General features: G+C 47.9%; 61 protein-coding genes. 25 read left to right on the plus strand and 36 right to left on the minus strand.

Annotated elements, in window-relative coordinates:
* Window positions 1-248: 248 nt before the first annotated feature.
* The 7 genes from DWY55_RS22540 (at window position 249) to DWY55_RS15805 (ending at window position 5,999) form a co-directional block, all read left to right on the plus strand.
* Window positions 249-383, plus strand: coding sequence for a hypothetical protein (locus tag DWY55_RS22540; RefSeq protein ID WP_279387221.1), 135 nt, complete (start codon window positions 249-251; stop codon window positions 381-383).
* An 82-nt stretch (window positions 384-465) separates the two neighbouring features.
* Window positions 466-2,838 (plus strand): hybrid sensor histidine kinase/response regulator, encoded by a 2,373-nt coding sequence (locus DWY55_RS15780; RefSeq protein WP_188521495.1) that lies wholly within the window; start codon window positions 466-468, stop codon window positions 2,836-2,838.
* Window positions 2,813-4,120: a sigma-54-dependent transcriptional regulator gene (locus DWY55_RS15785; RefSeq protein WP_120178147.1), complete on the plus strand. Its 1,308-nt coding sequence runs from the start codon at window positions 2,813-2,815 to the stop codon at window positions 4,118-4,120. Before DWY55_RS15780 ends, DWY55_RS15785 begins: the two co-directional genes overlap by 26 nt.
* Window positions 4,121-4,438: 318 nt before the next feature.
* The gene (locus tag DWY55_RS15790; protein ID WP_032949291.1) at window positions 4,439-4,855 is read left to right on the plus strand and encodes a hypothetical protein; all 417 of its coding nucleotides are present in this window, start codon (window positions 4,439-4,441) and stop codon (window positions 4,853-4,855) included.
* A gap of 206 nt (window positions 4,856-5,061) precedes the next feature.
* Window positions 5,062-5,385 (plus strand): helix-turn-helix domain-containing protein, encoded by a 324-nt coding sequence (locus DWY55_RS15795; RefSeq protein ID WP_022161965.1) that lies wholly within the window; start codon window positions 5,062-5,064, stop codon window positions 5,383-5,385.
* Between the two features lie 12 nt (window positions 5,386-5,397).
* The gene (locus DWY55_RS15800) at window positions 5,398-5,691 is read left to right on the plus strand and encodes a helix-turn-helix domain-containing protein (RefSeq protein ID WP_022161964.1); all 294 of its coding nucleotides are present in this window, start codon (window positions 5,398-5,400) and stop codon (window positions 5,689-5,691) included.
* Entirely contained in the window at window positions 5,688-5,999 is a 312-nt protein-coding gene (locus tag DWY55_RS15805) for a helix-turn-helix domain-containing protein (protein WP_022161963.1), read from the plus strand. The genes DWY55_RS15800 and DWY55_RS15805 overlap by 4 nt, the downstream gene beginning before the upstream one ends.
* Window positions 6,000-6,024: 25 nt before the next feature.
* Here DWY55_RS15805 and DWY55_RS15810 read toward each other — a convergent pair whose 3' ends face one another.
* Complete coding sequence (locus DWY55_RS15810) at window positions 6,025-7,350, minus strand: site-specific integrase (protein ID WP_120178152.1); 1,326 nt, start codon at window positions 7,348-7,350, stop codon at window positions 6,025-6,027.
* 20 nt (window positions 7,351-7,370) lie between these two features.
* Complete coding sequence (locus tag DWY55_RS15815) at window positions 7,371-8,594, minus strand: site-specific integrase (RefSeq protein WP_120178153.1); 1,224 nt, start codon at window positions 8,592-8,594, stop codon at window positions 7,371-7,373.
* A gap of 404 nt (window positions 8,595-8,998) precedes the next feature.
* On the opposite strand from DWY55_RS15815, the gene DWY55_RS15820 reads away from it, so the two are divergent.
* The 3 genes from DWY55_RS15820 (at window position 8,999) to DWY55_RS15830 (ending at window position 13,025) form a co-directional block, all read left to right on the plus strand.
* Complete coding sequence (locus DWY55_RS15820) at window positions 8,999-10,525, plus strand: MutS-related protein (protein ID WP_008662761.1); 1,527 nt, start codon at window positions 8,999-9,001, stop codon at window positions 10,523-10,525.
* Window positions 10,526-10,771: 246 nt separating this feature from the next.
* Complete coding sequence (locus DWY55_RS15825; protein ID WP_057253822.1) at window positions 10,772-12,313, plus strand: glycine--tRNA ligase; 1,542 nt, start codon at window positions 10,772-10,774, stop codon at window positions 12,311-12,313.
* 67 nt (window positions 12,314-12,380) lie between these two features.
* Window positions 12,381-13,025: an FKBP-type peptidyl-prolyl cis-trans isomerase gene (locus DWY55_RS15830; RefSeq protein WP_008662765.1), complete on the plus strand. Its 645-nt coding sequence runs from the start codon at window positions 12,381-12,383 to the stop codon at window positions 13,023-13,025.
* Window positions 13,026-13,178: 153 nt separating this feature from the next.
* On the opposite strand, the gene DWY55_RS15835 is transcribed toward DWY55_RS15830, so the two are convergent.
* The 15 genes from DWY55_RS15835 to DWY55_RS15910 form a co-directional block, all read right to left on the minus strand.
* Window positions 13,179-15,035 carry a serine hydrolase gene (locus DWY55_RS15835; RefSeq protein WP_120178148.1) on the minus strand — a complete coding sequence of 619 codons (1,857 nt, stop codon included), beginning with the start codon at window positions 15,033-15,035 and terminating at the stop codon, window positions 13,179-13,181.
* 28 nt (window positions 15,036-15,063) lie between these two features.
* A complete protein-coding gene (murQ, locus tag DWY55_RS15840) occupies window positions 15,064-15,873 on the minus strand; it encodes an N-acetylmuramic acid 6-phosphate etherase (protein WP_005824981.1) in 810 nt (269 codons plus the stop codon).
* 53 nt (window positions 15,874-15,926) lie between these two features.
* Complete coding sequence (locus DWY55_RS15845; RefSeq protein WP_005824980.1) at window positions 15,927-16,766, minus strand: BadF/BadG/BcrA/BcrD ATPase family protein; 840 nt, start codon at window positions 16,764-16,766, stop codon at window positions 15,927-15,929.
* A gap of 113 nt (window positions 16,767-16,879) precedes the next feature.
* Window positions 16,880-18,064, minus strand: coding sequence for an acyltransferase family protein (locus DWY55_RS15850; RefSeq protein ID WP_117749223.1), 1,185 nt, complete (start codon window positions 18,062-18,064; stop codon window positions 16,880-16,882).
* 33 nt (window positions 18,065-18,097) lie between these two features.
* The gene (locus DWY55_RS15855; RefSeq protein WP_117887566.1) at window positions 18,098-21,058 is read right to left on the minus strand and encodes an FAD-binding and (Fe-S)-binding domain-containing protein; all 2,961 of its coding nucleotides are present in this window, start codon (window positions 21,056-21,058) and stop codon (window positions 18,098-18,100) included.
* Window positions 21,059-21,234: 176 nt separating this feature from the next.
* On the minus strand, window positions 21,235-22,476 hold the full coding sequence (locus DWY55_RS15860; RefSeq protein ID WP_005834674.1) for an exo-beta-N-acetylmuramidase NamZ domain-containing protein: 1,242 nt from the start codon (window positions 22,474-22,476) through the stop codon (window positions 21,235-21,237).
* Between the two features lie 48 nt (window positions 22,477-22,524).
* Window positions 22,525-23,847 carry an MFS transporter gene (locus DWY55_RS15865; protein ID WP_005824972.1) on the minus strand — a complete coding sequence of 441 codons (1,323 nt, stop codon included), beginning with the start codon at window positions 23,845-23,847 and terminating at the stop codon, window positions 22,525-22,527.
* A 27-nt stretch (window positions 23,848-23,874) separates the two neighbouring features.
* Window positions 23,875-25,194, minus strand: coding sequence for a SpoIID/LytB domain-containing protein (locus DWY55_RS15870; protein ID WP_005834675.1), 1,320 nt, complete (start codon window positions 25,192-25,194; stop codon window positions 23,875-23,877).
* Window positions 25,195-25,235: 41 nt separating this feature from the next.
* Complete coding sequence (locus DWY55_RS15875; RefSeq protein ID WP_005824968.1) at window positions 25,236-26,168, minus strand: DUF4922 domain-containing protein; 933 nt, start codon at window positions 26,166-26,168, stop codon at window positions 25,236-25,238.
* A 1-nt stretch (window position 26,169) separates the two neighbouring features.
* Window positions 26,170-27,630, minus strand: a complete 1,461-nt coding sequence (locus DWY55_RS15880; RefSeq protein ID WP_008662785.1) for a glycosyltransferase family 2 protein — start codon at window positions 27,628-27,630, stop codon at window positions 26,170-26,172.
* Between the two features lie 24 nt (window positions 27,631-27,654).
* On the minus strand, window positions 27,655-29,514 hold the full coding sequence (locus DWY55_RS15885; RefSeq protein ID WP_008662787.1) for a PQQ-binding-like beta-propeller repeat protein: 1,860 nt from the start codon (window positions 29,512-29,514) through the stop codon (window positions 27,655-27,657).
* A 19-nt stretch (window positions 29,515-29,533) separates the two neighbouring features.
* Entirely contained in the window at window positions 29,534-32,656 is a 3,123-nt protein-coding gene (locus tag DWY55_RS15890) for a xanthan lyase (RefSeq protein WP_035446994.1), read from the minus strand.
* Between the two features lie 15 nt (window positions 32,657-32,671).
* Window positions 32,672-34,126: a sodium:solute symporter gene (locus tag DWY55_RS15895; RefSeq protein WP_008662791.1), complete on the minus strand. Its 1,455-nt coding sequence runs from the start codon at window positions 34,124-34,126 to the stop codon at window positions 32,672-32,674.
* A gap of 144 nt (window positions 34,127-34,270) precedes the next feature.
* The gene (locus DWY55_RS15900; RefSeq protein WP_117600247.1) at window positions 34,271-35,437 is read right to left on the minus strand and encodes an exo-beta-N-acetylmuramidase NamZ domain-containing protein; all 1,167 of its coding nucleotides are present in this window, start codon (window positions 35,435-35,437) and stop codon (window positions 34,271-34,273) included.
* Between the two features lie 229 nt (window positions 35,438-35,666).
* A complete protein-coding gene (locus DWY55_RS15910; RefSeq protein ID WP_117600248.1) occupies window positions 35,667-37,760 on the minus strand; it encodes a BT4734/BF3469 family protein in 2,094 nt (697 codons plus the stop codon).
* Window positions 37,761-38,131: 371 nt separating this feature from the next.
* Between DWY55_RS15910 and DWY55_RS15915 the strand changes: the two genes are divergently transcribed.
* Window positions 38,132-38,755: an HU family DNA-binding protein gene (locus DWY55_RS15915; protein WP_005824951.1), complete on the plus strand. Its 624-nt coding sequence runs from the start codon at window positions 38,132-38,134 to the stop codon at window positions 38,753-38,755.
* 148 nt (window positions 38,756-38,903) lie between these two features.
* Here the strand turns inward: DWY55_RS15915 and DWY55_RS15920 are convergent, their stop codons facing one another.
* The 6 genes from DWY55_RS15920 to DWY55_RS15945 all read right to left on the minus strand — a co-directional run bounded on the left by DWY55_RS15920 (window position 38,904) and on the right by DWY55_RS15945 (window position 47,705).
* Complete coding sequence (locus DWY55_RS15920) at window positions 38,904-39,212, minus strand: nucleotidyltransferase domain-containing protein (RefSeq protein WP_005824948.1); 309 nt, start codon at window positions 39,210-39,212, stop codon at window positions 38,904-38,906.
* Between the two features lie 3 nt (window positions 39,213-39,215).
* Window positions 39,216-39,488, minus strand: a complete 273-nt coding sequence (locus tag DWY55_RS15925; RefSeq protein WP_005824947.1) for an HI0074 family nucleotidyltransferase substrate-binding subunit — start codon at window positions 39,486-39,488, stop codon at window positions 39,216-39,218.
* Window positions 39,489-39,578: 90 nt separating this feature from the next.
* Window positions 39,579-41,132, minus strand: coding sequence for a hypothetical protein (locus DWY55_RS15930; RefSeq protein ID WP_022401087.1), 1,554 nt, complete (start codon window positions 41,130-41,132; stop codon window positions 39,579-39,581).
* 208 nt (window positions 41,133-41,340) lie between these two features.
* Window positions 41,341-43,026: a RagB/SusD family nutrient uptake outer membrane protein gene (locus DWY55_RS15935; protein WP_118274553.1), complete on the minus strand. Its 1,686-nt coding sequence runs from the start codon at window positions 43,024-43,026 to the stop codon at window positions 41,341-41,343.
* Between the two features lie 22 nt (window positions 43,027-43,048).
* Entirely contained in the window at window positions 43,049-46,444 is a 3,396-nt protein-coding gene (locus tag DWY55_RS15940) for a SusC/RagA family TonB-linked outer membrane protein (protein WP_120178149.1), read from the minus strand.
* A 412-nt stretch (window positions 46,445-46,856) separates the two neighbouring features.
* Window positions 46,857-47,705 carry a hypothetical protein gene (locus DWY55_RS15945; RefSeq protein ID WP_005824933.1) on the minus strand — a complete coding sequence of 283 codons (849 nt, stop codon included), beginning with the start codon at window positions 47,703-47,705 and terminating at the stop codon, window positions 46,857-46,859.
* Window positions 47,706-48,108: 403 nt separating this feature from the next.
* Between DWY55_RS15945 and DWY55_RS15950 the strand changes: the two genes are divergently transcribed.
* The 3 genes from DWY55_RS15950 (at window position 48,109) to DWY55_RS15960 (ending at window position 54,967) form a co-directional block, all read left to right on the plus strand.
* Window positions 48,109-51,450 carry a SusC/RagA family TonB-linked outer membrane protein gene (locus DWY55_RS15950; protein WP_008662812.1) on the plus strand — a complete coding sequence of 1,114 codons (3,342 nt, stop codon included), beginning with the start codon at window positions 48,109-48,111 and terminating at the stop codon, window positions 51,448-51,450.
* Window positions 51,451-51,469: 19 nt separating this feature from the next.
* Complete coding sequence (locus DWY55_RS15955) at window positions 51,470-53,368, plus strand: RagB/SusD family nutrient uptake outer membrane protein (RefSeq protein WP_005834695.1); 1,899 nt, start codon at window positions 51,470-51,472, stop codon at window positions 53,366-53,368.
* Window positions 53,369-53,455: 87 nt separating this feature from the next.
* A complete protein-coding gene (locus DWY55_RS15960; protein ID WP_057097740.1) occupies window positions 53,456-54,967 on the plus strand; it encodes a glycoside hydrolase family 10 protein in 1,512 nt (503 codons plus the stop codon).
* A 102-nt stretch (window positions 54,968-55,069) separates the two neighbouring features.
* Here DWY55_RS15960 and DWY55_RS15965 read toward each other — a convergent pair whose 3' ends face one another.
* Entirely contained in the window at window positions 55,070-56,077 is a 1,008-nt protein-coding gene (locus DWY55_RS15965; protein ID WP_117588722.1) for an aspartate-semialdehyde dehydrogenase, read from the minus strand.
* Between the two features lie 154 nt (window positions 56,078-56,231).
* Between DWY55_RS15965 and DWY55_RS15970 the strand changes: the two genes are divergently transcribed.
* The 3 genes from DWY55_RS15970 to DWY55_RS15980 all read left to right on the plus strand — a co-directional run bounded on the left by DWY55_RS15970 (window position 56,232) and on the right by DWY55_RS15980 (window position 59,854).
* Entirely contained in the window at window positions 56,232-58,361 is a 2,130-nt protein-coding gene (locus DWY55_RS15970) for a cation:proton antiporter (RefSeq protein ID WP_120178150.1), read from the plus strand.
* A gap of 58 nt (window positions 58,362-58,419) precedes the next feature.
* Window positions 58,420-59,130: a ThiF family adenylyltransferase gene (locus tag DWY55_RS15975; protein ID WP_005834703.1), complete on the plus strand. Its 711-nt coding sequence runs from the start codon at window positions 58,420-58,422 to the stop codon at window positions 59,128-59,130.
* A 64-nt stretch (window positions 59,131-59,194) separates the two neighbouring features.
* The gene (locus tag DWY55_RS15980; RefSeq protein WP_035449877.1) at window positions 59,195-59,854 is read left to right on the plus strand and encodes an ABC transporter ATP-binding protein; all 660 of its coding nucleotides are present in this window, start codon (window positions 59,195-59,197) and stop codon (window positions 59,852-59,854) included.
* A gap of 2 nt (window positions 59,855-59,856) precedes the next feature.
* Here the strand turns inward: DWY55_RS15980 and DWY55_RS15985 are convergent, their stop codons facing one another.
* From DWY55_RS15985 to DWY55_RS15995, 3 genes are all read right to left on the minus strand, one after another.
* Window positions 59,857-62,181, minus strand: a complete 2,325-nt coding sequence (locus DWY55_RS15985; RefSeq protein WP_009037765.1) for a TonB-dependent receptor — start codon at window positions 62,179-62,181, stop codon at window positions 59,857-59,859.
* Between the two features lie 124 nt (window positions 62,182-62,305).
* Window positions 62,306-63,256 (minus strand): helix-hairpin-helix domain-containing protein, encoded by a 951-nt coding sequence (locus DWY55_RS15990; RefSeq protein ID WP_120178151.1) that lies wholly within the window; start codon window positions 63,254-63,256, stop codon window positions 62,306-62,308.
* A 6-nt stretch (window positions 63,257-63,262) separates the two neighbouring features.
* Window positions 63,263-64,630, minus strand: coding sequence for a sodium-dependent transporter (locus DWY55_RS15995; protein ID WP_005834711.1), 1,368 nt, complete (start codon window positions 64,628-64,630; stop codon window positions 63,263-63,265).
* Window positions 64,631-64,733: 103 nt separating this feature from the next.
* On the opposite strand from DWY55_RS15995, the gene DWY55_RS16000 reads away from it, so the two are divergent.
* A complete protein-coding gene (locus DWY55_RS16000) occupies window positions 64,734-65,117 on the plus strand; it encodes a VanZ family protein (RefSeq protein ID WP_005824913.1) in 384 nt (127 codons plus the stop codon).
* 2 nt (window positions 65,118-65,119) lie between these two features.
* On the opposite strand, the gene DWY55_RS16005 is transcribed toward DWY55_RS16000, so the two are convergent.
* Window positions 65,120-66,418: a UDP-N-acetylmuramoyl-tripeptide--D-alanyl-D-alanine ligase gene (locus DWY55_RS16005; protein ID WP_005834715.1), complete on the minus strand. Its 1,299-nt coding sequence runs from the start codon at window positions 66,416-66,418 to the stop codon at window positions 65,120-65,122.
* 184 nt (window positions 66,419-66,602) lie between these two features.
* Here DWY55_RS16005 and folP point away from each other — a divergent pair, with 184 nt between their 5' ends.
* The 4 genes from folP to DWY55_RS16025 all read left to right on the plus strand — a co-directional run bounded on the left by folP (window position 66,603) and on the right by DWY55_RS16025 (window position 71,209).
* Entirely contained in the window at window positions 66,603-67,454 is an 852-nt protein-coding gene (folP, locus tag DWY55_RS16010) for a dihydropteroate synthase (protein WP_009037766.1), read from the plus strand.
* A gap of 26 nt (window positions 67,455-67,480) precedes the next feature.
* On the plus strand, window positions 67,481-68,245 hold the full coding sequence (gene cdaA / locus DWY55_RS16015; protein WP_005824908.1) for a diadenylate cyclase CdaA: 765 nt from the start codon (window positions 67,481-67,483) through the stop codon (window positions 68,243-68,245).
* Window positions 68,246-68,328: 83 nt separating this feature from the next.
* The gene (locus tag DWY55_RS16020) at window positions 68,329-69,867 is read left to right on the plus strand and encodes a TldD/PmbA family protein (protein ID WP_009037767.1); all 1,539 of its coding nucleotides are present in this window, start codon (window positions 68,329-68,331) and stop codon (window positions 69,865-69,867) included.
* 22 nt (window positions 69,868-69,889) lie between these two features.
* Window positions 69,890-71,209, plus strand: coding sequence for a TldD/PmbA family protein (locus DWY55_RS16025; protein ID WP_008662830.1), 1,320 nt, complete (start codon window positions 69,890-69,892; stop codon window positions 71,207-71,209).
* A 2-nt stretch (window positions 71,210-71,211) separates the two neighbouring features.
* On the opposite strand, the gene DWY55_RS16030 is transcribed toward DWY55_RS16025, so the two are convergent.
* Genes DWY55_RS16030 through DWY55_RS16045 form a run of 4 tightly spaced genes read right to left on the minus strand, consistent with a single transcriptional unit; the run spans window position 71,212 to window position 74,268 of the window.
* Window positions 71,212-72,228, minus strand: coding sequence for a GNAT family N-acetyltransferase (locus tag DWY55_RS16030; protein ID WP_005834723.1), 1,017 nt, complete (start codon window positions 72,226-72,228; stop codon window positions 71,212-71,214).
* A 42-nt stretch (window positions 72,229-72,270) separates the two neighbouring features.
* Window positions 72,271-73,185, minus strand: coding sequence for a DUF2156 domain-containing protein (locus tag DWY55_RS16035; RefSeq protein ID WP_005824900.1), 915 nt, complete (start codon window positions 73,183-73,185; stop codon window positions 72,271-72,273).
* A 52-nt stretch (window positions 73,186-73,237) separates the two neighbouring features.
* Window positions 73,238-73,933, minus strand: a complete 696-nt coding sequence (locus tag DWY55_RS16040; protein WP_005824898.1) for an LrgB family protein — start codon at window positions 73,931-73,933, stop codon at window positions 73,238-73,240.
* Window positions 73,930-74,268 (minus strand): CidA/LrgA family protein, encoded by a 339-nt coding sequence (locus DWY55_RS16045; protein ID WP_005824896.1) that lies wholly within the window; start codon window positions 74,266-74,268, stop codon window positions 73,930-73,932. The genes DWY55_RS16040 and DWY55_RS16045 overlap by 4 nt, the downstream gene beginning before the upstream one ends.
* 322 nt (window positions 74,269-74,590) lie before the next feature.
* On the opposite strand from DWY55_RS16045, the gene pta reads away from it, so the two are divergent.
* The 3 genes from pta to DWY55_RS16065 all read left to right on the plus strand — a co-directional run bounded on the left by pta (window position 74,591) and on the right by DWY55_RS16065 (window position 78,409).
* Window positions 74,591-75,610, plus strand: a complete 1,020-nt coding sequence (gene pta, locus DWY55_RS16055; RefSeq protein ID WP_005824889.1) for a phosphate acetyltransferase — start codon at window positions 74,591-74,593, stop codon at window positions 75,608-75,610.
* Between the two features lie 21 nt (window positions 75,611-75,631).
* A complete protein-coding gene (locus DWY55_RS16060) occupies window positions 75,632-76,828 on the plus strand; it encodes an acetate/propionate family kinase (RefSeq protein ID WP_005834728.1) in 1,197 nt (398 codons plus the stop codon).
* 180 nt (window positions 76,829-77,008) lie between these two features.
* Entirely contained in the window at window positions 77,009-78,409 is a 1,401-nt protein-coding gene (locus DWY55_RS16065; RefSeq protein WP_005824885.1) for an alkaline phosphatase, read from the plus strand.
* Between the two features lie 106 nt (window positions 78,410-78,515).
* On the opposite strand, the gene DWY55_RS16070 is transcribed toward DWY55_RS16065, so the two are convergent.
* The 4 genes from DWY55_RS16070 to DWY55_RS16085 form a co-directional block, all read right to left on the minus strand.
* Window positions 78,516-78,728, minus strand: a complete 213-nt coding sequence (locus tag DWY55_RS16070; protein WP_008662841.1) for a hypothetical protein — start codon at window positions 78,726-78,728, stop codon at window positions 78,516-78,518.
* Between the two features lie 99 nt (window positions 78,729-78,827).
* Window positions 78,828-80,684, minus strand: coding sequence for a serine hydrolase (locus DWY55_RS16075; RefSeq protein WP_035449873.1), 1,857 nt, complete (start codon window positions 80,682-80,684; stop codon window positions 78,828-78,830).
* Window positions 80,685-80,725: 41 nt separating this feature from the next.
* On the minus strand, window positions 80,726-81,490 hold the full coding sequence (locus DWY55_RS16080; RefSeq protein ID WP_005824878.1) for a UDP-2,3-diacylglucosamine diphosphatase: 765 nt from the start codon (window positions 81,488-81,490) through the stop codon (window positions 80,726-80,728).
* A gap of 39 nt (window positions 81,491-81,529) precedes the next feature.
* Window positions 81,530-81,841 carry a metal-sulfur cluster assembly factor gene (locus DWY55_RS16085; protein WP_005824875.1) on the minus strand — a complete coding sequence of 104 codons (312 nt, stop codon included), beginning with the start codon at window positions 81,839-81,841 and terminating at the stop codon, window positions 81,530-81,532.
* Window positions 81,842-81,997: the final 156 nt, after the last annotated feature.

Raw genomic sequence — 81,997 nt, forward strand, 5'->3', positions numbered from 1 at the left:
ATGGAGTGCACCTCAATAAAAAATCGAATACACAAGATGTAGTTGAGCAGTCGCTTACTGTATATATTTGTATTTTGGAATATTATACAATAGGACAGCGTATTGTCTTGCCGGAACTTCCATAATTCAGGCAAACGAAAACAGGGCCATCCACATTTCCACACGGGACTATAACAGGGGGCCTTATTTTTTCCTGCATCGGAAAATACGGAGAAACAGAAATATGGACTGACTGTAAAAAAAAGAATATGGACAAGATATTGGATACCCGAACCAGAGAATTTTCTGCCGACAGCTGCCGGCAGAAGGGAAAATCATGCGGGCAAACCGTCGCCCGCCAAGGTTATAAAAGGCCGGAGTGCATTCTGTGTACGACTGGATAGCGCATCGGGGTGACATCCAAATTACTCACGTCCCGGAAGACTGCGCCCCACAACCTTCCGGGATTTTTTTATCATAAGGCGTATGAGGAAGCTAAGTGGAATTTCATTGCAGACAAAAATCATAGCTGGTTATCTGATATTGCTGGCAGTCATCGGAAGCATGATTGCCATACTGCTTCATGAGCGCAAAAAAATGCATGACATAGCAAACGGAACCGCAGAAGTACGTGAGATCCGGAATGAAGTCAACGCCATACGCCGCCACATTGTCGGAATCGCATTGCTGGGGGAATCCGCCATCGGATGGGACAGCGAGGACTTCTCAGCATACCAGAACAGGCGCCTGCACATAGACAGCCTGCTGGAACGGATGAAAGACAACGGCCTGGATCTGGTAAGCCACGAACAGATAGACACATTGCGACGACTGTTGGAAGAGAAGGAAAGCCGCCTGTATCATCTTACAACGGTTTTTCAGGAGCAGAGGACATCAGACAGCCTGCTCTACAACCATCTCCCCGAGGTCATCGACAAGAGTACCCGTACACGCACGGTCACCCGCCGGAAAAACGGCATAGCAGGTTTCTTTGGCAAGAAGGAAACCGTACAGGTGCCGGCTTCCACGACAGAACTGCGGCAGCTCAACCGCCAGTTGATAACTATGCAGGAAGAGCATGACAGACATATCGGACTCTATATTGACAGCCTGCGTTTGCAAAACCTGAAACTGAACAAAAGACTGAACTCCTTCATCACCGCCCTTGACGAACAGGTTCAGGCCGCTTTCCAAAACCGGGAAACAAGGATTGCGGAGGCAAAGGCACTTTCATTCAAGCTGTTTGCGGCTACCATCATCGTTGCCATTGTCCTGCTGATCATATCCCATCTTGTCATACAGAGGGACATACGGCGCAAGGAACATGACCGCAGCAGACTGGTGGATACGCTCAAACAGAACCGGGAACTGTCCGAAATGAGAAAGCGTATCATCGTAACGCTTTCCCATGACATAAGGGGACCATTGAACGCCATCTGCGGCAGTGCGGAACTGGCCATTGACACCAGGGAAAGAAAACGCCGCAACACTTACCTTGACAACATCATCAAGTCCTCACGCCATATCACAAGGCTTGCCAACAGCCTGCTTGACCTCTCCAGACTGGACGAAGCGAAGGAATCACTGAACAGGATACCTTTCAACCTGAAAGCCTTCGTCGACGACATTAACGAGGAATACACCTGTGCGGCCAATGACAAGGGGCTGGTCTTCAAAACGGAAGCAGAAGGCACCGACATAGTGGTATACGGAGATGCGGACCGTATCCGTCAGGTGGCGGACAACCTGCTGACTAACGCTATCAAGTTCACCCGCAACGGAACAGTCTGTTTCCGGGTAAGCCACAAGGACGTGGTAATGACCATGGAGGTGGAGGACTCGGGCATCGGCATGGACAAGGAAACGATAGAACGCATATTCAGACCGTTTGAACGGGCGGCGCCAGACATTTCGCCGGAAGGCTTCGGGCTCGGCCTTCCGATAACCAAGGGACTTGTGAACCTGCTCGGCGGCAGTATTTCCGTATCGAGCCATGTCGGGGAAGGCAGTCTGTTCCACACGGAAATCCCCCTCACCATTTCCACTGAACCGGTAAAGAACCACGTCATGCCGACCGTGAAAAGGCTCAGCCTTCCAAAGCGTATCATCCTTGTGGACGACGATCCGATACAACTGCGCATCGTCATGGAGATGCTGGAGCGCAACGGTGTATCATGCCGTACCTGCATCGGGGCGAAGGACGTGGTGGGCGAACTGCGGAAAGAACCCTACGACTTACTGCTGACAGACATCCAGATGCACGGGACCAGCGGTTTTGACTTGCTATATCTCCTGCGTCATTCCAATATCGGAAATTCACGCACCATTCCGGTTGCCGCCATGACTGCCCGCAACGACGTGGACGAAAGCCGCTATACTGAAGCCGGCTTTTCCGGCTGCATACAGAAACCGTTCTCCATGAACGAGCTGCAGGCTTTCCTTTCCTCCATAATGGAAAGGTCGGGCCAGCGGCAGGAACAGAAGGCGGATTTCAATGCCTTAGCCGCAGAGACGGGGGATATGGAATGGATGCTCAATGCTTTCATTGAGGAATCGATCGACAACAGGACGGAACTGAAAAAAGCCCTTGAAAGCATGAAAACGGACACGGAGCGGATGAAAAACACCCTGCACCGCATGTATCCCACCTGGGAACAGCTGGGAGTGGCCTGTGAACTGGAAACATACAGCAGAATCCTACATGACGATACTTCCGATGATCTGACCATCAGTACATATACAGAGACGGTCATCGGAAGAATAGACCGGCTGGTAGGCGATGCGAAGAACCTGCTTTCGGAAATCAGAAAACTTGACTTAAAGAACTATACGGATGAAACACAGAATACTCATAGTTGAAGACAATATCCTGCTGGCCGGACAACAAAAGAAATGGTTTGAGAAATCCGGCTATGAAGCAGTGACGACGATAGACGAACCCGGTGCAAGGCGGCTTCTGAAAAAGGAGCCTTTCGATCTTGTCCTTTCCGATGTCCGTCTTCCGCAGGGGGACGGCATATCGCTGCTCGAATGGATGCAGAGAGAACGGATAGACGTTCCCTTCATCATCATGACCGGATATGCCTCCGTGTCGGATGCCGTCCGTGCCATCAAGATGGGGGCAAAAGACTATCTGGTCAAGCCTGTTCAGATGGATGAACTGCAAAGTCTGATAAAGAACATCCTGCATCCTCGCTCAGTCATATACGGAAAGGACAAGGGCATCCTTCCCAGGAACAGCCGACAGATGAAAGAAGTGGAAAATCTAGCTCGTACGGTCGCTCCATTTGACATTTCCGTACTGATTCTTGGTCCGAACGGTGCAGGCAAGGAATCCGTAGCGCAACGTATCCATTATTCCAGCGAGCGCAGGGAAAAGCCGTTCCTGGCAGTAAACTGCGGGGTCATTCCCAAAGAGCTTGCGCCCTCGCTCTTTTTCGGGCATGTGAAGGGGACGTTTACGGGGGCGGACACAAACCGTGAAGGCTTCTTTGAAACGGCCCGTGGCGGGACCCTGTTCCTTGACGAAGTAGGAACATTGTCCATGGAGGTACAAAGCATGCTCCTGCGTACCTTGCAGGAAGGCAGCTATATCCCTATAGGCAGCAACCGGGAGAAACACTCCGACGTAAGGATAGTGGCGGCAACCAACGAGGACCTTCAGCTGGCCATCAGGGAGAGACGCTTCCGGGAAGACCTCTACCACCGTCTGGGGGAATTTGAAATCGTCCTGCCGGCCCTGCATGAATGCCCGGAGGACATACTTCCGCTTGCCGAACATTTCAGGGAAAAGTTCTCCAGGGAACTCAAACGGCAGACCGACGGATTCAGCCGTGAGGCAGAGCAACAGCTGCTCTCATACGGCTGGCCGGGAAATGTACGGGAATTGCAGAACAAGATCAAACGAGCCGTCCTGCTGTCCAAACAGCCGATAATCGAAACGGTTTGTTTGAACATAAGAATCGAGGATGAGAAAGAGAAAATCTTCCTTTTTCCGGAAAATGAGACACAGGAAAAACAGTCCATCATCAGGGCCTTGAAAATATGCACGGGCAACCGGAAACGGACGGCGGAGATGCTGCACATTGATCCTTCTACGTTGTACAGAAAAATGAAGAAATACGGACTGAACGACAAATAAAGGCAATATAGACCGGAGATGTTTTCCAGTCTGGAATAAAATGCCTACATTTGCATAAGTCTGGCAAAATATGGAATACATACTGCCAGCAGGAACATAAGAAAATACCGACAGGGCTGACAGCCTCGCCGGATATTATACATAAGTCGCAAGACGTCTCGGATGGGAATCTGACAAATTCAAAAATACAGAGGCTTTTGCGTGCAGCTTATGCTATGCCTAATAGCGTGAGCTCATGCAAATTTCTGTATTGGGCTTTGTCAGAGCCTCCATCCGAAATAGCGTGAGCCTCACGCTTTTCATTTGGAGTATCAAGGTATGGCAAAGTTACAGGTTCTGATAGCAATGACATTGAACGGTTTCGTCCCCGCACGGAACGATTCCCTGCTGCAATGGATACAAAACAGCGATGACGGTTTCCCCTACTGGCGGGGCCGGTCCACCCGCATGTTGTATCCGGGCTATCCGCTAGTCGACCTCATCTGTGACAAGGAACAGTCTGCACCCTCTGACATATATCTGGCTGAAATCTATGACGACAGCGGCGCAGAACTGCTGCGGGGACTGTCCCTGTACCGCCTGATAGATGAGATGGTCATTTTTCTTCTTCCGGTAATCAGTTCCGAAACGGTTCCCGTATCAAAACATATCTCCACGGACAAATGGGAACTGGTCAGGACAAAAACATTCAGAAACGGGATCTGCCGCCTTACTTATCGCAAAACATTGCAATAAAAGATTGCACGCTCTTGCATTTGCAATACTTCCATCAGTCTCGTTTTTATGGGGCTGATTTTTTATTTCTCTATTATTCAGCGACTTGCCATAATTTTATGTGGCAATATGCTCCATTGGTCCATGTTTTGGCCTATATCATAATGAAACCTGTTGCGCAACACGGTGTAAAAAATGGAATTATTACACTAAAAACAGAATTCATTATGATACAGATAGACAGGGAGACATTCCAGATGATGCTCCACCAGATAATGGAACGGTTTGACAGGATAGATGACAGACTGAACCGTATGAACAGGCAGACGGCCGCCCTTGAAGGTGACAAGCTGCTTGACAACCAGGATATGTGCGAACTCCTTGGTGTTACCAAGCGTACCCTTGCACGCTACCGCCAGAAGAAGCTCGTCACATACTACATGATTGACGGACGTACCTATTACAAAGCTTCGGAAGTCCAGGACTTCCTGAACAAAAAGGGAAAGGTGCTGCCTGCGAAAATAAAAAAGGAACTCGGTCTTCAATCCTAATAAAATGACGGTATGGAAATTATATGTATGGAAAAACAGACCTTTGACGAATTGGTTGTCCGCCTCAGCCTGATTGAGAAAAAAGTCATCGGTCTATGTAGTCAGACCAAAGACGCGGGACTGAAAAAATGGATGGACAATCAGGAGGTATGCGGGGTTCTCCGAATATCCAAGAAAACACTTCAGGTATATCGCGAGAAAGGACTGTTGCCTTTCACCCGGATCAAGAACAAGTTCTTCTACAAACCGGAAGATGTACAAAGCCTGTTGGAATCAAGTTATCACCCACAAAAAAGAAAGCCATGAGTTACGATCTTATAAACAGAAAAGACCAGCGGATTGATACTATTTTCAAAGGGCTGGAAAACATGGAGCGCATGATAGACGCAATACGGACGGCTCCAAGGCCCGCATTTCACGGTGATTATTTCCTCACGGACGAGGAACTTTCAAAGCTGTTGAAAGTAAGCCGGCGTACATTGCAGGAATACCGGACCCTTGGTGTGATACCTTACTATCTTGTGCAGGGAAAAGCCCTTTACAAAGAGTCAGACATACAAAAAGTTCTTGATGACGCTTATAAAAGATGCAGGGAAGAACAGCGATGGGTATGAAGCAAAAGTAAAAGAAACGGCCTCTTTACAAGGTCGTTTCTTTGTTGTCGGACAATTGGTATCCGAATCTCCTTCTTCGTTTCTTGACAATAACATCTTCTTCATACAGACCAGGAATCCGATCCATTCCGGCTGCTTTCAGCCGTTTCATGTCCTCATCCACTTTCCTGTCAGTCACTTTGGCGTAAAGCTGCGTGGTCTCAATACGCATGTGCCCCATCATTTTGCCGACTGTCTCGATTGGAACACCTAATGAAAGGGTTATATGGGTTCCGAAATTGTGTCGTGCCTTATGAAATGTAAGTTCAAATCCATAAACTTCACCCAACTGGTGGGCGAGCATAATGAAATACGTACGACTATACAGATTGAAAACCTTGTCATCCTTTCTCTGTTCCCGATATTTCTCTATTATCTTCAAAGGAATATCCAGCAATCGGACAGAAGACAGTGTTCCTGTTTTCTGGCGGTGGATATGAATCCACCATGAACCGTCTTCAGATTGAGTAATATCATTTACCCTCAATTTTTTCAAATCCGTATAGGCAAGTCCGGTAAAAGTAGAGAAGATGAACATATCCCTTACAAACTGAAGCTGTGGCTTCTCGACAGGTGTTGTAAGCAGTGTCTTCAGGTCTTCCAGCTTCAGATGACGACTTTTCCGTTTGGGCAGTTCAGGATGAAGGCGACAATACGGATCACGGCGGATTGTTCCCTGGCTGACAGCCCGCATGGTCATCTTCTTCAGCCTGTAAAGATGTTCATGCACGCTCTTCGGGCTTAAATTCCTGTCCGTCCTGAGAAAAAGTTCAAAGTCATCGTAGAACACACGGTCAAGACTACGTAGCAGTACATCCTCTACGCCGCGTTTTTCCTGCACGAAAGCCGAAAGGTGCTTATATGAACGTAAGTAGGAATCATAACTCTCCTTTATACGATCCACACCGATACGCTTCTTAAACTCCTCGTTATGCTCTCTGAAAAGAGCCAGCAGAGTTAGCGGTTTCTGACCGACTCCCATCACGGCATTCTTTACCTGCTCTGCCGTAATAAATCCCAGACTGTTCTTAATCCGCCTGTAATGCTCCTTGATTTCTTTGGTCAGATCATCAATAGCCTGGTTGACGGTAATGGCATTCTCACTGCGGCCGTCAGCCCGTCCTTTTTCAGGATTCCAGATGGCCGGATTGACGGATACTTTCGTTCCTATCTGTTCCCATTTGGCATCTATGCTTATCTTGCACAGCAACTGGCACGTTCCATCCTTACGGACTTTGGTGCGGTTTATATAAAACAGTATCGCAAATGTACTGCGACGTTTGATTTCCATATTGTCAGTATTTCTTTTCATAATCCTATTTTTTGCCATTATCAAATAACTACAGAAAACCGCTCAACAATTATTTTATCCAATGCTTTCGTATCTGTATCTATCTTATTGTCTGTCACCTTTGCGTAATGCTGTGTGGTCTCAATACGACTGTGCCCCAACATCTTGCTGACCGTTTCAAGCGGTACGCCATGGGAAAGTGTAATTTCTGTCGCATAGGTATGACGGGCTGCATGGAAGACCAGCTTACGTCCTATACCGCAAATTTCGGCGATGCGTTTCAGATAACGATTCAATGAACTGTTGGAATACATGGGAAGAAGCTTTCCTTCAGGAGCCATATCGCGGTATTTTTCAATAATATGGAACGGCAGTTCCATAAGCGGTATTTCAAAATCTACACCGGTTTTCTTGCGAGAACTCCTGATCCACCAGGTACCATCTTCCGCGAGAGAAAGGTTTTCATTTGTCAGCAGACACATGTCGCTATAGGGAATACCCGTATAACAGGAAAACAGGAACATATCTCTCACATGATAAAGAATCTGATCATGGAGAGGTGTTGTCATAATCCTATTCAATTCTTCGGAGGTGAGATATTTCTGTTCCGGTTTCGGATGTACCGGTTCATATCCGACAAACGGGAATACTGTTATTATACCGTCAGCAATAGCTTCTCCGACAATTGTTTTCAGTTGGACGGTAAGATTGACTATTGTGCCTGAAGCCAGACAACATTCCGTACGTAGATACAAGTCATATTTTTCAATGAAGGAACGGTCCAATGCGGCAAAAGGGATATCTGACAGCTTATATTGCATCTGTAAAAAACGTACCAGATGATTGTAGGAATTGCGGTAAGCCCTCAATGTCTTTTCCGTACGATTGATCCCAACGCGTTTCTCGAAATTTCTAATGAAAAGTCTGAAATAGCTTAATAGGGTTTCCTGTTCCGAAGCCATACCCAAAAGTTGATGCTTTACATCCTCTGCTGTTACATCCTCACGGATTGCAGATTGTTCCGCATAGATGCCGAGCGCGGCAGCACGTATTTCATCCAGTCTGTTGTTTATGTCTCTTGCCGCAACACTTTTTCCACACGCCCGTCCGGATGACCACAATGACTGTGGCACACGAAACTTGACACTGAATGCTGTTTCAGAGTGCTTGCCGACAATAAGCCGTGCCATCACGGGACAGTTTCCCCTGGCATCCGCCTCGCTCTTTTTAAGGTAGAACGAAACCTTTACATCTGTCTGATTCATAATCTGTTCCATTGTTTGCAAAATTAACAGAGACAGAGTTAATCATCGGCATGTAAAATATCGTCAGACATCGACAAAGCTATCACCATTGACTTCCGGAACCTATATTTTTCATATCTCAAAAAAAATAAGTACCTTCGCTAAGCCAAAATGATGAAACTGCGTTCTTTACGGTCGGAGCAGAAAGGATTTTCAAACAACTCCATACAACTGGAATGGGCAACGGATAGGTAGCAATTTTTTCGCTTAACTATTCAAAAAACGGCTTCAAAGCACACATTTACAAATGCGGAATAATGCTGCGTATCTCCCTGAAAGCCCAATAGTTTACATTATTCTTCCTAAATCCATCCGAAATCGGGCGAGTTTCATTATTTTTGTGCATCATTCCAAATAATTCTTTGATGGAACAGTCATTTTCGGATATATCGCTATACCACGAGTACCGGTCGGCGAGGGAGACAGAACATTTGGTGTCGCAGAAAACCTGGGATGACCTCAATCTGGATGATTTTTTCGAATGGGCTGACCGTACCTCTTCTTGTGTGGGCCGACAGTACCTCTACGACGTGTTGCATTACAACCGTCTTTCGGAGATTTCGGAACAAGAGGAAGTGATTCGTAAGCTTTCTGCTGACAAGGAGTTGCGTGCAGAAATCCGGTCGGAGTTGCGGAAACTGGATACGCCGGATGCTTATACCATTGCATCGCTATTCTCCATTTCCCATCCCGTGTATTCCCGCCGCTTTTACCGTTTGCTGACTATCTTGCAATTCGCGCCTTTTGTTTTGTTGGGAATAGTTTACATTACGTCTTCGCTTTATGTTCTGGGGATTTTGTGCACATCGGTATTGGTGAACATGGTACTGCACTATCGCAGCAAGGCGCGGATTCAGGGCTATTTCTTTTCCATTCCTCAGTTATGGCAGTTGCTCAGGCAAGCGGAGAAGTTGGCACAGATTCCGTTGTGTGCATCCGTGCATCGGGATATCCAAAAGACTTTGCAGGCATTGCATCCGTTGCGAAAGAAACTTTCCACTTTCCGTTTCAGTATCAGACTGGAGAGCGACATCGCCATTTTCGCTTATTTCTTCACCGAGATAGTGAATGTGTTTTTTCTGCGGGAAGTTATTCCGGTTTCCAAGGCTTTCTTTCTATTGCGGGGTAGACAGGAACAGATTGAAGAGGTTTTCCGCTATTTCGGATTGGTGGATGTGCTTTGCTCTGTTTCCGAACTCCGGGATGGGCTGCCTTATTATGTTTTACCGGAAGCTTGCAGCGAGGGTGAAACGTTTCATGCAGAAGGGCTTTATCATCCGCTTATAGAACGTTGTATCCCTAATGACATTACACTCTGTGGCAAATCTGTCCTTGTTGCCGGCTCCAATATGTCCGGTAAGACAACTTTTATCCGTGCCATCGGACTTAACCTGCTTTCCGCACAAGTGCTCCATACTTGTTTTGCCCGCAGTTTCCGTTTTCCTATGGATACTGCATTATATTCTGCTATCCATCTGGAGGATAGTCTGATGGAAGGAAAAAGTTTCTTTCTGCAGGAGGTGCAAATTGTTCGAGAGATGCTGGAAGCCGGAAAGGAGTGTTGGCGGTTTTTCCTGCTGGACGAGTTGTTCAAGGGGACGAATACGGTGGAACGGATAGCTATAGCCAAAGCTGTGCTGTCTGCTTTGGCGCACAAGAACAGTATTGTGTTTGCTTCCACTCACGATGTCGAACTGGCTTCCTTACTTGAGGACGAATATGAATTGTTTCATTTTTGTGAGTGTGTTGCCGACAATACATTGTCTTTTGATTATAAGTTGAAGCCGGGACCGGTGACGGAACGTAATGCCATCCGGATTATCGAGATGTGCGGCTATCCGCAGGAAGTGGTCAGGGAAGCATATCGGCTGGTTGGAAAGGGTAAAATGTAATATTTAATGTCTTCTTGTAGGTGGAAGTAATGAGGGTAAGTATTTATGCTTGTATCTATTTTCAAGTGTAGAAACGTTCGTATCCTACCGATAGGGAATTGTAATTTTTATGCTTCGGTGCGTCCGTTCAAAAGGTGGAATAAGATAAATTAATACCCTCCGTGTCCTACTTACGATATAAATCCCTATCTTTGTGGCGCTTTTTAGCTGAAAATAAGATTCAAATTAATTTAGATACAACAGAAAATGGCACAAGAAGACGTTTTTAAGAAACTCGTATCACACTGTAAGGAATATGGTTTTGTGTTCCCTTCCAGCGAGATTTATGATGGACTGGGAGCTGTGTATGACTATGGTCAGATGGGTGTGGAACTGAAAAATAACATCAAGCAATACTGGTGGCAGAGTATGGTACTGCTGCACGAAAATATTGTCGGCATCGACTCGGCTATCTTTATGCACCCCACTATCTGGAAAGCCAGCGGACACGTGGACGCTTTCAATGACCCTTTGATTGACAACCGCGATTCCAAGAAACGTTATCGTGCCGATGTGTTGATAGAGGACCAGCTTGCCAAGTACGATGACAAGATAAACAAAGAAGTGGCCAAAGCTGCCAAGCGTTTTGGTGAGGCTTTCGATGAGGCTCAGTTCCGCAGTACCAACGGTCGTGTGCTGGAACACCAGGCCAAGCGTGATGCCCTGCATGAACGCTTTTCCAAGGCTTTGAACGATAATAATCTGGACGAACTCCGTCAGATTATCCTTGACGAAGAAATCGTTTGTCCTATCAGTGGTACAAAGAACTGGACAGAGGTGCGCCAGTTCAACCTGATGTTCTCAACAGAGATGGGTTCCACTGCCGATGGTGCCATGAAGATATACCTTCGCCCGGAAACGGCACAAGGTATCTTCGTAAATTACCTGAATGTACAGAAAACCGGTCGTATGAAGATTCCTTTCGGTATCGCCCAGATTGGTAAGGCTTTCCGTAACGAAATCGTAGCTCGTCAGTTCATCTTCCGTATGCGCGAGTTCGAGCAGATGGAAATGCAGTTCTTCGTGAAGCCGGGTACGGAACTCGACTGGTTCAAGACCTGGAAGGCTACCCGTCTGAAATGGCACAAGGCGCTGGGCTTCGGCGACGACCATTACCGCTACCACGACCACGACAAGCTGGCTCACTACGCCAATGCGGCTACGGACATCGAGTTCCTGATGCCCTTCGGCTTCAAGGAAGTGGAAGGCATCCACAGCCGTACGAATTTCGACTTGTCCCAACATGAGAAGTTCTCCGGCAAGAACATCAAGTATTTCGACCCTGAAACCAACGAAAGCTATACCCCGTACGTCATCGAGACCTCGATTGGTGTAGACCGCATGTTCCTCAGCATCATGTCTGCTTCCTATTGTGAAGAGAAGCTGGAGAATGGTGAAACGCGCGTAGTATTGAAACTTCCCGCTGCCCTGGCTCCGGTGAAGCTGGCTGTGATGCCGTTGGTAAAGAAAGACGGACTGCCCGAAAAGGCACGCGAAATCATCGACAACCTGAAGTTCCACTTCCATTGCCAGTACGACGAGAAAGACTCCATCGGCAAGCGTTACCGCCGTCAGGATGCCATTGGTACTCCGTACTGCGTAACTGTAGACCATCAGACTTTGGAAGACAACTGCGTGACTTTGCGTAACCGTGATACCATGCAGCAAGAACGCGTGGCTATCTCCGAACTGAACAATATCATTGCAGACCGCGTAAGCATCACATCGCTGCTGAAAACGTTGCAATAAATCGGTTATGGAATGGACTGGTGCGTGAACAAACTGAAATAGTAAATAGTAAATAATAAAATAGTAAATGAAAAAGTCCCTTTTGTTTTTGCCTTTCCTGCTGTTGCTGGTGGGTGCTTTTATCTCTTGTGAAGAAGTGGAAGAGGCTGGAAAGTATGATAACTGGAGAGAGCGCGGCGAGGCTTTTGTTGACTCGATAAGAAGGCTGACCGGCGATAACTATGTCGCCACAGCAGAGCAGGCCGATGCTATGGAACTCGGGAAACTGTATGCCATACAGACGACTGCAAGCACTTCTGAAGGCGCTCAGTATGTCTATTGCAAAAAGCTTGTGAAGAATGAGACGGGTGAACGTCCGTTGTATACGGGTTATCATTCAAAGGTGAATGCTTATTATTATGGGACTTATGTGAACGGCGAAGAATTCGACGGTTGCTTTGACGGTTATAGTGCTATTGACCGTGATATACCTATTCCTCCGGTAAAAGAACCTACGGCTTTTGATTCATTCGTGGATTTTGAAGTTTCGGGTGTCGTTGCCGGTTGGACAGCTGCTTTGCAGCTTATGCGGACGGGTGAGCGGTGGATGTTGTATATCCCTTATCAAAGCGGATATGGTATAAATGATTATACTGCTCCTTATTCTACAAATACAATCCCCGGAGGATCTCTGCTGACGTTTGACTTGCAACTGGTTAGCTTTGCCGAATGAAATAAAAGATAAAAGAGGGTGTGTGCCGAAACGCCCCATTAAGCAAATTCCCCCTGCCATAGACATCTATGGCAGGGGGAATTTGCTTAATGGGGGTTGGGTATGTCTTCTTCTGCCTGCTGGTGGTGGCAGACGCTCGGATGCCGGTTCGTTCTATATTTTCTTCTTGATGGCCTTTACCCAAATCCTGTATCCATCCTCGTTCAAATGTAGTCCGTCGCCGGTCAGTTCACTACGCAGTACATTCGTTCCCTTCTCTGTAAACAAGGGGAAGAGGTTGATATAGGCAATGTCTTTTTCTTTGGCAAGTGCTTCTAAGCGGGCATTGACTTCGGGCACCATATCGGTTTTTCCGGTCAGGCTTTTGTACCGGCCGAAACTTTCGTTGAAAGGAAGCAGGCTTTGTAGGTAGAGTTTCGTATCGGGAGATTCTTTCCGAATACGTTCTATTGTCATACGAATCATACTTACAATGCTATCCGACGTCAGATTGTGGGAAATGTCGTTGACTCCGATAAGCAGGAACAGCTTGGCGGGATGTCCGGGGAGTATCTGGTGCAGACGGTCATAGATACCCATCACTTCGTCACCGATAATGCCGCGGTTGCGTACGTTCTTCTTGCCGAGGCGTGCCGACCAGTCACCGCCGCCTTCAGTCAGGCTGTTGCCAAGCATGACGATGTCTTTGCTTGTAATGGCAGGCTCATCCATAAACTGTAGGAAGCGTTTGTAATAGTGGTCTGTATAGGCGTGTGGAACGGGACAGATAGAAGCGGCTACAGCGTTGGCAACCAATGAACGCAGACGAACCACGCTATGCCCGTCTTCCGGATGCACGGCATTGATAAGCAGTATGACGGAAGTGTCATTGTCCGGGTCGATAACGATGGAAGTACCCGTATATCCGGTATGGCTATAGGTGTTCGGGCCGAACAAGTCCCCGTTGTTGGAGGCATATGCTGTGAAGCAGTCCCAGCCGAGAGTGCGTCCCAGGCTGGCAGTGGCGCGTGGCACGGTACGCATGGCTTTTACGCCCAGCGGGCTCAGGATGCGGCGGCCGTTCCATTCGCCTCCGTTCTGCAGGGTTGCGCAGAGCACGGCAATATCTTCGGCACAGGAGAATACTCCGGCGTTGCCGCTGATGCCTCCGTTCATGATACGTGCCAGCGGGTCGTGTACTTGTCCGTAGAGGACTTGCCCGTCAGGTTGTTTTTCGGTTGGCGCGATGGCATTGTGCCAGTCTCCTTTGGTGATACCTGCCCAGTTTGCGTCCGCTGTATTTATCCATTTGCCATTCTTGTCACGTTGGCAGGGCAGATAGTCGGTATGCTCCATGCCGAGTACATCGAATATGTTTTCACGGGCAAAGTCACGCAGGCTCTGGCCGCTTATTGTCTCGATGATATGTTGCAGGGTGATGAAGTTGAGGCAACTGTATTGGAAATCTGTCTGTGGCTTGAAGTCGCGTTTACAAGTAGCAATATATTCCATAAGCCCATCAGGATTGGGAGAACCGTACTGCTTTTCTAGCTCGGCTACCGGTGCATAGGGAGGAAGACCGGAAGTGTGTGTCATCAAATCGGCAATGCGGATTACCTTTTTCTCTTTGCCGTCTTCGCTTTCCCAATTCTTGAAATGGGGTATGTAGAGGCTGACGGGGTCCAGCATACGGAGCTTGCCGCGTTCTGCCAGTATCATCGTACATACGGCGGTCGACATGGATTTGCTGCAAGATGCCATATCAAAGATAGTATTGGCAGTCATAGGCTCCACATTGGGATAAATACGCTTGTTGCCGTAAGCTTTCAGATAGGCCATCTTGCCGTTACGTACTACAGCAAGTACGGCACCGGGAATATCCTTGTTGGAGATGGCTGTTTCAATCGCTTCGTCAGCATACATCAACTTGCGTGAGTCCATTCCCACTTGTTCAGGGGCTACGCGTTGCAAGGGTTGCGCGGTGGCAGCTTGCAGACAAAGAGAAAAGAGAAAAAAATATATTGCTTTCATAATAAAGGAATTTAAGAGTGAGTAATAGCTAAATCCGGTACGCATCCACTGCCTTTTTCACCGAACCGTGCATCAACAGCAGCGCCTTGGCTTTGCCATAGTCCAGTCCGAGTTCCTCTACAATCATACGGGTACCACGGTCCACAAGCTTTTTGTTACTGAGTTGCATATTCACCATTTTGTTGCCTTTCACGCGTCCCAACTGTATCATGACGGAAGTGGTAATCATATTCAGTATCATTTTCTGTCCTGTTCCCGATTTCATGCGTGAGCTTCCCGTCACATATTCAGGCCCTACAATCATTTCGATGGCTACATCTGCCTCTGCTGCCATTGGAGAGTCCGGGTTGCTGGTGATACAGCCGGTCAGTATGCCGTGTTCGCGTGCCTCGTGCATGGCACCAATCACGTAGGGGGTGGTACCGGATGCAGCAATACCGATGACCGTATCCTTATCTGTAATATTGCGTTCCGTCAACTCTTCCCAACCGCGGTGAATGTCATCTTCGGCATTCTCTACCGGATTTCTCAATGCAGTGTCACCACCGGCAATCAAGCCGATAACCAGCGTGGGGGGCATACCGAAAGTCGGTGGAATTTCCGAAGCGTCGAGTACGCCCAGACGTCCACTGGTACCCGCACCCATGTAGAAGATGCGTCCGCCTTGTTTCATGCGGGGTACAATCTGGGTTACCAACTTTTCTATTTGAGGGATTGCCCTCTGTACGGCAAGCGCCACTTTCTGGTCTTCGGTATTGATGTCTTCCAGAATTTCACGGACTGATTTCTTTTCCAAGTCATTGTAGAGCGATGGTTGCTCTGAGATTTTTACGAACATAAGGCTATTTACTATTTGACGATTTACTATTTACTATTTACGATTTGTCACTTTCAGTTGTGATATTTGATGAGTCCTTCCATGGGGCTCTTGATGATTGCACCCAGTTGGATACCCATTTCTTTGGCAGCTTCTGCCAGAACTTCCTTGTAATAGAAGGCTACGGAACCGATGAAATGTACTTTTTGATGCTGATAGTCTTCATATTGCATGACATTGCGTTTAAGGAATGCCTTAAAGCTGTTCAGTACCAGAGCGCGTACACAAGGTTCACCCAGATTCTGTGCAAGAAATGGTGACAAGCTTGCCAGGAAACGGTTGGGGAAAGGTTTACGGTAGACACGGTCGATGATATCAGCAGGTGTCAGGTCGAACTGTTTGAGGAATTTCTCTTTCAGCTCGGGTGTCATCTGATTTTTCAAGATATCGCCTACCAACAGTTTGCCCAAGCAGGCTCCGCTGCCTTCGTCTCCCAAGATGAATCCCAGAGGAGATACATTGGTGACAATGCTTTTTCCGTCATAATAACATGAGTTGGAGCCGGTCCCCATGATGCAGGCAATGCCTGAGTCATGTCCGCAGAGGCCACGTGCGGCAGCCAGCATATCGGTATTGACTTCCACTTCATTTTTCACACTGAGGTGTTTGGTTATGGCACGGTGCACCATACTTATCTTGTCGGGAAATCCGCATCCTGCACCATAAAAGTATACGGCATCCAGTTCACTTGTTTTCAGCTGAGGTAATAGCGCTGTTGCTATTTCATTACTGATCTCCTCTTCCGACTGAAAGAAAGGGTTCGTACCTTTCGTGAATATCTGTTGGAGAAGTACTCCATTCTCTACAACACACCAATCGGTTTTTGTAGAGCCACTGTCTGCTATTAGAATCATATAAAATAGTTTTTAAGGATTAAGGATTAGGGATGATGGATTAAGGATTAGGGTGTTGCATATAATAAAGGTGGTATCATTAAACATTAATCCTTCATCCTTCATCCTTATTCTCATATCTTGATATATATTTTTCGTTTGTACAACTGGTAGCCGATACACCAGTTAATGGCGATAAACAGCAGGGCAAAGGCAAGGGAACCGGCGGTTTCACCGAAAACGGGCATGAGGACTATATTGTATAAGAATCCGTGTATGCTGATGCTGCCGTCTCCCCACGGGAAACTGATACTACCGAAAAGTATGCTAAGTACGCCGCCCAATACATACATGAACAGCGGATTCACACCGAATGCCTCGAAAAACATGCTCCACTTCTTATAGCCTTTCACATCAATAATCCAGATAAGCAATGCCAGAAAACTGGATGCCAGTCCGCAAGTGACGAGTACGTAGGTAGGAGACCATATTTTCTTGTTGATGGGGCAGCCGTAGCTTAGCAGGAAACCGGAGAAAGTAAGGATAACACCTACCAGAAACAGTGTGATAAGCTGCGAATTGAGAAATGAGGCACGGTCTTCCGACTTGTTGCCATCCAGCATCAGCCGCCCTACACAGAAGCCCAGCAACACATGTGCAATGGCAGGAATGGTGCTTAACAAACCTTCGGGATCTATGCCGTTATCCTTGTACATGTGTGCAGGGGTCAGGATGGCACGGTCTACCACGGAAAGAATGTTTGTTTCATTATAGGCGAAACCGTTGCCGCACATCAACAGTATGAAGTAGCCTGTCAATAGGCCGGCTATCAGATAAGGTATATGTTTATGCTTCATGGTTAGTGCAATGATGGAGGCTGCTCCGTAGCAAAGGGCCAGCCGTTGCATGACACCCAGAATACGGATACGGTCGAATGTCCAGACGGAAGCCCATAGCTTCTCTCCGAAACTGAGGTCGTCCGGAGCGGAGGCCCAGTAATAGCAGAAACGCGAGAACCAGCCGATAGCCATGCCTATAAGGAAAATGACGATGGTGCGTTTCAGTATCTTCATGCCGGCGGCGTGGCTGAACTCGAAGTTGTATTTCTTCAGGGAAATGTATGTGGAAATTCCCATGATAAACATGAAGAAGGGAAAGACGAGGTCGGTGGGGGTCAGACCGTTCCACTCTGCATGCCGCAAGGGGGCATAGATATGTCCCCACGAACCGGGGTTGTTTACCATAATCATACCTGCGATGGTGACACCACGGAGAATGTCGAGTGCAAGGATGCGTTTACTTACTTTTGTACTGTTCATTGTAATATTTGTGTGTTAAGTTAATTATCAATCCTAATTATCAGCTGCCTTTGTACATTCGTCTACCAGATAGGCAATGGATACATAGGGGATACCTGAGTTTGTTGTCAATCCGATTTCACAAGTACGGCTGTTAGAGTAGCCTATATTCACTCCGGACGCTTCTATTTGCGGGCGGAGTTTGCGTAGGGCGTACGAGTTCAGCTCAGGATAGGTGAATCCCCGGTCTCCGGCAAAACCGCAGCAACCTACTTCTTCCGGCACGATGACTTTACTGGAGCAAAGGCGTGCAAGGGCTATAATGGTATCTGCCAGTCCCATTTTCCGCATGGAGCAGGTGATGTGGATTGCTACGGGGCGGTTAATAGGTGTGAAAATCAGCTTCTCACGTAAGAATGTATAGATGAATTCTGCAGGTTCATACAGTTTCATCTTCTTGATACATTCGCGCATGCGGTGCAGACAAGGGCTTTGGTCACAGAGGACGGGGTATTTGCCTTGTTCGCTGGCTTCCCAAAGTGCGGCCTCCAGTTCGGCTGTCTTGCGATCGGCAATGTCCAGCATCCCTTTACTTTCCCAAATGGTGCCACAGCAAAGCTTGTCCATATCTTTCGGGAAGATGATTTCGTAACCGGCTTTTTGCAACAAGGACACCATTTTATTTACCAATGACTGCTCTACGGGAGACTTCTTTGCCAGACCCATAGTCTGGTTGATGCAGCTGGGGAAGTAGACGACTTTGTAGTTACGAGTTACAGAGCTACGAGCTACAAGTGCTGCGCTATTATGCTGCATAGTGCTTGTAGCTTGTAACTCCGTAGCTTGTAACTGATAACTTTTCGGCATAGCCGGCGTCCATAGAGGTATGCCTAATGCATTGTGCAGCCCCTTGGTAATGCCGCTCATCGCCTTTGTCCCTAATAGTGAATGTCCGAAGTTGGCTAAGGACAATACGGGACGCAGTGCACTCTTGACACCAGCGAAATGATTGGCGACAAAGTCTCCGGCTCTGTATCCCAGACTGCCTTTGGGTAATGCTTCCTGGCGGATTATATGGGTAAGGTCGCCCGTATTGATACCCATCGGGCACGACATGGAGCAGAGGCCGTCTCCGGCACAAGTCTGGTTGCCGGGATAGCGGTATTGTTTTTCGAGCAGTGCAAGGCGTGTCGGGTCCTCGCCGCTTTGTTTCAGCCGGGATATTTCGCGCTGCAACACGATACGCTGGCGCGAGGAAAGGGTAAAGCCGCAGGAGAGACAGTTGACTTCGCAGAAACCGCACTCGATGCATTTGTCAGCTACGAGTGACGTAGCTTGTCTCTTGTCACTCATCACTAATAAAGGCAGCGGCTTGAAGTTCTTGATATGGCATTGCGGGTCATCATTGAAAATGACACCGGGGTTTAGCAATCCTTGTGGGTCAAACAGCTCTTTGACGGCTTTCATGGCTTTGTAGGCGTCATCTCCCCATTCATGGCAGACAAAGGGAGCCATATTCCGGCCCGTGCCATGCTCGGCTTTTAGGGAACCGTCATATTTATCTACTACTAAGGTCTTGATGTCATTCATCAAGTCTTCGTAGCGTTTCACTTCCGCTTGGGTACTGAAGGACTGGTTGATGATGAAGTGGTAGTTGCCTTCGAGAGCATGGCCGTAGATGCAGGCGTCATTATATCCGTGGCGGGCTATGAGCTGTTGCAGTTCTGCCGTTGCCTCCGGAAGGTCTTCAATGTGGAAGGCGATGTCTTCGATGAGGCAAGTGGTTCCCGGCTGGCGCGTACCTCCCACAGAGGGGAAGATGCCGGAACGGATGGCCCAGTATTTGGAATATTCCTCCGGACGGTCGGTGAAGCGTACCGGAATATAGGTGGTGAAGGCTTGCAGGCAAGCTTCAATGGCAGATATGTTCTGTTGCAGTTCTTCCGGGGTACGGGCTTTGGTTTCGGTCAGCACTGCTGTCAACCCGGTTTCGTCGCCGGGCTCCACGCCGGGGAGGGCAGAGGAGGCAACTTCGCCTTTGTATTTTAGGAATACGGGGTCGTTGACGGAAGAAAGGCTCTTATAGTCTAGCATTTCAGCCCCTTTTACTGTCCATTCGCCGGTTTCGTCGACCAGCTTCTTCATGGCTACCACAGCGCGGCTCGCTTCTTTGATGGTCTTGAAGTAGAGCATAGCGCTGGCCTTGTAGGGATAATCATATTCAGTCTTCATCGTCACTTCCGAAAGGAACGCCAGTGTACCTTCGGAACCTACCATGAGGTGGGCAATGATTTCGAATGGGTCGTCGAAACGGACGAAGGGCAACAGATTGAGCCCGGTTACATTTTTGATGGAATATTTGTAACGGATGCGTTCGGCCAGTTTTTCGTTGGTACGTATTTCATCGCGCAGTTCGCAGATGCGGCGAATGAAGTCACGGTGACTCACTTCGAAGGAGGCGCGGCTGACGGGATTTCCGGTATCCAGCAGGGTACCGTCCATTAGGATGATACGGGCGGAAACAAGCACCTTGTCGCTATTGGCGTGCGTACCGCAGTTCATGCCGGAAGCATTGTTCATGACAATACCGCCTACCATGGCGCTTTTCACCGAGGCGGGGTCCGGTGCAAACTTACGGCCGTAGGGAGCCAACAGTTCGTTCACACGTTGTCCGATGATGCCCGGTTGGAGGGTTATCTGTTCGTAGTCGGCGGATATGCTGTATTTTTCCCAATTCTTACCGGCTACGATGAGGATGGAGTCACTAATGGCTTGGCCCGACAAACTGGTCCCTGCCGCTCGGAAGGTGACGGGCAGCCCGTGGCGGCTCGCCAGTTTCAACAGTTGTGAAACTTCATCTTCGTCTTTCGAACGGATTACAATCTGGGGAATCAGTCGGTAAAAACCGGCATCCGTACCCCAAGCCAGCCGGCGAAGTTCGTCGGTGTAAATCCTTTCCTGCGGAATGAATTGTTTTGCTTCCTGCAGGAAAGCCATGTAACTATGCTCTTTCATGTTCACTTTTTTTTATTGCATCACTTCGCTTCAAAGTGCTCTGTAAACGTGTCTTACGAGGGGGTACATTCAGTCGTATACTGAATATATTTAAGTATACGACTGAATGTGGTTCTGTATACGACTGAAATAGTCTCCGTATCAGGCTCTTTTCCCTTCCTTATTTATCTGTAAATTTATTTATATAAATAATACTTTTTCGACAACTTACGGAAGTCTTCGGCATCTTTATACCAGTAGTCGCGTATGTCCTCCCAACGGTTCCGTTTCGAGAAGCGCTCGCGTATCTGCCGCGAACCGCTTACTTTGTCGAACATGTTGAAACGTCCCTTGTCGGCATGGTCAAACACGGCACGGTCAGGATAGAGGGCGGCGACTTCCTGCATGACCAGGAATTGCAGGTCGCTCAACGGTGCTTTGCCGAAATCCATGATGTGCACTTGCACACCTTGCAGCAACTCGCCTTTGCCTACACTATAGAACGGCTTTAGGTACATCGGTCTGAAGATGACCCCCGGTACGTTCAGACGGTTCAGGTTTCCGGCCAGCTTTTCCGCTTCCATCCATGGTGCGGCAAACATCTGGAACGGAATGGTATACCCCACGCCGATAGACATATATCCTAGTTCACCCAGAATGCCGCTGACGGGGTAGAAGAATGCAGAATGAGGATGTGGAATGTGTGGAGAGGAGGGAACCCATTGCAGTCCGGTTTGGGTATAATCCATCTTGCGTTTCCAGCCTTTCATCTTCACTATGTGGAGATTACATTGTTCCCCATCCTTCAACATCTTCTCGCCATTGAGCATCAGTGCCAGCTCACCGCAAGTGAGGGCGTAAAGGTACGGAATTTTAAACTGGCTTACAAAAGAAATGCAATCATCTTCAACCAAGTTGCCTTCAATCTTCAATCCGCCTACGGGATTGGGCCGGTCCAGCACAATGAATTCCTTGCCGTTTTCGGCAGCGGCTTCCATGGCCAGTCCCATGGTGCTGATGTAGGTAAAGGAACGGCAACCGATGTCTTGGATATCATACACTAATACATCCACATCTTTCAGCATGTCCGGCGTGGCCTTGCGGGTCTTTCCGTAAAGCGAATAGACGGGCAGTCCGGTAGTCGCGTCTTTGATGTCCGTCACATGGTCGCCTGCGTGCACATCGCCGCGCACGCCGTGTTCGGGGCCGTAGAGTGCCACAAGGTTCACGTTGGGCGCCTCGTGCAGGATGTCAATGGTGGACCTCATCCGGTTGTCCACCCCCGTCGGGTTGGTAATCAATCCTACACGCTTACCTTCCAGGCATCGGAAATTCTGTTCTTTCAGTACCTCGATACCGGTCTTTATTCTGATCTTCTGTGCTTGCATCGCACCTCCGCAAAGGAGGCAGAGCAAGGATATAATAATAGTCCTCTTCATAACCAATCACTAAATATTACTCACAAAACATTAATCATTAACCATTAATCATTTTTTTCCATATTCCGGGTCTATCCTTCTGTCTGCAAAAATGGTGACAACAACCGTGGCGAAACAGCATATCATTACCAACCAGAAGAAGTCCGTATATCCGATAGCCTCCTGGATATATCCCGCAAACATACCTGGTATCATCATGCTTAGTGCCATGAATGCGGTACAGATGGCATAGTGGGATGTTTTGAATTCACCTTCGGAGAAGTACATCATGTAGAGCATGTAGGCCGTGAAACCGAAGCCGTAGCCAAATTGCTCGATGGCGATGGCGGTTGAGATAGCAAACAGATTGTCGGGCTGGGCAATGGCAAGATAGACAAACGTCAGGCATGGCAGAGTCATGCATCCTGCCATCCACCAGATGGATTTTTTCAAGCCAATGCGTGATGCGAACAATCCTCCGAGGATACCGCCCAGGGTGAGGAATATGACTCCGATGGTGCCGTATACGATACCTACTTCTGCTGTCGATAGTTCCAGACCTCCCGATTCTTTGGAGGCAACCAGGAAAGGCATACACATTTTGATGAGGAATGCTTCAGGCAGGCGGTACAGCAACATGAACACGATGGCCAGCAATGCGCCCGGTTTGGTAAAATAGGTGGCGAATGTTCGTCCGAATTCTCTGAATATAGCTCCTGCAGTGGCGGCATCGGCAGCCAGTGTTGACTTATCTGAGGTGGGTTTGGGGACTGCAAAGAGGTGATAGAACGTCACCAGGCTGAACAGAACGGCTGTAACCAGCATCGTGATGGTCCATGACAGCGGAATGTTTTCGGTTCTCAGTTCGATGGCGCCGGCAATGGCTACGAGCACGCCTTGTCCGAAGATAGAGGCGAGCCGGTAAAACGTGCTTCGGATGCCAACGAAGGCTGCCTGGTCACTCTGTTTCAGTGCCAGCATGTAGAAGCCGTCGGCGGCAATGTCGTGTGTGGCAGAGGCAAAAGCCGTGATGATGAACAGCATCAGCGTGATGCTGAACATGCTGATGGGGGTTGTTCCGGCCGCCATAGTCGCCTCGTCCGGCCGTGGAATGGACAGCGTCAGCAGGATGAATGCCACAGACATCAGAATCTGCATGGAAAGGGTCCACCATCTTTTGGTCTTGATGATGTCGACAAACGGGCTCCAGAAGGGTTTGATAGTCCATGGCAGATAGAGCAGGCTTGTGAACAAGGCCATTTCTCCGTTCGGTACGCCCATTTTGGTAAACATCATCACGGAGATGTTGTTTACGATAAAATATGGAATGCCTTGTGCAAAGTACAAGGTGGGTACCCATGCCCATGGCGATATGTTTTTTGTATGGTTCATGATATTGATTTATTGTGTTCTATTCGATTATTCATACAGCTTGTCAATGCTGGCACCTATATAGTAGTGCAACAGTATTGCATCATACTTATACCCTTGCTCGCCCATCACGGCTGCACCTATTTGGCAAAGTCCCACACCATGCCCCCAACCGGCACCGGTGAGGATGAAGCGTCCGGGAATGCCTTCGGCGGACAACTCCTCTTTGTCTACCACGAAGGCAGAGCTGTAGAGGTGTGAAGTGGAGAGCGTGCGGCGGATTTCCAGTTCCTTGCCGATGGTGAGTGTGCGTTTGGTTCCCACAATCTTCAGTTTCCAGAGGCGTCCGCTGGTTCCGCGGGCTATGGGGATAAGGTCGATGATTTGTCCGTAGTCAATGCCTGAACGTTTCAGAATGAGGGCTGAAAGCTCTTCCTGGGTATATTCCACTTTCCAGCGATAGAAGTCCGTAGTCTCCTGGTCATAGTTATTGAGTACCTGCGAGAGGATTTTCTTGTCGGTGGTGTTGCAGAATGCTTCGGGGGAGGTACGAATCCAGCGGTCCGCTTCGACTTCCTGCGTCAAATCGGGCAGTGTGGCGTGCGTTTTGCTGTCTCGTTGTTGGGCAAGATAGGGGTATTTGATGTCTTCCCAGCAGTATTGGAACTCCTCGAAAGCACCGCCGCAGCATTTGGAGAAACGGGCGTCGCAAATCTTACCATCAGATGTCAGTACCTGGCCGCGGGTAGCGGAGATGGCTTGTTTCACAATATCGGTAGAGGCACGTGTAATGCCCTGGTAGCGTTGACAATGGTCGTCGGCGCATACATCGAAACGTGTGTGGTCTTCTCGGTCGTACCAGCGAATCAGCTCTTCGTCGGTCTGCGTAAAGGCCGAGTAGTTAGCTTGGGCTTCGGTGATTTCCTTATTCTTTTGTATTTGTGCCAGTAGCCAGCTTCGGGAGATGACAGCGTGTGCCTTGAGCAGCTCCAGAGAAGCGGTGGCACTCATCTCGGAGGAGATGACGCTGGTCAGATAATCTTCTACATGGATGACGTTGATGCCGGTGAGCTTTCCATTCTCAACGATGATTTTGAGAGCACCCAGAAAACGCTGGTCTTCCTTGCGCTCCCAATGGAAATTGATGCCGATGGTAACGTCCAATAGTTCGAAGGCATCGGTCTGCTCGTGTTGCGGTTCAAACAGCAGTTCGTCATACCGGCGTCCATTCCAGAGAATCTTGCCTTCGTCGTAGGTCACTACCTGCTTGCCGCTGACTTCCGTTCCGTCCATGCGATACGGATTCAGCAAAACGAATTCTATCTGCGGTTCAAACAGAATGCCTACTTGTACTTTGGGCTCTTTCATAATGGTATTTCTTTAAAATTAGAGTTCTTGGATTTCAGAAGTCATATTTTTTCCCTGATACGCTGCCGTACCTTGTGGAAATCTGTGGCAGAGAGGCATACTTCACTTAATATCTGCGCCACGTCTTCCGCAGTGATTTTCAAGAAATCCTTTTCTACGGGGGTGATAAAGACACCTCCCAAGTCGACGGATGCCGGGCTGCTCAACAGATTGGCTTCTCCTTCGGCAGTATAGCAGGCGGGGCGGTGTTTCTCGCGCGGGAAGACAAAGACCACCCAACGGTCGGCCTCGTATAGGACCAGTACGTTCATCATCGGCTCGTCTTCTTCGGGTTTCACGTCCAGAGAACGGTAAATGATGTCGAACAAGTCTGCCGCGTCCTCTTTGGAGGTGGATTCAATCACAAGTGTGGCACGGGGAGCGTCGTCAAGATACCACAGTGCTGCTTTCCTATAATCGGCTATTTTCCCGGCAGTCTGTCCGCGCCAGTCCTTTTCAATAGGCATGAACCCTTTGTTTCCTGCCTGGAAATGAGCATGGTCGGGGGCGGAAGCACCACATTTGGGACCGTTGTAGAAGATGGTGTAATCCGTCAGCGCCTCGGCCAGCTCCAGCATGTCGGTGAAGCGGGTGGCTATGCGTTGAGGGGTATGTGCCAGTTCCGGTACTGTCAGGTGGCGGGGGAAGATGGGGAACGGATTCACCAGAATATTGTAGTGTCCTCCGAACGGGATACCTTTCTGTACCGGCGGCAAATTGGCCGGGCACAGAAAGCATTTCCGTTCCAGGATGGACTTGGCATCCACTTTGGCACCGGAGGAAACGATGCGTGCGGGGTTGAACTGTACCTTATAAAGTATCCCGTTTACATTCAGCTCTTTCACCCGCACACCGGAGAGGGCGGCATAGTTGTTGCGTGCCGTCTCCCAGGATGCCAATTGTCCAGTCAGAAGATGGTGTATCGTTTGATTCATATCACTTGTTTTTGTTCATCGCTATGCGTGCCTGAAGTTCCCAGGTACGGATGCGGTCTTTGTAGAGGTTGTGTCCGTTCATTTTCACGATGTCCAGTGAGGCATCGGAGTTGTCGTCCCAGCGGCGGCAGAGGTAGACCACGTCGTACACGCGTCCTATCTGGTACTGGCGGGAGAAGTTCAGTCCCAGTGCATAGTCTTCGCCATAGCTGGTATTGGGTACTTTCACTTCGCGCAGTACCGGGGTATAGAAGGCGCGCGGGGCACCCAGACCGTTGATGCGGAGGGCGTTGTTGCGTCCGTTTGCCGGAGTCCATTCCTTGTGGTCGATGATGCCCGGAGCAATCATGTTCATGTTGAAGTCCGTCATCATATAGGTGCCTACCACCATGGCGCAGTTCTGTTCGTAGAAGGCGCGTACCATGATGGCGAGTGTGTTTTCGTCTTTGTATACGTCGTCGCTGTCCAGCTGCACGGCAAACTTGCCACACTTGGGGTGGTGTACACCTACATTCCAGCAACCGCCGATACCGAGGTCGTTGCGTTCGGGGACGATATGGATGAGGCGTTCGTCGTCCTTGAATTCGTCGATGGCTTCCGTTGTGCCGTCTGTGGAGTGGTTGTCGATGATGATAAGATTATATTTGAAGTCTGTCTTCTGCATCAGTACCGACTTGATGGCATCGCGGATGGTACGGATACGGTTGCGCACCGGAATGATGACCGAAGCTTCATACTCAAAGTTACCGGCAGAGAACTCAATCTTCTTGAACTCCGGTGCCAGATATCCCCCGATTTCTTTCAGATGTTCGGTACATGCCTGCTCCATCTCAATCTGGCGGTCACGGTTTTTGGGGTCTACATAGTCGAAAATCTTTTCGCCGCTCTTGCGGGTATCGTTTTCCACCTCGCTGTATAAGTATTCGTTGATATGTACCAAGTTTGAATGTTGGCTCAATTTCAAGCGCAGGTCGTAAAGTCCGGCGAAGTTGTAGTCAGACTTCATGTGTCCGGCGGCTTCCTTTAGTTTTTCGGTGTTGAAAAGGAGCAGGGAGCCAAAGTTGAAGTCATCCCTCAAGGAACCGAATTGGTAGTCGATTACCGGAGCGTTGCTCTGCTTGCCGTCTGCTATTTGGTAGTGGTCGGCATATACCATACCGGCGCTTGAATCTTCAAGGATGTGTATCATACGTTCCAGTGCAAACATACCCATTTCGAGCGTAGTCTCTTTGGTATAAAGCAATGTGTATTCTCCCTTGGCTGCATTAGCAATAGCTTTGAGAGTTGCACTGCTGTAGGGCATGTCAACAAACAATATTTCGCAGTCCGGGAGCGATTCCAGAGTGGCATCGGTCGTGATTAACCGGATTTCTTCTATAAGTCCTGTCGCCTGTAGGCTATTCACTGTTTTTTCTACTTGTTCTTTTCCTGCGTAGGGAAGAAAGCAACTGATTTTATTCATGATATATCTTTTAATTTTTAATTCTCAATTTTTAATTCTCAGAAGTCCCACTTCCCCGCTGGTTGCCGTGAATAGAACTTCGTGGCCGTTCAACGGAACTACGGTACTGATGAGTGAATTTCCTATTTTATGTTTCCACAGTACTTTGCCTGTTTTTCCTTCCAGTGCGAAGATAAGTCCTTCTTTGGTACTGCCAAACATTACCCCCTCTTTTTCCACTTGCATGGAGGGGGCATGCTCATAACCGAAACCTACATTGGTTGCCCACAACTCCCGCGGAGTATCTCCTTGAGCTGCATAGCAAACAATGCTGTCGTTCATCGTTTTGCTATAGATACGTTCACCGTCTTCGGAAAGTCCGATGGTCTCGCGCACCATGGACTGGAAGGTGCGCCACACGGTATTGCCCGTATGGATGTCTATGGCGGTCATGGCGCGTTGCGGGTCGGTAATGAATACTTTGCCGTCGGCAGCTACCGGCCATACGGCGGCAGGAGAGAAGTGCATGCGGGTCAGTCCGCCCGTCCATTTCCACAACTCACGTCCGTCAGTCTTGTTCAAGGCATACAGTGTATTGTCCCATGCGCCGAAGATGACCTTGTCTTCCGTCACCAACGGCTTGGTTTCGATGTAGCCCTTCACGCCGGTGTAGGTCCAGATTACTTTTCCTGTATGGATGTCTGTGGCGCGGAAAGTGGCATCACTGGCACCGATGTAGGCGGTACCGTCTGCGATGGTCACGGCTCCGAGTACCGGTTCGGCAGCTCTTACCGTCCAGAGCAGGTTGCCGTCTTTGGCATTCAATCCGTAGATGTGGCGGTCGGCAGACCCGAATACAACGATACCTTCGCTTACGGCCGGAGTACCGACAATACGTTTGCCGGATTCAAAGCTCCATAGCTTTTTGCCGTTTTTCAGGGCGTAGGCTGTCAGCCGTCCCATATCGTCTCCTACGAACACTTTATCTTTTTCTACGGCGGGCGAGCAGTAAATGCCTGCACCCGTCTGTACCATCCATTGTTCCTTTACTTTCAGATATTCCTTGTTGACCGAGAAGTCGGGATATTTCTCCGCTTTTCCATTGCGGTCGTAATATTGCCCGGCCAGCGAGAAGGCAGCCCATTGCTTCTTAGGCTCGCCGATACGTTGCGTGTATACACGGATGGAGTCTTTGGTTACTTCGTAAATGCCATAACCCGGTTTTCCTTCTTTGTCGCGCAGGTTGCTGCGCATCAGTACGCCCGGAATGCCGTCATAACGTAAATCCCGGTTGCTGTGATAATGCCCGCCGATAAACAGGCGCACGTTGTAAGGGCGGACGGCATCCGTCACCTCATACCAGTTGTCCACATCCCCGTCCATTAGCGGGTAGTGGGTGACAAGTATCACCGGTTTGTCTTTGCCATTTTTCTCCATTTCCTCCGTCATCCAACGGATATCTTGCGGCACTACATGCCCGTAGGCCATACGCATCAGCGGACCGGAGTTGAAGCCGAGGAAAAGGAATCCCTTATGCTCGAACTCGAAGCGTTCGCCGCCAAAGATTTCTCCGAAAGCGGTGCAGCCGGAGTCGCTCCATTTCGTTTCATGGTTGCCAAGGGCTACGTGGTAGGGTACTTTCAGCAAGTCAAGGCACGATTTCACTTTTTCCATGGTGGCACGGTCGCCTTCTTCGGTCAGGTCGCCCGTCACCAGGACAAAGTCGATACTGTCGGTGGCATTAATCTGTGCTATGGAACGCAGCAAGTCCTCAGTGGGATTCGGATTGTTCGGGGTCAGATGAATGTCTGTCAGTTGGGCAAAACGGAATGTCCCTTGCTGTGCCTGCATCCCCAGGGGGAGCAGGCAAGCCATCAGGACAATTATTAACAGTCTTCTGTTCATAGATGATGATTGGTTGATATTATTTGTTGTCGTTGAAGAATGTCAGCACAGCATTCATGAGTGCCTCTCTTTCAGAATCAGTACGTATGGATTCAAAAGGGAATCCCAATACAAAAGTCTTGTAGTCGCCTTGGTAGGCCACACCGGCACTCAGGTTGTTTTCAGAATACCGCATCACGGTGTGTGCATCTTTGGTTGCCGGTTCAATGGCGTCCGGTGATTCCACCACATACGAATCGGCATTCAGCTCATTGTGATAGGTATAGTTTCCTGAAAGGGCGGGGAACGGAGAAGCTACGCTTTTCACCTTACCCATTGTAGCCGCTTGTCCCACACGCCACTTATATTTCAGTACTTCCATCGCAAATTTCTTGTCGGCTTCGTCGGCAGTTGCAAGGCGGTTGTCCCATAAATCCGTTCCTACAAAAGCGCCCGAAACAAAGATATTTCCACCTTGCTTACAATAAGCCACAATAGCCTCCTGCATCGGTTTGCTGAAAGTCTTGAACTCCAACGGTTTTACGCCTCCCCGTCCCATCTTGGTCTGGCACTGTTTCCCAAGTATCAAGTCCACATACCTATACTCTTTCATATCTACCGAAGTATTTTTATCTCCCCTTCCTACGGGGGAGGGGTTGGGGGAGAGGCTTTCGTTGCTACACGATACAAACGAATATCCCGCTTTCAGGATAGCGGCACCATGTATGGCAGGATAATCGAACGTATTTCCTGCGATGACTTGGGTCTCGTAATTTCCATAACTGTCGCCGAAACCGGAGGCGTCGTCGTCCATCCAGGGAATGGAACGGCGGTATTCCTTCATCTTGCCAATGTAGCTGATGTCCCGGATATAGGGGACCCCGTGGTCCTGCTCATCCAGAAATCCGGCAAGGAGGGTGTCGGCGGGGGTGGGTGCCGTAAAGTCGGCAGGGGCACTGATACGGTCGAATCCGTTTATCACCAATACGGTACCTTTGGAATTGAATGCTCGTCCGGCAGAAAGAATTTCGGAAGGGAAACTTTCACCGCCCTTGTTGACAGCGGTAACCTTGTAGCTGCATACCATGCCGGCGGGGAGCGTGGTTCGGTAACTGTTGCCGTCCACCAATACTCCGTTGTCGAAATCCCCGTCGCCGATACGGGTATAAACAATGTATTTCTCTGCTACGGCAGTCGGTTCCAACGCATCCGCTACGGGTTGCCAGGTCAGTTCCACTTCGTTCTCGCTGGTCATGCGCAAGGCCATGTGGTCTACCGGTAACGGTTGCACTACATAATCCATGTGGTATTGTGAGCAGAGGAACTGCAACATACCTTTATAGATGGCGCGGCTTACGGTGAAACGGAAACGTGGGTCCAGTCCGTAGCGCATGTCTGCAAAGTTTTGATGGGAAAGCAGTTCGAGCAGCATGGTAGGTACGCGGGGTACACGGGCCTCATAGTAAGATTGGTTCCATTTGCCACGGCGTGTCCATTGAGGTTCGTAGAGGGTACGCACGTCGCGCACGATGTTGGACTGAATCAAGTCTGTCAGGTCGTGGCTCAGATAGCGTGATGCTCCGTTGGCGAACTTCTCATTGTAGGCGTTGGTATGGTAGATGCCGAGTGTCCCGATGATGGAATCGTTCAGTGTAGTTCCTGCATCGGAGTGGAAGGCGAAGGCCATGTTGACGGGGATGTTCAGCCCTCTCTCCGTCGGATTCACGGCAGAGCCTCCGGAAAGGTAGTTCACCCAGATACCACGGCATTTATAGTCATCCGTATAGTCGTTCTTTCCGTTGCTTTCTGAATATACGCTGTCCGGTATGCCTGCCCATTGCAGCCAGTAGCGGGCGGCTTCGCAGAAACGGGGATAGTTAGATAGTTGATAATTGATAGTGGACAATGGAGAATAGGTTACACGGTCTTGGATGTTGCCTGTATGGGTGTTTTGCAGGTTGCGGGTGTCGGAGCTTTTCAGGTTTTCCGTAGCGCCCTCGTTGGAGATGCGGCGGGCGATGTTCCCCATACCGCCGCCAATCTTCACGGCGTCGGCGGTGATGATTCTTCCTACTTTGGAGGAAAGGTTGCTCAGAACGACTTTGCATTCATTGTTCCGACCGGCATTGAAGCCGAAGGTGCCGAGGTAAATCCAGGTGCCGCCTCCCATTTGCTGGTTTACCTTGAACTGCGTGGTGCCGCCTTTGTGATAGACGGTGTAAAGGGCATCGTCCGCGCTGTTTGGCAAGGTTTGGTAAGAGACGTATACGGCGTATTGTCCGGTCGAAGGGATTTCGGGAATCCATTCGGCGGTGCTTGCGTTTCCTTTCTTGATGGTTTCTATAGCGCGGTAAGTGCCTTCCTTGAAAGGATTCTCAAAGTCTATGTATTGGGGGCGCAGGTGGGCGAAGCCTTGTCCTGCTCCCTGGCTCCAGAGCTTGTCACCGGAATTTTCTGTATAGACGGAACGGCCGGTCAGGCAACCGTCATTGTCTACGATGACTTCTGCCGTCTGGCAATCGCGTTCGCGGGGAAGCAGCACGTTGGCACCGGCATTTTCCAGCATCGGCACGAGGAAAGGCAATACGTAGCTTTGGGTGTAGAGGTCTTCCACGGTCTGGAAGATACGTGCACGCTGCCATTCCCAACGGTCGAGTTTCGGCTCGTAGTACCAGCCGTGGCTTTGCCATAGGGCGATGTGCCGGTTCTGCAAGCCGTTGGTAGGGGTGTAGGGGGCGGAAATGTCGGTAACTAAAGGCTTGGAAGCGACGGGATTGAATGTCTTCGTCTTTTTGTCTTTTTTACTACGCAGGACTTGGGGAACCAGTTCTTCGATGCTGCGCTTGTTGGTACGGATTTGCAGCTTGTATTTGGTAAACTCCGCCGGTAGCAGGGCACTTACGCCCTGGTATATTTCGGCTACATTGTCCTCGCGGAAAGGAATATAGGCACAGTTCATGTTGGCAAACAGTTGCAGCGTATTTCCTTCCACGGCCACTGAGTCGATGCTGATACGTCCTACGGAAACTTCTTTCCGTGCGGTGGTATCCAGGAATTTCCCGATTTCCTGGCGGACATCCGTCGGAAGTTCTTGCGCACCTCCCCATTGGGGGAAGAGGGAGGCGGCAAGCAAACTTAGTAAAAACTGACGTCTTACGTTCATAGATGATGTATTAAGTTAATTGTTCTTTTTATCTTTCCTAATCAACAGACAGAGACCGATGAAAGTGAACAGTGCATTGAAAATCAGCAACTCGTAGCTGAATTGATAACCTCCGAACCAGGCTTCGGAATTTTTCTGCAGAATGAAGCAGAGAACCGGGGAGGCGATGGCAACCAGCGGGATGTACTTGTCACGCACTTGTTGTTTCATGAAGATGCCGAAAGCAAACAGACCCAAGATAGGACCGTAGGTATAGCTTGCCAGGATATATACAGCATCGATGACACTGGTGTTGTTCAGAAGATTGAATACGAAAATGGTGATTCCCATAACAACCGCCATGCCGATGTGCACTTTCTTGCGCATCTTCACAACCGTCTCTTCCGACTTGCCTTTCGTTCCCAGAATGTCTACGGTGAAGGAAGTGGTCAGCGCGGTGAGTGCCGAGCCTGCGGCTGAATAGGCAGAAGAAATCAGGCCGATGATGAACAGTATGCCCACAATGGCAGGGAAATAGTTGCCGGTGGCAATCAGCGGGAACAGTTCGTCACTCTTCTCCACCGCAATCTGCTGGTTGGCGGCAAAGATGTAGAGCAGCACGCCCAGCATCAGGAAAAGCAGGATGACGAAGAACTGCGAAATGACACTGGTAATCATGTTCTTCTGTGAGTCCTTGAAGTTCTTGCAGCTCAGGTTGCGCTGCATCATGTCTTGATCCAGCCCGGTCATGGCAATCATGGTGAAGGCACCGGCGAGGAACTGCTTGAAGAAGTACTGCTTGCTGTTCACATCGTCGAAGAAGAAGATGCGGGACATGTCACTGTCGGCAATGGTGCTTACCATACCGGTAAATGACAGATTGAGGTCGGAAGCGATATACCAGATGCAGAGTACGACCGACACCACCAAGCAGAATGTCTTCAGAGAGTCTGTCCAGATAAGAGACTTTACGCCACCCTGGAAAGTGTACAACCAGACCAGTGCCACCGTGATGGCCACGTTCAGCAGGAAAGGCAGTCCGAAAGGTTCGAATACCAGCAGTTGCAGCGTCAGGCATACGAGGAACAGACGGACAGCGGCACCGAGCATTTTGGAGATGAAGAAGAACCAGGCACCCGTGCGGTAGGAAGACATGCCGAAACGGTTCTCCAGATATTCGTAGATGGATACCAGGTTCATTTTGTAGAATAGCGGTACCAGCAGATAGGCTATGATGAGCTGTCCGGCAATGAAGCCCAACACCATTTGCAGATAGCCGAAGCTGCTGGCGGCAACCATGCCGGGTACAGATACATAGGTCACACCTGAAATGGCGGAACCGACCATGGCGAACGCCACGACATACCAGGATGACTTGCGGTTACCTACAAAGAAGCCGGCGTTGTCTGCCTTCCTTCCTGCAATATAGGATACCGTGAACAGTATCGCGAAGTAGGCGGCTATGGTGATGATTACGGATAGTGGAGTCATAATGTTTATTTACAATTTGTTCATTTACAATTTACAATTTGCCATGCGGCGTTTCTTTAGTATAAACTGTTGTACCTTCCCATTTACTTTTGAATTGTACCTTCTCTGAAATTGTACATTGTAAATAGTGAATTGTACATGTCTTTATTCTTCGTAGAGCAGATAGGGCTTGCGCTGTACCTTGAATTTCTCTACGTCGTCTTTCCATCTTGCCTTGATTTCTTCGGCGCTCTTCCCTTCCTTTATCATTTTGCGCACGTAGTCGGTGCCTATCAACAGTTCGAAGAAGGAACGGAAGAAGTGGTCGTCCATGTTCAGATTCCGGTAAGCGTCTATCACGTAACTCAAGTCAATACCGCGTTTCCAGATTTCCTCGTCGCTCATGTTGCTCAGGTTCACGCCGTGGCAAAGCTTGCCCAGCTGGGGCGGATTCTTGGCTCCGGGAACACTGCGCGGGGTGAAGCTGTAGCTGTAGCCCGTCATGTTGGGATGCCCGTAGACCTGGAAGGGGAGGTCGGTTCCTCTTCCCAGACTGACCGGAGTGGCCTCGAAATAGCAGGTCGAGGGGTACAGATAGATGGACTTCATGTTCGGCAGATTGGGGGACGGGGGAATCGGCAGCTTGTATAGTGTCTGGTGCGTATAGTTCTTGCAGGGAATGACGGTCAGGTCGCAAGTGCGTGACGCCGGCAACCAGCGTTCGCCGTTTACCATCAGGCCCAGTTCGCCCAGCGTCATGCCGTGCACCACGGGAATCGGCAGCCAACCTACACCGGATTTATATTTCATGTCCAGTATCGGGCCGTCCACGTAGTGTCCGTTCGGATTGGGGCGGTCCAGTATCAGCACCTTGCGGTTGTATTCTGCACAAGCGTCCATCAGCCGGCACATAGAGGCATAATAAGTATAGAATCTCAGGCCTACATCCTGGATGTCTACCACAAGGATATCGAACTTGCGCATGGATGCTTCGCTTGGTTTTCCGGATTTCCCGTCGTACAGCGAGAGGATAGGTACTCCGGTCTTCTTGTCTACCGAGCTGGACACGTGTTCGCCTGCGTCGGCATCTCCTCTGAAACCGTGTTCAGGGGAGAAAATGGCTACTACATTGAACTTGTTTTCCAGCAGAATATCCAACAGATGCTTGTCTCCTATCATTCCTGTATGATTGGAGAATATGGCAATTCGTTTATCTTTTAGGATTGGAAAATACTCGGAAGTCTGTTCATCACCTAAAATAATTCGTTCTTCTTGTGCCCGGCACAGTAAAGAACTACATAGCACAAAGGCTAAAAGCAGCAGTTTCTTCATAATAGTATTATTAAGGAGGACGTTGTTTGCAACAAAGATACGTTTTATTTTAATATCAAAAACACTTATTTGGGTATTTTTAGTATTATCAATCATAATTTGCAAATAGTCAACTGTTCACCTTATTAATAATGGTTGAACTGCATCAACTGCGTACGGAAATACTTTTTATAAAAAGAGTGAGGGCCAAGTTTGCCCTCACTTTGGTACAATCGGTGGGAGTGCCGGCTCATTCTTCTATTCTTACCAGATGATAAAGTGTTCCCCGGTTCGATTTCTTGTTGAGGATGTCCAGCTTGCGGAGCGTGCGCCCGAAAGCTGCTATCCGGTTGATGGCCAACTTATCCCTCGTTTTCTGTTGCAGGTCGTTGAAAATCTGCATGGCTGTGAGCCATTCGCCTTCTTCGCTCTCCTCCGCGCCACGGAAATGGCAAAGGAAAAGTTCTTCCAATGGGTCTACCCGCTCGAATTCCCGGTTGTACTCCTTTACGATTGCTTCGTCAGTGTCGTCCAGCCAGTAGCGTTCACCCTTCATGATGTCGTGCATGGCTTGGGCATAGAGCTGGCGATAATTGATAGTGACGTTTGTCTGGATAGGGCCGGTCACTTCGATGCAAATGAAACGGCGGCTTCCCGACGGGTCGGTCAGCAGGTCTTTCAGATTGCTGGTCCCGATGAAGGAGGCATAGCGGCGCATTTCCTGAATAGTGCTACCGTAGGGCTTTCGCAGGTTGGCAACCGGTTTTTGCAGGAGGTGCTTCAAGAAGCCTTGCTGATTGGCGTTTATCTGGTCGAATTCGTCGATGTTAATCAGAAAAAAGCGGCCAAGGCTGCGCTCCGCTTCCTGCTTGCTCTTGAAGTCGATACTGTCGGTGTAGCCGAAACGCAGCTCCGGTGGCAATAGGATGCGGCAGAAAGTACTTTTGCGGTAACCTTGCGGACCTACGAGCAGGGGCGAGGTGTTGTTGCCGTGCTGTTTGTCGATTCCCCGCCAATGTGCCACCATGCCAAGAAACCACCGGTAGAACAGTTCCCTCCAGTGGGGATTGTGGCAGGGCACGAGGTCGGCCAATGCGCGGATGCGGTCTTTGCCGTCCCAGCGTCCGGTGTTATAGAGATATTCTTCGATGGGGTTGTATAGCGGCACGTAGTCCGAAGACAGGAAGCGGGTGATGTCGCGGTCCCACACACGTACTCCCTCTTTCAGTACCTTCATGGCGATGCTGCTGCGTACGCGCTGGTCGGCAGGCTGGAAGTAGAAGTGGATGGAGTCGCGCTGCCGGTATTCCAAGTCGCCAAGCACGGTGTTGTAGCGGAATTCGTAGCGGCGTTTCATGAACTCCTCCAGCCGGAAAGCAGTTTCCTGGTCTTTGTTCAGGCTGCTGCGGGTGCCGAAGCCTTTCAATTCCCCGTAAAGGTTATGCAGCGTCAGGCGTACAAGGGGTTCGTCTGCCTCCCGGTAGTAGTGCATCAGTGTCTGGCGCACCGCTTCTTCTTCAGGAATGCCGGCTTTGAAGCAATGTTCGGCAAGGCGGGACAGCAGCGGGCGCAGGTCGTCGCCCCGTCGCCAGTTGTCCAAATCGCGGAAGGCGCGGTCGAGGGCGGCCTCGAAGAGCAGGTTGCATGTGTCCGCCACTTCGTAGCCGGGAGTCATTCTCAGCAACGGATTGCTTTCCTGCTGTTTCCGTTGGCGGTAGTTGTCTTCCGAGGGCAGGGCGCAGGGCTGTTCCAGGCAGAAGGCCACGGCAGTGGGGCTATAATAGGGCTGTTCGTCCACGGTCATCCGGCAGCTTTGTAGGAGTGAAGGAGCCCGGAGGGTGATGGGGAAAGGGAGAAGGGGTTGGTAGCACTTCACTGCCAGGCGGTAGGCGTGGGCGTGGAATAAGGCGATATCGTCTTCATTCTTTGGAAGCCCTCCGTCGGGCAGGGTGAAGCGTACCCATATTTTGGCGCTTCGTCCGCTGGAGCCACAGAAGGCGGCAAAGGTTTGCGGCAGCAGGGCGGCTTGTTGTTTCACCAGTTCGGCTTCGGCCACCCCGGCCAGGTTGTTTACTTCCAGTAGTACCAGCCCGTTGTAAGTCTTTATCCGGTGTTCTCCTGCTTTGGTGCGGGTCATTTCTACGGCGGGATAGAGACGCGGCAGTCTGTCGATATGCTCATATCGGGCGTTGGTCCCTTTCAAATGCGGGATGATGCTACGCAGCTCCGTAATGTATCCGGTCTTGTTCTCGGTTTTCAGCTTTTCCATCAACATGTCCGTTTCTTGTGTGCTGACGGCCTCTTTTCCGCTTTCGCGTTCCTCTCTGATCAGTGTGATTTTCATTCTTTATCGTGTATGTAATATTCTTGTAAAGATACGCCGGGAAAGGGGTGGATACAAGCTTTTCAAGGATTATTTTCCGATTGGCTTCTTTTTTGGGGTGGAATGTCTATATGTTTCTTTTATAAAAGGTGTTCGTTTCTTTGCTTATCCCCATAGTTTTGTCTACTTTTACACCAGAGTTTATGAACAGTCCACTAAAGTGGTCTTTCTTGTTCATATTAGTGAACGGAGCAGCTCACTACAGTGAACGGTTCTGCTCACGGGCTGGGCTGTGATATAACCTTGGTACTTCAACAGACTGCGTACGTACTTCGCACGTGTTCCGTGCAGTGCTTTATCGTATAATGTAACCCTTTAACGCAGTTTGAACTATGGCTATTTTGTTTGATTGGTACGAGAATCCGGACTCGTACGACAAATCTCCGGAAGATAAAATCCTTCATCCCCGTCTCCGCCTAAATGGGAGCAGGTCTACCGATGAATTGCGGCGGGACATCCAGGCACGTTGCTCATTGACAGAAACCGATGTGACGGCTGTGCTTGATGCTGTGTCGCACGTCATGGGCAGGGAACTTGCCGAAGGAAGGCAGGTGCATCTCGACGGCATCGGCTACTTTCGCGTGTCGCTCACCACGATCGAACCGGTAGTGGCTGCTACCAAGCGTAAGTTGACGAAGGTGAAGATGGCGGGTGTGAAATTTCGTGCCGACCAAAAACTGAAAAATGAAATTGGTACCATCAAGGCAAAGGCTTTGAAGGCAAACGAGCATTCGGCTAAACTGACGGATAAAGAGATAGACCGTCGGCTGACCAACTATTTCGCCACTCGCCCTTTTATGACACGGAATGACTTTCAAAGCGTTTGCGGCATGATGCGTACTACTGCCATGCGGCATATCCGTCGGCTGCGCACCGAAGGAAAGTTGAAGAATGAGGGAACAATGCTGCAACCGATTTATGTACCCGTTTCAGGATATTACGGTAAGAATGAGTGACTTATAACTTTGAACGAAGAAATCTTGTGGTGAGGGCAAATTTTGCCCTCACTTTTTAAATTTGCTCTCACCCACCTCTTGAATGCCGATGAATAGGGCGATGCGTGCGAAAGGTGAGGGTGGTGAGGGTGGATGTGTGAAATTTAGTTTAGTTTGATGGGCGGCTGAATATGGGTATTCCCATACGGTGTATATGTTCCAAAAGGTCGGCATTCTTTAATTTGCCATAGATGGAAAGGTCTACGCTGTAAGGCAAAAGCAGGTCGTCTATTTCATCGGAAAGGCTGCTTAAAGTATTATACGTAAGTCTGTCTCCCATCAGCGTGATGTCTATGTCGGAAAAAGGCTTGAAATTTCCTTTGGCTCGTGAGCCGTACAAAACAGCCTGCTCTATTTCTTCATGTTTCCGGAAGAGATTGCATAGCTTTTCCAGTTCATTGTCGGTCAATCCGTACATAGCTCAATCGAATAAGGATGGTGTATTCAAGGATTGCATTTTCTCTTCAGAGACTACATCGTTGTCATGATTGTGCGATGTCAGATTTCGGGCTTCTATAGTCTCCGTCCATTGCTTGTCATCAATTAATCCCATTTCAAGGGCTTTGCGTATGGCATCACGGGAGCTGCGGATGTCGGTATACCCCTGATATTCTGCATAGTCCTTCATCACTTTCCAGGCCAGTTCGTGGGTATATTCAAAACGCTGTATCCATCGTATGTCTTGCTGTACCATGATAGCTGTCTGTTTTTAAGTAAGCAAATATAAGCTTCTTTTGTGTAACGAGCAAATGGATGGGGGCTTTTTCGTGAAAGCTGTCTGGGGCTATTTTGGAGAAAGGCTGTTTTTAGGTGTGGAATAAGTTCCTGAATTTGTTGAGCCGATGTCGAAATAGTTATATATGTATGTTCTGGTTCCACATGCATTTATGAAATCAACCGTTACGCAAACTCGTTCAATTTCATGACTGTTCCGACTGCTGAAAGTAGTGAAATAATATCCTTGCATGTCTACCTCCCAATCGCAGTCAACACTCCAATGAAAATCATGCGCACCTTCAGGAATAGGATTCAATCCGCATTCACCTCCGCTTTGTGACAGATAGCCATATATAATGTCATGGTCATTTTCTTGTATTCCTGATACATTGAAAGTAATTGGTTTGGAAAACTGAACAGTGTATTCCTTTGTGTGTACTATTGCGGTTAAGGTCGTATAAATGGAACTGCCTCCGGGTGTCCCTAAATTATTCAGGGTGATAGCAGGTGATGCCTGATTTAATTGCGAATATAAATCGTTGCCAACAATCCAATCCACTGTTGCTTTTGTGGGAAAATTCTTGATACTGAATGTCCCGTTGTCACAGATTACGTCAGGGCCAATCAGTTGCATTGATGTCTTAGATACACTCAAAGGTAGCTCATTGGTAAAATTATCGGTTTGATTTTTATATTTGTAGCTCACTTTGACACTTGCGTTACCGGGTTGTGTCGGTACGATTGTTACCGTAGAGCTGTTCTGACCACTTACTATCTTAATATTCTTCCCGGTCCAATAAAATGTATGTGCCTTGCTGTCATTGATGGAATATATGTATTCTTTATATTGTTCAATATTTCTGTAGCCATCTATTTGAGGACCCATATTGGGAAAACTGATATTGCTTTTCCGAGCCATGAAATACTCTTTTGCTCCGATAGAATTTATGTAGAAATCATGGACTTCTACTCCGACATCGCTGTTCTTGAAGGCTTGCTTTGATTTCAAATTTATTTGGAATTTGCTTTGTGTAACAGATGCACTTTGAGAGATTTCAGCGAATAGATTTTTATCGTAAGTCCACTTTATGCCCGTATCTTTGTTTATGGGATAATTGCACCAAAGTGTTATCGTATCTCCCAATTCAAATGTTGAAGGGGCATTGATTGGCATAGGTTTCATTTTGACATTGATGTTTCTTAGATCTGCGGTAAGTTCGATTGTACTTTTTTCAGGACGTACCATCAGGGTAGAATTACTACCTGCTTTAGTCCATAATACATTTATTGGAAAATGGTTTTTTACTGCTGGAATTTGGGTTACCCATGTACTCTCGAATCGTTCTTGGTAGTTTGTTTTGAATCGTGCTTCTCCACCGACTGCTGAAATTCTTATACCTACAGATTGTTTTTGTATAGGAATACTTAAATCATAAGTGTAGTAACCATCACCAACATAGGGGTTCATTTCGCCCGTAATAGTACCGCTTATGTAGGAAGCACGTGTTGTGACATCAGAATAGAAATCCTTATCTTGTAACTCGTCTGTTTGTTCTTCTTTGTTGCAACTACTATTGATGAAGCAGATTAGTAGTACGAAAAATATGTTCTTCTTTTTCATGATATGTTTCTTGTTAGTATGTTATGAACGAAGGGAAAGTATATGATATTGATTTATGGTTCCTTTTAGAAGGTGCTATTCGTGTTTCTATACACCTTTTAAAGGGAATAACAAAAGCGTCCATACATTTGTATTTAGATACATGGAATGTATGAACGCTTTAATTAAATCCAAACGAGGTACAGCGCGATATGCTGTTTTTAGTTGATTACCAACCCGGATTCTGCTTCATGTTTTTATTCAGGGTCAACTGTGTAGTTGGAATCGGGTAGAAATAATGTTTGGCTTCATAAGTACGGATTTGTGCATCGGAGGCATCTATATATCCGTTCTTGGTCGCTTCTTCACAGTCAGGCACATTGCTTACGTTGGCGCCCAACATGGTGTTCGGGTACTTGGTTGAATCCAATTTGTCGAGCTGGTGCCAACGGATTAAATCCCAATATCGGTACCAGTTATCCATAATCAGTTCGCAACGGCGACAGCGGCGTATCTCCCAAATCAGATTGCTTACTCCCATATTATTGGCAGGATCGGCATCTGGAGTAGTTGTCATAGCCGGCAGGCCGGCACGAGCCTGAAGCTTGTTTATGGAGTTGTTGAGATCGTCTTGTGTGAGAGAACCCATTTCGGCTTTGGCTTCTGCAAAGTTCAGATAAATAACTGAAATCCAATAGAGCGGGCAGTCGGTGTATTGGTAGCCGATGTTGTTTCGGTCGCTAACACTCAATTCTTCGGGGTTATCATACTTGGCGATGCCATAACCGGTCGATGTGGTGAAGGCTGCTACACCGGCACGGCTGTAGGCGTGGCCTCTGAAAGAAAGTACCGGGTCAAGAATTTCGGACAGGCGCTTGTCGCGTACGGCCAAAACCTCTCTTATAGAGTAATTTTTGTCTGCATCCAATACGGCTGCATCGTCCTTGTTTTTCGAGGTTGTTGCCAACGGTTTTCCATCAAGGAAAAGGAAACTGTCGAATGCGTCCTTTGAAATGCCGTGCGTACCACTTGTATTGATTGTGTAGTCAATGGTGGAGTGCCTTAACGAACTTTGTGCATAAGGCTTGTAGAAAATCATTTCCGGATTGCTTGCCAGGCTGACAGAATTATAGTTGGCTTTGTAACTGTTACTTAGAGAGTAGTTTTTGGCCATAAGATATTCGCAGGCTGATACACATTCTTGCAAGTATTTGTTGGCGCGGCTCTCATCAGCGGCTTTGCCATTCTCAGCTTGAGTGCGATATTTGCAGTATGTACCTTCATATAAGGTGATGTCTGCTTTCATGGCATATGCCATGTCGGTGCTGAAACGTTGCCGATTGCTGTTTGCGGTAATGTGTTCGCACGCATAATTGATGTCTGCCAGCACATGGTCCATCACTTCATCCCGGTCGGTGCGTGGTCCGTAGAGGACTTCGTTGTCGGCTGGGTCGATAACTTTGTCTATCCATTGAACATCGCCGTACATACGGACCAACTGATAGTATTCCCACGCACGGTTCATGCGTGCAAGACCTTCATAGTGGGCCTTTGTTGCTTCATCAAGAGAGGAAGACTGTACACCGGCAATGATATAGTTGGCGCGTCGGATTTCTGTGAAAGGGGCTGACCAGTTTGTGGAAGATGCGACCACGTTAGTGTAAGTCCAGTTATGGCTTTCTGCATCTACCTGGTCATCGCTTATTGTTTTGAAGTAGAACCATCCTCCACTGGCTCCGTTGCCAAAGCCGGTAAAGTTGTTATAAAAAGTATTGCACTGATTATCCAAATTATCGGTGTTGCTCCAGTATGCCGGAGTATTCGTGAAGGTATCCAAGGGGGATTTGTCCAGCAAATCGTTGCAACCGGTTAACATCGCCAGCGCTGTGACCCCATATATAAATAATTTCTTCATTGTTCTTAAGTTTTTGAGGTTGTTATAATGTTACCTGGACTCCAAATGAGAATGTGCGTGTAATAGGAGCTATACGTCCCCATCCACCGGCTGTAAGTCCATTGCCTGTACTGATTTCGGGGTCGACTGGAAGGTCATTCCCTTTGTGGAGCAGAAAGAGGTTGCTGCCACTGAAGTAGATACGTGCTTTCTCAATGTAGGCTTTGCGTGTCCACTCTTTCGGAAGGGTATATCCCACAGTTACGTTCTTCAGACGAAGATAGGACATGTCTGTCAAATAGCGGGATTGGGGATAGTAGTTGTTGCAGCCGTTAGCTATACCGGATACGGTACCTCCACTATTATTTGTACCACGATAAAGACGTGGATAACGGTTGCCTTGATTTACCTCATAACCGGTAATGGCGGTATAGTCTGAATTCCAAAGCACTTTGTTATAGCTTGTTTGGTGGGAATAGATGGCTACGTCGGCATGTACCATGGCGGGAAGGTTTAGGGAAGAAGTCGTCCAGTCCTCACGTTTGCCTACACCTTGGAAGTAGAGGTCAAGGTCGATACCTTTCCACGCTCCGCCTAAATGGAAGCTGTATTCGTAGCGTGGCATAGAGTTTCCGATGACTTTCAAATCGCCGTGGTCGTCTGCTGTGCCTTTTCCACCGTCAATCTTGCCATTGCCGTCCAAATCCTTGAACTTGACGTCTCCCGGGCCGTAATGGAAATTACCGGATTCCAGTCCTGCCTGGCTTGCAATGCCGTTTGCATAATTCCATGAGCCGTCTGCATTTTGGCTGGTGAAGTCTTTTCCCTCGAAGTAACGGTCGGTTTCAAAACCGAAAATGTCACCGTAGGTTTTACCGGTGTAATAGGTGCTGAGCAGTTTGGAATCATTGTCCCACTTTGTTACTTTAGTCTTGGAGTCACCGATGTTGAAGTTGGCATATACGTCGAAGTCGCCGAAGGTATGGCGCCAGTTCAAGTTCAACTCCCATCCACGTGTACGTAAGGTACCGGCATTTTCATAAGGAGCAGAAGCACCCAGAGTGTTCGGCAATACTTGTGCCGGTGCCAGCATGTCACGATTCTCACGTTGGAACCAGTCGAAACCTATAGTCAGTTCGTCATTCAAGAGACCCAGGTCAAGACCTATATTGAGGGTGCGGATACGCTCCCAGGTCAAAGTACTTGATACCAAATCCGGCATGTTATACATGGTCAGGAGATTAGCGTTGGCATTATTGTTTTCAATCCAATAGATATAGCCGGTACTTTTATTGTTCAACCGTTGGCTTATTAATTGTTCGAACATGTAGTCGCCCACAGCCTCGTTGCCGATTTCGCCAAAAGAAGCACGCAACTTACCATTGCTGACAATATGTTTCAGTGGGGCGAAGTAGGCTTCTTCGGAGAAGCGGTAGCCGATGGATGCAGAAGGGAAGAAGGCCCACTGGTCGGTATGGGGGAAACGGGAAGAACCGTCGTAACGTCCGTTCAGTTCCAATAAATAAATGCCTTTGTAGTCATAATTGATACGGCCGAAATAACCGGCAGAAGCGCGGGATGTATGATTCCAACTCAAATCTTGTCCATCCTTGCCAGCCATATTCAGTTCGGGGTATCCCTCTTGATCGTACATCACATTGCGGGTACCATACAGATATTTGTATTCCTCTTCTTCTGCGTTGACACCTGCCATTACATTCAGGTTGTGTTTTTTGGCAAATGTTTTGGTATAGTTTACGTATGCGTTGGCCGTCCATGTGTTCTGTTTGGAAAAGTCTCTCCAGATACCGCTATTGCCTTTAGTGACGATGTAAGAGGGTACCGGTTTCCCGCTCCAATTGATGCCGTAAACGGAGTTGTCCTGCGAACCGCTGTTCATATTCTGAATGGCATATGTAAAGTCTGCATTAAGGGTCAGTCCTTTAACGATTTCAGCTTTCAAGAAGGTGTTCATACGGGTCAAGTCTGTTGTCACTTCACGATCGGCAGCTTGCTTCTGCATGGCCATGACGCGTGTGTCATAGCCGTCGATTGTGCCCGAAGGAATGAAATAAGAACCCCAACGCCACAAATATTGGTAGGTGTTGGCCCATGTGTCCGGGCGTTTATAGTTCTTACGACTATAGTTGATGCGTGCACCCACCTGTAGCCAGTCGTAAACATTAGTGGTGACATTGACTGAGGCATTGTACTTTTTTAGTTCGTCCGGGTGAATCTTCATCTGTCCTTGCTTTTCGTTGTAGCCGAAAGATAGGTAGTAATTGGTCTTACCAGATGTTCCTTGTATAGAAACATTGTGGCTCATGGAAGGAGCAGCTTTGTTGAAGTAGATGTCCTGTACATCCCAGTCAGCATAATAAAAAGGAGTGCCGTCCAATACGATATAGTCACCCACGTTACTATCGCTTTGGTAGAGGTTCATAGGACGGTAGCCGGTCTTGCCGCCGTTCTGTTGCTGCCACTTTTCGGCGTAAGGTAACAATTTGTCGAAATACATACCGAACAATTCAGGCATACCGGCACCACCGTTCATACTGGCTTCGATACCCATCTTTAATTGTGTGGGTACATCGGGATAGTCCGGCAGGTAAGTAGCTTGATCCCATGCAAAATTGTTGCTGTAATTGATGGTAACCTTTTCGCTAGGCTTTGCGCTCTTGGTATTGATTAGAATCACACCGAAAGCGGCGCGCGTTCCATAAATGGAGGAAGCGGAAGCGTCCTTCAGTACGGAAATATTTTCGATGTCTTGCGTATCGAGGAAAGAAATGTCATCCATCGGAACGCCGTCCACTACAATGAGTGGATTGCTGACTTCTCCATTACTCAATGTCCCCAAACCACGTATACGCATGGAGGCTGTCTCGTCGATGGCACCACTTGTGGTGAGAATGCTTAGTCCCGGAACAGCCCCTTGCAATGCTTTGGCTACATCTTGTTGTGGACGACCTGCCATTGTCTTGTTTAAGTCCACTGTAGAAACTGCTCCTGTCAAGTTAGCCTTCTTTTGTACACCGTAGCCTACTACTACTACTTCATCCAGCATCTCGGTATCTTCTTTCAGAGTTATTCTCATCGTTTTGGCTGCCTTCACTTCTTGTGTCTGATAGCCCACAAATGATATTTTTAGTGTTGCTCCCGGTGTTATGGTCAATGTAAACTTACCGTCTAAGTCGGTAATTCCGCCGTTGGTAGTCCCTTTTTCTACTACGCTGGCACCGATAATCGGTTCGCCGGCTGCATCGATAACTAAACCGCTGATAGTGATAGCTTGTAATTGTTCTGTTACGCCAAGCGAATTATCAGGATTGGCTTGTGCAGCCATCACGTTGCCGCTGCTTAATAACAGTGAGCTGATTGCCACTGCTGTGAGGAGTTTGCTATGTGTTAGTCCTCGTTTTTTGTGATCTTCATTCATAAATGATTGATGATTTGTTGTTAATTAAATACTTCTTAAATTTAGGGTAAGGGTAATAAGGACCGAATAGTGAGACTATTCAACTTGCAGGATTGTTTCTTTTTCCATAGGCATTTTCTCTTTTTAAAGGTTTATAACTTTATATTATCTCTTGTTTTTCTATTTGTTTGCCAAGTCCAGACGGAACTTAGTTATATATTATACAAGGTTAAAATCTTGTTAATTACTTAACTCTATTGGTTGTTTTAAGAGATAAAAAACTCGTTATTAACAAAGGTGAGAAATGATTCATTCATTTCGTCCTAACAAAGATACATTATTATTTAATATCAAGAACATTCCTTTGCATTTATTTAACTTTATATTTATACATTTGCAAAAAGGAGGTTATACACCTTATTATATAAAGAATTTAAGGTTCTTCTATATTTAAAGAATGGAATTCAATCAGGCCATTCATTGGTGTTTCTTCAATGATTTCCAGTTCGATGCCAAATTCACGGGCAACTTCCCGCAAAATGGTCGCGTAGCTGTAAGCCAATGAACCCACAAAACGAATAGGATAATTTTTGTAGTCATATTGGCAGACATTACGAGTAAAGAAATTTCTCAGATTACCGGTAATCAGCTCAAATACATAGTCATCATTGGTATAATCAGCCAAAAAATAAGATATAGTAGACAAAAAGCGATTGGGGAACGGGCGGTTATACACAGATTCCATAACCTCATTCGGACTTATACGGAACTTCTCAAAGAAATCCGCCGTTACATCTTTAGGAGCCAAACCTTTCAGTACATCAGACAAGAACATTTTGCCCAATACAGCACCACTACCCTCATCCCCCAGGATGTAACCTCCTGCCCGGACATTCTTTACAACGATTTTCCCATCATAAAAACATGAGTTTGAGCCGGTTCCCAAAATACAAGCAATGCCGGCCTCGCATTTGAACAAGCCACGTGCAGCTGCCAGCAAATCACTCTCTACCTGAATTGGAGTTTTGAATTGTGCTACCAATGAAGCTCCCAATACATTTTTCTTTTCATAAGAAGTACATCCGGCACCATAATAATAGACTTGTTCCAATTTCCTTTTGAAAAAATGCTCGGGTAATCCTAACCGCACACTTCGGCTAATCTCTCTTCTCGTTTGAAAGAAAGGATTTAAGCCCTCTGTGAAGGCTCGCTGTATCAGACGATTATCTTCAACCAGCGCCCATTCTGTTCTCGTAGAACCACTTTCTGCAATTAGTTTCATAGGTAGTTAGTTTTAGAATTGAATACAAATATATAGCTTTTTTTAATCTTTCCAAGGCTATTTCAAGAAAAAATCATTTTACTGGCCATACATCTCCCTTTTGCTCATATCCTCAATCATCCAACAAAGTATTCCCACTTTTCCAACGCAACCGCGTTTTAGTCAAAACAAGACGATAACAGACTAATAATAAGATACTATCTGACTGAATTCCAAGTTCCGTCTGGACTTGGTAAATAAATAGAAAAAAGAGAGATAATATAAAAATGTGAACCTTTAAATAAAGAAAACGCCTATGAGAAATTAAAGAAGCCTTCGGAAATAGTCTGACTAATCCGAACTATATGATTCCCTTACCCTAATTTTGAAAAACTGGTTTAATTAACAAAATCATCAATCACTTATGAATGAAGATCGCAAAAAACGAGGACTTGCCAATGGTAAGTTCTTTACGGCGGTGGCAATCTGTGCTCTGTTTTTAGGCAGTGGCAACGTGATGGCTGCCCAAACAGCATCCAACGACTCACAAGGAGTACAAGAACAGATGCAATCTATCTCTGTAACTGTCACAGTTGTAGATACAAAAGGTGAACCTATTATTGGTGCCAATGTCATTGAGAAAGGTACGACCAATGGTGGCATTACGGATTTGGATGGAGTTTCCAAATTAAATGTAAAGCCCGGTGCTATTCTGCAAGTATCATTTGTGGGATATACTACTCAAGAAGTTAAGGCAACTTCGGTAATGAAGGTTGTTTTGAAAGATGATACGGAATTGTTGGATGAAGTTGTCGTAGTAGGCTATGGTGCACAGAAAAAGGTGAACCTGACCGGTGCGGTGGCTTCCGTGGACGTGAACAAAACAATTGATAGCCGTCCTATCACGGATATAGGCCGTGCCTTGCAGGGGGCGGTACCGGGATTGACCATTACTACTAACTCCGGTGAGATAGGTGGTGCGCCTACTATCAAGATTCGTGGTAGTATCGGTTCTCCAAATGGTGACTCCAAACCGTTGATTCTGGTAGATAATGTGGAAGTAACGGATATTTCTATGGTGAATCCGGACGATATTGAAAGTATTTCTGTATTGAAGGATGCCGCTTCTGCTTCTATTTACGGTGCCCGTGGTGCATTTGGTGTATTGCTGATTACCACAAAATCAAGAAGTAAACATGAACGTCTCTCTGTAAAATATACCAATAACTTTGCATGGCGTACGCCGACCAAGACGCCCGAACAACTTCCGGGATGGCAGCAGGCTGATATTAACTTGCAAGGTGTAATCAATCAGACTAAGGGGTCTACCGCATTTTATAACGTAGTGGGTAATATGCGTGTGGATGCTACACATGTACAGAAAATGAAGGATTACTGGGACAAATATGGTTATGGTGACCAGTTTGGCCGTGAGATGGAATTGGGTCGTGACTTTGAGTTCCGCGATGGCGGTATGTTCTTTATCCGTACTTGGGACTGGTATGATGAATACATCAAAGACTGGGCTCCGCAACAGAACCATAGCCTTTCTATCAACGGTGGCAACGGAAAGACTAATTACAATATCGCTTTGGGATATCTGAGCCAGGATGGTATGATGAAAGTCAATTCGGACAACTATAAGCGTTACAATGCCAATATCTCTTTGAACTCTGAATTAAACAAATATGTGTCTATCCGTACAGGTGTCATGTTCACCCGTTCTGACTACGACAAGCCATTCAACTATAATACTGATCTTTACGACCCGATGTACTATCTGTATCGTTGGCAGCCGATGATGCCTTACGGTACTTTTGAAGGCAAGGAGTTCCGTAACGCCTTGACCGAACAGAAAAGTGCTCCTATTACCACAAAAGAACGTGAGTATCTGCGTTTGACAGGTGGTGCAACTATCAAGCCTATCAAAGATTTAACACTGGATATAGATGTTGCTTATAGCAGCGTGGAAAATCGCTATAAGAAGTATGGTACACCGAGCTTGACCAGTGGTTATGAAATCTTCACTGCCCGTCCGTCTGTTGAGGCATTACGTGATTCTTATGGCAGTTATCTATCTGCTGCTACTTATGATTATGTATATCAGGAAACCGGACGCACGGAGAATCTGACAGCCAATTTCGTGGCAACTTATGCCAAACGCTGGGGAGATCATGATTTTAAGGCAATGGCAGGTTCCAGCCTTGAAAAGAGCGAATATGAATATTACTGGGCGCAACGCAAAGGTCTGCTCGACCCCGCAAAACCGGAATTGAATCTGGCTACAGGTGACCAGACTACAAGCTCCTCGCATACTTGGTGGTCTGTAGCAGGCTTCTTCGGACGTCTTAATTATTCTTATAAAGACCGATATATGTTGGAACTGAACGGCCGTTATGACGGTTCCTCCCGTTTCCCCTCTGGGAATCGTTTCGGTTTCTTCCCATCCATGTCTGCCGGTTACCGTATTTCTGAAGAACCGTTCATGCAGTCACTGAAGCCTTATCTGAGTACGTTGAAGATTCGCGGCTCTTGGGGTATGATTGGTAACCAGGATGTAGGTACCGACCGTTATATCTCCACTCTGTCCACTTCTGTAGACAGTTGGATTATCGATGGAAAGAAAGTACAGTCAACACAAAAACCGACTATTGTGTCTTCAACCCTTACTTGGGAGAAGGTTACTACACTTGACCTTGGCTTGGATGCCCGTTTCTTCAATGACGCTTTGGGAGTAACGTTTGATTGGTATAACCGTACTACCAGTGATATTTTGACTACTGCCAACCTACCTGCCACATTGGGTGCTGACGCTCCATATGAAAATATGGGTACTATCCAGACCAAAGGATGGGAACTTGCCATTGACTATCGCCATACCTTCAAGAATGGTCTGCACTTTGGCGTGACGGCTTCTGTTGCCGATGACAAGACTGAAGTAACCAAGTGGACGTATAATACAAAGATTCCTTCTTATGGAGCTACCGGCTGGTGGGATAAGAGTGCTTATAAAGAAGGTATGGTTTTGGGAGATATCTGGGGCTTGCAGTTCGACCGTTTCTTGACGGAAGATGACTTTAATGCTGACGGTTCTTTGAAAGCCGGTTTGCCCGACCAGACTAAAGTATTCCCTGCCGGTTATCAATTTGCTCCCGGTGATGTGCTTTATAAAGACCTCGACAACAACGGTGAAATCGTAAAACAGACCAATACAAATGACAAGGGTGACCTTAGTGTTATAGGTAACGCCCTGCCGCGTTTACAGTTTGGTTTGAATCTGGATGCTGCTTGGAAAGGCTTTGATATAAGCATGTTCTTCCAGGGGGTAGCCAAAAGAAAACTTTGGGCGGCAGGTAACCAGGTATTACCAGGCTTTACTACCGGTGAACCCTTCTACAAAGGTGCTGAGGATTATTGGACTCCCGAAAACACAGATGCTTTCTATCCCCGTCCGATGGATTACAAGCAGTCTGCTTCGGGTAACTATAGCGTGAATGACCGCTATTTGCTGAATATGGCTTATCTGCGTCTGAAGACGTTTACTGTAGGATATTCTCTTCCTAAGGTTTGGTTGAGTAAATTCAAAGTGCAAGGTTTGCGTGTTTATTTCACTGGTGAAAACCTTTTCACCATCGACGGTGTGAAACCTGCTATCGATCCGGAAATAGGAATACGTACGGCCAGTGGTAAGAGTGACCAGCGTAACTTTGGCCGTAGCTATCCATACCAGAAGACAGTGTCGTTCGGTATTCAGCTTAGTTTATAATCTAATAGTAATTGCAGTTATGAAAAAGAAAAATTTATTATACATCGTTTGTGCGTTGGCAATGGGCTCGCTCTGCGGTTGCGACGATTTTTTGAATAAAGACCCGCAGGACAAGCAGACCAATGACACTTATTGGCAGACTGAAACTTCTTTGCGTACTTATGCGCAAGACTTCTATTCTTCCTACTTTACAGGATATGGTACCGACTATACTGTTTTTGCCGGTTATTTCTCTGGAGATGACTATACGGATGATTTTATCAATCTGAATAATGCAAATACAAACGGTTCAGGATATATTTATTTCTCCACTTCTGCCACTACGGACTGGAATAGCCAGACAGGAACTTGGTCGGGCAATTATAGTGTTATTTATAAAGCCAATGTCATGCTTGAGAAGATTCCCGGAATGAATATTTCGGACGAAGCCAAGAGACACTGGGAAGGTATTGCACGCTATTTCCGTGCAATGGCCTATAGTACGCTGGCAAAGTATTATGGCGGTGTTCCTTACTACGATAAGGTGACAGACCCGGCAGACCCGGCTCTTTATAAAGACCGTGATTCTTATTTGTATGTAGCGCAGAAGATACAAGAGGATTTTCAATATGCATTGGATAATGTACGTACGGATGATACGAAGCGCCAAGTCAACAAATATGTGGTTGGTGCGTATATGTCACGCGAAATGCTGTATCATGCCACATGGCTGAAGTATCACGGTACTACTGTAGGTCCTACTTCAGAGAAGGTGGCGGATGGTGATATTAAGAACTTGCTGCAAGGAGCCATTAATGGTGCAGAGGTAGTGATGAACTCTGGTATCTATTCAATAGGCAATACCTATAATGCTTTGTTTACTACGGACGATTTGGCTAACAATCCGGAAGTCATCTGGTATCGTGAATATACAAGCGGTTTGCAGTGTAATGCTTTGATGTCCTACAATGGTCCGGAAGATCAGACTCAGGGTGGTGTGACGCAAGATGTAATCAACACTTATCTTTGTAGTGACGGTTTGCCGATAGGTCAGTCTCCGCTGTATCAAGGTAAGGAAGACCCGAGTATTCAGAAGTCATTTCAAGACCGTGACCCGCGTTTGTATCAAACAGTTGCCGACAGTCTTCGTATCATGAGCGCCATGGGGACAAATTATACCGAAGGTACATCACCAACGGGATATCCTACCAAAAAGTTCTTGAACGACGAGTGGTGGGTGGCTGGTCTGGATTATTGTACCGGTAGATTAAGTCCGGCTGATGCGCCGTGCATCCGCTATGCGGAAGTATTGCTGAACTATGTAGAGGCGCGTTATGAGATTGCCCAAGTGGGTGGTAACGCTTTCACTCAGAGTGACCTTGACAAGTCTATCAATGAACTCCGTGACCGTCAGCTGACGAAGTGGGGAGATACTGAAGCCAAGACAATGCCGAAAGTTCAACTGAATGGCGGCAACTTGAGTGTGAATGGAGTTGTTATCAATGACCCTGCCCGTGACCCTGATGTCAATCCGGTTTTGTGGGAAATCCGTCGTGAGCGTCGTATTGAGTTGATTATGGAAGGCCGTCGTGGTGAAGACCTCCGTCGTTGGGCCAAGTTTGAATACTTAAACTCAGAAGATGCAAATGGTTATCCTGCCATGTCTTTCCTGGGTGCTTATGTCAATATGGCCGATTATCCGGAAATATCTTCAAAAGATGATTCCGGCAAGAGAGTGCTCTATCTGTTCGACCCGGAGAATCCGGGTAATGAGGATACTGAAAAAGGGTATATTTATTATCTTCGTGAAAAGGAACTTCGTATATTCAAGGCTGGTGAATTGAATTCGGAACGCTACTATTTGCGTGCCATACCGGCTGCACAGTTGACTATTTATGAGAATAAAGGTCAGGTATTGACTCAGAATCCAGGTTGGTGACAAAGTTATTTTAATTGTTGAATAAACGAGGGTGTGTCTTCATTTGAGGTACACCCTTTTGTTCTAATTATAAAAAAATAGTCAGAAATGCGATTAAAAAGGATCCTTTTATTTGGGGGCGTTTGTCTTTTCGTTTTATCCATACAAGCGCAGTCACTTTCCTCATCTTTACATCCTAAGCGTGAATTTAGGGCAGCATGGATACAAACAGTACATGGGCATTTTCGTGATATGCCTACGAGGCAGTTGCAGGATACTTTGCTTGTTATGTTGGATTCTCTGCGGCAGGTTGGCATGAATGCTGTTATTTTTCAGGTTCGCCCGGAAGCGGATACATTTTATTCTTCGGAGTTAGAGCCATGGAGCCGTTTCCTCACTGGGGAGCAAGGGAAAAAGCCGGAACCGGAATGGGATCCTATGCGCTTTATGATCGAGGAATGTCATCGGAGGGCTATGGAGTTTCATGCCTGGATTAATCCTTATCGGGTAAAGAATAAGTTGGATGATGAATTGGCATCTACACACATCTATAATCGGCATCCAGAGTGGTTTGTTGTTTACGGTGACCAACTTTTTTTTGATCCAGCGTTGCCTGAAAGTCGCGAGCATATATGTAGGGTTGTGGGTGATATTGTGAGGCGTTATGATATAGATGCTATCCACATGGATGATTATTTTTATCCTTATCCGATTAAGGGACAAGATTTCCCAGATAATGAGAGCTTTATTCGTTATGGTGAGAATTTTACCGATAAAGGAGATTGGAGGCGTAATAATGTAAATTTGCTGATTGAAAAAGTACATAAAACTATACGGGAGATTAAACCGTGGGTGAAGTTTGGTATCTCTCCGTTTGCCATTTATCGGAATGCTACTACTGATCCACTCGGTAGTAGGACGGGTAGTCTTCAAAACTATGATGATTTGTATGCTGATGTGCTTTTATGGCTTCGTGAGGGTTGGGTGGATTATAATATTCCTCAGCTTTACTGGGAAATAGGGCATCCGCGGGCAGATTATAAAGAACTCGTAGAATGGTGGGCGAGACATGCAGAAGAGCGTCCTTTGTTCATAGGGCAATCGGTGGAAAATTCAGTACGAAATGTTGACCCCAATAATCCGGCCTTTAGTCAGCTGGGGTGTAAGATGATGTTACAGCGTTCTTTTCCCGAGATAGGAGGTAGTTGTCAATGGTCGGCTTTTACTTTACTGGCAGATACAGCTGGGTATCGTGAACGTTTGAAACGGGAGTATCATAAGTATCCTGCATTGCCACCCGTGTTTACTTTTATAGATAACCAAGCACCGGGAAAAGTGCGCAAACTCACAGCTTTGTGGGTGAACGGTGAATATATGCTTCAGTGGCATGAGCCGAAGTATAAGAGTGAAATGGATCGCGCTGTGCAATATGTGGTTTATCGTTTTACTTCCAATGAAAAAATAGATCTTGATGATCCTTTAAATATTGTATCCATCGTATGCGACAACTTTTATAGATTGCCTTATAAAGATGGGGAAACGGAATATCGTTATGTAGTGACAGCTCTTGACCGTTTACATAATGAATCCGCTCCCATGATGAGCCTTGTGAAATTATAGACGGAGATTGCTCAAGTAGTGAGAAATTTTTGAGGGTACTGAAAATATGAATAATTTATACTTTCAGTACCCTCAAATAATTTTATGTGGTAATCCTCGAACTTACAGTGCCTTTTCCTTAATCAGGTATTCTGCAATCTGCACGGCATTCAGTGCAGCGCCTTTCTTAATCTGGTCGCCCACAATCCAGAACGTCAATCCGTTTTCGTTGCTGAGGTCCTTACGGATACGACCTACGTAAACCGGGTCTTTGCCCGCGAGGAACAACGGCATGGGGTATTCCTTTTCTGCCGGGTTGTCCATCAACACTAGTCCGTCGCCTTTGGCAAATGCTTCACGGGCTTCTTCGATGGAGATAGGACGCTCGGTCTCTACCCAGATACTTTCGGAGTGGGAGCGGAGAGCGGGAACACGTACGCAGGTAGCGCTGACTTTTACATCAGAGTGCATAATCTTGCGGGTCTCGTTGAACATCTTCATCTCCTCTTTGGTATAACCGTTGTCGGTGAATATGTCGATTTGCGGAATGAGGTTGAATGCCAGCTGGTAAGCGAATTTCTCAACGGTTACGGGTTCGCCTGCCAATACCTGGCGGTACTGCTCGTACAACTCATCCATGGCAGCGGCGCCCGCACCACTGGCAGCCTGATAGGTAGAAACGTGTACGGTCTTTATATGGGAAAGCTGTTCGATGGCTTTCAGTGCCACTACCATTTGGATAGTCGTACAGTTAGGGTTGGCAATGATACCGAGAGGACGTTCTTTGGCGTCGGCGGCATTCACTTCGGGCACTACCAAAGGTACATTGTCGTTCATACGGTAAGCGCTGGAATTGTCAATCATCACTGCTCCGTACTTGGTAATGGTTTCGGCAAATTCTTTGGAGGTGCCTGCGCCTGCGGAAGTGAAAGCGATATCAACCCCTTTAAAGTCATCATTGTGTTGCAAGAGTTTCACCTCGATCTGTTTACCGCGGAAGGTATATTTGGTTCCGGCACTGCGTTTAGAACCGAACAATACTAACTCGTCCAACGGGAAATTTCTTTCATCGAGCACTCGCAGGAACTCTTGTCCCACGGCTCCGCTTGCTCCAACAATAGCTACTTTCATTTTTCTTTTGTTTTAAATTAAGTTTATAAAAAAGTGAAATACTATCTCTAAAAAGATAGAATTGGTCGCAAATTTATAACAAAATGCTGTATAACACCGCATAAAGTGAAAAGTTTTTCGTTATTTTGCATTCAAAACCTAAAACTTATAGCCTATGGATTGGTTTGACTTCAGCTTGAAACTTCCCATCACCGACCCTACATGGATATTCCTCCTTGTACTCCTCATTATATTGTTTGCTCCCATATTGTTGAATAAGCTTCGTATTCCGCACATTATCGGAATGATACTGGCGGGGCTTGTCATTGGGGAGCATGGTTTCAATATCTTGGTGCGTGATAGCAGTTTTGAGCTTTTCGGCAAAGTAGGCTTGTATTACATTATGTTCCTTGCCGGTCTGGAAATGAATATGGGAGACTTCAAACAGAACCGGGGCAAAGCGCTTGTTCTGGGGCTCTTGGCTTTTATTGTGCCCATAGGCATAGGCTTGGTAACGAATATAGCTTTGTTGAAGTACGGGGTACTGACCTCTGTCCTACTGGCAAGTATGTATGCATCGCATACACTGGTGGCCTATCCCATCGTGATTCGTTACGGTGTGTCGCGGCATCGCAGTGTGAGTATTGCAGTGGGGGGGACGGCGGTTACGGATACACTCACTTTGCTGGTCCTGGCCGTTGTGGGTGGTATGTTCAAGGGGGAGTCGGACGGCTTCTTCTGGGTATGGCTTGTCATAAAGGTTATCTTCCTGGGTATTTTGATTGTATATCTGTTTCCACGCATAGGCCGTTGGTTCTTCCGGAGGTACGATGACAACGTGATGCAGTTCATATTTGTGCTTGCCATGGTTTTCCTCGGAGCCGGATTGATGGAGTTTGTGGGGATGGAAGGTATCCTGGGTGCTTTCCTTGCAGGTTTGGTTTTGAACCGGCTGATTCCGCATGTCTCTCCGTTGATGAACCATCTGGAGTTTGTGGGCAACGCCTTGTTTATTCCCTATTTCCTGATAGGTGTGGGTATGCTGATTGATGTGCACGTGATTTTCGGTCATGGCGATGCTCTGAAAGTAGCGGCTGTAATGATTGTGGTGGCATTGGCAGGTAAATGGATTGCCTGCTGGCTGACGCAGAAAATATATAAGATGGGAGGGATTGAACGGGAGCTGATGTACGGATTGAGCAATGCACAAGCAGCGGCAACGCTGGCGGCTGTGTTGGTGGGATACAACATCATTCTGCCCAATGAGGAACGCTTGCTGAACGATGATGTTTTGAATGGTACTATCCTGCTGATTCTTGTAACTTGCATTGTGAGCTCGTTCATTACGGAGCGTGCCGCACGGAAGATTGCCATGGAGGAGGCGCATCTGGAAGAAAACCGCTCCGTGGAAGCGGAGAAGATATTGATTCCGATAGCCAACCCCGATACGATTGAAGACTTGATAAATCTTTCTTTGGTGATACGCGACCCGAAGCAACGGGATAATCTGTTGGCACTGAATGTCATCAACGATGATAGTAGCTCTGAAAGTGCCGAACTACGCGGGAAACGCTATCTGGAAAAGGCTGCCATGATAACGGCCTCGGCAGATGTGCCGTTGAGGCAAATCACGCGTTACGACTTGAATATCGCTTCGGGCATTATCCATACAGCAAAAGAATATGCGGCAACGGATGTCGTTATAGGTCTGCACCGTAAAGTCAATATTGTGGATTCATTCTTCGGTATGCTGACGGAGAATCTGCTGAAGGGCTTGCATCGCGAGGTGATGGTTTCCAAGTTCCTGATGCCCATTAACACAATTAGGCGGGTGATTGTGGCGGTACCTCCGAAAGCCGAGTATGAGGCGGGATTCCTGAAGTGGGTGGAACATTTCTGCCGGTTGGGGAGTACTTTGGGCTGTCGGGTGCATTTTTATGCCAATGAAGAGACTACCGCCCATCTTCAAGGGCTGGTGAAAGCCAAATATGGACAGACATTGACAGACTTTTCCCGCCTGGACGACTGGGGAGACCTGCTGATACTGACCGGACAAGTGAATTTCGACCATCTGCTGGTCATCATCAGCGCCCGCCGCGGCTCCATCTCCTATGACAGCTCCTTCGAGAAGCTACCGGCACAAATCAGCAAGTACTTTGCAAATAACAGCCTGATAGTACTCTATCCCGACCAACTGGGCGAGCCGCAGGATGCGGTATCCTTCTCCAACCCGCGTGGCAACAACGAGTCGCAGCACTACGAGAAGGTAGGCAAATGGTTCTATAAATGGTTCAAGAAGAATTGACGATTGACAATTGATAATTGACAAAAATCTGTGTAAATCCGTGTAATCTGTGGTGAAAATGGAAGATTGGCAACAACGAACGCAACTTTTATTAGGAGATGAAAAAATGGAACGCCTGCGCCGGGCACATGTACTTGTCGTAGGACTGGGTGGTGTAGGTGCTTATGCGGCCGAGATGATATGCCGTGCCGGAGTGGGGCGGATGACGATTGTCGATGCCGATACCGTGCAGCCTACGAATATAAACCGTCAGTTGCCGGCTCTGCATTCTACCCTGGGGCAAAAGAAGGCGGAGATATTGGCATCACGTTTCAGGGACATTAATCCGGCTCTGGAACTGAGAGTGTTGCCCGTATTCTTGAAAGATGAGAACATACCGGAACTGCTGGATGATGCGGCTTATGACTTTGTGGTGGATGCCATCGATACGCTTGCTCCAAAATGCCACTTGATAGCGGAAAGCATGAAGCGGCATATCAAGATAGTGTCCAGCATGGGGGCAGGAGCAAAGAGTGACATTTCGCAAGTGCGCTTTGCCGATATCTGGGATACCTATCATTGCGGGTTGAGCAAGGCTGTGCGTAAGCGTCTGCAAAAAATGGGCATAAAGCGGAAACTTCCAGTTGTTTTCAGCACCGAACAGGCTGATCCGAATGCCGTTTTGCTGACGGACGACGAGATGAACAAGAAGTCCACCTGTGGAACAGTGAGCTACATGCCCGCAGTTTTTGGCTGCTATTTGGCCGAATATGTAATTAAAAGACTATAGTAATAGCACTTGAAAGAAAACTATCAAATAGTAAATAGTAAATTGTCAAATTGTAAATAGCCTAGTGATTCATTTAGAGAATATAACGAAGAGTTTCGGTAACCTGCAAGTGTTGCGGGGTATTGACCTGGAGATAGAGAAAGGGGAGATTGTCAGCATTGTAGGCCCCAGTGGAGCGGGTAAAACTACCTTGCTGCAAATCATGGGTACGTTGGATATGCCGGATGGCGGTTCGGTGGTTATTGACGGTACACGAGTCAACCGTATGAGGGAGAAGGAACTTTCCGCATTCCGCAACCGCCATATCGGCTTTGTGTTCCAGTTCCATCAACTGCTGCCGGAGTTTACGGCTTTGGAGAATGTAATGATACCAGCCTTCATTGCCGGAAGAGGACAGCAGGAAGCCAAGGAGGCGGCTACGGAAATTCTTGAATTCATGGGGCTTGCCGAACGGGCCTCCCACAAGCCGAATGAGTTGTCGGGAGGTGAGAAGCAGCGTGTGGCGGTGGCCCGTGCTCTCATCAATCATCCAGCAGTGGTGCTGGCAGATGAACCTTCCGGCAGCTTGGATACCCATAATAAGGAAGAACTGCACCAGCTCTTTTTTGATTTACGTAACCGTTTCGGACAAACGTTTGTTATCGTAACCCATGATGAAGGACTGGCGCAGCTCACCGACCGGACGATACATCTGATTGACGGGGAAATCAATAAAATGGTCTGAGCCTATTTCCCCGTGCCCATTACTCCCGAGTCATTGTCACTGTTGTTTACCTTCCGCTGTGCTGTCTTGAAACTGCGGCCGAACGAGAAGTTGTAGGAAAAGTTCACCAGGAACATGCGGGAGCTTTCTTTTATATAATTATTTGTCTTGTAGGATGCGAATTTATTCCAGTTTTCGCTTTGTACTTTATAGTTGTCGGTGAAAGGATTGAATGCACCGACTCCTACCCGAAGATTCTTATGCTTGTAATATACAGCTAACATCTGGATGTTTTCTCCTCCCGAGAGGGTTTCTCCCCAGAAATTGTTCCAATTGGTGTTTATCTGCCAGAACAGAGAGAACTGTTTGTAGTTTAATGAGGCTTCTGCCTCACAAAACCAGTTGGTGTAGGTATGCGAGTAGTGATTGCCATGGCTCATGTAATGGTTGACACCGCCCGTAAAAGAAAATTGCAGAATGTCGCGGATGGGTCCTACGCGGAGCATGGCACGCCCGGAGAGTTTCTGCCAATCCTTCTGATTGTCCCAAGTCTGCACTATTTTGTTGCCTTCTTGAATCTTCTCGTCCATAATGGCATTGGGACGATAGTCATAGGCTCCCCATAGATTGGTATAAAAGATGCCTTTTTTCCATTCGTAAGTCAGTTCCGTATGATAGCACATATATGATTTCAGATGCGGGTTGCCACGACGTATCTGGAATGAGTCCACTGCTTGCTCCACATCGCTGAGGTCGCCCAATGAAGGAGAAGCGTTATAGATGTTTCCCTTCCAGCGGAGGTAGGAGTTGTCTGACATGGCATAGTGCAGAACGATACTCGGGTTGAAACTGTAGTTCTCGGTAGATTTGTCCTTGCCGCTCTGATTATAGTAGAAACGAGTCATGGCCACTCCCAGCCGGTAGTTTAGTTTGTCTATCTTTCCACGGTATTCTCCGAATATGTATGTGTTCTCTTGGTGCATATTGGTTTCATAATAATGCCCGTTTCTGTATTCATTGTTAGAGTAGGACTGTGTATGGCTCAGACCGAAGCTCAATGCGTTCCCCTTGGAATATTGCTTCTCATAAATGGCCTCGGCAATCAGGGAGTATTTGTTGCCTCGGATATTGTTGTCAATATCGGTCAATATGTTCCCCGGGGTGCTTTCTTGGTAGAGCCGCTGCGATTTTTCCCGATTATAGGTGCCTACTACATTGAATACCAGGGTTTGCTTGTTTTTCAGATTCTGTTGGTAGTACAAATCCAGTGAGGGACGTGTCCAGCTCTGGTCGGTACGGTCGGTCATGTCTACCACGTCCGTTTCATCATTGGCATTATAGAGAGTTCCTTTATAATCCCAGTGTGGCTGATTGTTTCCTCGAAGGCGGAAGGTGGCGCTGAAAAGGGAATTCTCAGAAGCCTGCAAACTATAATTTACGTTTAGGTTGTGCTGGCACATGGTTGCCTTGCTGGGCTCTCCTTTCTCCAGGCGTCTGAGTGTAGTGCCGTCTGCCAGGTGGAATTCTTCTTCATTGTCGCGGTACATGCCGTTAAAATCCCGCGGTCCCATGTAGTAGGAGAAGCCGAATTCTGATTTTTTATGGTTTACTTTGCCGTACAGATTATAGTTTCCCCACATCGTGTTCAATCCTTGGGAAATGTCGGCACCGAAGTTTCCGCCCGTTTCGGGACGGCGCACTATGTAGTCCAAAACGACTTCGGCATTACCGTAGCGCAGTCCCGGATTGTCATGGTACTCTATACGTATAATGTCGGCAGGGCGAATGGCTTTTATCTCGTCTATTTCGGCTTTGACTCCATTGATGCGTAATTGCAGTTCTCCACCGCCGGACAATCCAATCTCATTGTTCATGGGGTTGACCAGAATACGTGGCAGCATCAGTTCCTGCAACAGATTCACTCCGTTTGTGGAAGTTTTCATTTGTCTTTCGGATGGGAAAACCAGTTTACGGTCGGCACGGCTGATTTGGCTGGAGCCGGTGATAGTCACTCCTTCCAGTGCGATAGAAGCACTGTCTAATACGATTGGTCCAAGGTCGGTATGGCGCTTTACTCCATTGAGGGTGATGTATCCGGTATTATACCCGATGCTGGAAAGAACAAGTCTGTAATCTCCGGCAGCCGTGTTCTTGAAGATGAATTCTCCTTCTGGACTTGTGGTCACACCGGCGACAAAAGTAGAGTCGATGGTCTGTAATACCACATTGACATACTCTATACTCTTGTCGGAAGCATCGCGGACGGTTCCTTTTATTTCTATTTTTTGAGCAAAAGCATTCTGTGCCATACTGCCCAGCAGCATGGTTATAATCATTAATTTTTTCATATTGATACGATGGTTCTAATCCTTATTGCAGTAGGCCTTCCTGTTTTTAGGGTGTTTCTGCTTGTTAGACGAAATGACTGGTGAAAAGGTTGCATCAGACATTGAAAAATGTTGCATGATGCTGTTATTCAAAGCAAACGTAGTGACTGATTTTCTCCAAATCGGTATCGGAGAATTCCTCGTAAAGTGCAAAAGGTTTCAGACTATGAAGGTCGCCTTTCTTCTTCCGGTATTCTACAAAGGCCTTTGCCTGGTAGAAGTTGATGTAAGGATGGTTACGCAGCCTCTCTATGCTACTACGGTTCAGGTTGATGAGGTGGATGGCCCGGGTGTCGATGGAAAACCAGGACTGCAATTGGGTGGTGTCCAAATGGATTTCTTGTAATTGCGTGATGTTGTAGAATCCTCCCAAGCGTTGCCGATAACCGATGATTAGACGGGCAATGCCACTACCGATGCCTGGTATTTTCTTCAGTTCTGTGGTGTCGGCGCGGTTTAGGTCGACAAGGGTCCCAGACGGATATTTTTCCGGTGCAATTCGGAAAGTAACGGCGCTGTCATTGCTTGCAGGAGAGCTGTACAACTGGACGGTTCTTGTTTCTGTGTCTTTCGGAGTGATGTGGATATAGGGTAAGAGTGTCTGATATTGTTTTTCTGTCATTCCATATATTTTCCGGAAATCTTCTGCCTTATGGAACTTCCCTCCTTTACTACGGTAGCGGAGTATGTTCCGCGCCATCCATCCGGGCAGTCCCAGTCGGCAAAAAATGACGGAGTCGGCGATATTGGGATTGAAACGGGCCAAGGAGACGGTTGTCGGTTGTTTTTGGGAGGAAGGTTTAAGTCTGTTGTCCCATTTTTGTTCCTTTTCTTGTATGGATGCGATGAACGATTCGTATTCTGCCATGGCAGTGGCCTGCCGCCGGATTACTTCATCGGAGAGGGGGCGGTTCTCTCTTTGGTATATATAAATATACCCGGAGAGAAAGACGAGAATAATGCCGGTAATCAAAACCAGTATTCCGCGCCTTTCTCCCCGGGAGAAATAAAGGAATTCTTTAAAGGGGTTCTGCATGATGGCCTATTTCAGAAAACCCAGTTCATTGATAAAAATCAGTGCAATTCCTATCGGAGCAATATATTTCAGGATGAATATCAATAGCTTGTAGACGGATACTTTCAGAGTGCCATTGTTGCTGACTTCTTCCCATACGATTTTCTTGTCCAGATACCAGCCTATGAAGATGGAAATGAAGAAACCGCCTAACGGTAGCATTAGCTTGGCCGTTACAAAGTCGAACAAATCGAATAGGTTTAGCCCGAATACGGTATAGCTTTTGCCGATACCGAGAGACAGTGAGCAGAATACTCCTAAGAAAATACAGCCCGCTGTCACGTATCTGGCTGCCTTGCTGCGTGAGAACTTGAACTCTTCATGTAGATAGGCAGTTACCACTTCGTGCAGGGAAATGGTGGAAGTAAGTGCTGCCAATGCCAGTAGGATATAGAACATCAGAGACAGCAGTATCGCCAGCCAGGGAATATTGCCGAACGCTTGCTGAAAGACATTAGGTAAGGTGATGAATAGCAGACTAGGACCCGCATCCGGTTTGATGCCTACAGAGAAGGCGGCAGGGAAGATGATGAATCCTGCCAAAATGGCTACCATGGTGTCGATAGCCGCCACGTTGAGTGCCGTTTTGGGCAGGTTCGTATCATTGCGGAAGTAAGAAGCGTATGTACAGAGACATCCCATCCCCAAGCTCAAGGAGAAAAATGCCTGGCCCATGGCTCCAAGGAACACATTGCCGTCCACTTTGCTGAAGTCCGGTTTCAACAGGAATTCAATGCCTGCTCCTGCTCCGGGCAGGGATATGGAGCAGATGGCAAGGATTATCAATAGGACAAATAGCATTGGCATCATGATTTTGGCTGATTTTTCAATACCTTTTTCCACTCCTTTGACAATGATGAGATGGGTGGCCAGCAGGAACAGCACCAGCCAGATGACCGGACGCCAGGGGTTGCTGACAAAGCTGTTGAAGGATGCGATGAAATCGGCTGCCGACTTCCCGGCAAAACTGTTGGTAGCCGCTTCGCCGATAAACTCAAGCGTCCATCCTGCCACAACGGAGTAATATCCCAGAATAAGGAATCCGGCCAGTACGCCCATACGTCCTACCCAGCGCCAATGCGTGCCGGGTGCCAATTTCTGATAAGCCCTTGCCGTATTGGCACGCGAGCGCCTGCCGATGAGGAATTCTGCAATCATGATGGGGATGCCGAGAATGAGCACGCAAACCAAGTATACAAGGATAAATGCCGCACCTCCGTGATTCCCGGTCTCAAACGGGAAACGCCAGATATTGCCTAAACCGACTGCGGAGCCTGCCGAGGCAAGTATGACGCCTAATTTGCTTCCGAAGTTGGCTCTGTCACTTTTTGTCATAAAACGTAGATTTTTCTTTCAATTCGTTATTAATACCAGCTAAAACATGCAAATATAGAAAATGTTCTGTACTTTTGCGCACAGTTCGTTGATAATTTGGTATATGCTATATTATATTAAGAAATATCCGGTGTCGCTTTTTATTATTCTGACGGTGATTTATCTTTCATTCTTTAAACCGCCTTCTACAGAAATAAGCAAGATTCCCAATATAGACAAGGTGGTGCATATCTGTATGTATTTCGGCATGTCAGGAATGCTGTGGCTGGAGTTTCTTCGCGCTCACCGGAGAGACAACGCCCCTTTATGGCATGCATGGGCAGGGGCGTTTGTCTGTCCCGTTTTGTTCAGCGGAATGGTGGAGTTGCTGCAAGAATACTGCACGACATACCGTGGTGGAGACTGGCTGGATTTTGCGGCCAATACCACGGGAGCGGTGCTTGCATCAATGGTCGGCTATTTCATTTTAAGGCCAAGGATGAAATAGGATTATAAGTATTCAACTACGGAACTTAGCTTGATGCCGTTCGACCCTTTTATCAGAATTGTTTTCCCGCAAGGTTTCTCTCTTTGCAGCTCTGCGATGAGTGCGGTTACATCGGGATAACTCTGATAAGAGTGGCGTGTGGCGGCAAACAATTCCCCTACAAGAACTACATCCTTGAATCCGCATTCTTCCAGATAGTCTGCAATCTTCTGGTGCTCGTCGGCACTGTCTTTACCCAACTCCCGCATATCTCCCAATATCAACATTTTGTTTTCGGCCTGCATGTTCCGAAAGTTACTAATGGAAGCCATCATGCTTGTGGGATTGGCATTATAGGCATCGATAATCAGAGTGTTGTCCGCTGTTTTTTTCAGTTGTGAACGGTTGTTTTGCGGGGTATATCCGGCCAGTGCCTTGTCTATTTTCTCCGGTTCCACACCAAAAAAATGTCCGATGGTGACAGCTGCCAGAGCATTGGGGAAGTTATATTCACCGATAAGCCGGGTTTGTACTTCGTGATATTTGCTTTCGTTGTCCGTTTTCCACTCGAAGGTGAGGTAAGGAGAATTGCCGGTGACGTGTCCGTTGATGTACAGCCCGTCCTCACTGCCGTAGGCAATCTGGTGGAGTCCGTAGGCTATCTTTTTCAAGTAGGGGTTGTCGTTATGGATAAAGATGGTAGCTTCTTTCCGCGTCCGCAGATAGTCGTACATCTCTCCTTTGGTCTTGATGATTCCTTCAAAAGAGCCGAATCCCTCCAGATGGGCTTTTCCTACGTTGGTAATGATCCCGTAGTCAGGTTCGGCTATCTCTACCAGCTCCTTGATGTCTCCCGGGTGGCTGGCACCCATTTCCACCACGGCAAGGTCGTGTTCAGGGCGCAGGCGAAGCAAGGTGAGGGGAACACCGATGTGATTGTTCAAATTTCCCAAGGTATAGAGCACGTTGTGAGTTTGCGAAAGTACGGTGGACATCAGTTCCTTGGTAGTAGTCTTTCCGTTTGTACCCGTAATGCCGATGATGGGTGTACGCATCTGCCGACGGTGGTAATTGGCAAGTTGTTGCAAGGTTTTCAAGCTGTTTTCCACCACGATGTATCGTGTATCGCCTTCAGGGGCATAGGCTTCTTCGTCCACTATGGCATAAGCACTTCCGCTTTCCAGCGCCCGGGCGGCAAAGGCATTTCCGTTGAACGACTCGCCTTTCAGCGCAATGAATAAAGAGCCTTGGGGGCAGTTACGGCTGTCAGTAGTGACACTGGTGCATGTTAGGAATATCTGATGTATAGCTGTTATATCCATGACTTTATAATTAAATCAATCTGTGTGAATCTGTGTAATCTGTGGTAAACCATCGTGCAAAGATATAGTTTTAATCCTCTCCCTTCCCGGGTACAAGCAAAAAACTTATCAGTTTTATGAGTTTATGTATTTTGAAACCACTTTTTTGTTTACATTTGCAGGTACTATATAGAACAGACTGCCTATGGAAATTACAACTGCCCGATATATAAATGTCAACGGTTCGCTGCTCGACCTCTCTCAACCCCGTGTCATGGGCATACTGAACGTTACTCCCGATTCCTTTTATGCCGGTAGCCGTACACAGACAGAGGTGGAAATAGCACGCCGGGTGAAACAGATAGTTTCGGAGGGAGCGGCCATTATTGACATAGGCGCTTACTCTTCCCGTCCCAATGCCGACAATGTCTCTGCCAGGGAAGAGATGGAACGGTTGCGTATGGGCCTGAAAATACTTTTTGAGATACAGCCGGATGCTGTGGTGTCGGTAGACACTTTTAGGGCGGATGTGGCAAGAATGTGTGTGGAAGAGTATGGTGTTGCCATCATCAATGATATTGCGGCCGGTGAGATGGATGCGAATATGTTCCATACCGTTGCGGCATTGAACGTACCTTATATTATGATGCACATGCAAGGCACTCCGCAAAGTATGCAGCAGCATCCTCATTACGACAATCTTCTGAAAGAGGTTTTCTTGTATTTTGCGCGCAAGGTGCAGCAATTACGTGACTTAGGTGTAAAAGACATCATTCTGGACCTCGGTTTCGGCTTTGGAAAGACAATGGAGCATAACTATGAATTGCTGTCCCATCTGGAAGAGTTCCGTATTTTTGAGTTGCCTTTGCTGGTAGGCGTTTCACGTAAATCGATGATATACCGCTTGTTGGACATTACTCCTCAGGAGGCGCTGAATGGTACTACGGTGCTCGATACCATCTGTTTGCTGAAAGGTGCTGACATTCTCCGCGTACACGACGTGAAAGAAGCCGTGGAAACCGTACGGATTGTGCAAGCCATGCGAAATAATTCCTAATCCCTAACCCCTAATCATTCAATATCGTGTTTTTTGAATTTGGAATAAAAGATTTTATAGATATTCTGTTAGTGGCTTTCTTGCTGTACTATACGTATAAGCTGATGAAAGCCTCCGGCTCTATCAATGTGTTTACGGGTATCCTGGTGTTTATCCTGATATGGCTGGTGGTGTCGCAGGTGCTGGAGATGAAATTGCTCGGCTCCATCTTCGACAAGCTGGTCAGTGTGGGCGTGCTGGCGCTTATCATTTTGTTTCAGGACGAGATACGGCGCTTCTTGCTGACACTCGGCTCGCATCAGCATGCCAGTGCGCTGGTACGCTTCTTCACCGGCAATAAGAAAGAGAAGTTGGAACATGACGACATCATGCCGGTGGTAATGGCATGTATCAGCATGGGGAAGCAGAAGGTTGGTGCCTTGATTGTCATTGAACATAATTTGCCTTTGGATGATGTGGTGCGTACGGGAGAAATTATCAATGCCGATATAAACCAGCGTCTGATTGAGAATATTTTCTTTAAGAACAGTCCGTTGCACGATGGAGCGATGGTTATCAGTAAGAAACGTATCAAAGCGGCGGGATGTATCCTGCCTGTTTCCCATAATCTGGACATTCCTAAGGAACTGGGGCTGAGGCATCGTGCTGCCATGGGAATTTCCCAGGTGTCTGATGCGCATGCTATCATTGTATCGGAGGAGACCGGAGGTATTTCAGTGGCTTATAAAGGACAATTCTATCTGCGCTTAAATGCTGAGGAATTGGAAAGTTTGTTAACAAAGGAAAGCTGAGGTGTGACAAAATCCCCTATTTTTACGTCATATAACTATGATATAAAATAAAAACAATATCTTATAACTAATAACTGAAAAGGATGGATAGACGAAATTTCTTACGGACGGGAAGTCTGGCGATGTTAGGCTCGCTGGCAGTACCCTCGTTGGCTATGCCTGCGTCAGTACGCGGAGCTTTGGGAGGAGCAGATAATCAGTCTGCCGTAGCTTCGGCAATGGCTCACTTTGGCGTGACGGAAGCTGACTTGAAGAAAGTGATGGCTGCCGCTCTGGAAAAAGGCGGAGATTATGCCGACCTCTATTTTGAGCACACGTTTAATAATAGTGTGGTTCTGATGGACGGTAAAGTAAACAATTGTGGAGCCAACATTGACTTCGGTATGGGCGTGCGCGTATTAGCAGGCGACCAGACTGGCTATGCCTATGTAGAAGGCGTGACCGTAGAAGAAATGCTGCGTGCTGCCCGTACGGCTGCCCGTATAGCTTCTTCGGGTAAGGCCGGAAAGCCTGTGGGGCTGACGGAGAAGACGATTGCCAAAAGCCGTTATGCCGTCACCGAACCTTGGGAAGACGTGAGCCTTAAGGCAAAGATTCCTTATCTGGAGAAACTGAACGAAAAGATTTTTTCTCTGGACAACCGGGTGCGCAAGGTCCAGGCGTCTCTTGTAGACAGTACTTCTCATGTCTTATTCTGTAACTCAGAGGGCGTGAGCTACTATGATTACCGCCCAATGGTCTCTTTCATGGCCGTGTGTATTATGGAAGAGAATGGAAAAATGGAGAACGGTTATGCCGGTCGTTCTTACCGCAAAGGGTTTGAATTCATGACGGACGATATTGTGGATACCCTTGCGCGTGAAGCTGTGGATAAGACCTCCATCTTGTTCAAGGCAGTGAAGCCCAAAGGCGGTGAAATGCCTGTCGTGATGGGAGCGGGTGGTTCGGGCATCTTGTTACACGAAGCCATAGGACATGCTTTTGAGGCTGACTTTAACCGTAAGCGTACTTCCATCTTCTGCGACTTGTTTGGCAAGAAGGTGTGCAACGAGCATATCAATGTGGTGGATGATGGTACCATTGCCTTCAACCGCGGAGCCGTGAACTTTGACGATGAGGGTGTGGAAGGCCAGAAGACCTATATTGTGAAAGAAGGTATCCTGACCAGCTATCTGCACGACCGCATCAGTGCCAAGCATTACGGGGTGGCTCCTACCGGAAACGGACGTCGCGATACTTTCCGTAATACTCCTATCCCCCGTATGCGTGCCACTTATATGGAAGCCGGCAATATGAAGGAAGCGGACATTATCTCCACCGTGAAGAAAGGTATCTATTGTGACCAGTTTACCAATGGCCAGGTGCAAATCGGTGCCGGAGACTTTACCTTCTTTGTGAAGTCGGGTTACTTGATTGAGGATGGCAAGCTGACGCAGCCCGTCAAGGATATAAATATCATCGGTAATGGTCCGAAAGCATTGGCTGACATCACGATGGTGGCAAATAACGATAAGATTGACAACGGTACTTGGACTTGTGGTAAAGACGGTCAGTCTTGTCCCGTTACCTGCGGTATGCCATCGGCACTAGTCAGCAAGCTGACTGTAGGAGGAGAAAGTTAATTATCAACTATCAATTAAAGACATGATTACAGACGACAATAAGAAATTGGCACAATGGGCAATGGAATATGCCTTGAAGAACGGTTGCCAGGCAGCCAAACTGGTGCTATATACAAATTCTAATTCTTCTTTTGAACTGCGTGACGGCAAAATGGACCGTTTGCAGCAGTCTACGGAGAATGGTTTGGGATTGAATCTTTATGTGGACGGACGTTTCGGCTCTTTTTCCACCAATCGGCTGGATAAGAAAGAATTGGAAACTCTTATCACGAATGGTATAGAGTCTACCCGCTATCTGGCGGTGGATGAGTCGCGTATGCTGGCCGACCCTGCACGCTACTATAAAGGAGGCAAGCCTGACTTGCAGCTTTTTGATAAGAAACTCTATGAAGTCAACCCGGATGATAAAGTGGCGATTGCCCGTGCTGCTGCAGAGGAGGTATTGGGCAAGGATGAGCGTATCATTTCGGTTGATTCTTCTTATAGTGATGGTGAGGGTTCTTCCTATCGTTTGATAAGCAACGGATTTGAAGGCGAGTCGAAGAGTACCTGGTTCTCTGTCTCAGCCAGTGTATCCATTAAGGGAGAGGGCGAAGCTCGCCCTCAGGATTACTGGTACGACTCGGCTCTGTTCTATGATAAATTGACGAAGGCGGGAATCGGTGCCAAGGCATTGGAACGCGTATTGCGCAAGCTGGGACAGAAGAAAGCAAAGTCGGGTAAATATACAATGGTGGTTGACCCTATGAATGTGGGAAATCTGCTCAGCCCGATGCTAAGTGCATTGTATGGCAGTGCTTTGCAACAAAAGAATTCCTTCCTGATGGACAAGCTGGATACGAAAGTGGCTTCCGACCTCTTCACGTTGCGTGACGAGCCGCATGCTATCGGTGCAAACGGTTCACGCTATTTCGATAATGAGGGTGTGGCTACCGAACCCCGCACTGTTTTTGACAAAGGCGTGCTGAAAACTTATTTCATCGATACCTACAATGGTAAGAAGATGGATATAGCTCCTACTATCAGTGCACCTTCACGTCTAATTCTGACACCGGGCGATAAGGACCTGAACGGATTGGTTGCAGATATTAAACAAGGCATCTTGGTTACGGGCTTCAATGGCGGTAACAGCAATAGCAGTACCGGTGACTTCTCTTATGGTATAGAGGGTTTCCTTATTGAAGACGGCAAGCTGACACAGCCCGTCAACGAAATGAATGTGACGGGTAACATGGTTACTTTATGGAATTCCTTGGTTGCTGTGGGCAATGACCCTCAACCGAACCGTTCATGGCAGATTCCTTCGCTGGTATTTGAGGGAGTCGACTTCAGCGGATTATAATGCTAGTTCAACATCAGGCTCATATATGGGCTTGATGTTGCAAATATTTTTTCGGTGAGTTCACCGATTGTAAGTGCCAAGTGGCTGCCCGGCAGACGCTTGGCACTATTCATATATTTACCATTGTTCAGGTAGTAGTAGCCGTTATTGGCACTGACCTGCTCATCGGTGAGATGAATGCTGAGTTCCAGTTCCGGATGGGCCGTAGCATAGAGTTGCAGCATGGTTTTGGCATTGATGATGCGTGCCATGCCCAAAAGTTGGCTTTCACCGGTAGCGGGAGGAGTGAGAACCCGGATGGACGGGAGATTCAAGCTTTGGCAGATATGTTGAAGCAGTAAAGTTTTTGTTGCGGGAGTATCCGACACGATTTCTCCAATGCGCCAGTTGGCTTTCCCTATCGGATAGGTAATGGCCAAAGCCGTGATTTCCTCCCCATTGCTCAATGTGCAAACGAAGCCCTGTCCCAGTTGTAAATCGGCAATGATAACCTGGAAATCCTCTTCCGTATGCTGGATGCAGCAAGGGCGCTCCCGCAATTTCCGGTCGAGATATTCATATCTTTTTTCAGTATATTCGGCAGACATTTCCAAAGTAAGGCCCGTATCGGCTGTCGGTGTACCGGAAGCGATAAAGGTCTCTTCGGCATAGCGGAATACGGGGGCATAACCGCTGCGGCCATAGTAGTCGAACAGCCACGGTTCTGCCGGTATCAGGGTGGATAAGGCGACATTATTGTGTAGCATCCGTGCAAAGGCTTGTGATAACAGCTCGTGCATTACGCCCCGGTTACGGTAATCAGGGTGTGTGCAGGCGCCGGATATATAGGCCGTATGAATATCTTCTCCTTCGAACGTCATAGGATAAGGCAACATCTGTAGGGCGGCAATCACTTCTTCGCCGCTTTGGATGGCAATATTGATATCATTGTTGTAGCGGAGCCGAAAATACAGTTCAGTAAATTCCTCGCTATCATTGAAACAGAGCTTCCATAAGTTCTTTACCTTTTCCCGTATCATCAATCCCTTATCCTTTTAATCCTTAATCTCTAATCCTTACTCTCACCATTTGATAGCTTCCACCGGTTCATCTTTCAGGCATGCCACGTATTTTTCCAGAATAATGGCAGGCTGGTACGAAAGTTTGGCCTTGCGCAATCCTTCAATACCCAAATCCTCTTCACGGTTGAGGTAGACATATTGTTCGGGGATATGGTTGGCAAATTCATAGTTAATCATTGCGTACGCTCCGTCTATGCTGGTGTCGGCCTTTTCCACATGTACTCCGAAGGTATCTTGGTTGATGGGCATTCCGAAAGTGAAGGCGGCAATTTTGCCGTCTACATGCAGGATGCCTCCGGTCAATCCCAGTTCTTCAAAATTGTGGAGGGCGTAGACCAGTGCGCGACGTTCGTTGCCCGTTCCTTCATGCTGGTCGCAATTGTTGGCCTTACACCATTCGGCTTCCAGGTCCAGACATTCCTGGATGCGGTCGGGAGTGATGGGAGTATATTCGTAATTATAGGTGCGTTTGAATTTGTTGACATGATTCCGTTTGGACTGGAATTTCTTTCCGGCAAGCGTGGCGAGGTCTGTACGCAGATAGAGGTAATCGGCATAGTCCCGGTCTGCTGTGAACTGGAATTTTCCGGGCATGAAGGCTTCCAGTTCCGAGCACATGCCCGAACATATTCCCAGCAGGCAGAAAGGTTCCCCTTCCCGGTGTGCGTCTTCGACCAGTGCGTCCAGTACTTTTGTCAAATCTCCGTTACCTATCGGCATCATGTACACCAGTTCGTCGTTTGCCCAGAATTTCAGCAGGAGGAAGCCGTCCATGATGGCAAACTTTGTATTGTATAGAAAACGCCAGCTGCATAGGTTGGAGAATGAGAGGTCACAATTCCGTCGCGGACTGTTCTGTGTATAGGAAGTAATCAGTTCTTTGTCTTGTAATTCGATATCTTTAAATGAAATCATACGTTGTTTTTAGTTGGTTATGATTATAGATAACAAAAATAAGAAGATTTTGTTAGAGTAGCCCTAATAATCGCAGAATAGTTGGGGTCAGCAATGCAGTGAAAATACCATTCAGGGTCAGGCCGAGGCTGGCGAATGCGCCGTATTTGCGGCTGATGTCCATGGCTGTGGAAGTTCCTACCGCGTGGGCGGCGGCTCCCAAGGAAAGGCCTTGTGCCATAGGACTGCCGATGTGGGTCAGTTTCATGGTCTTGAAGCCCAGTATTCCTCCCAGCAAGCCTACACAGACCACTACGGCGGCGGTAAGTGAGGGAATGCCGCCCAGCGACTTAGTTACTTCCATGGCTATCGGCGTAGTGACCGACTTGGGCGCCAGGGAGTAGATAATCTCGTCGGAAGCCCCCATCAATTTAGCTATCAGCACGACAGAGATAACTCCCACAATGCAGCCGGCAAGTTGTGACAGCATGATGGGGAGCAGCTGTTTCTTAATCGTTTCCAATTGGAGGTATAGGGGGACTCCCAGGGCTACAACAGCGGGTTTCAGCCAGAATTCTATCAGATGTCCTCCTTCATTGTAGGTCTCATAACTGATATGTGTCATCTTCAGGAAGACAATGAGGATGGCAATTGTCAGCAGGATGGGGTTCAGCAACATGATGCCGGTCTTTTTCTGCAGGAGTTTGGCCAGAAAGAAAATCCCGAAGGTGACAGCCAATAGGAAAAATTCGTTTTCTAAAAAGTTCATTTGATTTTACGTGTTAGTTGATGAACCCATCCGGTGACTACAATCACCAGCAGGGTGCTGATTATGGAAGCGGTCACTATCGGCCAGAACTCGGAGGCGATGACATCGAAGTAAAGCATGAGAGCTACACCGGGCGGTACGAAGAAGAAGCCCAGGTTGGCAACCAGGAAGTCGGACATACCCTGCACCCAGTGCAGTTTAATCCAACCCAATTTCAAGAATAGGGTGAGCAACAGCATACCGATGATGCTGGAAGGTAACTTGATACCCGTAAAGAAAACAATCAGTTCACCCAAAGCTAAGCATCCGAAAAGGATGGCGCATTGACGAATCATATTATTATAATACCTATTGTTATACGTTGAAAACGCTGCAAAGGTAGGTATTCTATGTATTGCTTGTTATCGTTGTATCCTGATTTTTTTTATGTCGTTTGTAGAGTCGGGCGGGTTGTTCCTGCCGGACGGGTAATTGTTTGTTGCAGAGGGGCACGTGTGCGTACACATGAATGCTGGGAATACCTAATGTTAAATATTATAATAATTATGGTCTGAACGGTAAAAAGACCGATGTTTGCAATGTAGATATTGCAAAATTGTGTACTTTTGCGGCGTGAATAACACATACTGCCGATTCTTAATAGACAATTAAAATATCATGCAAAGATTAATTAACGAAATTGTTGAGCGTGCCAAAGCAAACCGCCAACGAATTGTTCTTCCCGAGGGTACGGAAGAGCGTACACTGAAAGCTGCCAATCAAATCCTGACTGACGGAGTAGCCGACTTGATTATCCTTGGAAAACCTGCCGAGATAGAGGCTTGTGCCAAAGAGTGGGGGCTGGGAAATATAAACAAAGCTACCATTATCGACCCGGAAGACCATCCTAAGAAAGAAGAATATGCCCAACTGCTTTGCGAGCTCCGCAAAAAGAAAGGCATGACCATCGAAGAGGCTCGCAAGTTGGTTGTCGATCCGCTTTATCTGGGCTGCCTGATTATAAAGAACGGCGACGCTGACGGCCAGTTGGCAGGTGCACGCAACACTACGGGTAATGTACTTCGCCCTGCTTTGCAGATTATCAAGACTTCCCCGGGCATCACTTGCGTTTCGGGTGCCATGCTGCTGCTGACACATGCTCCTGAATATGGAAAGAACGGTATCCTGGTGATGGGTGACGTGGCTGTGACTCCGGTGCCCGATGCAGAACAATTGGCACAGATTGCCGTATGTACGGCACGTACAGCCCAGGCAGTTGCCGGTCTCGACCCGAAAGTTGCCATGCTGAGCTTCTCTACCAAGGGCTCTGCCAAGCACGAAGTGGTGGATAAAGTGGTTGAGGCATTGAAGATTGCCAAGGAGATGGCTCCCGATATTGCCATCGACGGTGAGTTGCAGGCCGATGCAGCTTTGGTGCCGGAAGTAGGTGCAAGCAAGGCTCCGGGTTCTTCTATCGCCGGACATGCTAACGTATTGGTTGTCCCCAGCCTCGAAGTGGGCAACATCTCCTACAAACTGGTGCAACGTCTGGGACATGCTGATGCCGTAGGACCTATCCTACAAGGTATCGCCCGTCCGGTGAACGACCTTTCACGCGGTTGCTCCATCGAGGATGTGTATCGCATGATTGCCATCACTGCCAATCAGGCCATTGCTGCCAAAAAGAATGCTGAATAACTTTTAAATCTGATATATAGTATGAAAATCTTAGTATTGAACTGCGGTAGCTCGTCCATCAAATACAAATTGTTTGATATGGACCGGAAAGAAGTTATCGCCCAGGGTGGTATCGAAAAAATTGGTTTGAAGGACTCTTTCCTGAAGTTCACCTTGCCCAGTGGCGAGAAGAAAGTTCTTGAGAAGGACATTCCAGAGCATACCGTAGGTGTGGAATTTATCCTGAACACTTTGACAAGCCCTGAATATGGAGCCATCAAGTCTTTGGACGAAATCAATGCCGTAGGTCACCGTATGGTGCATGGAGGCGAAAAGTTCAGCGAGTCTGTACGGCTGACGCCGGAAGTGCTTGCCGCCTTCACTGCCTGCAACGACCTGGCTCCGCTCCACAATCCTGCTAACCTGAAGGGGGTAAATGCAATATCTGCCATTCTGCCTAATGTTCCGCAGATTGGTGTGTTCGATACGGCTTTCCATCAGACCATGCCGAAGCATGCCTATCTGTATGCCGTGCCTTACGAACTTTATGAAAAGTACGGCGTACGCCGTTATGGTTTCCACGGAACCTCACACCGCTACGTATCGCAGCGCGTCTGCGAGTTCCTAGGTGTAGAGCCGGAAGGAAAGAAAATCATCACTTGCCACATTGGCAACGGTGGTTCCATTACTGCCATCAAGGACGGTAAGTGTGTAGACACCAGCATGGGCTTGACCCCGCTGGAAGGTCTGATGATGGGTACCCGCAGTGGTGATATTGATGCCGGTGCCGTTTCCTTCATCATGGAGAAAGAGGGTCTGGATGCCAACGGCATCTCCAACCTGCTGAACAAGAAGAGCGGTGTGCTGGGTATCTTCGGTGAATCCAGTGACATGCGCGACCTGGAAAATGCCGTAGCTGCCGGCAATCCGAAGGCTGTTCTGGCTGAAGAAATGTACTTCTACCGCATCAAGAAATATATCGGTGCCTATGCCGCTGCTTTGGGTGGTGTGGATATCGTGGTATTTACCGGTGGTGTCGGCGAGAATCAGGCAAGTGCCCGCTGGGGTGCATGTGAAGGCCTGGAATTCATGGGCATAAAGCTGGATGCCGAGAAGAACAAAGTACGCGGTGAAGAAATGGTTATCTCTACCGAAGATTCTCAGGTGAAGGTGGTGGTAATCCCCACTGACGAGGAACTGATGATTGCTTCGGACACGATGGATATTCTGAAGAAGTAATATCGCTGTAATATTTCCCGGTTCCGGCTTCCCGGAGTCCGGATGTGGTTTCGCCCCTGCAAATATGTAATGTATTTGTAGGGGCGAAATGTTTTCCGAATCCTTTAAAATACCTATCTTTGTTACTCGGTTAAAAACAATAAAGGCAATTTCTCGAATAACTTTAAATAAGAACTGCTTATGAAACGATTAATGTATGTGTTGTTCTTTGTACTGCTGACCAGCGGCATGGCCTATGCCCAGCAGGCGAAGTACGTGTTTTATTTCATCGGTGATGGAATGGGTGTGAACCAGGTGAACGGTACGGAGATGTATCTGGCCGAACAAGAAGGGCGCATCGGTGTAAAGCCTTTGCTGTTCACTTCTTTCCCGGTTGCCAGCATGGCAACTACCTTTTCTGCCACCAACTCGGTGACTGACTCTTCTGCTGCCGGAACAGCCCTGGCTACCGGTGCAAAGACCTACAACGGCGCCATTGGTATGGACGATAACAAGAGTGTGCTTCAGAGTGTGGCCGAGAGAGCCAAAAAGTCCGGTAAGAAAGTTGGGGTAACTACCAGCGTCAGTGTAGACCATGCTACTCCCGCCGCATTCTATGCCCATCAGCCGGACCGTGGCATGTATTACGAGATAGCCCTCGACCTGCCGAAAGCCGGTTTCGACTTCTATGCAGGCGGTGGTTTCTTGAAACCGACTACCACTGCCGATAAGAAAGAGGCTCCGAGCATCTTCCCTATCTTTGAAGAAGCCGGCTATACCGTTGCAAGGGGCCTTGACGAATATAAGTCGAAGTCTGCCCAGGCGGACAAGATGATTCTTATCCAGAAAGAAGGGGCAGAGCCTTCTTGCCTGCCCTATGCCATCGACCGCCAGGAAGGCGACCTGACGCTGGCCGAAATTACCGAAAGTGCCATCTCTTTCCTGACCAAAGGCAGTAACAAGGGTTTCTTCCTGATGGTTGAAGGTGGAAAGATTGACTGGGCCTGCCACGGAAACGACCCCGCCACAGTCTTTGAGGAAGTGGTGGATATGGACAACGCCATCAAGGTGGCTTACGAGTTCTATAAGAAGCATCCCAAAGAAACGCTGATTGTGGTAACTGCCGACCATGAAACCGGTGGTCTGGGTCTGGGTACCGGTAAGTACGAGCTTCAACTGAAAGCCCTTGCCAAGCAGAAGCAGTCTCAGGATATCCTTTCACGTTCCATCACGGACTTACGCAAGATGCGCAAGGTTATCAACTGGCCGGAAATGAAGGAATTCCTGGCAGAAAAGATGGGTTTCTGGAAAGAACTGCCGGTGAGCTGGGAGCAGGAGAAGATGCTGCGTGATGCTTACGAAGAATCATTCGTGAACAAGCATGTAGTGTTTGAGGAAAGTCTTTATGCCAAGACTGAGCCCCTGGCTGTTGCCGCCAAGAAGGTAATGAGCCAGATTGCCATGGTAGGCTGGACCAGCGGTGGCCATACAGCCGGATATGTGCCGGTATTCGCAGTAGGTGCAGGCTCCAAGCTGTTCGTGGGTAAGATGGACAACACGGAAATCCCGAAACGCATAGCCAAGGCTGGTGGATACAAATAATAGAAAGTCACTACAGATTACACGGATTCTCACAGATTGGAAGCTCTGATATCAAGTATAAGAGACTAATCTGTGAGAATCCGTGTAATCTGTGGTGGCTGTCTATTTATTCCTTAAGGTCCTTCTTTATAATTTCATCCATCTCCCGGATACGTTTCTCCCGTTCCTTGGCAGATTTTATTTTCTGGTCCTTGTATCCGGTATCTGTCCGTTCGGAGACCTCTTCGCTCCATTCCTCGAATTCATCCGTTGCCGGACGTCCGTGCGGGTCTATGTTCTCTTCGGCAATCGGGTCGTTTCTGTAAATCATATCATCCATGACGCTAATGTTTTTAATGTTATGATGTTATTACAACCATGCCGGGAAAAAGTTCCGGTAACCTTCACTTTTTCGTAATCGTTTATAAGAATAAACGTTTTATAGCGCGGGCAGCAGGTACTTCCATATTAGATTCAGCTCTGCCTGCATGTCGGGGATGTTGGCGGTGACGGCAATGACGGCATCCTTGTCCGGCAACACCAGTATGTATTGTCCGTTGGCACCATCGGCACGGTAGGCGTTGTGGCGGCAGCGCCACATCTGGTAGCCGTAGCCCTGCAGCCAGTCGCTTGTCTTGGCGCTCATCTTCGCTTTCTTCAGCATCTCCGGTTTCATGCCGGCGGGCAGTGAGGGCACTTGGCAGGCAGATGCCTCCTTTACCCATTCTTCGGGCAGAATCTGCTGTCCGTTCCAGTTTCCTTTCTGCAGGAACAGTTGTCCCATCTTGGCAAGGTCTTCCGTTTTGAGGTACAACCCCCAGCCTCCGGTATTGATGCCTTGCGGGCTTTCCTGCCACCGGGCGTTGACGATGCCAAGCGGGCGGAACAGACGGGGATAGAGATAATCCACCACTTTCTCGCCCGTCACTTTCTGTACGATGGCTGAGAGCATGTAGGTTCCCAGGCTGTTGTAGGTGTAGAAGGTACCGGGCTTGTGCTCCACGGGGAAGGCAAGGAACTCCTGCACCCAATCGGCGTCCGCCTTTTTGCGTACCGTTCCGGTGGGGTCGGTGTCGTGCCCGCAGTTCATGGTCAGCAGGTCGCGTACGGTCATGGCTGCCAGATTTTCGCTGACGGTTGCCGGAAGCTTGTCGGGGAAGAAGGAGATGACCTTGTCCGTCAGCTTCAGCCTGCCTTCGGAGGCGGCAAGTCCCACGGCGGTGGCGGTGAATGTCTTGCTGACGGAGTTCAGGATGTGAGGCTCATCCTCTTTCCCTTCGCCCATCCATTCTTCGGCAATGACATTGCCGTGTTGCACAATCATGATACTGTGCAGGTCTTGTCCGGCTTTCTTTACGGCATCCAGATATCTGTTCATGGCCTTGTCCAGCTTCGGAGTAGCGGCGGCGCGGGGCAGGCCCTTGGTCAGTTGGTTGATGGAAATCAGCTTTATGCCTTTGTCCTCAATGGCTTTCCGGACGCGGGGGCTTGTCAGCAGGTCGGTCACTCCCTGGCGGTCCAGCGCCACGTCCTCATATCCGATGTGGAAGACGGTTTTCATTTCATCGTTGTCCAGTGCCGGGTGGTCTAAGAAAAGGTAGCGCTGGCCCGGTTGCAACTTCTCCAATGCTTTGATGAAGCTAGCCTCCTTTTCTTCGGCGGTTCTTTTGGGGCCGTCGTACCCGATGTAGGTAAACCGGTAGTCCTTGGAGGAGTCCATGCGGTCGATGGACGGCAGGTTGTATTCTTTGGCGAGCCGTTGCACCAGCTCGTTCACTTCCTTGCTGAAACCGGTGGAGAGCATGTGTCCGGACAGATGGCTGAGTTGCGGAATGCTTTTCAGCGTCGTCTCTATCTGTGCGCGGAACTCCTGCTCTATCTCCTTGATGTCCCATTTCTGCTCCATGATGGACTGTCCCGGATAGGCGGGGTTAGGGAACATCATCGGGTAGAAATAGCCGTTCTCGTCCGTCAGGCTGGGGCAGTGGGTCAGCGGACGCCACTTCACGTTCTCCCACTCGCTGGTGATGACGAGGTGCAGGCCGACGTCCAGTCCCGGATTTTCTTTCAGCATCTTGATGGCTTCTGGATACCAGGCTGCTACGGGCATCACTTCCACGCTGCGGGCAATACCCGAGCGGTAGGTCTGGATGCAGGCTTCGTTGACGGAATGCAGGGCACCGAGATCGTCAATGCGGATGACAAGTGTCGGGGCGCCGGATTGTCCCCATATCGGCAATGCTCCTGCTGCGAGCAGGCATCCGGCAATCATGTTTTTCAGTCTTAAAGGTTTCATGGGTGGTAATGGTATGATGGTTAACAGTTTGGAAATGCGGGTTATAGCTTCGTCTCTCCCTCCACAAAATTCTCAAGGAAGAGGTTCTCGCCGTCAAAGACGGCGTACGAAAAGTAGTTTATCCAGTCGCCGAGGATGAGGATGCGGGCGGTACTGCTCAGCATCAGGTCCAGTTCGATGTGGCGGTGACCGTAGATGAAGTAGTTGATGTTGGGATGGCTTTTCAGGTATTCCTTGGTGTAGAGCACCAGGTATTCGTTGTTTTCTCCCATGTATGCGGGTTCTTTCCCGTCTATGCGTTTCAAGCGGCTGTGCTTGGCCCAGTTCAGTCCCAGCTCCATGCTCCAGCGGGGGTGCAGGGCAGAGAACAGCGTCTGTAGGGTACGGCTGCGGAACATGGCGCGCAGCATCTTGAACTTCTTGTCCGGGTCGCCTAGCCCGTCACCGTGGGCAAGGTAGAACTCTTTTCCGAAGATTTCGGTGGTCAGCGGTTCGCGGTGTATCATGACGCCGCACTCCTTGGTCAGATAGTCGCCGCACCAAAGGTCATGGTTTCCCGTGAAAAAGTGGACTTCTACTCCCAGGTCGGTCAGTTCGGACAGCTTGCCCAGAAAGCGGGTGTATCCTTTGGGCACTACGGTACGGAATTCGTACCAGAAGTCGAACATGTCTCCCAGCAGGTATACGGCCGATGCCTTGTGCTTGATGCTGTCCAAGAAGTTGACCAGCCTCCGTTCTTGGGTTCGTCCGTGTTCGATGGCTCGTGAGCCCAGGTGAGCATCCGAGAGGAAATATACATTCTTCATTTTCAACTTTCCATTTTCAACTTTGAACTTTCAACTGATTTAAAGGAATCCCAGTTCCAGTTTCGCTTCTTCGCTCATCATGTCCTTGTCCCACTCGGGTTCGAAAACGAGATTGATGGTGGCGGAGGTTACGCCGTCGATGGATTCCACCTTCTGGCGCACATCTTCCATGATGAAGTCGGCTGCCGGACAGTTGGGGGCAGTCAGCGTCATGTCGATGGAGGCTTCTCCCTGGTCGGAGACGTCTATTTTGTAAATCAGTCCCAGGTCGTATACATTTACCGGTATTTCCGGGTCGAATACGGTCTTGAGCATGGAGACTATTTTCTCTTCTATTTCAAATTTGGTCATATTCGTAGGGTTTTATATATAGGTTTTCAAAGAACAAAGCTATGGAATTTAATTGAAAATGCAAAGGAACGCCCTCCTTTTCATTACTTCAGAAAGGGTTTGTCTTATCCTGATATAGGTAGACACATTTACAAACTAATAAATGTGTTACTATTA

It is taken from the genome of Bacteroides sp. AF25-38AC (assembly GCF_003602995.1).
Lineage (GTDB): Bacteria > Bacteroidota > Bacteroidia > Bacteroidales > Bacteroidaceae > Bacteroides > Bacteroides uniformis.

Bases quoted from the DNA above. Each gene is read 5' to 3' on its own strand.
- DWY55_RS15820 (WP_008662761.1), top strand. From the start codon at position 8,999: ATGGAACAGTCATTTTCGGATATATCGCTATACCACGAGTACCGGTCG.
- murQ (WP_005824981.1), bottom strand. From the start codon at position 15,873: ATGTTCGTAAAAATCTCAGAGCAACCATCGCTCTACAATGACTTGGAA.
- DWY55_RS15805 (WP_022161963.1), top strand. From the start codon at position 5,688: ATGAGTTACGATCTTATAAACAGAAAAGACCAGCGGATTGATACTATT.
- DWY55_RS15845 (WP_005824980.1), bottom strand. From the start codon at position 16,766: ATGATTCTAATAGCAGACAGTGGCTCTACAAAAACCGATTGGTGTGTT.
- DWY55_RS15875 (WP_005824968.1), bottom strand. From the start codon at position 26,168: ATGAATCAAACGATACACCATCTTCTGACTGGACAATTGGCATCCTGG.
- DWY55_RS15990 (WP_120178151.1), bottom strand. From the start codon at position 63,256: ATGCAGAACCCCTTTAAAGAATTCCTTTATTTCTCCCGGGGAGAAAGG.
- DWY55_RS16080 (WP_005824878.1), bottom strand. From the start codon at position 81,490: ATGAAGAATGTATATTTCCTCTCGGATGCTCACCTGGGCTCACGAGCC.
- DWY55_RS15955 (WP_005834695.1), top strand. From the start codon at position 51,470: ATGAAAAAGAAAAATTTATTATACATCGTTTGTGCGTTGGCAATGGGC.
- DWY55_RS15925 (WP_005824947.1), bottom strand. From the start codon at position 39,488: ATGGTACAGCAAGACATACGATGGATACAGCGTTTTGAATATACCCAC.
- DWY55_RS15965 (WP_117588722.1), bottom strand. From the start codon at position 56,077: ATGAAAGTAGCTATTGTTGGAGCAAGCGGAGCCGTGGGACAAGAGTTC.
- DWY55_RS15810 (WP_120178152.1), bottom strand. From the start codon at position 7,350: ATGAAAAGAAATACTGACAATATGGAAATCAAACGTCGCAGTACATTT.
- DWY55_RS15960 (WP_057097740.1), top strand. From the start codon at position 53,456: ATGCGATTAAAAAGGATCCTTTTATTTGGGGGCGTTTGTCTTTTCGTT.
- DWY55_RS16020 (WP_009037767.1), top strand. From the start codon at position 68,329: ATGGATAGACGAAATTTCTTACGGACGGGAAGTCTGGCGATGTTAGGC.
- DWY55_RS15915 (WP_005824951.1), top strand. From the start codon at position 38,132: ATGGCTATTTTGTTTGATTGGTACGAGAATCCGGACTCGTACGACAAA.
- DWY55_RS15885 (WP_008662787.1), bottom strand. From the start codon at position 29,514: ATGAACAGAAGACTGTTAATAATTGTCCTGATGGCTTGCCTGCTCCCC.
- DWY55_RS15975 (WP_005834703.1), top strand. From the start codon at position 58,420: ATGGAAGATTGGCAACAACGAACGCAACTTTTATTAGGAGATGAAAAA.
- DWY55_RS16035 (WP_005824900.1), bottom strand. From the start codon at position 73,185: ATGATTTCATTTAAAGATATCGAATTACAAGACAAAGAACTGATTACT.
- pta (WP_005824889.1), top strand. From the start codon at position 74,591: ATGCAAAGATTAATTAACGAAATTGTTGAGCGTGCCAAAGCAAACCGC.
- DWY55_RS15815 (WP_120178153.1), bottom strand. From the start codon at position 8,594: ATGAATCAGACAGATGTAAAGGTTTCGTTCTACCTTAAAAAGAGCGAG.
- DWY55_RS16065 (WP_005824885.1), top strand. From the start codon at position 77,009: ATGAAACGATTAATGTATGTGTTGTTCTTTGTACTGCTGACCAGCGGC.
- DWY55_RS15855 (WP_117887566.1), bottom strand. From the start codon at position 21,058: ATGAAAGAGCATAGTTACATGGCTTTCCTGCAGGAAGCAAAACAATTC.
- DWY55_RS15785 (WP_120178147.1), top strand. From the start codon at position 2,813: ATGAAACACAGAATACTCATAGTTGAAGACAATATCCTGCTGGCCGGA.
- DWY55_RS15800 (WP_022161964.1), top strand. From the start codon at position 5,398: ATGGAAATTATATGTATGGAAAAACAGACCTTTGACGAATTGGTTGTC.
- DWY55_RS22540 (WP_279387221.1), top strand. From the start codon at position 249: ATGGACAAGATATTGGATACCCGAACCAGAGAATTTTCTGCCGACAGC.
- DWY55_RS15865 (WP_005824972.1), bottom strand. From the start codon at position 23,847: ATGAACCATACAAAAAACATATCGCCATGGGCATGGGTACCCACCTTG.
- DWY55_RS16085 (WP_005824875.1), bottom strand. From the start codon at position 81,841: ATGACCAAATTTGAAATAGAAGAGAAAATAGTCTCCATGCTCAAGACC.
- DWY55_RS15830 (WP_008662765.1), top strand. From the start codon at position 12,381: ATGAAAAAGTCCCTTTTGTTTTTGCCTTTCCTGCTGTTGCTGGTGGGT.
- DWY55_RS16005 (WP_005834715.1), bottom strand. From the start codon at position 66,418: ATGGATATAACAGCTATACATCAGATATTCCTAACATGCACCAGTGTC.
- DWY55_RS16075 (WP_035449873.1), bottom strand. From the start codon at position 80,684: ATGAAACCTTTAAGACTGAAAAACATGATTGCCGGATGCCTGCTCGCA.
- DWY55_RS16070 (WP_008662841.1), bottom strand. From the start codon at position 78,728: ATGGATGATATGATTTACAGAAACGACCCGATTGCCGAAGAGAACATA.
- DWY55_RS15895 (WP_008662791.1), bottom strand. From the start codon at position 34,126: ATGACTCCACTATCCGTAATCATCACCATAGCCGCCTACTTCGCGATA.
- DWY55_RS15860 (WP_005834674.1), bottom strand. From the start codon at position 22,476: ATGAAGAGGACTATTATTATATCCTTGCTCTGCCTCCTTTGCGGAGGT.
- DWY55_RS15835 (WP_120178148.1), bottom strand. From the start codon at position 15,035: ATGAAAGCAATATATTTTTTTCTCTTTTCTCTTTGTCTGCAAGCTGCC.
- DWY55_RS16060 (WP_005834728.1), top strand. From the start codon at position 75,632: ATGAAAATCTTAGTATTGAACTGCGGTAGCTCGTCCATCAAATACAAA.
- DWY55_RS15935 (WP_118274553.1), bottom strand. From the start codon at position 43,026: ATGAAGAAATTATTTATATATGGGGTCACAGCGCTGGCGATGTTAACC.
- DWY55_RS15920 (WP_005824948.1), bottom strand. From the start codon at position 39,212: ATGTACGGATTGACCGACAATGAACTGGAAAAGCTATGCAATCTCTTC.
- DWY55_RS15970 (WP_120178150.1), top strand. From the start codon at position 56,232: ATGGATTGGTTTGACTTCAGCTTGAAACTTCCCATCACCGACCCTACA.
- DWY55_RS16040 (WP_005824898.1), bottom strand. From the start codon at position 73,933: ATGAACTTTTTAGAAAACGAATTTTTCCTATTGGCTGTCACCTTCGGG.
- folP (WP_009037766.1), top strand. From the start codon at position 66,603: ATGGAAATTACAACTGCCCGATATATAAATGTCAACGGTTCGCTGCTC.
- DWY55_RS16030 (WP_005834723.1), bottom strand. From the start codon at position 72,228: ATGATACGGGAAAAGGTAAAGAACTTATGGAAGCTCTGTTTCAATGAT.
- DWY55_RS15870 (WP_005834675.1), bottom strand. From the start codon at position 25,194: ATGAAAGAGCCCAAAGTACAAGTAGGCATTCTGTTTGAACCGCAGATA.
- DWY55_RS15985 (WP_009037765.1), bottom strand. From the start codon at position 62,181: ATGAAAAAATTAATGATTATAACCATGCTGCTGGGCAGTATGGCACAG.
- DWY55_RS15790 (WP_032949291.1), top strand. From the start codon at position 4,439: ATGGCAAAGTTACAGGTTCTGATAGCAATGACATTGAACGGTTTCGTC.
- DWY55_RS15795 (WP_022161965.1), top strand. From the start codon at position 5,062: ATGATACAGATAGACAGGGAGACATTCCAGATGATGCTCCACCAGATA.
- DWY55_RS15850 (WP_117749223.1), bottom strand. From the start codon at position 18,064: ATGAACAGTACAAAAGTAAGTAAACGCATCCTTGCACTCGACATTCTC.
- DWY55_RS15890 (WP_035446994.1), bottom strand. From the start codon at position 32,656: ATGAACGTAAGACGTCAGTTTTTACTAAGTTTGCTTGCCGCCTCCCTC.
- DWY55_RS15780 (WP_188521495.1), top strand. From the start codon at position 466: ATGAGGAAGCTAAGTGGAATTTCATTGCAGACAAAAATCATAGCTGGT.
- DWY55_RS15900 (WP_117600247.1), bottom strand. From the start codon at position 35,437: ATGAAGAAACTGCTGCTTTTAGCCTTTGTGCTATGTAGTTCTTTACTG.
- DWY55_RS15940 (WP_120178149.1), bottom strand. From the start codon at position 46,444: ATGAATGAAGATCACAAAAAACGAGGACTAACACATAGCAAACTCCTC.
- DWY55_RS16025 (WP_008662830.1), top strand. From the start codon at position 69,890: ATGATTACAGACGACAATAAGAAATTGGCACAATGGGCAATGGAATAT.
- DWY55_RS15910 (WP_117600248.1), bottom strand. From the start codon at position 37,760: ATGAAAATCACACTGATCAGAGAGGAACGCGAAAGCGGAAAAGAGGCC.
- DWY55_RS15945 (WP_005824933.1), bottom strand. From the start codon at position 47,705: ATGAAACTAATTGCAGAAAGTGGTTCTACGAGAACAGAATGGGCGCTG.
- DWY55_RS15825 (WP_057253822.1), top strand. From the start codon at position 10,772: ATGGCACAAGAAGACGTTTTTAAGAAACTCGTATCACACTGTAAGGAA.
- DWY55_RS16045 (WP_005824896.1), bottom strand. From the start codon at position 74,268: ATGATTCGTCAATGCGCCATCCTTTTCGGATGCTTAGCTTTGGGTGAA.
- DWY55_RS15950 (WP_008662812.1), top strand. From the start codon at position 48,109: ATGAATGAAGATCGCAAAAAACGAGGACTTGCCAATGGTAAGTTCTTT.
- DWY55_RS15930 (WP_022401087.1), bottom strand. From the start codon at position 41,132: ATGAAAAAGAAGAACATATTTTTCGTACTACTAATCTGCTTCATCAAT.
- DWY55_RS16000 (WP_005824913.1), top strand. From the start codon at position 64,734: ATGCTATATTATATTAAGAAATATCCGGTGTCGCTTTTTATTATTCTG.
- DWY55_RS15880 (WP_008662785.1), bottom strand. From the start codon at position 27,630: ATGAATAAAATCAGTTGCTTTCTTCCCTACGCAGGAAAAGAACAAGTA.
- DWY55_RS15995 (WP_005834711.1), bottom strand. From the start codon at position 64,630: ATGACAAAAAGTGACAGAGCCAACTTCGGAAGCAAATTAGGCGTCATA.